This is a genomic window from Nesiotobacter zosterae, from assembly GCF_033843645.1.
Lineage (GTDB): Bacteria > Pseudomonadota > Alphaproteobacteria > Rhizobiales > Stappiaceae > Pseudovibrio > Pseudovibrio zosterae.
Genome location: NZ_JAWXVZ010000008.1, coordinates 112,487 through 227,829 on the forward strand (window position 1 = coordinate 112,487; position 115,343 = coordinate 227,829).

The window sequence follows — 115,343 nt, forward strand, 5'->3', positions numbered from 1 at the left end:
GTCTCAGCCATGATGGCCCCTCTCTTAAAATGGAAAAGGCCGCCCTGATACTGGGCGGCCTCTTTAGATCTTGCAAGTCAGCGATCAGTCCAGTCCGCCGCTGAAGTCTTCCAGCATCGCATCCGCAGTTCCTGCGGTTGATGCTGCACGGCGTGCATCCATGATCAGATCGTCGCGCAGGGTTGCAACCTTGCGGATCCGATTCATGGTTCCGCCGGTACCTGCCGGGATCAAACGACCCACGATCACGTTTTCCTTCAGACCATCCAATGGATCGATCTTGCCAGCAACTGCAGCTTCGGTCAGGACACGAGTGGTTTCCTGGAACGATGCAGCAGAGAAGAACGAACGGGTCTGCAAGGACGCCTTGGTGATACCCAGCAGAACTGGAACCGCCTTGGCAGGATCACGAGCATTGTCGATCGCCTTCTGATTTGCCTCTTCGAGATCGATGCGATCGATCTGCTCACCAGCGAAGTATTCGGTCTCACCCGGATCAGTGATCTCAACCTTCTGGAGCATCTGACGCACGATAACTTCAATGTGCTTATCGTTGATGCCCACACCCTGGAGGCGGTAAACCTCCTGGATTTCGTTGACGAGGTAAGCAGCCAGTGCCTCAACACCCTTAATGGCAAGGATGTCGTGCGGAGCTGGGTTACCGTCCAGCAGGTATTCACCCTTCTCGATGGTGTCGCCTTCCTGCAGGTGGAAGTGCTTGCCCTTCGGAATGAGGTATTCAACCGGCTCTAGGCTCTCGTCGGTCGGATCGATGATGATGCGACGCTTGTTCTTGTAGTCGCGGCCAAAGCGGATCGTACCATCGAGTTCTGCGATGATCGCGTGATCCTTCGGACGGCGAGCTTCGAACAGTTCAGCAACGCGTGGCAGACCACCGGTAATGTCCTTGGTCTTCGCGCTTTCCAGAGGAATACGCGCAAGAACGTCACCCGCATGAACGACATCGCCCGGCTGAACGGACAGGATCGCGTCAACTGACAGAAGCGAACGAGCGTCACCACCACGTGGCAACTTCATTGGCTTGCCGCTTTCGTCCTGAATGACCATTGCAGGCTTCAGATCAGAACCGCGCTGAGACGAACGCCAGTCAATGACGATACGCTTGGTGATACCAGTTGCCTCATCGGTGGTCTCCTTGACGGAAGAGCCGTCAACGAGATCTTCAAAGGCCACGCGACCGGACACCTCGGTCAGGATCGGACGGGTGTATGGATCCCACTCAGCCAGACGCTGGCCGCGCTTGATGCTATCACCTTCGTCAACGTGCAACTTGGAACCGTACATCAGACGATGTGATGCACGCTCGTTGCCGTCGCTGTCGACCACGATGATGGACATGTTACGGGCCATGACGATGTTGTTGCCATCGGAGTCACGAACCACGTTGCGGTTACGTGTCTTGATGGTACCGTCGAAGTTGGCTTCGATGAAGGAGCTGTCAACAACCTGTGCCGTACCACCAATGTGGAAGGTACGCATGGTCAGCTGAGTACCAGGCTCACCAATGGACTGTGCAGCAATAACACCAACAGCCTCACCGATGTTCACCGGCGTACCACGTGCTAGGTCACGACCATAACACGCCGCACACACACCAGTCTTGGTCTCACAGGTCAGAACAGAGCGGATCTTGATCATCTGGACCTTGGCTGCCTCAATAGCATCCACGTCCTTCTCATCGATCAGCGTGCCCTTGGAAACGATCAGCTCACCGGTTGCGTTGTTGTAGACGTCTTCAGCCGCTGTACGGCCGAGAACACGACTACCCAGTGACGCAATCACGTTACCGGCGTCAATGATCGCCTGAACAGAGATACCGCCTTCAGAACCACAGTCTTCTTCAAGAATGATGCTGTCCTGAGCAACGTCAACCAGACGACGGGTAAGGTAACCGGAGTTAGCGGTCTTAAGCGCCGTATCCGCAAGACCCTTACGAGCACCGTGCGAGGAGTTGAAGTACTCAAGAACGGACAGACCTTCCTTGAAGTTCGCGATAATCGGGTTTTCGATGATCGAGCCATCCGGCTTAGCCATCAGACCGCGCATACCGCCGAGCTGCTTCATCTGTGCTGGAGAACCACGCGCACCGGAGTGAGCCATCATGTAAACAGAGTTCATCTGCTTCTGACGACCGCTCTCTTCGTCAAACTCGACAGCCGAGATGCGCTTCATCATCTCGTCAGCGACCTTGTCGGTACACTTGGCCCAAGCATCAACAACCTTGTTGTACTTCTCACCCTGGGTGATCAGACCGTCGTTGTACTGCTGCTCATATTCCTTGACCATGGTTGTGGTTGCATCAACCAGCTGCCACTTGTTGTCAGGGATAAGCATGTCGTCCTTACCGAACGAAATACCCGCGCGGCACGCATTCTTGAAGCCGAGTTCCATGATGCGGTCACAGAAGATCACAGTCTCCTTCTGACCGGTTGCACGGTAAACCGTGTCGATCATCTTGGAGATCTCTTTCTTCGTCATCAGCTTGTTACAGACGTCGAAAGGAACTTCGTGGTGCTTAGGCAGCAGTTCCGCAATCATCATGCGACCTGGAGTGGTCTCATAGATCTTGGAGACTGGCTGACCGAACTCATCAACGGTCTTGAAGCGGCCACGGATCTTGGTGTGAACCGTGATGGCCTTGCTTTCCAACGCGTGGTGCAATTCGCCCAGGTTACCAAAAGCCATGCCCTCACCTGGCTCACCTTCTGCCATAATGGACAGATAGTAGAGACCAAGAACAATATCCTGAGACGGCACGATGATCGGACCACCGTTCGCCGGATGCAGAATGTTGTTGGTAGACATCATCAGCGTACGCGCTTCCAGCTGGGCTTCCAGCGAGAGCGGTACGTGAACAGCCATCTGGTCGCCGTCAAAGTCAGCGTTGAACGCAGAACAGACAAGCGGGTGCAGCTGAATAGCCTTACCTTCAATCAGCGTAGGCTCGAATGCCTGAATGCCGAGGCGGTGCAGCGTAGGCGCACGGTTAAGCAGAACCGGGTGCTCGCGGATAACCTCATCAAGGATATCCCAAACTTCCGGACGTTCTTTCTCAACCAGCTTCTTGGCTTGCTTGACGGTTGAAGAGAAGCCCTTGGCGTCAAGACGCGAATAGATGAACGGCTTGAACAGCTCAAGCGCCATCTTCTTCGGCAGACCACACTGGTGCAGCTTCAGCTCAGGACCCACGGTAATAACGGAACGACCGGAGTAGTCCACGCGCTTACCAAGAAGGTTCTGACGGAAGCGACCCTGCTTACCCTTCAGCATGTCGGAAAGCGACTTGAGCGGACGCTTGTTGGCACCCTGAATGACACGGCCGCGGCGGCCGTTATCGAACAGAGCATCAACAGATTCCTGCAGCATGCGCTTTTCGTTACGGATAATGATATCCGGCGCACGCAGCTCGATCAGACGCTTCAAACGGTTGTTACGGTTGATCACACGGCGATACAGATCGTTCAGATCTGAAGTCGCAAAGCGGCCACCATCCAGCGGAACCAGCGGACGAAGATCCGGTGGAATGACTGGAACAACGGTCATGATCATCCATTCAGGACGGTTACCTGACTCGATGAACGCCTCAACCACCTTCAAGCGCTTCGCCAACTTCTTAGGCTTCAGCTCTGTGGTCGCTTCAGCGATTTCCTGACGGATCTTTTCGCTTTCAGCCTGAAGGTCCATGCTCGCCATGATTTCGCGGATCGCTTCCGCGCCGATCATGGCGGTAAAGGCATCTTCACCGTACTCGTCCTGAGCCAGCACATACTCTTCTTCCGAGAGCAACTGGTGCTGCTTCAGAGGAGTAAGACCTGGTTCGAGAACAATGTAGTTTTCGAAGTACAGAACGCGCTCAAGATCCTTGAGAGTCATGTCCAGAAGAAGGCCAATGCGGGATGGCAGAGACTTCAGGAACCAGATGTGAGCGACAGGAGCTGCAAGCTCAATGTGCCCCATGCGTTCACGGCGTACGCGGGAAAGGGTGACTTCAACGCCACACTTTTCACAGATAACGCCTTTGTACTTCATGCGCTTATACTTACCGCACAAGCACTCGTAGTCCTTGATTGGACCGAAGATGCGAGCACAGAACAACCCTTCACGCTCTGGCTTGAACGTGCGGTAGTTGATCGTTTCCGGCTTCTTGATCTCACCAAATGACCAGGAAAGGATCTTTTCCGGGCTGGCAATCGAGATGCGGATATGATCGAAGTTCTGCGCGGGAGCCTGTTGATTGAACAGGTTCATGACCTCTTGCGACATCGGCTCTCTCCTAACATGCGCGGCGAGGGAGTTCGCGAACAGCGAACTCCCCAACAACCGGCATCAAGTGAATGTTCTGGGCGGGATGCGTCACTGGATGTTTATTCCGCAGCATCCGCAGCCGTTGCGTCATCGTTAACCGGATGACGCGGTTCCTTATCCTGCAACTCGACGTTAAGACCGAGTGAGCGCATTTCCTTGACGAGAACGTTGAAGCTCTCCGGGATACCGGCTTCGAACGTGTCATCACCGCGAACGATGGCTTCATAAACCTTCGTACGACCTGCCACGTCATCAGACTTGACGGTAAGCATTTCCTGAAGGGTGTATGCAGCACCGTAAGCTTCCAGTGCCCACACCTCCATCTCACCGAAGCGCTGACCACCAAACTGCGCCTTACCACCCAGCGGCTGCTGAGTAACGAGGGAGTATGGGCCAATGGAACGAGCGTGGATCTTGTCGTCAACCAGGTGGTGGAGCTTCAGCATGTAGATGTAGCCCACAGTCACCTGACGGTCGAACTGTTCACCAGTACGGCCATCGAACAGGGTTGACTGACCGGATGGCTTCACCTCGGCGATGTTGAGCATGTCAACAACGTCTGGCTCGCGTGCGCCGTCGAAGACTGGTGTCGCAATGGACACGCCCTTCTTCAGCTGCTCACCCAGCTTTGCAATACCCGCGTCATCGTATTCCTGAACCGGGTCACCCTTGAGGTTGTCGCCATAGATCTCGATGACCTTGCCGCGAAGCTGCTCAATCTCACCGGTCTTGCGGTACTGATCGTAAAGCTCGCCGATCTTCTTACCCATGCCCGCACAGGCCCAGCCAAGGTGCGTTTCCAGGATCTGACCAACGTTCATGCGCGACGGCACACCCAGCGGGTTCAGAACGATGTCAACGTGCGTTCCATCTTCGAGGAACGGCATGTCTTCGTTCGGGTTGATCTTGGAGACCACACCCTTGTTACCGTGACGGCCAGCCATCTTGTCGCCTGGCTGGATCTTGCGCTTCACAGCAACGAAGACCTTGACCATCTTCATCACGCCAGGTGGCAACTCGTCACCACGCTGCAGCTTCTCAACCTTGTCGATGAAACGCTGCTCGAGACGCTTGCGGCTTTCGTCATAAGAACCGCGAAGAGCTTCCAGCTCGCTCATGAGCTTTTCGTCTTCGACCGCAAACTGCCACCACTGTGAACGTGGGAACTCGTTGAGAACATTACCGTCGATCTCAACACCCTTGCGGAAGTTCTTCGGACCACCAACAGCCACATGACCCATGATCATCTCGGCCAGACGGCCATAGACGTTACGGTCAAGAATTGCCTGTTCGTCGTCACGGTCCTTTGCGAGGCGTTCGATTTCTTCACGCTCGATGGACATCGCGCGCTCGTCTTTTTCCACACCGTGGCGGTTAAAGACGCGAACCTCAACAACGGTACCGGACACACCTGGAGACAGGCGCAGCGAGGTATCACGAACGTCAGACGCCTTCTCACCAAAGATGGCGCGCAGAAGCTTTTCTTCCGGCGTCATTGGGCTTTCGCCCTTTGGCGTGATCTTGCCAACGAGAATGTCGCCAGGCTTAACCTCAGCACCCACGTAAACAATACCGGCTTCATCGAGGTTCTTCAGAGCCTCTTCAGAAACGTTCGGAATGTCGCGTGTGATTTCTTCAGGGCCAAGCTTGGTATCACGCGCCATCACTTCGAATTCTTCGAGGTGGATGGAGGTGAATACGTCATCGCGAACGATGCGCTCGGAAAGAAGAATGGAGTCTTCGAAGTTGTAGCCGTTCCATGGCATGAACGCCACGAGCACGTTACGACCCAGAGCCAGATCACCAAGATCAGTGGACGGACCATCAGCGATGATGTCGCCCTTCTCCACGCGGTCACCCACGTTCACCAGCGGACGCTGGTTGATACAGGTGTCCTGGTTGGAGCGCTGGAACTTCAAGAGGCGATAGATGTCAACGCCAGACTTGGACGGATCCAGATCCTCTGTCGCACGGATAACGATACGGGTCGCATCAACCTGGTCAACGACACCGCCGCGACGTGCGCCGATAGCAGCACCAGAGTCACGAGCAACAACCGGCTCCATGCCAGTGCCAACGTATGGTGCTTCAGCGCGGACCAATGGCACCGCCTGACGCATCATGTTGGAACCCATAAGTGCGCGGTTCGCGTCATCGTTTTCAAGGAACGGGATCAACGATGCAGCAACGGAAACCAGCTGCTTCGGAGACACGTCCATTAGGTCAACGCGGCTTGGCGGAACAAGAATGTTTTCACCAGCGTGACGACACTGCACCAGATCGGAAACGAACTCAAAGTCGTCATTCAACTCGGCGTTTGCCTGAGAAACGTAATACTTGCTCTCTTCCATTGCGGAGAGATAGACCACGTCACGAGACACCTTGCCGTCGACAACCTTACGGTACGGGCTTTCGATAAAGCCGTACTTGTTGACACGGGCGTAGGTCGCCAAGGAGTTGATCAGACCGATGTTCGGACCTTCAGGGGTCTCAATCGGACAGATACGGCCATAGTGCGTTGGGTGCACGTCGCGAACTTCAAAGCCTGCGCGTTCGCGGGTCAAACCACCTGGGCCGAGAGCAGAAAGACGACGCTTGTGCGTGACTTCTGACAGCGGGTTGGTCTGGTCCATGAACTGTGACAGCTGAGATGAACCAAAGAACTCGCGCACTGCGGCTGCAGCAGGCTTCGCGTTGATCAGATCCTGCGGCATCACGGTGTCGATCTCAACAGAGCTCATACGCTCCTTGATCGCACGTTCCATACGCAGAAGACCAACACGGTACTGGTTTTCCATCAGCTCACCAACGGAACGTACGCGGCGGTTACCGAGGTTATCGATATCATCGATTTCACCACGGCCATCACGCATGTCCAGAAGGGTCGCAATAACAGCGAGAATGTCTTCCTTGCGCAGCACGCGAACAGTGTCTTCACACTGAAGGTCCATGCGCATGTTCATCTTAACGCGGCCAACGGCGGACAGGTCATAACGCTCCGCATCGAAGAACAGCGAATGGAACATCGCTTCTGCAGTTTCTATGGTTGGCGGCTCACCTGGACGCATGACGCGGTAGATGTCGAACAGCGCTTCTTCGCGGTTATCATTCTTGTCAGCAGCAAGCGTGTCGCGAATGTAGGCGCCGGTGTTCACATGGTCGATATCGAGGATCGCAAGGTCATGGAACCCGCGCTCGATGAATTCAGCCAGTGTCTTTTCGTTAAGCTCGTCGCCTGCTTCACCGAAGATTTCACCGGTGCTTGGGTCGACAACATCCTCAGCGAGGAACTGAGCATAGAGATCTTCGTCAGCAATCTTCAGCGCTGAAACGCCCTGCTCTTCGAGCTGGCGAATGGTACGCGCAGTGATCTTCTTGCCTTCTTCGACAACGACTTCACCGCTGTCGGCATCAATAAGATCACGATTTGCCTTTGAACCCTTCAGACGCTCAGCATCAAATGGCGCGCGCCAAGCGTTTTCGCCAATGCGGGTGTACTCAATACGGCGATAGAAGGTATTCAGGATTTCTTCGTGGTCGAGACCAAGCGCCATCAAAAGTGACGTCACAGGGATCTTACGACGACGGTCGATACGTGCGTGGACGATGTCCTTGGCGTCGAACTCGATGTCGAGCCAGGAACCACGGTAAGGAATCACGCGCGCGGCAAACAGCAGCTTGCCGGAAGAGTGCGTCTTGCCTTTATCGTGATCGAAGAACACACCCGGAGAGCGGTGCATCTGGGAAACGATAACACGCTCGGTACCATTGATGATGAAGGTACCATTGTCTGTCATGAACGGAATATCGCCCATGTAGACATCTTGTTCCTTGATGTCCTTGACAGACTTCGCGCCAGTGTCCTCATCAACGTCGAACACGATCAAGCGCAGCGTCAGCTTGAGTGGCGCTGCGTAGGTCATGTCACGCTGGCGACACTCGTCTACGTCATATTTAGGATGCTCGAATTCGTAGGATACGAACTCAAGAAGGGAAGTGCCTGCAAAATCCGAAATCGGAAATACGGACTTGAAAACGGCCTCAAGGCCTTCTTCAACTCGGCCACCCTCTGGCTTCTCGACCTGCAGAAATTGATCATAAGATGCCTTCTGCACTTCGATAAGGTTCGGCATGGCCGCTACATCGCGAATGGACCCGAAGTACTTGCGGACCCTTTTGCGACCGTTGAACGTCTGCGTCATTGTCGCTCCTCGTATCACTCAAGGTGACGGTTCGGCGAAACTACACTCTCAATAGTCACGCGCAATTTTGCGAAACCGTCCCTTTTGGGACGTTTACCCCGGCAAGGAAACCCGCCAGGGTAAGAAGGCGGCCCCGGATTTCTCCGGGACCGTTATATGAAACCCAAGAATTACTTGAGTTCGACCTTTGCGCCAGCTTCTTCGAGCTTCTTCTTCAGCTCTTCTGCTTCGTCCTTGGAAACTGCTTCCTTAACTGGCTTAGGAGCGCCTTCTACGAGCTCCTTAGCTTCCTTAAGGCCAAGACCGGTGATCGCACGTACTTCCTTAATTACGTTGATCTTCTTCGCGCCAGCGTCTGCCAGGATCACGTCGAATTCGGTCTTTTCTTCAGCAGCTGCACCAGCATCTGCACCACCAGCAACTGCAGCAACAGCTACAGGAGCAGCAGCGGAAACGCCCCACTTTTCTTCGAGCATCTTGGACAGCTCAGCAGCTTCCATGACGGTGAGGGTGGAGAGTTCTTCAACGATCTTTTCGAGATCAGCCATTTTCTATGTACCTTACTGTTCGAACCGCTAGGGTTTTGACAAAAATTAAGTGGTTCCGCCTTACGCGGCTTCGCCCTTTTCGGCATACGCATTGAAGACGCGAGCAAGTTGCCCGGCCGGTGCGCTTGTAACCTGTGCGATGCGGGACGCTGGGGTCTGAAGCAGACCAACAAGCTTGCCACGCAGCTCGTCCAGAGACGGCATTGTAGCCAGCGCGTTCACGCCAGAAGCATCCAGGTTAGTAGAACCGAGAGCACCACCAAGGATGACGAACTTGTCGTTTGCCTTGGCGAAGTTTGCTGCGACCTTAGGAGCTGCAACTGGATCGTCAGAATAGACAATCACGGTTGGGCCCTGGAACAGGTCGGAGATGTGCTCCAGCTCAGTGCCTTGAAGGGCAAGCTTTACAAGACGGTTCTTAGCAACTCTTACAGTGCCACCTGCTTCACGTGCCTCAGCGCGCAGCTGAGTCATCTGGGAAACAGAGAGGCCTGCATAGTGCGCAACAACCGCAACGCCAGTGTTGGACAACACTTCGTTGAAGGACGTCACGAACTTTTGCTTTTCCGCTCTTTCCACTTGCCTACTCCATTTAGCGAAACCCTCAAGGGATTTCGCCGGTTAGCCTTTGCCGCTACGCGATCACATGAAGTGACCCCACAACGACGCTTAGGGTTCCTGTCCCCTCGCTCGCCGTTATGGCTGCAGCAAGGCCGTACGGTTCGAACCGGTAACCAACAAAGTGTTTGTCATCGGTCTTTCTCCATCTATGCAGGCCCGGTTGGCTTAAGTCGGCCCATAAGGACCAACACCTGCAGTCTCGGACAGGGGCGTCAAATCCCACTAAGGATTTGACTGGAACCCCTCTCTCCTTAAAGAAGAGAGGGAAACTTAGCTCGCGTTACCGTTTATTCGGTAACGGAAGCAACTTCAACCTTCAGGCCTGGACCCATTGTGGAAGACAGTGCCACGCGCTTCAGGTAAGTACCCTTTGCGCCAGTTGGCTTTGCCTTAACAACGGCATCTACCAGTGCCTTGATGTTCTCTTCCAACTTGGTAGGCTCGAAAGAAACCTTGCCAACACCAGCGTGGATGATACCAGCCTTCTCAACGCGGAACTGCACTGCACCACCCTTGGCATCGTTAACTGCCTTGGTGACGTCAGGAGTAACAGTGCCAACCTTAGGGTTTGGCATCATGCCGCGAGGACCGAGAACCTTACCCAGACGACCAACCAGTGGCATCATGTCTGGAGTAGCGATTACGGTGTCGAAGTTGATGTTGCCATCCTGAACTTCTTTAACCAGATCTTCTGCGCCAACGATGTCAGCACCAGCTGCCTTGGCTTCTTCAGCCTTGGCATCACGTGCAAACACTGCAACACGAACGGTCTTGCCGGTGCCGTGTGGCAGCACACATGCGCCGCGAACCATCTGGTCAGCGTGACGAGGATCAACACCGAGGTTGATTGCAACTTCAACACTCTCGTCGAACTTTGCAGTTGCGCGGTCCTTGACGAGGGTTACAGCTTCGCCAAGAGCATAAATCTTGTCGCGATCAAGGCCTTCACGGGCCGCTTTGGTGCGCTTACCTACTTTAGCCATTGATCTTACTCCGTAACTTCCACGCCCATGGAACGGGCAGAGCCTTCAACCATCAGCATTGCTGATTCAATGTCGTTGGCATTGAGGTCTTTCATCTTGGCTTCAGCGATCTCACGAACCTGCGCCTTGGTTACGGATGCAACTGTGCCGCGACCTGGAGTCTGGGAACCAGACTTGATGTTGGCAGCCTTCTTCAGGAAGAAGGAAACAGGTGCAGTCTTAACCTCAAAAGAGAAAGACTTATCAGAGTAGTAGGTAATTACCGTCGGGCACGGAGCACCCTTTTCAACGTCCTGCGTTTTCGCATTGAACGCCTTACAGAATTCCATGATGTTCAGGCCGCGCTGACCCAATGCTGGGCCGATTGGCGGGGACGGCGTAGCAGAGCCAGCCGGCACCTGAAGCTTTAGGTAACCTTCAATTTTCTTCGCCATAATCCTCTCCATTAAGGAATGGGTGTACTGAAGCTACAGCACACAAGAGAGCGGGCGGTCTGGTCCGAAAGCGCACCGGCGAAAGTGCGCGAAACCTGCCGCCCCTTGTCAAACGGTTAGCCGACCTTGTCGACCTGACCGTATTCGAGTTCAACCGGGGTCGCCCGGCCGAAGATGGACACTGTCACTTTCAGACGTGCCCGCTCCTCATCGACCTCTTCAACAAGGCCGGAGAAGGAAGCGAATGGACCGTCGCTGACGCGAACCTGCTCACCCACTTCAAAACTGATAGATGGCCGCGGCGCTTCCACGCCCTCCTCAACCTGGCCCTGAATACGACGAGCCTCGGATTCGGAAATCGGCATTGGCTTCTTGTCGTTCCCCAGGAACCCGGAGACCTTTGGTGTATCGTTGATGAGGTGATACGCTTCGTCGGTCATCTCCATCTTCACCAGCACATAGCCAGGGAAGAATTTGCGCTCGCTTTCAACCTTGCGACCGCGACGGACTTCTGTAACCTTCTCCGTCGGGACGAGAACCTCTTCAAACAAGTCCTCAAGCCCCTGCTGCGCGGCTTTCTCTTTGATAGCCTCAGCAACCTTCTTCTCGAAGTTGGAGTAAGCGTGAACGATATACCAGCGCTTAGCCATTTTTTAAAGTCTGCTCCCAGTGCGAACTTTAGCCAGCAAGGCCAAGCACGTAAGAAATTACAAAGCTCATCAACTGGTCAGCCGCCAAGAAAAACAGGGCCGCCAGAAACACCATGATGAACACCATGACAGTGGTAATCACGGTCTCACGGCGTGTTGGCCATGTAACCTTCGCAGTCTCAGAACGAACCTGCTGTAGAAAAGTAAAAGGATTGGTTTTTGCCATCCGGTACCGGCCCAACTCACGACAGGTGGGCGCGTGAAGTGATCCACGCGCCCCCATGATCAGAAAAAACTTCTTTAAGCCATGTAGGCTCGCTTATCAAGAGTTAAATGGCAGGGGCAGAGGGGTTCGAACCCCCGACCTACGGTTTTGGAGACCGTCGCTCTACCAACTGAGCTATACCCCTGCATCAACCCGCCTTGGCGGATAGAACTCTTGCTGGCCCGGTTAGAGGGCCGGTGTCGCCGTGATATAGGCGACACCTTTGATCAGGTCAACTGATCTTATTCGATGATTTCAGCAACGACGCCAGCACCAACGGTGCGGCCGCCTTCGCGGATAGCGAAACGCAGACCATCTTCCATTGCGATCGGAACGATCAGCTCAACAGAAACGGAAACGTTATCGCCAGGCATAACCATCTCAGTGCCTTCCGGCAGGCTAACAACACCGGTCACGTCAGTCGTACGGAAGTAGAACTGTGGACGGTAGTTAGTGAAGAATGGGGTGTGACGACCGCCTTCTTCCTTGGTCAGGATGTATGCCTCTGCCTTGAACTTCGTGTGCGGGGTTACAGAACCCGGCTTACAAAGAACCTGGCCACGCTCAACTTCTTCACGACCAACACCGCGGATCAGTGCGCCAATGTTGTCGCCAGCTTCACCCTGATCGAGCAGCTTGCGGAACATTTCAACACCGGTAACGGTGGTCTTGGCGGTGTCCTTGATGCCGACGATCTCGACTTCTTCACCAACCTTGATCACGCCGCGCTCTACACGACCGGTTACAACAGTACCGCGGCCAGAGATGGAGAACACGTCTTCGATTGGCATCAGGAACGGCTGATCGCGTGGACGGTCTGGAGTTGGGATGTACTCGTCAACTGCAGCCATCAGCTCGGTGATCTTGTCCTTGCCGATGTTGTCGTCGCGATCTTCCAGAGCTGCCAGAGCAGAACCAGCTACGATCGGAATGTCGTCGCCTGGGAATTCATAGGAGGACAGCAGTTCACGAATTTCCATCTCGACGAGCTCGAGAAGTTCTTCGTCATCTACCTGGTCAACCTTGTTCATGAAAACAACCAGAGCAGGAACGCCAACCTGACGAGCAAGCAGGATGTGTTCGCGGGTCTGTGGCATTGGGCCATCAGCTGCGTTCACAACCAGGATTGCGCCGTCCATCTGCGCTGCACCGGTGATCATGTTCTTCACGTAGTCAGCGTGACCTGGGCAGTCAACGTGAGCGTAGTGACGGTTTTCGGTCTCATACTCAACGTGTGCAGTTGAGATGGTGATGCCGCGTGCACGCTCTTCAGGTGCACCGTCGATTTCGTCGTAAGCCTTGAACTCACCGAACTGCTTGGTGATAGCAGCAGTCAGAGTGGTCTTACCGTGGTCAACGTGGCCAATTGTGCCGATGTTGACGTGCGGCTTCGTACGGTCAAACTTTTCCTTCGCCATAGGCGTAACTCTCTATCCAATCCGCAGTTCAGACTATCAAGGTCCTGAGGCACAGACTCAAACCAACGTCAAACCGCCCCAATTAAAACCTTTGAGGATCGCGCGTTCTGGCGCAGCTAAAGATTGGAGCGGGTGAAGGGAATCGAACCCTCGTCATCAGCTTGGAAGGCTGTTGCTCTACCATTGAGCTACACCCGCGAAACCAAACGGTGAATGGTGGAGGAGGTTGGATTCGAACCAACGTAGGCATAGCCAGCGGATTTACAGTCCGCCCCCTTTAGCCACTCGGGCACTCCTCCGAAACACCTCTAAGCAAAAGACAAATGAACCGCCTTCAGCTTAGCTAGCTTCGACAGACCGCTGTACGCCGCAAGCGGGTACCGCGTTCCTGTGGCGCGGTTTATGCAGTTGTAGACCCGCCGTGTCAACGGCCATCTGCAACAGATTGTGCAAAAACAACAGGAACACGAAACAAATCCTTCTCCCCTTTCCGGTCCACCGCCCGATTTATGCCCGAAACCCATTTCCGGCTCGCCAAGTTTTTCGCAGGAACCCGCGCTCTTTGGCTTTCGGCGCCCGTCGCCAAGCATTTGCCGCAAAAAGCTATCCCCATTGATCCGGCAAAGCTTTCCCATTGTCACAGGCCCTCCATCCGCCCTCTCGTGTGGATAAACAGCAGACAAGGATTCGGTTTTACTTATTGAACAGAAATGCGCAGCGCTGTATCGCTCACCTTCATGAGCCAGAACAAACGCCCCAAACAATTCAAAGATAAACCACAGGCCGGCCACCGCGGCGGCATACCGCCCTGGAAGAAGAAAGCCATGGGTGGCCGTCCCGACACGGACGACGGCCCCTTCTTCATCTACGGCCTTCACACGGTCGAAGCTGCCTTTGCCAACCCGGCCCGCAAGCGCCACAAGCTGGTCATCAGCCAGAACGCGCTACGCCGCCTTGAAGAGCGCGGTGTAAAGCCAGACGTGCCCATTGAAGTTGAAACACCCCGCGCCATCGACAAGCTCTTGCCAAAGGATGCAGTCCATCAGGGCGCTGCCCTGTTCGTTGATCCCCTGCCCCACTACGGCGCAGAGGAACTGGAACGCGGCAAGTTGGTGCTGGCCCTCGACCAGGTAACCGACCCCCATAATGTTGGCGCGATCCTTCGCTCTGCCGTTGCCTTGTCCGCCGATGCTGTCGTCACGACGCGCCGACACGCCCCAGAAGAAGGGCCCGTTCTGGCAAAAACCGCCTCAGGCGCCCTCGATATGATCCGCCATGTCCGCGTGCCGAACATGGCGCGGTTTGTCGATGAAATGCGTGAACAAGGGTACAAGGCCATCGCACTGGACAGCGAAGGCCCAGCTTCATTGGAAAATACCGAGTTCACCGAGAAGATACTCCTGGTCCTCGGCTCGGAAGGAAAAGGCGTGCGGCAGGGCGTGCGAGAAGCCTGCGACACCCTCGCCCGGCTGGATATGCCCGGCGAGATCAAGTCGCTCAACGTCTCAAATGCCGCCGTTCTGTCTCTTTATGTTGCCCGCATGAAGATGGGCCTCGGCTGAGCGCCCATCCCTACGCTTTGAAGGTTCGCGGCCTGCCAGCACCTGCTGGTGGGCCGTTTTTGATAGGCACCAAGGGCAAAATACAAATCGGGCTCGAGTGGCACCGCCGCTCAAGCCCTCCTCTTCACCAAACCGCTGCCATCAGAAGCGGTAGGTAATCCCGGCACCAACCAGCCATGGGTTCAGCTCCGCCTTGCCGGAGAGCTTGGTTCCGTCATTCATGGTGATGTCGTAGTCTGGCTCAAGAAAGAGCTTCTTTACATCCAGGTTCACACCCCAGTTGTCGTCGATCATGTAATCGAAGCCGACCTGCAATGCAGCTCCCCACGTGTTTTCAATATCAAGATCGGACATGGCGTTCTTGCCGTCCTGACTATAGAAAATCGTGTAGTTCACCCCGGCACCCACATAGGGTTTGAACTGACCGAAATTGGTGAAGTGATACTGCAGAGTGAGTGTAGGCGGCAAAAGCCATGTCTCACCTACCGTTCCCAGTGCCGAAATCGACCCTTCCCCCTTCACATCGGCCCATGTGGTACCGAGGATCAGTTCAGCTGCAATGTTATCCGTAAAGTAATAGGTGATATCCAGCTCTGGAATGACCGTGTCTGAGTAAGACAAGTCGGAACCAGCAATGCCATCCACACTGCCACTGTCCTCAGTGATGACACCAAGTGCGCGCACACGAATCTGCCAAGGGCTCTTTTGTGATGCCGCAGCAGCCATCACCGCATCTTGCTGCGGGCTCAGGTCCGCCGCCAACGCCTGCCCGGTGGTGGCAAGCATCGCCGCAGCCCCCACAAGACCCATGGTCCTCTTGAAACCCATAATCTACCTCCAGAGTTCTAGGTTTTCTTCCCACGGGCAAAACAACTATTGGTAGCATTCACTAGGTACATTGAGTTGCATCAATTTGAGATTGGAAAAACTAAAAGGCACTGAAATTGCTTTAGTTTCCCGGCAAAATAGATAATCGATCCCCCCACTCACCTGCGGATAACCAACCCGCGCACGCGCCGAACCAGCGTGACGCGCAGTCGGATTCTCTGCTTTTCATCAGGGACTTGTGGATGACAAGGCTTAGAAAAACCGCAGAAACCTGCCAACGCTTTTCCGGTGCAGGCCGCCGCTCGAGGTCCAGCTGTGAATTTCCGAAAAGAATTTTTCCAAAAGCATTTACAAACCGGCCAGAGCCCCTTAAAAGCCCTCCAGCGACGCCGGTATAGCTCAGATGGTAGAGCACCTGACTTGTAATCAGGGGGTCGCGGGTTCGATCCCTGCTGCCGGCACCACGCTTTCCCTTGTAGAGGTCAATGACTTAAAAGCCGCAACTCTGCGGCTTTTTGTGTATCCAACACCCCTCAAAAAAGCTCCAGTAAGCACGGCAAAACACGCTTAATCGGAGCAGCTGAAGCCCTCCAAGTATTGAGGGGCTTGCATGCGCACGCTTTGGAAGCTGCAAGGCAACAGAATAAACTCGGCGAGTAACCCATTCGGCTGACCACTCACGGCCTTCATTGAGCGCCCCAGCCGCTCAACCGTCCTCGGAGAAAAAGTCCTCGTCCAGCCGCTGAATCTGGATCGTCTGCCGCGTCCTTGTACCGACACAGTGCTCGATCATCAGGTCAGCAAGCCGGTTGCCATCAATAAGGATCACCCTTTGCGTCAGGTTCTCGGCGTACTCAACCGCCCCTTTGGAAAAGCTTGAGGTTGTCACGAAGACGCCCTTTGTCGCTCCCAGCCCCACCAGCGAGCCCACAAAGCCTTGTATCTCGGGACGGCCAATGGTGTTGCCCTCAGCATACCGCTTGGCCTGAACATAGATCCTGTCCAGGCCAAGCCTGTCCTCGTTGTTCACCCCATCAACGCCGCCATCGCCAGACCGTCCAAGCTGCTCGGCTGCGTTGTTGTGCGAGCCGCCATAGCCCATAGCCATCAGCAAATCGACAATCAGCTTCTCGAAGAAGGCCGGTGAATTGTGCCGAATGCGATCCAGAAGATCGGCCCTGCGATGTTTCCAAAACCTGACCTCCTGCCGGCAAAATCCCTCAGGGCCTGGCTTATTCTCATCAAAGTCAAAGCCGACTTCCATTTCGCTGTTGGTCAATGCAGCATCTCCATAAGGAAATCGCGATCGGGAAACTCGATGGCTTCAATGCTACAGCTATCCAAGGGGTTCTTGGCATTCCAGATGAGGCTCAGGAAGGGTGTTGCCATTACATTGCGGTAGCCGTTGAATAGTGCCTCACATTCATCGGCAACAGCTACTGGATCGCGGACACTCATACGAGTTGCCAGCCCACTCAGCAGGGAAAATCCGGATAGATGGGCGTCATTCTGGTCTTCTTGAGCTTGGAATATCCGTCGCAGATAATGCAACATTGCCAGTTCAGGATGGATTTGAAAAACTGCCTTGAGGCATTCTCCAGTGTGGTACTCTGCAAAGCCCTCATTCAGTACCGGTGAGTGAATCCAAGCCAAGGCGCCCTCTGCGCTATGCTGCATCGCGGGTGCGTTTACCAGATGATATAAGTGGTGCGTGGCTTCGTGGCAGAGAATTTCCGCAATTGCGAGAAGCGGAATACCAGCGTCCAGCGTTATGGCGTGTTCTTTCCGAAAAAAGGGCAAGTCGGGAAGCATGTTCCACGAAACCAATCGGCAAGCTGGGTCTTGGTGGTTTCCAAGAACGCAATCCACGGTGCACTCCAAGTCTTGCAAAACCGAAACATCAGGCCTTTGCAGCTCGGGGTTGGTGCCCTGCAGCGTTTGAAAAAGGCCCTGCCCCCAGTCGAACCAGGAGGGTTCATAAAAAGCGTCGGGAAAGCCCAGAGGGCGCTGTGTAATGGCAACGTCGCTGAAAGGCTCTAGGGTACGCCAATATTGAGCAATGAGACTGCTTAGGCTTAGTCCTTCATGCCAGGGTCGGTCGAAGAGGAACTTTGCCAGCCTGAGGTGCTTGTCCTTGAATGTTTCTACTCGGTTTTTAAGTCTTTGGTGGAGCTGAGGATCGCTGGAGGCCAGTGCCTCATCTATTTCTGCCCCCCCCTGATACAAGGCGTAAGCCAGTGTACCGGCGCGATCGGGCGCCGCGGTAAAACCGCTTTCCCGCTCAATTGCGGCAAAGCTTGGCAGAAAGCCTGAACATATTGCTTCAAACTCCGCCTTGAGGGGGGCGGAGAGGTCTTTGCAAATCTTCTCCAGAAACACGCCCGTCAGATCTTCCATGGCCTGTGGAGGGGCAAGGGAAAGTTGACGCAGTGCTGCATAGCCCCTGCTCTCTTGGTGCGACACGTTGATTCCGAGGTCACGAAGTGCTGTCGGCAGCTCAAGAGACAGATAGTGGTCTCGATCATGGCGCGCCTCATACATGTTCGCTTCTGAAAGCGGCTTGAGAGCCCTTTCCGCAATAATGAATGGTTTCACGCCAATTCGAGAGGATGTCGCCGGGCTGCTTTTCAGGATTGGGTTCGTGATCCCTATGGTCATGGTGAACCTCGCGCGACTTGAGGCAGGAATGGCAGATCGGGTCAAGCGTCGAGAGGATCTGCCATCCTTGTGTTTTTCTGAAGGAGCCCCTTACTTCGGGAGCGCCCGTTCAAGTAGCCATGGCCGCTCATTCGGCCTTTGCCGCTAGAGCTGTTTTCCGTGGCAATAGCTGCCTTTCGGCGCGCAGTCCTGCGCAACTTGGCAGTTGACCGCGCACAGATGCCTCCGGTGGCAATATCTGACCGTGCACATATCAATCTTGCTCTTGCAGCGGTCCGCACCACAGCTGGCTTGTGGAGCGCAGTTACCTCTAATGGTTTCGCCGGGATCCACTTCCGGATCTCTGACCCAGATGAAGTCATTCAGGCCTGCGTCGCGAAGCTTTTCATCGATTTCGTTCTCGAATGAATCGAGAAAATCACTGAGTTCCTTGGAGAGTTTTGCGTCTGTCATGTCCCGTCTCCTTTGCTTGCCCTGCACCTCACACGGAGGCACCTCCTTCGCTTTGGAGTCTGTGCCGGAGATCGCTGACATATTTCAACTTTACGATTTCCTCCAGATTCCAGCGAAACTCTGTACACTTATGGCTTGCGTCGCCTTGGGCTATCTCCTCATAAGAACAGCCAGCGATGCACAGGGGCAGATAGGGGCAAGCCCGACATTCTTCGCTTTCAAAGCGATCAAATGCCTCCCATTGTGCAAGTTGAGGGCGATACGTTTCCCCCTGCTCACTGAGCTGCCCGACACAAGCATCTCGTTCGCCCACATCGTTCCAGCATTTGTACAGGTATCCATCAGGGTCGATCACAAATGCATTTGAGCAAATGGCCCCGCACCCGTTCCCAAGTCTGGGAAAGGTTTCAATATCCTGCCCCCTAGTCAGCGCCTCCATGCCTCTTTGCACTTCGTATTCTGCAAACTCGCGGCGCGTATAACAGTTCTCGGCATAAGCTCGAGACGCGTCAGTGACGGCGTCAACCTTTCCTGGATACACGTAGACTTTGTCTGACAAGCCATCGGCGGCCACCATGTCGCGGATGATATCGAGATCCTCAGGGTTGGTCTTGTCGATGTTGACCCGCAGGCTGATGCGCTCGAAGTGTCGACTGGCGGTCTTCAGGTTTTCATAGATGCGATCAAACGTCCCTCGGCCATTCTTCAGTTTGCGGCGCTTGTTGTGAGAAGGGGCGGCCCCATCAAGTGTAATCTGAACAAAAGATACGCCTGTGTTGCTGAGTGTGCGTGCAAGTTCCTCCTCCAGCAAATATCCATTGGTAATCATGGAACTGCCGAAATTCACGTTGGCTTCCTTGCAGGCTTCAAAGAAGTAGCGTTGCAGGTCCAAAACGCGGTCTTTCACCAAAAGTGGTTCGCCGCCGTACCAGGACACGGAAAAATCACTCAGATAGCGAAGTTGTTTACTTACAAAAGCTTTGATGCGCTCCGTCACTTCCGCGTTCATGTGTCGAGACTTATGATCCTGATAGCAATAGGGGCAACGGAAGTTGCAGGCCAAGGTAGGTGCGATGGTGAGCGCAAGCCTGGCACTCCCAAAACGGGCGTTCTGGTCCATGGCCTTCAACAGTCGCCGTTCATCGAGGCTGGCATCAACAACAAAACCACCGGATTTAAGTGCTTGCACAAGATCTGCGGGCAGCCTTTTGGTGAGGGCTTCTGCCGTAATTGGCGAAGCGTCTAGAGCGTTGTCCAGCTGCGATGCGAGCTTTTTTGAGATGCGGAGGACAGCATTTGTTCTGGAATTGTAAAGCAAACACGCGCCAGACACTTCTCCAAGACCAAATCTAAAGTTGTAGATAGATGATTGCAGATCAGGAACAGGTGGCGCGTTTTTGTCTTGATGAATCTGAAGTTTGGACTTCGTCAACATGAGGAACCTCCCGATCGATAAGAACCGGATTCGCATTCCCCTAGGATAGATCATCGAAGATAATTATTATTGACATGCATCAATTTGAAAGACGCAACTATTTCATCGAAAATTGTTTGTAAATATGCTTGTTTTATATTTTTTAAATAGTGTTTTAGATCGATTTATATTTTGAAAAAATCTGGAATAACCACAGACGGAAACCTGCCGAGCACTTTTCTTACGCTGTTGAGCATCCTAGTTTCTGTTGACAAAGTAGGTTCCCAAATCCGTTGAGCTGTGTTCAGGACTTATACATTTGGAGGCAGGCACATCATACAACATGCGCCCCCTCAAGAAAGCGCCCGGCCGTAACGGGGCGAACGCTGCGTCGGCTGGAGTGTGCTATTGCTCTTTCCAGCGACTTTTCAGTCACTCTCAGGCCGGTTTGCCTTGCGCAGCCTTTGCGTTTACTTCGCAAGGCACTGCCAAAGGATACGAGGCAGCAAAATCAGGTTCGATGGCCTGTTATGGAGCGCAGCTTTGAAACTGCGATCCACTATTAGGGATTTGCCTGGACCGATGCCTATTCTACGGTCGCCAATACTCTTATATACTTGCCGTTACAGCTGAGCGTTCTTGCACGGGCAGCATCCAACCTTCTTTAATCTGCACAAACACCTCGTCGCCTGGGCTTACGGGGACTTCTGCAGGACAGGTCGCCAACAGATTGCACGGCTCACCATCACAGAGCTCGACCGAAACCAAGGTATTTGGGCCAGTATACCGGGCCGATACAACCCGCGCCTTTATCGATGATCCGGTCTCTTCGGCAATCAGGCAGTTCTCCGGCCTCAGGCAGACCTCAGCAGGACCGGAGGCAGAACCTTGCGGTGCATGAACAGTGAAATTTCCGCCCCCGAAGGCGACCTGGGCGGTCCCTGTGCCAGCTTCCAAGCAAACCACCGGCAAGACGGAGCCGCGACCGATGAACCGAGCAACATCAACGTCAAGCGGCCTGTTGTAGAGATATCGCGGTGTGTCAATTTGCCGAAGATCCCCGTCCATCATCACGGCGACCCTGTCTGCCAGAGCCAGCGCCTCCGACTGATCGTGGGTTACGAAGATCATTGTAGCGCCAGTCTCCCGATGAATTCTGCGGAACTCGTCCTGCATGGTTTCGCGAAGATTGGCATCAAGGTTGGCAAGCGGCTCATCAAGCAGAATAACCGAATTGCGGGCCGCCAGGGTCCGCGCCAAGGCAACCCGCTGGCGCTGACCACCCGAAAGCTCCGCAGGCTGACGCTGCGTGTAGTCCTGCAAGCCAACGGACTCCAGTGCCTGATCGACACGTTTTCGTTTCTCCGCGGCGGGGACACGGTCCACGTCGAGTGCAAATGCGACATTGTCCCAGACCGACATATGTGGCCACAACGCATAGGATTGAAACACCATACCCAGCCCACGGCGCTCGGTTGGCACATGGGTCCGTGCGGTAGAAACCGCTGCCCCGTTCAGGTGAATTTCACCGCCGTCGAGCCCCTCAAATCCAGCAATCAGCCGGAGCAATGTGGACTTGCCGCAACCTGATGGGCCAAGCAGGGCCACAAACTCTCCGGGCTCCACGTGCATGGACACATTGTTCAAAACGAGCTTTTCACCGAAGGATTTGCGAACATTGGAAATTTTCAGGCCTGCCATGGCAGAACTCCTTTGGGTAGCCAGCGCGCGATCGCAGTCGCAAGTGCGGCGGCAGCGAATGTTACGGCAACGGCCAAGACTGATGCGGCGGCGGCGCCTGTCGCGTTGCCCTCATCATACAGGTTGAACACAAGCACCCCGACGGTCTCATTTCCGCGGCTCCACAACAGGGCTGAGACGGTCAGTTCGTTATAGGCAGACAACACAACAAGGAGCACCCCGGCACCGGCGGCAGGTGCAACCGAAGGCAGAAGAATGCGCCGCATGCGCAACACAGGTCCCGCGCCAGCGATGCGCGCAGCCTCGTCCAATGCAGGATCCATGGCTTCGAACGCCGCCGTGACAGGACGAAGGCTCAGCGCCAGAAAGCGCGCAAGATAGGCAAGAAGGATCAGCCAACCAGTCCCGTAGAGACCAATGCCCAGCACGGGGATGGGCCGCAGAAACGCCAGAATGAAGGCAATCGAGATCACAACACCCGGCAGCGCATATGGCAAGTCGGCGCACCGATTGAGCACCCGGGCCAGCCGGTTGCGGCGGTTGAGCATCATCCAAGCCAACGGAACAGCGATCAACATGCTCAGGACCGCGGATGCTGCAGAAAGCCATGCCGAATTGACAAAGGCGCGCCGGGCCGTTGAATTTGACAGCACATCTGCGTAATGCGAAATCGTCATTGTCTCCGAGGTCAAAGGCAGACCAAGGGCCTTTACAACGGATGTACCCACCAGTGCAAACACAGGCAGCACAGATGCAGGGATCAAAAGAAGCAGCACACTGACCGTAAGCGCAATCCTTGTCCGCTGCGACACCTTGAACTGCACCGGCATGCCCTGTCCGGACAAAACGACCCGCGCGCGTGCCTGTGCAAAGCCCTGAGCGGTAAGAGCAATCACCGCAATCAAGGCCAGCAAGAGGGACAACACGGCCACCTCACCAAGGACAGAAGGGCCGAACCCGGACAGCCGTTGATAGATCAGAGCCGTCAGCATCGTGTACCGCCCCGGTATGCCCAGCAAAGCAGGAATGCCGAAATTCCCCACCGCCGCAGCAAAGGCCAAGGCCCCGCCTGCGAGAAAACTCGGCCGCAGCAGAGGGAACACAATCCGCCAAAGGGAGCGCATACTCCCAGCGCCCGCAAGGTTGCCAGCTTCCAGAAGATCGTTGGGTATCGACCGAAGCCCCGCGCGTACGGCCAAGAAAACGATCGGCATGTGCTCAATACCCATGAGCAGTATAATGCCTTCCCGCGAATAAAGCGGGTTGCGTGTGCCCGGCTCAGGCGCAAGGCCAATCGCTCCAAGAATAACGGAGGACGGACCGGTCAGCTCGAGCCACGCGAGGGCGGCAATCTGGGCCGGAACAAGCATGGGGACCAGCACCAGGAACGTCAAAAAAGCGCGCCCAACGGGCCGCGCTGCGCCAAGCACAAGCGCCAGATATCCTCCAAGAACGAGCGAAACCGCAGTGGCTCCCAGGCTCGCTTCGACCGTTCGATAGGCGGCCAGACGGGTACTTGGCGCAGCCATTACTTCCGCAACAGTCGGCAGCTCGGTTGTACCGATTTCGGCAAACAGGAGTAACAACGGTACTACGCACAGGCCCACAACATAGAGGGAGAGGCCTGCCAGTAAAACCTTACTGGCCATTGCGCCGTTGGTGAGCGCGCGTGGAACGCGCGCCCATTGTGTGTTGCTGGACTGCACCACGGTTATCCCCCGAACAATTCGGCAAAGGTGCGTTTCAGATCATCTGTGGACTGCATCAGCTCAGAGGCGTCAAGCGGCATGATTTTCAAAGACGCAGGGTCTGGGTATCCTTCAGGAGCAGAAATGCCCGCACGGATCGGGAAGTAGTTCTGTGTTACGGCGTGTTCTGATGCCTGCTGGCTGAGCTGGAAATCGACAAAGGCTTTGGCCGCATCGACATTCTTCGCAGAGGCAAGGATGGCAACAGGCTGATTGATCACGCTCACGCCTTCCTCAGGGAAGACGAAATCCACTGGCGAACCCTTCAACTTCTGACCAAAAGCCATGTAGTCGATGATGATACCGTAGGCTTTTTCACCTCGGCTGACCGCATCGCGAACGGAGCCGTTCCCCTTGCCTGCGATTGCGCCGTTCGCTGCCAGCGCTTCGTAGTAGTCCCAGCCCATACCCTGTTGCTGTGTAACCGTTCCCACATGCGCCAAGGCCGCGCCGGAATAAAGTGGAGATGGCATGATGACCTGGTTCTCGGCCGCTGGCGCCAGAAGGTCTTGCCAGGACGTCGGCTTGGGAACATCCATCCGCGTGTTGTAGATAATTCCAGTTGTAATCATCTTGGTCCCGAACCAGTACCCTTCCGGATCATACTGGCCGGCAGGCAGGGCAGAAACATCCGCTTCAGGATAGGGCTGCAACACGTCCTGCGCTTTGAGCTGCTCCATCGCCACACTATCAGCGATCAACAGAACGTCGGGCTGCGGGTTGCCGCCAGCAATTTCCGCCTGAAGCTTGTTCAGAACCTCTGTGGTGCCAGAGCGATACACGTCGACCGAGATGTCCGGGTGTTGTTCGTTGAACAGTTCCAGAACGGATTCCATCTGCGCAGTAGGCTGCGAGGTATAGAGCACGAGATCTGCCGCCTCGGCGGTGGTGGCGCTGGCGACAACAAGCGCCGCCGCACAGGTCTTGCTAAACAACTTCTGAATCATAGGAGTATCTCCTTGGAGTGGACTCACCCGGCAGCCGGGCGCCTCCTCATATGTCAGAGCTGCTGCCCTCTTGCAACATGTGTTGCAAATAATTCATAAACCCGCAACACCTGTTGCAAGAACTGAGCAAAGCTGATATCAGGCCCACATGAGCATTATTCGAACCCTTACGCCGACCTCCGGCAGTCTCACCGCCACAGAGCAGAAAATTGTGGCAGCAGTTGAAGCTGAGCCAATGAAGGCCGCCATGCTGTCAGTGGCCGCCTTGGCAAAGGAGGTTGGCGTGCATCGTTCCAGCCTTGTGAGATTGGCCCACAAACTGGGATTTGACGGATACCCCGAACTCCGCGCCCAAATTCACTCGGAGGTCTTTCGGGCAAATGAACCAGAAGAGCGCCTGCGCGAACGTCTTGGCAACTTGCCAGTCGGGCAAGTGCTATCGGACTTGGTGAAGCGCGAAACCAATGCCCTTGCTGAACTGCAAACAATGATCAGCGAAGCGGATCTTGAAGCGGCAGCACAGATACTCAACGGAGCTCAAAGAACCCTCGCCTGCGGTGAAGGGAGCAGCGGGTTTCTCGCAGATGTACTGACCGACCGGCTGGGGCGCGTGGGTATGGTTGCAGAAAGCATCCCGCTCAATCCACGAGAAATTGCCAAGCATCTTGCGAGTGCAAACAGCGGGGACGCCTTTGTCGCTGTGGCCGTCACACGAATGCCAGAGGTCTTGGTGCGTGCCATGGCCGTCGCCCGCAACGCTGGCTTCCAGGTGCTGCTGATCACGGACACCAGCGTTCCTTTTGATGAAACCATACCCAACGTTACGCTGACAGTTCCGCGCAGCGCGGCCATTGAGGCACAGACGCTGGTTGTGCCCACCGCGCTGATATCAGCGCTGGTCCTTGCGGCAACCAAGTCTCTCGGAAACGAGGCTCTGGAAGCCGTAAAGCGCTATGGCGAACTGCGCCACTTGATCAAAGGGTCCTGAAGAATGCATGTCGTGCACTCCCTCAGCTCTGGCTTTGGGTACAAGGAGGCAGCCGCCTTCGTGATCGAACACCAAGGCAGGCGCGTGTTGCTTGATTGCGGACGCACGCGCACCTCGCAACCTGATCTCGCGGCGATCGGAAACGTTGATGCGATTTTGATATCGCATCAGCATGGCGATCATGTAGGCGCACTCTCCATGAAGTCCGCACTGGGAGATCCTGATGTCTACGCAACCCGGTTTGTGGCCTCAACACTTGGCATAAAGGCCATGGACCTTCCACTGGCGGGAGAGATCAGCGTTGGTGGTTTGCACATCCAGACCGGCGCCAATGGCCATGCCCCCGGCGGGGTGTGGATTCACCTTTCAGCGGGCGAAGAAAGCCTGCTTTATTGCGGCGACATCCTGCCTGATAGCGAGGTTTTCCGCTACCAGCAGCCACCAGTGGCCAAGTCCGTCATATTGGATGCGTCTTATGGACTGGAAGCGAGGCCGCAGAACGCCCGGCGCGCTGTGATTAACGACCTAAGACACCAAACGGCCCCGGTCTTGCTTCCCGCACCAGCACAAGGGCGAAGCGTTGAAATCGCATTGGCGCTGCATCAAGCGGGCATGCGCGCCACCCTTTGCCCCAAAACGCGGGAGGCCTTCCACCACATGCTGTCGGACCGGCAAGTCCTCTGGCCCGAAGCCTACAGCCGCCTCGAAGCCCTGCTGGAGCAAGACAGTCAAGACGCCTCGATACACCTGTTGGACGACGCCATGCTCACAGGCTCCGACGCGCAGACCCTCGCGCTCAAGACACTCGAAGAAAACGGCACCGTCTTTTTTACAGGGCATCTTTCAGAGGGAAGCTTTGCCCATGGCCTGCTGCGGTCTGGGCGCGGGAGGCGTTCTGTCTGGCCCGTCCATCCCTCCATTTCACAAACCAAAAGCCTGCTCAAAGAGACGCAAGCCGAGCACTGTTTGCCCGCCTTTTGCGATAAGGACACGGCAACGCTGTTGCAGGGTGAACTGCTTTCCATTCTGGCCCAAAGTTGAAACCAAAAATGACAAGAAATATTCCCACCCAACTATTCTTCCTGCGGCACGGAGAAACCGATTGGAATGCCCTCGGTTTAACCATGGGGCAAGCAAATGTCGCGCTGAACCGGACGGGCAAACAACAAGCATTTGCGGTCCGGGAACAAATCGAACGCTACAATGTCACGTCAGTCTGGCGCAGCCCGCTCAAGCGCTGCCAGCAGACGATGCAGCTGGCCGTCCCTGGCCTTTCCCGCCTCCCTGTATCTGTACTGCCGGGCTTGGCGGAGCGCAACTGGGGGGTCTATCAGGGCAAAAGCGCTGTGCTCAGACCGAGCTTTTACGACAGCCCGCCCTCAGCAGAACCTTTTGACGCCTTTGTGGAGCGCGTTCGCGCCTCCATTTCGCTGATTGGCGACACCGACAGGCCTCTGGTGGTCTCACACTCCGGCGTTTTCCGCGCTCTCTGCCAAATTTATGGATTGGAAACGCAAAAAGAGTCTGTGCCAAACGCATTGCCGCTGCAAATAGAACCGGGCCAGTTCCAAATGTGCGCCTGATATCGCGCACACCATGCAGGGGCTGCTGTAGGCGCAAACAGCATGGCCCCTCCCTCTTCATCGCTTCAGCCGTTGACGTGAAACAAAGCTCTTTCCTGTGAGCCCGGAGCTGCGGACAGGGCAACGTCAAAAGTGTTTCCCTTTGCTGCAGTGCGCCTGCGCTCGTGAGGCTTGCTCAGAATGACCACAGTCTTGTGGGTTGCACTCATCACGAGGTGCAAATACGCAAAACAGGACGTATCGGTTTCACGCGAGAACTCACATCAACCAGTCAAGAGCAACGGCAGAAAAGGCCCCGATAAAAGGCAAGACCAATTGCACCCACCATCGATTTGATTTGCGCCGATCAGCCGCTTTTTCATGCATCTGAATTGCGATGTCCACTAGCACAGAGAGTTCACTAGATGACAGCGGGCGTCTAGATATTTGGCTTTTTTCACTACTTGAGAGGGCATCGAATGCATCTCTTTCAATTTCCCGCGCCATTTTTGGGTCAAAACGCTTGGGAAACTGGCGCCGCCAAACTAGTGAAACGACTTCCGCTCCTTCAATGTCAGTTGAAAAGCGGAAAAATTCAGGATGCTGTTTCAGTACATCGCGCCAATAGTCGCTTTGGGATGGATCGCCACATACCCTGTCTGCGAGCTTCGAAAGTTTAAGTTTGTAGTAGCGATAAGTAGATAGCGCTGTTAGCGCAGCGATTACATCGGACAAACGTCCGTCTTCTAGATAGGGGCTAGATACCTTCGGCCAAAACCTAGCACTTTCAGAAAACGTTTGTTCCCGCCGCTTTAGACTACGAGTGTTGTTTACAGAGGTCTCTACTCCAGAGATGGAGTCTACACGTGTGTTGAAATTGCTTTCCAATTATCTCTCGCTCCAACCTTCGAGCCGTCTCGCAACGCAAATCAAAAGCTCTTAAACAGCAAGCCACAATTGCAAACGGAACAGTTTCAAGATGAATTACTTCCTCAAACCACAACTCGGTTCCAGCTCGAAACTCAAAAGGCTATGAAGCTCGAATGCGGCTGGAACGGCTAAGTACAAGATAAAATTGCCGATATCAATAAATACAATCGAAAGCTCTACGTTCACCGAGCTATCGTCAGATGCCAAAAAAGAGACACAACAACTGATTGCATCTAAAGTACAAACAAGCTGATTGGCTAAGATCGTGTTGAGGAGAAACAGGTTTACCTAGCTGACCCAACTACCCACTGTCAGCACCCCGCTTCCTGTAGAGAAATTTTCCACTTCAGAGTACGTCATCAAACCCGTTTTTGACCTCCCCAGCCCGCCAAGTGCGAACACGAAAAAGGCCCGGTGCGATGGAACGAACCGGGCCTTTGGTCTTTGCAGCAATCAGGCTTTAGCGGCCAAGCGCCTCGCGGAAGATGCGGGTAGACTTCACCAGATCATCCGTCAGTCCATAAAGGCCGCCGCCAATGAGATACATGACCTCATTGCCATAGGTGGCCTGCATGTCTTCCACCCGCTCCAGCGTCATGCCCCCACCCGGCGTTGGGAACACGGTCTTCAGGTGGCCCCACGCGCTCAAGCACCCATCCACGATGGAAAGACACTCCTGCTTGGAAAAGCCAAATCGCCCGCCGTAGTTTGGGTAGACGGAGGAATCTGCCCCGCACAGGCGGGCGATCTGACCAAACAGCACCCGGTGGCTGAACCCTGACGCTTGGGAGGTGACATTGCCGCCCAGCAGAGAGGGGTGCGCAATGATGGGCAGCGCGATGCTGTCATCATCGGCAATGGTGCGCATGGCATCAAACCCAGTAAGCCCCGGACACAGCAATAGCGCCCCTGCCCCGGCCTGCTTGGCAAACTTTGCCCGCTGCATCACGGCAGTAAAGTCACCGGAAACATTGGGCGCGTAAACGGTTTTGCCGCCCGTCTCCGCATTGGCCTTGTTGACGGCAGCAACGCACGCTTCCACCCGCTCTTCAAACGGCGCCCACACCTGGTTGGCAAGACCGTGGTCATCCTTGATCACGTCCACACCGCCCAGAGCGAACTTGTAGGCCAGCTCTGCAAGGCCCTTGGCATCCGTGCCCATGGGCTTCAGCGCGGTCTGGATCAGCGGCTTTTCGGGCACGCCCACCAGCTCCCGCAGGCCAGCAACGCCAAACCGTGGCCCCTTGAACTGCGCCATTATGGCCTCTGGCAACTCAAAGGAGGCCAGACGAATGCCGCTCTGGATGGAAGAGTTGCCGAAGATCACGTTCAAAAGCTGGGTCAGCTCGCCGCCCGCAGCATCCGGGTGATAGGAGATTTTCACCTCCCAAACGTCCCCGCCCAAAGCCTCGGTGGAAAGGATCTGTCCCACCACTTCGTCGGCAACAAAGCCCGGCGTTGCAAGGTTTGCGGGCAGCTCGATGGTCTGCTCAAGGGCGATGCCAAGCGCGCGCTTGGCAATCTCGTCCGCCTGTGCTGTCACGTGGTAGGTAACAACAAAACGATCCATGTCAGAGCGCCTCCGCCTTTGCTGCCGAATGCACGTCATCAATCCGCGCCTCAGCCAGATCGTCGGCCGTGATGCCGGTCTTCTGCCCGCTCAAGGTTTCAACCGCCGCCACCAGCGCCTTGGCATCAAGACCATACTTTTCCATCAGGTACCCCTTGGAGGCCCCATGGGCAAAGGTGTCTTTCAGGCCCAGACGGATCAGCTTCTTGCCAACGCCCTCTTCCGCCATGATCTCGGAAACAATGCTGCCAAGGCCGCCGACGATGCTGTGGTTTTCAAGGGTAATCACCCCGCCATCCACTTCGCTCATGTGCTCCAGCAGCGCTTCCTTGTTGAACGGCTTCAAGGTGCTTGCATGCAGATGGCGAATGCCAACGCCTTTTTCCTTGAGCACAGCGGTCGCGCGCAGGGCTTCCTCGGTGCAGATGCCGGAGGTCACAACGAGCAGGTCCTTGCCTTCAGAAAGGCAGCGCAGCTTGTTGAACTCAAACGGGGTTGAGAACAGGCGCGGCACCTGCCCACGCAACACGCGCACATAAACCGGGCCGTCCACCGCATCGGCCACCGGCAGCACGGTTTCCACTTCCGTGGCATCACCGGTTTCCAGAATGGTCATGTTGGGGATCGCCCGCAGGATCGCCACATCTTCAATCGCCTGGTGGGTAATGCCCCCCGGCGTGGTGATGCCCGGCAGGAAGCCCATCAACCGCACCTTGCGGTTGGAATAGGCAACCGAGTTGATCAGCTGGTCCAGCGGCCGGCGATACAGGAACACGGCGAACGTGTGCAGGAATGGCCGGTAACCTTCCATGGCAAGGCCGCCCGCAAAGGACAGCATGTTCTGCTCGGCCATGCCGCAGGAAACGAACTGATCCGGGTATTGGTCGCGGAACTTGTCCACTTCGCACGAGCTGGTCAGGTCAGCAGAAAGGCACAGCACTTCAGGGCGCTGGCTGGCAAAGTCGATAAAGGACTTCACATAGGGCTTGATTGCAATTTCCATCTCTATCGGTCCCTATTCGATCTCGGCAACATTGACGCCAAGCTGCTCGGCAATGGCATCGCGGAGCTCGATCTTTTCGTCCTCGGAGGTAAAGCGCACGTAGTGGAGCCGCGGGAACCGCTTTTGCAGGTAGTCCATCCCCTCGTAAGGAGAGGTCTTGGCAATCACAACCACCGGGCCGTCTTCGCTGCGCCGGTTCATGGCTTCACGCAGAGCCTCATGGTCGTGCCCGTCCACCATCACGGCATCCGCGCCAAACGCCTTCAGCTTGGCCACAAGATCACCGATCTCGGTTACAGCGCTCATGGCACCGTCACACTGCTGGGCGTTGAAGTCCACCACACAGGTCACATTGTTGATCTTGTGGTGCGCCATGTTGGCAAAGCATTCCCAGGTCTGGCCTTCTTCAAACTCGCCATCAGACATGTAGACGAACACCCGGCCCTCATCGCCGCGGCGCTTGCGGGCAAACGCAATGCCGGATGCCATGGACAGGCCCTGAGCGAGCGAGCCGTTGGTCACTTCCATCCCCGGAGAGTGCTCAGCGCCGATCATCTCAACAGAGGAGCCATCCTTGTTGAACATCTTCAGCCCTTCAGGTGCCATCCGGCCCACTTCAATGAGCGCGGCGTAAAACACCAGCGCGTAATGCGCCGGGCTGATGATGAAGCGGTCATAGTGCGGTGCAAATTCCCCGTGATACCCCGCCCCGGTAAAGGAGTTCGGGTTGTCTGGAGAAGGCACACCGCCAAACGGGGCGGGAATGGCCGGAGCAATGCTCGGGCCAAGGTTCAAAACGTCTTCGTAAAGCACAGCCAAAGTGTCAGCTGCCGAACACGCCTGCGAAAGATAGCCGCCGTTGTTCCGGATCGTGTGTTCAAACACACGCCGCCTTATTCCGAGTGCAACGACTTCGGATTCCTGGTTTTTCATCGTTTCGTTCCTAGTGTTTAGCCAGCGGCGACCGTGTCTTTTTCCTGAAACAGCGCCTTCAGCCCTTCAGGAGAAGCTTCACACACGCCGCGCTCGGTAATCAGTCCGGTCACATACTCCGCAGGCGTCACGTCAAAAGCGTAGTTGCCGCAAGTTGTTCCCTTAGGCGCCGTGTCCACCCATGTGCGGGTCCCATCTGGCCCAATGCCATAAACGTGGGACTGTTCCGTGCCATCGCGCTGCTCGATGGGGATTTCCTTCACCCCATCCCAAACCGTCCAGTCGATGGTTGGCGATGGCAGCGCCACATAGAACGGAACGCCGTTCGCCTTGGCAGCCAACGCCTTCAGGTAGGTGCCGATCTTGTTGCACACATCGCCGCGCGCCGTGGTGCGGTCCGTGCCCACAATGCAAAGGTCCACTTCGCCGTGCTGCATCAAGTGCCCACCGGCATTATCCGCAATCAATGTGTGCGACACGCCGTGGCTGCCCAGCTCAAACGAGGTCAGGCCGCCCTGGTTACGCGGGCGGGTCTCGTCCACCCACACATGCACCTTGATGCCTTCATCATGGGCCTTGTAGATCGGAGAGAGCGCCGTGCCCCAGTCAACAGTCGCCAACCAGCCCGCATTACAGTGGGTCAGGATGTTGATCGTCTCACCCGGCTTCTTCTTCGCTGCAATTTCGCGAATGATCTTCAACCCGTTTTCGCCGATCTGGTTGTTGATCTGGACGTCTTCATCAGCAATTTCGCCAGCAAGGGCATAGGCCGCAGTCAACCGTTCAGCCGGGTTCACTTCCTTCAAGGCCGGGCAAATGCGATCCAGCGCCCACTTCAGGTTGATTGCCGTCGGACGGGTAACGATCAGCTCGTCATAGGCAGCCTGCAGGTTTTCATCGCTGGTGTCCTTCTTCATGGCCAGCGCCACGCCGTAGGCAGCCACCGCACCAATCAGCGGCGCACCGCGCACCCACATGTCACGGATCGAGGTTGCTGCATCCGTCACCGTGTGCAGGTCAATGATTTCCAGCTCGAATGGAAGCTTGGTCTGATCCAGGATTTGAACCGTGCGCCCATCTTCTGCAACCCAGACCGAGCGGTAGTGTTTATCGCCAATTTTCATCTCGTTTCTCCCTCAGCACTGCTTTGCGTAGGCATTAACATCTGCAAATCCTGAGAAACTCTCAGGAGCAACCATAAGCTGGCGCGCCAGTTTCAGCGCCCGCGTTTCAAGTGAAGCGCGCAGGTCAGCGTCTTCAATCTCCTTGAAGTCGGCAACCCCGGCGAAACCAATGATGCGGCGGTGCATTTCCAGACCCGCATTCACCAGCGTATCGATAAAGAGCGTACGGAAAAAGTCATCCTGCGCCGCTTTCAGGAATGCATCTCCATTGATGCCATCCTGATAGATGCTGCGCGGGTAAGCTTCACCCTTCTGCTTGTTGGTCCACAGCGTGCGGAACGTTTGCTCAAACACGCCCCAAGTCTCGACAATCTGCTCAAGCAACCAGCTTTGGTAGTCTTCCACCTCGCCAGCACTGGCGCGGTGGCCCGGCTGCGCATAAAAGGCAAAGAACAGGTTGCCAATGTAGTTGCCAATATCAAAGGCCATTGGACCGTAGAAACCGAACTCAGGGTCAATGACCTTGGTCTCGTCTTCCGTCACCATGATGGAGCCGGAATGCAGGTCACCATGAAGCAGCGCTTGCGCCTCACTCATGAACTTGAGCTTGTACTTCATGGCCACCTGAATGACCTCTTGATCAGACCAAAGGGCCTTGATCGCATCATCCAGCTGAGGACTTGTCCAGTTGTTGCGTGGTGCATCAAAGAACGGCTCGGTAAAGATCAGATCTTCTGTAATCCGGCAAAGGTCGGTGTTCACGCAAAAGCGCTGCACGAGCTCTTTCTTCTGCGCCGATTCAAGGCCCAGATCAGAGGTGTGAAACAGCGTCTGAGCCAGGAACTCACCGATATGCTTGGCGAGTTTCGGGAACTTCTTGCCAGCGATCAGTTCCTTGCGCAGGATCACGTGCGGCGTGATGTATTCCATGGCGAACAGCGCCATCTGTTCATCATAGAAGTACGCCTCTGGCACCGTGTCGCCCGCATAGCGGCGCTCCTCAACGAGGCCATTGAACTCAAAAAACGCGCGGGTCAGCGGCAGTGGCCAGCTTTCGCCAGCGGCGCGCACATATGGCACAGCCTGCTTGACCACGATTGTTTTCATGGAACCGGACACGATGAAAACCAGATTGAGGTTGCCATCGCCAACTTCCTTCACCTCCCAGGTTTCTGGCGCCCCGCCCAAATTGAGGGCCGGCGGCAACTTGGAAATCAGATAATGCGGAAGGGTCTCAACAGTTTGGATCTTGTAGCCTAGTGGCGCTTCAACGCTCATTTTGCACCTATGTCTAGCAGTCGCGTGATCGGTAGGAGGTGGAGGCAGAAACCGCCTCCACCCGTGCGCAGCATCGCCTGCGTCCTATGGGAGCGGCATCCAATCGGGTGTCAGCGTATCGGACGTGGAGAAGCTGGCGACTTTGGCGACCAGATCATTCATGTTTTTGATGTCCAGCGCGTTCAGCATTTCCTGAGTGATCAGGACAGGTGGCACGGTCACCTGGCTGCCCGGGTTTTCACCGTTCATCAGGTACGCCAGCGCGCGAACGCTCACTTGCCCCATGATGGCTGGGTTGGTCGCAGTGGTTGCAACCCACGCACTGCCCGGCTCACGCATGGCCTGAATGTCCGAGTTGGAAATGTCAGCAGAATAGATCTTCACGCTGCTGGAAAGACCCGCTTCATCCACGGCAATCTTGATGCCCTTGGCAAACTCATCATACGGCGAAAATGCAACCGTGATGTCTGGGTTCGCGCGGAAAACAGCAGCGGCCTGGTCGGCAATCTGGTTCGGGATCGGGTTGTTCAGGGTGCCAAAACGCGCCACCTCTTCAATGCCTGGGAACTTTTCCTTCAGCTCGGTGAACACCTCATCACGGCGATCAAGTGGCGGAATGCCCGGCACGTAGACGTAGGCTGCCTTCCAGGCGTTGCCGTTGTCTTTGATGGCCTGCTCCAGGGACATGCGCGCGATCAGGTGATCGTCCTGATTGATCTGAGGAATTTCTGGGTTGTCCGCATTCACATCGAACGCCACCACCTTGATGCCGTTCTGAACGGCCATATCCGCCAGATCCTTCAAGGAGTCGGTAAACCCATGCTGGAGGATGATGCCGTCATACCCCTTCATGATGGCCTGTTCCAGCTGGCTGCGCTGAATGGCGGCATCCTGACGGGCATCATAAACATCCAGCTCAAGACCAAGGGCTTCGGCCTGCGCCCGAACACCTGACAGATAAAGCTCCGGGAAATCACCCTGCGACAGGTAACGAACATGCGCAATCTTCATGCCCTTACCTTCAAATGGGGACTTCACTTCCTCTGCTTGTGCTCCCGTCGTTGCCATCAAAGCGATGGAGGCAACTGCAAGGCCAAGTTTTTTTAATGTAGATTTCATCATTATTTCTCCCAGTTATGACGAAATTACCCGCGCTTTTTGGAAAGGCCGAAGGTGAACATCAGGGCAGCAACAAGCACCAGACCCTTGATGAAATCCTGCGTGTAGTAAGGCGTGTTCATCATGGTCAGACCGTTCAGAAGAACACCGACCAGAAGCGCACCGATGGCAGAACCTTGCGCATTGGGGCGTGCGGCCCCGAGAACTGCAAAGCCAATAAGCGCTGCAGCAACACCATCCATCAGCAGTGAGTTGCCAGAACTCACGTCGCCGCGACCAATGCGAGCCGCAAGCAGAATGCCGCCGATGGAAGCGTAGACACCAGACATGACATAGGCCACGTACCGGTAGAATTTGACCCGAGCCCCTGCCAGATGCGCGGCGCGCTCGTTGGAACCGATGGCGTACATGACGCGGCCATGGCGGGTGCGCTCGAGGAACAGATAGGTAATGACCGCCAGCACCAGCATGATCACAACAGGCACCGGAATAATGTCAAACAGGCGAGCGCGGCCAAGGAACAGGAATGCTTCCGTAAACTTGCCCGGTGCGGTTTCCCCGCCCGAAAGGCTCATGCCGGCTGCAATGGAACGGCCCTGCGTTGGAATGAGCTGCAAGCCAAGCAGAAGGAACATCATGCCCAGCGTTGCCAGGAGATCCGGAACGCGCATTTGCACCGTCATGAAGCCGTTCACGAGCCCCACAAGCACGCCCACACCCAGCGCGGTGAGAATGGCCGCCGTGGTGCCCCCATCAAAGACGATCATCACATAGGACGCCATCATCATGGAAAAGGCCGCTGTGGAGCCAATGGAAAGGTCAAACCCGTTTACCGCCAGCGTCGCAGTCACCCCAAGAGCCAAAATGGCCACGATCGACACGGACTGCAAAATGATGAACACGTTGATCAAGCTCAGGAACGCTGGCTGAGCGATCGAGAAGAACACAATCATCGTCGCCAAAAGGACGAGGAGGCCATACTTGATGGCGTGATCCCGAAAGTTAGTCATCTGATCCTCCCGATCAGGCGTGAATGTCAGTTTCTTGAGTTTTTGAAGAGCTGAGCGCAGCAAAGTCCGCATCTGGTGCCGCTGCGATCTGCTTGATCAAGGTGGGCATATCGATCTGGTCGATACGGTGATCGCCAACCAGATTGTTGTGGTTGAAAACGATGATCCGGTCAGCGATTTCAAGTGCTTCCTCAACGTCTGTACAAACCGCGATGGTCACCCGGTCCTTGGCGGTTTCGCGCAGCAACTTCCCGATCTGTCGACGCGAGGAAATGTCTACGCCCTGGAATGGCTCATTGAGCAGCAACACCCGGCACTCCTCGAGCATCCACCGGGCCACCATGACCTTCTGCTGGTTGCCACCGGATAGCGTCGACATCTCTGCGGTGGGGTCGGTGTATTTGACCTTGGTCAGGTCAATCACCTCTTTCACCCGCGCCTTCTCCCGATCCCGGTTGATGAAACTCAGCCAGGAGAAGCTCTTGAGAAAAGGCAGGCTTGTGTTGTTCTCAATCGAGAAGTCCGGAATGATGGCGTTATTGCCGCGATCTTCCTGAACCATGTAAACGCCGTCCTTGATGGCTTGATTGGGGGACGTTGCCCGCCACTCAGCACCATCGAGCATCACCGTTCCGCTGGCGAACTCGTGCATCCCAAACAGGCTTTCAACCACGCTGGCACAACCGGAAGACAAAAGACCGGTCAGCGCCACGATCTGACCCGTCTTTAGGTCGAGATCAAACGGCTTGGACCCTTCAGCCAGCTGCACCTGACGGAACACAACACGCGAGGCCTCCCCGCTTTGGTAGTCGTGCATGACTTCACCAACGGCGTGCCCCAGCATGGAGTGAACCGCGCCATCGAAATCCAGAGGCTTCTCGAACACCCCCACAATGCGACCTTCTCTCAACGCAGCAATGCGGTCGGCCAAACGGCGAATGTCCGACATTCTGTGTGAGATGTAGATGATCGCCACGCCTTGATCGCGCATTTGCTCCACCGCATCAAACAGGCGCAGAGCTTCTCGTTCGGAAAGACTGGAGGTTGGCTCATCCAGAATGAGCAGCCGCGGCTTGACACTCAGCGCGCGGGCAATGGCCACGAGCTGCTTGTCCGCTTGGCTCAGCTCCGCAACCTTGGTGTCCAGCGGCAGATCAAGACCAATTGTCTTGGCCACTTCCGCAGCGCGTTCATGGAGCTTTCCCTTGTTCACGAAGGCCGGGAACCGACCATCGCAAAGCTGATCAAGAATAAGGTTTTCGGCAATCGTAAGATCCTGAACAACACCGTCATTGATGATCTGGTGAACGGTTACGATGCCGCTTTCTCGTGCTTGCTGTGGTGTGTCGATGATGCTGGTCTGGCCATTGACGCTGATGGCACCCCCATCGGCCTGGTAAACACCTGAAAGGATTTTAACCAGCGTCGACTTGCCTGCACCATTGGCCCCCATGAGAGCGAGAACCTCGCCACCACTCACGGTCAGACTGATGTCATGCAGCACGGTGTTGGTACCAAAGCTCTTCTTGATACCGGAGATTTCTATGCTGTCGGATTGTATCCCCATCGCTTCCTCCCAAAAGCAGCAGAGACAAGTTACATATGTTCTCTTTATGTGACAAGTGTAAAAAATATCTCAGAATGATGAGGGGAAATACATAACAACGCACCACATGCGCCACTCAGCCTGACGCGTAATATCCGCGCCAAAAACAAAAAGGGCAGGTTTCCCCGCCCTTTAGCCGTCATATGAGTTTCAACTAATCAAACAGCGTTCTATCTGCCATCCAGCTCGTAGATCGGCGTCACACCAAGATGCTTTCCAAGGGAAACGATCTGGGCATCACTGATTCCCGGCAGGTCCCTTCCGGCCATCTTGCCCTGACAGTAGATCATTGCGGCCTTTTCGGCGGTCTCGATCAGGCCGAACGCATCATCCAGTGAATCACCGGCTGCCAGAACCCCATGAAAAGCCCAGAGGATCAAGCGGTGCGTCTTGGCCAACTCTCCTGAGGCCTCACCAATGGCGAGAGAGCCCGGCAACATCCAGGGCACAACACCAACGCCGTCAGGAAAGAACATCAGGCTTTCAGAGCACATGCGCCACAGCGTTTTTGTAAACGCCTCACTGGACTGATCATGAAGATGGCTCATCAACAGCAGCCAGTCCGCATGGGTGTGAACGATCACCGATTGCCCCTTGTCCTGACGCTCTGCATGCACCAGAAGGTGGGTGATCATTTCGCTTGAAGGTCGCCCCCCGCCAGCGTAGCCAGCGATCGGTGTAAACTGGGAACCGTCTTCACTGAAGCGCACAAGCCCAAGATCTTGCTCAGGATTTTCTTTCACATGCCGCATGAACGCGCCGCTGGCGGTCATCAGCATGTGCTGCCCGGCAAGAGCAGGCACCGGCTTTGGCAGATCATACCACTGGGTAGACGCCATCTCGGCAACACCCCATTCGGCCATCTGCTGCGGGTTCAAGCGGACACTTATGTTGCCCGCATTGCGCTCGCCCCACCCTTTGTCCCAAAGCGCATAGGCAAGCACCTTCAGTTCCTTCACCAGGTCAGACTGCAGCCAGGCATCATGACTAACCATCGAACACCACTCCCTTCTGCAGGATCAGGCAGCCATAAGGGCGCAGATCCGTGGTCGCAACAATAAGACTTGTTTTTTCTGCTAGGTCGTAAAAGGCGAACCGATCGATCGCTTCCCACTTGTGGCCCTTCTCCTCACTGGCATCCAACACCTTGAGGAAATCCTGCGCCGCTTCAGGCAGCTCCGCATCGTCGGCTTGCGCCATCAGCTTGATGGGGCAATCATCGAACCCGTCGACAGGAAACAGCGTGAGGATGGCCGCCAGAACATCACTGGCCGTCGTGCCCGGCATAGTGATCAGATGGCCGTTAGCCCGTGATGCAGCTGCAAAATTTGCATCAACAATCGCCAGCGTATCGCCATGCCCCATGGACGCCAGAGCATATAGCAGATCAGCAGACAGCAGCGGATCTATCGATTTTAACATGAGCCCACCTTTTACATTTGTCATTACTAAATACCATTTGTAATATGTCTCTGGCAAGTCTCCCGTTTCCTCGGAATGATTGGGAGTAGCAATTAACGCGAAACTTATGGTAAGGGCGGCAACTTGATCGATTGGGCTACGAGGCAGCGGGCGTGACCAGAAAAGAAAAAAGCAGTGCGATTTGGTTCAACAAGGACCCCATCTTGCATTCAGCATGGCTCTACTATCAGGAGGGCCTGAACCAGACCGATATCGCAGAGGTTCTGGGCGTTTCCCGCGCCAGCGTCGTCAAGTACCTGCAGCAAGCCCGCGAACTTGGGTACGTTCAGATCACACTGGATCAGGACCGCTATACTCAGGCGACCATCTCATCAAAGCTCAAGACCAAGTTCGGTCTGGATAATGTACTGGTCGCCCCGGCAGGTGACGGCCAAACCCATGTTCGCATCCGGCTTGCCCGTGCAGGCGCCATGTATCTCAGCCATGTTACGAAGGATAACGACACCATTGGAATCGCCTGGGGCCGCACCATTCACGAGCTGAGTCAGGCCATGCCCCGCAAGCCGCTAAAGAATGTCAGCGTGCTGCAAATGATCGGCTCCATGTATGCCCAATACAGTTTTGCCGCCGACGAGGGCTCCTCACTTATCGCCAACAGGTTTGAGGGCACCGGCATGAACCTCAATGTCCCGGCGATCGTCTCCAGCGCCCGCCTCGCCACGGAACTTCAGGCCGAGCCCATCGTGCGCTCTCATTTTGCCGTTCTGGAACGGTGCAGCCGCGCAGTCTTTGTGGTTGGCCACTGCTCACCCAATAATTCGGCGGTACGGGCCGGCATCATCTCGGAACAGGATATGGAGACCTACAAGCAGCTGGGCGCAACCGCTGTCATCTGCGGACGGTTTCTGGATGCACAGGGACAACCGGTTATCACAGAACTGGACCAGCGGATCCTTGGCATCAACCTCGCTCAGCTCCGACAAATTCCAAGCCGCATCATGATCGGCGGGGGCCCGAAGAACCATCAAGCGGTCCTTGCAGGCCTGCGCGGTGGCTATGTGACGGATTTGATCACAGACCATGAAACCGCAGACTTCCTGCTTGAGAACGGCTAGGGCGCAGCTCCCAGCACCCTAGGCACATTCAAAGCAGCATTCCATCCGCCTCAGGCACGCAGGTGCCCGAGGAAATCCGCCATGCTGGCCTCCAGATCCCGAGCATACTCAGAAAGCTGATTGGCCGATTCCAGCACGTTTCCAGCTGTCGTGCCGGTCTCACCTGCTGCTGCGCTCACACTGGTGATCCCAGAGGAAACCCGTGAAGTGCCCTCCGCCGCCAGCGATATGCTCTCGGAAATGACAGAGGTTGCCGCGCCCTGCTGCTCAACCGCGCCTGAGATCGCCGCCGATATGGCGTCCATCTCGGAAATCGTCGTGGAGATCTCCTCCATGCTTTCGCGAGAATGGCGCGTTGCCTCTTGGATCTCCGCAATCTGAGAGCTGATTTGAACCGTCGCGTTCGCTGTCTGCTCGGCAAGCGACTTGACCTCATGGGCCACAACGGAAAAGCCTTTACCCGCCTCCCCGGCCCGCGCGGCTTCAATGGTCGCGTTCAGCGCCAGCAAATGGGTCTGAGATGAGATTTTATTGATCAGCTCAATGATGTTGCCAATCTCATCCGCCGCCACCGTCAACGCACCAACCCGTGCAATGGCCTTCTCCGAGGCTGTCACCGCCTGATCCGCGGTCGTTGCCGCACGGTTGACCTGCTGCGCGATCTCGGCAATCGCCTGCGCCAACTCACCCGTGGAATGGCTAACACTCTCCACGTTCACGCTCGTGGAACCAGCTGCCTCCTCCACAGTGCTACTGATTTCAGCCGTTTCGCTGGCAGCCTTCTGCAAGGTGTCAGAGGTCGCCTTCAACCCACCGGCAGCAGCGCTCAAGGAGCCCGCAACGGTGCCAACACTCTCTTCAAAGCGAGAGGCAATGCCTTCAATGAAATTCTGCCGGTCCCGTGTCTTGGCGTCCTCATAGACCTCCAGCGCGATATCCATATCAAGGAACGTGACCTTGATCACCGCCTGCTGCAACCGACGCAAGAAACTGCCAGACCGAGCGGCAAGCACGCCGCCGCGAATCTCAGCTTCCAGTTCAGAGCAGATCGCCCCGGACAGATAATTGTAAGCGCCAATGTAATAGCGGGGCGACATGCCCAGCTTATTGTGGGCCTCGCCAATTCGCCTCACGGACGCAACATAGTCGTCCGTCAACTTGGCCTTTGCCAGAAACGACCAGTGCTCCGCCTGTTTGGACTTGGCATGGTCGATATGCGCCTTCGATTTGAAAAATTGTGCGGTCTCAGGAAAATTTTGCACATGCGCATAGAAAAGATCAAGAACCTTCGGCAAAACCTTCCGGATATACGGTTCCCCTTCAGCTAACGTCTTTAGATCATCCTCTGTGATCCGGTGAAACTTAAGTCGTTTTGAAATTTCGGCCTGCATAGATCGCCCAATCATCTATTTTCAAATGCACCACCCTCATGCACTTCATGCTTCCGAACACTATTCCGACATATCCTTCAAGTTGTAATATTACGCATTTTAAGTGTTCTAAGCTCTTACCCCACAGCTCCCTAGGGGTTATCACTGAGAAATTATTTACTGTTACATTTCAATGACAGTAAAACGCCTGTACCCCGCGACGTTTTATCCCTTGATGTGTATCAATGCCAACGCCTGCTCTTCCCCTCACCTTAAATCTGGGAACAATCAAGCTTGGCTTCTGCTGTTACGGATGGGCAGTTTCGTGCATGAGCAGGCGCTGATACGCACCTGAGGGGACAATTCATGAAATTGACCGGCATGACCGACATCGCCACCCGCATCATGGCAGTAGTGGTTTCAAACCCCGACCATCACTGGACCATAGAGAGATTCTCGCAGGTCTGTAGCTCGCCAAAACCGCAGATTACAAAAACCGTGCAGGCGCTCTCCGCCCATGGCTTCATCAAGTCCCGGCGAGGCCGTATCGGTGGCTTTCATCTTGCCTGCGATCCTGCCATCGTCACGCTTGGCGAGCTTATTCGTGCTGTCGAGCCCAACTTCGCTTTGACAGACTGCATGGGCTGCTCTGACAAAGCTACCTGCCCCTTTCTGCCAGTTTGCCGGGTTCGGTCGGCCCTTGCCTATGCGCTCAAGGCCTTCATGCGCGAACTGGACAGCGTAACCTTGAATGATGTGGCAAGCGACCGCGAAGCCTACGCGCCAATGTTGGCAGGCGGACCGCTGGCTCTCAGCGCCTAGCAAGCACCGCAGCTCTGCCACCAAACACAAAAAGCCCCCGCAGATCGCCGGACCTGCGGGGGCTTTTTCATTTCACGGCTGCGCCGATTGTTAGCCTATGAAGCCAATAACCATGACCCAGACAATAGCGATTGGCGCCACGATGCGAACAATCCACTTCCAGATCTGCAGATAGGAAAATGGCAGTTCGCCCTGATTTTCCAGTTCACGAGACACCTTGCCATACGCAAACCAACCCGCACAGATTGCCGTCAGAATGCCACCGATTGGCAGGAAGAACTTGTCAACCAGGAACGACAGGAAGTCAAAGAACGGCATGCCAAAGAACAGAATGTCGCCCCACACGCCCAGAGAAAGGGAACATGGAATGCCGATGGCAAAGATGACAAGGCCAACCACGGTGGAAGCTGCCTTGCGGCCCATGCCAAAGCTCTCAGAGAAGTACGCAACCGGAATTGCCAGAAGAGAGATTGAAGAGGTCAACGCCGCAATCAGCAGCATGGCAAAGAACACGGCCTGAAACAGCAATCCAAATGGCATTTCGCCAAAGATCGCAGGCAAGGTGATGAAGGTCAGGCCGGGCCCCGCACCTGGATCCATGCCGAAGGCAAACACTGCTGGCAACACCAGAAGACCTGCAAGGAAGGCCACCATAAAGTCCAGAGAAACAACCCAAACAGACGAGCTGCGGATGTTTGTCTCAGGAGACAAGTAGGAGCCATAGGTGATCATGGCACCCATGCCCAATGAAAGAGAGAAGAAAGCCTGACCGAGCGCGGCTTGGATCATGTCCATGCTAATCTGCGAGAAATCAGGCTTCAGGAAGAAAATGATACCTTCCATGCCGCCCGGCAGCGTCACACTGCGGATCACAAGAATAATCAGCAAGATGAACAAGAGCGGCATCAAGGCCTTTACGGACTTCTCAATGCCTGATGTGACGCCCAAAAGCACGATCACAACGGTCATCACCATGAAGATGCCGTGATAAACAAGTGGCTCAACAACAGAACCCACCAGCGCCTCGAACTGGCCACCAAGGATTGCTGCGGAACCACTGCTGATTTCGCCAGTGAACGTCTTTACAAGATAGGCGATGGTCCAGCCACCAACCACAGAATAGAACGAGAGAATAGCAAAGGCTGTGATCACACCGAGCAGACCAACCGGCATCCAGCTCCGTCCTGCCACGACGCGGAAAGCACCGACAGGGTTCAGCTTGGCAGCGCGGCCAATGGCGATTTCCGCCATCATAACGCTCACACCAATGGTCACCATGATCAGAAGGTAGGCGAACAGGAAGGCACCACCACCCTCATTGCCAGCCAGATATGGGAACTTCCAGATGTTCCCGAGCCCAACCGCAGAGCCAGCCGCGGCCATAATGAAGCCGAAACGACTTCCCCATTGCTCTCGTTGCATTGTTATTTTTAAACCACCCTATGTAGATTTTTTGTTTCGCCTCAATTCAGGTGAATAAAACTATCTTTCACCCACCACGGCGAGGCCTTTATTTCCGCGTGCGCCCACATACGCGTGTTGCCTACATCAACGACGTGACCGCTATTGTTGAGCGGACAGATTGTCGCAGTTAAAAGAGCGTAATTCAAAACGCAATCCTTTTTCTGATCACGTTTTCAAGCGCTCTAAACTAGGAGAGAGGATGTGCCGCCAACGAGCCATAATTGAGCACAATTTTGGCTGCAAATTGCATATCGAGACAACAATGTGCCTCAAACTATTTCATTTGCAACATTATATCGAAAAGCCACCCCAAATTTATAATTTGTGGGAAACTGGGGACACTTTCTCGAAATACGACTCATCAAGCCCGTTTTACTTGGCACACTCCCCCATCTGACGCAGGGATCATTTCCAATTTCGCGCAATTTAATGCTGCCATAGATAGAAAAAGCGCCCCATGCACAAGGCATGGAGCGCTCAAACGCTATAAGTATCTCTACCTAAATCAGGCCAAATTTGTCATGGTCGCTACAATCCAGAGGATCGCAATCGGGGCCACAATCCGGCAGATCCACTTCCACACGGGCAGCAGAGCAAACGGAAGCGCGCCATCGTTGGTCACCTCACGCCCGATCTTGCCATAGCCTATCCAGCCAGCAACCAGACAGGAACCGATGCCGCCCAGAGGCAGTGCGTAGGTATCTGTGAGGTATGACAACAGCTCAAAGAAATTCATGCCAAAGAACTGCACATCACCCCAAACACCCATCGCAAGAGAGGATGGAACGCCCAGCGCAAATGTCACCACACTCACCAGAATGGTCGCCGCGGAACGGGACATGCCCTTTTCATCGCACAGCCACGCAACAGGGATGTTGAGCAGAGAGATCGACGAGGTCACCGCTGCAATCGTCAGCATGATGAAGAACAGCGCCTGGAACAAAGCCCCGGCTGGCATGCTCTCAAAAATCGCAGGCAGCGTGATGAAGGTGAGGCCCGGCCCAGCGCCCGGATCCATGCCAAACGAAAACACCGCTGGCATGATCATCAGGCCCGCCAGCACCGCCACAACGGTGTCCAGTGACAGAATCCAGCCTGCAGAGGTGCGGATGTTGGAATCCTTGGCCACATAGGAACCGTAGGTGATCAACGCACCCATGCCGAGAGAGAGCGAGAAGAACGCCTGTCCCAATGCGGCAGAAATCATGTTGCTGTTCACTTTGGAAAAGTCAGGCTCCAGCAGGAACTTCACACCGGCCATGGCGTTTGGCAGCGTCAGCGAGCGGACAACCAGAACCAAAAGCAGCACGAACAGCAGTGGCATCAGGATCTTGGAGGCCTTTTCAATACCATCCGTCACGCCCTTGAGCACGATCACCATGCTCAACCCCATGAACAGAGCATGGTAGATGATCGGTTCAACAGGCGAGGACACCAGCTGATTGAACTGGTCCTCATGACCAACACCGGAGCCGCCCCCAAACATCAGGGCAAAGCTCTTCACGATGTAGGCGATGGTCCAGCCACCAACAACCGAATAGAAAGACAGGATGAGGAAGGGCGTCAGGATTGCCAGAATTCCAAAAATCACCCAGGGCCCGCCGCCAGTCTTCTTGAAAGCCCCGATTGGGTCCAACTGAGCGTAACGGCCTATGGCGATTTCAGCGATCATGGCAGAAAGGCCAATGGTAGCAACCATTGCAAGATAAATGATCAGGAAGGCGCCCCCTCCCTCTGATCCAGCAAGGTATGGAAACTTCCAGATGTTTCCCAGTCCCACGGCAGATCCTGCTGCCGCCATGATGAAGCCAAACCGACTTCCCCAATGCTCTCGTTGCATCTTATTTTACCGTTTATACGAGCCCAAATTGGACGTCGGAGGTTGTTGCAATAAAACTGCGCAAAGCTACGACACTTGGCAATCTCTGCCTAAAAAGGCACCACACGACGAAATGAATCCGAAGGCTTATAGCGTCTTTGAGGCCTAAAAGAAAATGCACGGACCCAGCACTTTCCAAAAGAGTCCCCTTAGATAAACTCAACTTTATACGCAAAATACCGCATGAAACGATGAAAAAGCACCCTGCACAAAAGAAATGGGCCCCGAACGGGGGCCCAACTCATGTTAATCCTGAGGAATTGTCAGGGCTCAGTCAGCAAGCAATGCCTGCTTGGCAGCTTCGTATTCCTCGCGCAGCTGCGCAACGTAGTCGCCTGTAGACTGAATGCTCTTCACGCCGCCAACACCTTGGCCCGCGCCCCAGATTTCCTTCCACGCCTTTGCCGAGACGCCTTCCTTTTTGGAGGCGGCAGCAAAGTTCATCTGTTCTGGCGATCCGTGCTCCAGCGCATCCGGGTCCATGCCGGCCGCGCGAATGGACGGCTTGAGATAGTTCCCCGGAATGCCGGTGAAGTAGCTGGAATACACAATATCGTCGGAAGAAGACTCCACGATCATGTGCTTGTAGCCATCAACCGCATTGGCTTCCTTGGTGGCAATGAAGGCAGAGCCCATATACGCCAGGTCAGCCCCCATGGCCTTGGCCGCCAAAATGCCCTTGCCCGTGCTGATGGAACCGGAAAGCAGCAGAGGGCCGTCAAACCACTCGCGAATTTCCTGAATGAGCGCAAATGGCGAAACGCTGCCAGCGTGGCCACCAGCGCCTGCCGCCACAGCGATCAGGCCATCTGCCCCTTTGGAAATGGCTTTCTTGGCAAAACCATTGTGAATGACATCGTGCAGCACAATGCCGCCATAGCTGTGTACCGCTTCGATCACATCTTCACGTGCCCCAAGAGAGGTAATAACGATGGGCACCTTGTACTTCACGCAGACCTCAAGATCATGCTCCAGACGGTCATTGGACCGGTGGACGATCTGGTTCACCGCAAAAGGAGCCGAAGGCGCATCCGGGTTCGCTTCATCGTATGCAGCCAGTTCCTCCGTGATCCGCTTCAGCCATTCTTCCAGCGCCTCTTTCGGGCGTGCATTGAGCGCCGGAAAAGAGCCCACAATGCCGGCCTTGCACTGAGCAATAACGAGGTCAGGATTGGAAACGATAAACATGGGTGCTGCAACCAGCGGCAGGCGCAAACGGTCTTTCAAAATACTTGGCAATGCCATGGGAAATCCTCTCTTAACTGTCTAGATCACGCAGCCACTGGGCAATGGCCTGTCCGATCTGCGGACCGGAGTCCTCTTGAATGAAATGAATGCCCGGCACAGTAACTTCGTGCTGGTTGATCCAGCTTCGGCAAAAATCTCTGAGCTTCCCGATCATGATGGCGCCCGGCTCGGCGTTGACGAACAGCTTGGGCACCTCGTTGTCCGCCATCCAGTTGCATACCGCCGTCAAGCGCTCATGCACGTCCGCCGGTTCTCCCGCCACAGGGATCTCCCGCGGCCACGTCAAGGTGGGCCACCGGTCTTCGCGCTCCTTGAACGGGCGGCGGTACTCCTCCATCTCCTGATCACTCAGCGTGCGGATGATGGAGCCCGGCAACACCCGCTCGATGAAGAGGTTCTTGTCCAGAACCATCCCTTCACCCGCCTCCGACCGGAATCCCTGAAACACCGGCGTTGCGTCCTTGTTCCACTCCTCCCAGCTGGCCACCGGCCGGGCGAACCCTTCCATATAGGCAATGGCTTCCACGCGCTCCGGGTTGCGATGGGCCCAGTCGAAGCCCAGCGCGGTGCCCCAGTCATGCGCCACCAGCACCACCTTCTCCTGTGTGCCGATTACCGCGTCGATAAAGCCATCCAGATACGTGGCATGCACATGAAAGCGATAGGTCTCCGGCCCCGGGTTTGGCAGCTTGGCGCTGTCGCCCATGCCGATCAGATCCGGCGCGATGCAGCGGCCGCGCCCTTGCAATTGCGGCATCACAGAGCGCCACAGGTACGATGAAGTAGGATTGCCATGCAAAAACAGGATGGGCCGTCCTTCCCCCCGTTCCACATAGCTCATCCGTTCGCCAAGCACTTCTACATGGCGTTTCTGGTCTTGCCAGCTTGTCATTCTGGTTCCTCCTCCCCGGCGCTGCCGGGTCATTCAGGCGGGTGTCGCGCCCTCCTCCGTTACGAGCGGCCTGAGCGCCGCCCGCATCTTCTCCGAGAGCGGCACCGGCCTGCGGGTCATGCGGTCTACATACACATGCGTGAATGTCCCCTGCGCGCAGGCCCCCTCTTGGCCCTCAATGAAAATCGCGATTTCATATTCAACGCTGCTGCGCCCGATCTTCAGCACGCGCAGCCCTGCTGCCGCTTTTTGCGGAAAAGAAAGCGGCGCGAAATACGAACACGAGGAATGAACCACCAGCCCAACCGTTTCCCCTTTTTCAAGGTCCAGCAGCCCCTTGTCGATCAGGTAGCCGTTCACGCAACTGTCGAAATAAGCGTAGTAGACGACGTTGTTCACGTGTCCGTAGACATCGTTGTCCATCCAACGTGTCTGCACATCATGAAAGCTCAGAAAGCCGGACCGGGTATGCGGCTGGGGCCGGGTCATAGCGCCTCCCTGTAGATGGAAAGCGCATCGTCATAGGAGACGCGGCGCGGGTTGTTCACCAAAAGCCGGGTCTGGTCCATGGCGGCTTTCGCCAGCTTGGGCAGGTCGTTGGCTTCAATGCCCACCTGGCTCAGGTGATCCGGAATACCCAGCTCAAAACAAAGGTTCTCAAGGGCGCGGATGAAGCCCGCCGCCTTTTCATCCACACTACCGGAGATGTTCGGCAGAATGACTTCCGCCAACTCCGCATAATGATGCTTGGCCTCAGGCAGGTTGAACCGCAGCACGTGCGGCAGGATCAGCGCATTGGAGAGCCCATGCGGCACATGGAACTGCCCGCCAATGGGATAGGCGAGCGCATGCACAGCCGCCACCGGGCTGTTGGCAAACGCCTGGCCCGCCATCATCGCGCCCAGCAACATGCCAGAGCGGGCCGGAATGTCACCGCCATCCATGTATGCAGCACGGATATGCGTCCAAAGCTGGCGCAGCGCTTCACGCGCCAACGCATCGGAAATCGGGTTCTTCTGATGCAAGGACGTGTAGGCCTCTATGGCATGTACCATGGCATCGATACCCGTAGCCGCGGTCACTTCCGCAGGCAATTTGGTCGTCAGCTCCGGGTCCAGCACCGCCACATCCGCATAGAGCTGCGGCGACACAATGCCCATCTTGCTGTGGTCCTCGCGGGTCAAAATGGCAATCGGCGTCACTTCAGACCCCGTTCCCGCCGTGGTCGGCACCTGAATGAGTTGCAGGCGCTTTCCCTCCACCTTGCCAATGCCATAAAGCGCATGAAGCGGCTGCAAGCTGCAGCACAACACCGCCACCATCTTGGCCGTATCCATGGAACTGCCACCGCCGAGCCCAACAATGCAGTCCGCATCATTGGCTTTGGCAAAGCTGGCAGCTTCCAGCACGATCTGCTCAGAAGGGTCAGGCTCAACACCGTCAAAGACAATAGGATTGAAGCCACCTTTGGTCAGCGCACTCACGACGGACTTCACAAGGCCGGTCTCTACCACCCCCGCATCAGTGATGATTGCCACGCGCTTGCAGCTGAACCGTGTCTTGATCAGCTCGGACAAGCGACCAGCCGCACCATTTTCATTCACGATGAGCGGAACCGTTTCGAATTGAAATCCCATGAGACCCTCCTGTGCTCTAGGCCTACTTGGCTCAAGTCGCCTTGCGGCGTCGCACGCGGTTCAGCGCATCCGCAAAGACCGCCCCCACGCCGGGTCCCGGACGCGCCTCAACATCGCGCGCTGTCAAAACCTTGTAGTCCTGGGACAGAACCTGCACCTCTCGCACAGGCTTGCCCGTTTCGCGTTCGATCAGGTCCAACCGCAGTCCTGTTGGCTTGCCTTCCCAACGCTCTCCCCACTGGTTTAGCGCAATCAAAACGGGATAAAAATCCATACCCTTGTCGGTCAGGAGATACACGGAAGAGCGGGCGTCCTCTCGGTCCTTTTCCTTTCGAATGATGTCGGCCTCCACCAGCCGGTGCAGCCGATCCGTCAACACGCTGGTGGAAATGCCAAGGTTACCCTGAAAGTCGTCAAAGCGCTTCAGTCCTTGGAAAAGTGCTCGTAAAATCAATAGGGTCCAGGCATCGCCAATCAGCTCAATCGCCTGAGCAATTGCGCAGTCCATACCTGCAAAGCTGGTGCGTGTGCCTGCCATGTCGGCCCCTCATTTCACTTCGTTAAGCGAAGTAAAATCCAATCCAGAGCCACCCGCAACCTCTACCTTTGGTGCAACAATTGCTTTGACGCCTTAATTTCTCAGCGCCAACTTGAGCGTCAAGCCTGAGCGAGACCTTCCCTTTTCGTCACCCGATCGGAGGATCAAGCGCCTCAACATCTGGCTCGCGCCACAAACCAAACTGCAACACCAGCGCAATGATGAAGCTGAGCACGCCAACAAAGAACACGCTTTTCACATCAAGCGCCATCAAGAACCCGCCACCAAGTGAAATGATCCCAGCACCAAGCGTGAACAGCGCCATTGTCACCCCCATGACCCAGCCCTGCTCATCATCGCGCGCGCTGGCAGAAAACAGCGACAGCATGATTGGGTAGGCCAACCCAAAGGCAGCAACCACAGGAACGAGCAGTATGTAGGACAGCAGCGGCAAGCTGTTGGCAGCATAGGCCAACACGAACACCGCCATGATGCCGGTACACACCTTCACGATGGCAAGGCGCTGGTAAAATTGTGTCATGGTCCGCACCAAAACTATGCTGGAAAATGCCATGACCAGACCAAAGACCACCAGCGTCAGGCTGGTCTGCTGGGTCGAGAACCCAAACCGTTCCACCTGAAAGTTGTTCAGGTAAATGTAAAAGGCGTTGAGGCCCATCTCCACGAAGAAGAACACCAGACAAAGCTTGACGATGGTAGGACGCCCGCGCACCCGCCACAGAACGAGAAACACCTCGCTCGGGCCAAAGTCAATCTTCTTTCGGCGTTTGTTGGTTTCTTCAAAACCCTGATAAATCAGGAAAATATTAATCAGCACAAGGACAATGGCCGCCATGAACGGCAGCTGCAAGGAGGCATAAGACCCCAACAGCCGACTGTCACTCAACCCGCCCGCCAGAAGCGGCCCCACCACCAGACCAAGTGCCACGAACGCGGTGATCAAACCGAGATTGAGGCTCTTTTCCTGCGGGCTGCGGCTCTGATCGATCAGGGAGGCTTGCGCGATGGGCTGATTGCCCGCCGTAAAGCCAGCAACCGCCCGCCCAACGATCAACAGGATGAGGCTGTTCAGATAAATTGCCAGCACCGTCAACACATAGCCGACCAGCGCACCGGTTAGACAAATGAGGATCCCGTTCTTCCGCCCGATGTAGTCTGACAGCTTGGAAATGTAGGCAGCACCAAAGAACCAGAAGAGATAAAACACACCCAGAACCACACCAAAAGTGGCCTCGCGGCCCAGCAGATCATTCCCCTCCATAAGGAAAGCGGAGTCCTCGCGTAAAAGCAAAGTCGTCAGAATGGGGAAAATCAGCCCCTGCCCCATCACATCAATGAAAACAACCATGAGCAAGGCAAGGCGAGCGATACTGAACACGAATGGTCTCCTCCAGATGCGAAGGCTGGTGCAGCCCGACCCAATCGGACCAAAGGTGACCTTAACGGAGCCCCGCCTCTCAAATCAATCCATTGCACGCGACAGAATTAACTCTTGCATTTTTCCAGAAAGCTTGGGGTTTCTCCTTGCTAGAAGTCGCCATTCACACTTATTAGACTAATTGAGAACTGCAGAGATGAAATCAGGGGCGAAGCTGCATTCATGAATCCCGTTTGGGCTATTGGACTGATGACCGGCACTGTGCTGGACGGCAACATTGACATTGCCATGATTGAGAGTGACGGCACCGCCGTTACCCAGTTTGGTGCATATACGCTCTCCCCGTACCCTGACGGACTGCTTGAACTGCTCACCGACGCCATGGAGGCAGCACGAACCTGGCAGTTTAACGGTCCAGAACCCGCCATCTTTGCCAAAGCGGAACGGGAGCTGACCCGCGCCCAGTCTGTTGCGGTCGCCAATTTTCTTCACGACCACAAAATACCCCGAGGCCAGATCGGCGTGATCGGCTTCCACGGGCAAACCGTGCTGCATCGACCAGCCGCACAAGGCATGGCTGGTGCCACTCGTCAACTTGGCGACGGCCCATTGATGGCAAACCTGCTCGGCATCCCGGTAGTTTATGATCTGCGCAGTGCAGATGTTGCAGCTGGAGGCCAGGGTGCCCCGCTTGCACCGGTCTACCACAAGGCGCTCATCGGCCAGCTTGCCGGACGTTATGATCCCAAGGATGTTGTTCTCCTCAATCTCGGCGGCGTTGGCAACCTCACTTGGTGGGATGGGTCAGACACCCTCATGGCGTTTGACACAGGCCCTGCCAACGCTCCCATTAATGACTGGGTAAAGCAGCACGGGAATAACTTTTTTGACAAGGACGGCCAGCTCGCCGCCAAGGGGACGGTTGATGAGGCCCGCCTTGCAGCAGCACTCGCCAATCCTTGGTTCGATCAGAAGCCACCCAAGTCACTGGATCGTTTCAGCTTCACGAAAGATCTTGCCAGTGGCCTCTCCCTGGAAGATGGCGCAGCGCTTCTGACAGCGTTTTCAGCATCGGCAGTTGCCAAAGCCGTCGCTCACCTGCCTCACCGCCCCAAAGTACTTGCTGTTTGCGGCGGCGGACGCAAAAACCCGACGTTTATGCGCGAATTATTCAAACGAACGCAAATCGACGCAAAGCCAGTCGAAGCCTTTGGCTGGCGCGGCGATGCCATAGAAGCGGAGTGCTTTGCGTTTCTCGCCATTCGCTCCGCGCTGGGTCTTCCCCTCTCCTTCTCCCAGACAACGGGCGTCTCCCGCCCCTGCACGGGCGGAGAACTCTACGTTCCCACAATACTTTAAGCGGAAGTTCGGCACACTCGCACCCCAAGGTGACGCACAGCCGGAACCGAGTTATGCCCGTTCGCGTCAAGGCTCAAGTACCGGCTTGACGCCGGCATGAAGGGAAATCCTTCGTGTGAGCCTGAACTGTTCACGCTGGGTGCACGCAGTGTTTACCGGAAGGCCCAAGCCTCAACATCCGCGATTTATCCCCCTCAGCCAGAGCATCAAACAATGATTGAATTAGCTTTACAATGCTGAAGCCTCATCATGCGTAATACCGGCACTTCTGCGATCTTTAAACGGAATTCAAACAAGTATTCCCGAAAGCGGGATCCATACCCTTAAGTCTTAACAAACCAGTTTCCCGATCAATCCCACCAACACCAAGCAATCAACACACACCTACCTAACAAGCAAAAAAGGGTGACCTGCCGCCGCACAGATCACCCCATATACAGCCTGCCCCCAAGCTGCAATAAAACAGTATAATAAAATGAATTAGGAAGAAATATATAGAATATATTTCCTGCCGTCCTAGCGAATACTATTCGCCTTTTGCAGTGTTAATCATAATCGATTTGACGAACGTGAAAAGCCCCCCAAAGCAAAAAGCGGGCCCGTGTTGCCTTTGCGTCACTAGAGAGTTTTTCACCATAGGTGTTCATGAACGGAACGAGACAAGCAAATGCCAAGGCTTGGCCTCAAATACGCCAGTTTAGACAAGTTACAGTTCTGTGTCGCTTGTCACAGACCCATTTCTTCAAAACGGCATACTCAACTCACGAAACATTGGAAGGAGGCAGTCATGGCCTACAGCAGCAAAGCACAAAAGCAGTCTTTAGCACCTTACTTCACTGGCTTGGCCATGAGCGGCGCTCTTTGGACCACGTTGATCTTGATGGTCTTTGCGAGCCAGTAAGTCGTGACGAGATTTCACGCAAGGCAACCACATAGAAAATAACACCCTTCGCCGGATTTTAATTTTACTTCCATCATGCTAGGCAATTCCGGCGGAGGTACGGGACATTGAATCAAACACCCATTCAGCGACTGCATTTTGTCTCAAGCGGCACGCCGGAAGCAGACGCTTCAAAGGCTGAGCTGGAGGCTATGTATGGCGCTGTACCAGCTGACCAAGCCGATGTGATCGTTGCGCTGGGCGGCGACGGCATGATGCTTCAATGCCTGCATCAGTACATGAACACCGGCATCCCCCTTTACGGCATGAACTGCGGTTCGGTCGGCTTCCTGATGAACGACTACCGCCCTCACGGTCTGCTGGAACGCCTGAACACGGCCCAGGACACGCGCATACATCCTTTGATCGTTGAAGCTACCGACAAGAACGGCGAGTTCTTCAAGGCGCACGCCCTGAATGAGGCTTCATTTCTGCGTCAGCGCCATCAAGCTGCCAAGCTGCGCATCACCATTGACGGCAAAGTGCGCATGGATGAGCTGATTTGTGATGGCATCATGGTGGCAACCCCTGCAGGCAGCACGGCCTACAACCTGTCGGCACACGGCCCGATCCTGCCCATAGGCTCCTCTCTGCTGGCCCTTACGCCCATCAGCCCTTTCCGCCCTCGCAGGTGGCGCGGCGCTCTTCTGCCCAACCACGCCAGGGTGGAGATTGAGGTGCTGGAGGCCGACAAGCGCCCGGTAAGCACCTCGGCTGACCATCTCGAATTCCGTAATGTCATCAAGGTACTGGTCTACGAAGACACCAGCTCTCAATGTGTCATCATGTTTGATCATGACCACGGCTGGGACGAGCGTATTCTGGCCGAAATGTTCAAATACTGACCTCTCAGGTTACAGCGCAACACGCTGCGCAACTGTTGCGCATTCTGCACATATTTAACGGCTGGAGGCATTGCCTGCATGGAATCGGCACTCCATAATGCAGGCGGCTTGATCTTCTGGATCAAAACACAGGGTGGCGCGCAATGATTGACAAGAATTCACCGGCCGAAAAGGACGCGGAAGTGTTTCGCGCACCTTTGGATTTGTCAAAAAAGGTGCGCAAGCTCACAGCTGCTGAAGCAGCCCAGTTCGATCCCGTGAAGGCCGCAGAAGACGCGGTTGCCGAACTCTCCGAAGAATTCTCCAGCTGGATGGACAACGAGGCCAGAGATCTGCGGTCGGCGTGGGCAACAGTCACGAATGGCAACCGCTCCAAGGAAGCCTATGAGGAACTGTTTCGCACAGCGCACGACATCAAGGGACAGGCCGAGACATTGGGCTTTCCGCTGGTCGGAGAAGTAGCAGGATCGCTGACTGAGCTGATCTCAGCAATGCAGAGCGGTGAAATCCAGGTTCCAGAAGAACTTATCACACAGCACATTGCCGCCATTGCAGCCATGCTGCGCGAAGACGCAAGAGACGCTTCCAACATCACCGCACGCATTTTGGTTGAGAGTTTGGCACAGGCCACCGCCAAAATCCTGGGCCGCGATCACAACGCAGACACCCCAGACGACTTCAACACCTGACCCCGTAATGCAAACGGCGCCACCTGTGTGACGCCGCCAACCTATTGAATTTATGAGTTCTTTAAGCCGCTGAAAGCATGGAAGAGACCCGCTCACGCGCACTCTCACGCGACGCCTCATAACTCAAGCGGACCAAAAGATCCTGCAGATCTCCCAGCTCTTCAAGTTCCAATGAATCCTGCTCATCTAAAAGCTCGGTAACGACCAGACGCGCCTTGCCCCAACGGTCCATGTTGAGCGTATCCGCCAAGGCCCAAGCCTCCAACGCTGCGACAAAAACCGGATGGGTACGCTTCGGTAAACCACACTTTGCGAGAAGCGCAGAAACTGTTGAACTCTTGGGAGACTTCAGGACACTGCTGACGTGGCGCTCGTTGACACCGGACAAGCGCACAACTGCCCGCTCGAAGAACACCAGCGCGCCTGTGCATACCGCACGCAACAGCAACAGGCTCGTCATTTGGTGACTGGAAATAAGATGCTCGATCAGAGCTGACTGCTCTTCCTGCGCCGCATCGTAGGCAAGCGCAACGGTTGCACGGTCCTGCGCATCCGCCACAAGCCGTTGAGGAGACTGGGAATGAACACCATTGCTCACCAACGGATGATCGCGAAGCTCTTCTGTATAGCGGCGGATCAGCATGTGCCGAAGTGGCAAAGACAGATCTTCTCGCGCCAACAATGCATCCTGAATGCTTCGCTCGCCGCCAAACCGATCGATGATCCGTTGGAACATGCGGTCACGCAACACAGCGCGCTTGTTGCTCAGAAGCTCCAAGATGGCCTCAAGCGGCGCAACCTCGCAGATGGCAGCAGCAAGACCGATGGAAACAGGTTGCCGACGTGCTATAGCGCAGACACGTGCCGCGCTGGAGGTCGCGACCAGGTCGACCAGCTCGCCCTCAGAGATTGATGAAGAGGCTTCAAGAACAGGCAAGGCAACCGTTTCTTCATCGCACAACAGTGTTGAAATGATATGCGGCGGCGCCCCTTCCGCAGGCCCAAGAACCTCAGCCAAAGCCACCCTCACACTCACGTCAGGATCATCCAGCATGAAGGTCAACGCCGCCTCGGCAGCGTCCCTCTCCTCAGCGTCCATCTCAGAAAACAGATAGGCCTTTGCCAAGGCGGACACTGCTTGCGCCCTACTCCCAGCTGGAGCCGTTTGAACCCAGGTAAGAAAACTCGATACAATCATGGAACGCCAGACCACTAACACTAATACTCAATGACATAGCATTAAGCATATTTATTAATGTTTGGTTCACCATAAACATATTGTGGTTCAGGGACATAGGCGCACATTGCTTAGGCCTTGTTTGGCTTGATGGCCCCATAGTTCAGGAAGCCAGTAAGATCCAAGGGCGTCCCCGCAGGTCGAGGACGCGGCACGCCCGCCGCGCCCAGGTCCGCCGCATTATCTTCTTGGGCTGCAAAAGCTGATGAGATGCTTGCCGACACCGCCTCAGCCTGCTTGGTTTCATCTGTAGCTCTAAAGAGCGCTTCGAAAGGCGCCCCAGGATGACGGCCGCTTGTTGCCCAAGCGGTCAGAATTCTGCTTTGAATGACATCAGGCTCTGCCTGCTGGTCAGCCTTTTCCTTTGGCACCGGAGGCAGACCTCCGACCGCAGTCTCATCGACCTGCATTACCTGCTTGGCTGCTATCGTCATTTCCGTCTGCGCAAACTGGTTGACCAAACGGTCATAGACTTGGGCGACGCTGCGCGCCTCACCATTGCGCTCATAGAAAATCGCCTTGTTCGCCCGCGCTTGCTGCGGGAACAACGCCGAAGCGTCAACTTCCGGGGTTTGTTCGGCAGCCGAAATCAGTCTCGCCCCGCCGCTGGCACCTAAAAAGTGTGCCACATACAACTCACCAGTTGACGGCGTTCGGTTGAGTTTGGAGGTCAACACCTCACGGTTTGCTTGAGTAAAGGCACCGGCAACCAATGCGGAGACCTCGGGATCCTTGCGAAGATCAAGGAGCTGCTCACGCAAATGGGGATTCTCGACAACGTAGTCGCCATCGGAGGTGACCTCGATGTGGCGCGCGTAGTCCTCCAGACCCAGCTCATCACCGCTCTTTTTCAGCGTTTCAAGCCAAGTACTTTCAATGAATTGGAAAAGCCCCGTAGCTGAAGACGTTTGCGCCTTGGCCTGCGGGTCCATGGATGACTCTTTGGCAGCAGCTTGAACCAGGTAGCCAAATGGCGTACCAGTTGCATGCGACGCGCTTTCGAAGGCGCGCTCTATCCGTGCTGATATGGAGGCATCCCCAGCGACCTTCATGGCCAAACCCCTTCTTAAACGTTAGTAAGAAATGCTTAATAATGGTTAATAAATAGTTAATTTTTAATTTTCCTAGCGTATTCATCCCCGAGTACTTTAGGATGTGGTCGTATACGTCATGTAACTCAAAGCCGAACCATGCCTCTTTTGCTAGTCTCAGAACTTTCGGAGTTAAGTAGCCTTGAAGTATCCAAGGCAAACATCCCAACATCCGTAATCCTTAAGGCTCAGACTGCAACACCCATCATACCAAAAGAGGCACCAAAAGTCGGGCTCGACTACTTCCTCAAGCTGGAAACGATAACCGAAGAACTCGTTCACAGCACACTGCAAGCGCACAAAGACCTTGAACTCTCTGGGGTTTGCATTCCACTCACCCATGCTCTTGAAGAACTAACGGCACTGGATGCACTCCTGTCCGTTCATGAGGCGGACCACTCTCTTCCAGAGGGATCGCTGAAAATTTTTATTGAAATCGGCGATGTACCCATGGCTGCATACAGTCTTTGCAACGCTGGGCTCTTTACCTCCCGCCTCGCAGGCGTTCTTTGGGACGCGGCCAAAGCAGCATCTGCTCTGGGCGCAACCAGCCGCCACGCCGATGCAGGCACCTACAGTCTCGCCCTTGTCGCTACTCAGACAATGACGCTGATGGGCGGAAAGGCACTTGGTGTCCGTTGCTATGACACACTAGAACGAGACGCAACGGCAGACGCCCTCCAGTTGCATGCACAAGCGGCAAAGGAAATGGGTTTCGACGGCAAAGCCGCCGCCTGCTACGCTCAGCTGGAAACCATAGCAACGGTTTTCGCCTAACAAAACTCAGCCAGACAGCTCAGATCCGACATCACTGCACTTCGTGCCGGAAGCCAAACGCGAGGTTTTTCCTTAGCCCGGCATTTCGACACTGTTTCGCTTTGAAACAACAGGACAACGACCTTGCGGACATGAGGCAGCTAAGGGTGACCAACCGATTCGGCACCAGTGCGCCTTATTCACAGCTGAGGCTATCTACAAAATTGTCGCGACCAAAAGCTAGTGTTGCAGAATTACCATCCAAAATGTGATCCACAACACACAAAAACCCTAGCATTTGCCTTATTTGAAACAAGATTGACCGTCGCTGCATAAGGGCCTGAGAGACCGGTGTGTCACATTGGACACATGCCGGCATGCCGTTGTGCCTGTCCAAAACCGTTTAACGGAGCTCGGAAAAGTGCTAAATCCTAAAACCATGAGCAACGTAGTCTACGGCTCAAAAATTCCCGACATTCCCCAGCGATGGGTAACCATTGCTGTCGGGCTAATACGGCGGAGATGAACCTTCCATCTCCGCCGCTTTCATATCCAGTGACTGACCATCAGCGCGGACGCTCAATCTGGAACACTTCGTTGATGACAGCGTAGTCCATGTAGCCCAAGCGCGCCAACGGACGAAGACGCGCCATATCAACCAGACCATCTACCAGAGCGTCATCGGAAATATGCACCCCAACAACCTGCCCAAGGATCAACCAGGAGTTGGTTTCTTTGCCTTCAAGGTCCACGAGTCTTTGAACTGACAGCCGTTTGCACTCAAGCGACGCTTTCGCCTCTCCCAAACGCGGTGCAGAGACGATATTGCTCGCCACCTCAGAAAGCCCTGAGAGCTCAAACTCATTCACCTCCGCCTCAACCATCTTGGAAGATGTGTTCATCTGCTCCGCCAGATCCATGGTCGCCAAATTGCAGACAAACTCGCCCGTCTCCTCCACGTTCCGGACGGTGTCCTTGTAGCCGGAGGACGAAATCATCACCATCGGCGGCGTATCCCCAATGGCATTGAAAAAACTGTAGGGTGCCAGATTGGATACACCGGAGGCGGAACGGGTGGAAACCCAACCAATCGGGCGCGGTGCGACCAGTGCCTTGAACGGATTGTGCGGCAGGCCATGGTGAGCATCAGTTTTGTAGAACATGGAAGATCCTAGCCATTCCAATGGGTGGTAAGAGACGCCACATCCGGGCGATCACGCTCCTTGGGCGCGACACTGGATGTACCGATATGAATGAAGCCTGCAAATTGTTCGCCCTCATTCGCTCCCAGCATCGCAGCAGCTTCCGGATCAAAGGCGTACCACTCAGTAATCCACTGAGCCGCAAAACCCATGCTATTTGCGGCGATCACCAGATTCATGCAGGATGCACCGACTGACAAAGTCTGCTCCAGCTTGGGCACTTTACTCTCAGGCTTGAAAGAAGCGATGACGCCTACCACGAGAGGCGCACGGGTGAATCGCTCCAGCTCCATCTTTTTGTGATTAGGCCCAAGCGGGCCCTCTTTCTCCTCCGCAATTGCGGCAAGCCGCTCTCCAACAACACGACGTGCTTCCCCCTGATAAACAACAAATCGCCAAGGGCATTGCTTGCGATGATCAGGTACACGTGCCGCAATCTGAAGAATTACATCAAGATCTTCGGGAGAAGGACCGGGCTCAACAAGTGTTGCAGCAAGCTGGGAACGTCGTGTCAGCATGAATTGCGTGACAGCAGAGTATTGATCGTATGACCGTGTCATGATTCTCGCTTTTGCAGAACAAATCTATAATTTGACAAAACTCATAGTCTGGAAACATGTACCCATCAATCCCAAGGGCAACGGGCATAGATTGGGCACAATTTTGCCGTATTTGAGCATTTCTGTAAAAACTTCAAGTAAACCTTTACAAATCGCTTTCAAATCTAAATGTGACAGGCTAGTTTCGAGTTCACCCTCGCGGCATGTTTTTTGTCGGGTGTCGCGTTGAGGTAACACTCAAAATAACGTGTATCAGAGAGCGCAAAACGTGGTGCTTAGAACAAAAACATCTGCTTGCAGAACCCTTTCGCGCATCACAGTGGCTTGTGTCACTGCTGCGTTTCTTCAAGCGGGCGTTTCTTCAGCGACACAGGCGCAGCCGGTCGTTCCGACCGCCAAGCCGGATCTGCCGTTCGCGCCAGAAGTTCTCGACATGAACCCACGCGGCGGTGCGGCAGGACCAACGGGCGCACCTCCCATCAGCTATGATCCCCTAAGCGGCTATCAGGGCCAGTCTCTTGCACCAACGCTCGGAGCAGGAAACCTCACATATGCCCCGAGCTTTGCATTTGAAGTGCAGAGCAGCGCTGAGGTCGATCAAGCAACCCTTTATCTCGTTGCAAAACTGACGGAAGACACCCCCAACCTGACCAAGGGTCTGGTTTGGCGTATCTTTAATGCCAATCCCCGTGAAGATGGCACCTACGAGCAAGCAGCCGTGATCAAGGATAGCGACGCAGAGGTTCGCTTGGACCCAGGTGTCTATCTGGTGCACACAAGCTTTGGCAAGGTGACAGCCACGACCCGGCATGAGCTGACGAATGGCGTTACAACCGGCACAATCGTTTTGAACGCAGGCGGTATCCGTCTGGATGCGGCGCTGTCGGGCGACCAGCCACTGAACGATGAAACCGTGCGCTTCGACATCTACGACATGACCTACGATGCCTTGGGCAACCGCAACCTGATCGCTGGCGATGTGAAGCCGGGAGAGCTGGTGGCCATCGGCGCAGGCACCTACCACGTGGTCAGTCGCTATGGAGACTTGAACGCCGTCGTACGCGCTGATTTGCACGTGCAGGCAGGGAAGCTGACCGAAGCCACACTGCACCACCGCGCAGGAGAAGTGACGCTCAAGCTTGTCAGCGGGAAGAACAAGATCTCTCTGGCAAACACCGCTTGGACCGTTCTAACCCCAGGCGGTGACACCGTAGCCTCAGGAAACGGCGCCTTTCTCGACCTCACCCTCGCCGAAGGCACCTATGAAGTGCTTGCCCGAAATGGTGCGGTGACCTACCGCGACACCTTTGAAGTCAAGAGTGGCTTCAGGGACGTGGAAATCGAGATTGATACAGAAAAAGCTCAGCGCTAGGCTGAGCTTTTTGCTTTTAAGATCCGAGATCAGACCAAACTCTGCCTAAGCAGAGCGGCGCAGCTCTGGCGGCGCAAGCGCATGAACACGCTCATGCAGATGGTCGATCACTTCCTTCTGATTGCCAAACGTACTCAGCTCTTCAAAGGGAATTGCCTCCCCAACTCGAACGGAAATACGTGAGCCCACAATCCGGCGAAACTCGCGGATGAGCAAAGAAAGGCGCAGCGTCAGAGACAGGCGGCTTGCCATATGGAACAGCGGAGAGTTTTGCCCCTCAAAGAAGACCGGCAGAACCGTTGCTTTCGCAGAGCGGATAAGCTTTGCGGTAAAGGTCTTCCAAGGCAGCTCTTCGGCCCGTCCAAATGGCTTCTTGGCTGTCGCAACCCCGCCACCGGGGAACACGATGATTGTGACGCCCTCTTTCAGCAGACGTAGCGCCTCCTGACGGGTGCGCATGTTATTGCGCAGCGCTTCGGCAGTTTCCTCAAAATCAACAGGGAGCGAGTAAGGGCGGATCTCCGGAACCTTCAAGAGCTCGTTGTTGATGAGAATGCGGTAAGGGCGATCAAGCTGCTCGCAAAGCGCAAGCATAGCCAAGCCGTCACCAATGCCAAACGGATGGTTGGCAATAACGACCAACGGACCATCAGGCATTTGCTTCGGAGGCCACGTAGAGCCGCTTACCGAAAGAGACACATTTATCAGATTAAGCAGCCCGCCCCATTGATAAGGCGTACTACCAACAATCTGTTCCCTCCAAATTTCATAGAGACGCAGAAGCTTCTTCCGTCCAGATAGCCCCTCAACACCTCGAATGATCCAGCGCTTCAGCCTTGGATGGTCGGCGTTAGCGTAGCTGAATTCTGCGTATTCCAAATGTGACCTCCCCAGTACACGGGCATAGCCTAGGTAACGAACAATAAATAGGTCGCCACCTAAGCAAACAATCGTGAAACTCTGGCGACAGCAAGCGAAAAGAACAGGGTTGGCAACATTTTTTATCACCAACCCTGAGTGTCATCGGCGAAAAGTTTAGGCGTCTGCCTTCAGATCCGGCGCAATCGCCTCATCCTTCAGGCTTTCGATCGCCTCTTCCAGTCCCATCATTTTTTGGTCGCGGGAGCCAAGACGACGGATGCTCACCGTCTTCTCTTCTGCCTCACGCTTCCCAACAGCAATGATCACTGGAACTTTCGCCAAAGAGTGTTCACGCACCTTGTAGTTAATCTTCTCGTTGCGAAGATCAAGCTCACCGCGAAGGCCAGCCGCTTTCATGGCTGCATGAACTTCTGCAGCATACTCATCCGCATCAGAGGTGATGGCAGCCACTACAAACTGCTGCGGCGCGAGCCAAAGCGGGAAGTGACCTGCATAGTTCTCGATCAAGATGCCAAGGAAACGCTCCAAAGAACCACAGACAGCGCGGTGCACCATCACGGGCTGCTTCTTTTCGCCATCCTTGTCCACGTAGAACGCGCCAAAGCGCTCTGGCAAGTTGAAGTCCACCTGAGTGGTACCACACTGCCATTCACGGCCAATGGCATCTCTCAAGGTGTACTCGAACTTAGGGCCATAAAACGCGCCCTCGCCTTCCAGAATGCCGGTCTTGATGCGGCCACCTGAGTTTGCCTCAATCTCTTTGAGCACTTCACTCATGACCGCTTCAGCGTGATCCCAGACCTCGTCACTACCAACACGCTTTTCAGGACGTGTTGAAAGCTTCACCACAATCTCTTCAAAGCCAAAGTCTTTGTAAACAGACAGGATCAAGTCGTTGATCTTGTGGCATTCCGCGGCAAGCTGGTCTTCCGTGCAGAATACGTGCGCATCATCCTGGGTGAATGCGCGAACACGCATCAAACCGTGCAGCGCGCCGGATGGTTCATAGCGCGAAACAGCGCCGAATTCTGCCATACGCAAAGGAAGATCGCGGTAGGACTTAAGGCCATGCTTGAAGATCTGCACGTGGCCCGGGCAGTTCATTGGCTTGATGGCAAAGACGCGATTGTCTTCGGTCTCGGTGGAGAACATGTTCTCCCGGTACCATTCCCAGTGCCCAGAGGTTTCCCAAAGACCCTTGTCCAGAATCTGCGGAGCGTTCACCTCTTGATAGTCATCTTCAAGACGTCGGCGCATGTAATCGGTCAGACTACGGAAAAGCTGCCAGCCCTTGTGGTGCCAGAATACAACGCCCGGCCCCTCTTCCTGAAAGTGGAACAGGTCCATCTCGCGGCCGAGCTTGCGGTGATCGCGCTTTTCCGCTTCCTCAAGCATGTGAAGGTAAGCCTTGAGGTCCTTCTCGTTGGACCAGGCAGTACCGTAGATGCGGGTAAGCATCTCGTTGTTGGAATCACCACGCCAATAAGCGCCAGCGACCTTCATGAGCTTGAAGGCAGACCCAACTTGATTGGTGCTTACAAGGTGCGGGCCGCGGCAAAGGTCAAGCCATTCGCCCTGCTTGTAGATCTTGACGGTTTCACCTTCAGGAATCGCATCAACGAGCTCGACCTTGTAGGCCTCACCCTGCTCAGCAAAATACTCTTTCGCCTCTTCACGGCTCCAGATTTCCTTGGTGAACTTTGCGTTGCGCTCAATGATCTGACGCATCTTTTTTTCGATGACCGGCAGATCTTCCGGCGTAAACGGCGTGTCGCGCTTGAAATCGTAGTAAAAGCCGTTCTCGATCACCGGACCAATAGTCACCTGAGTGCCTGGCCACAGCTCCTGTACCGCTTCAGCCATAACGTGAGCACAGTCGTGCCGGATCAGCTCAAGCGCACGCGGGTCATCACGGGTGATGATCTCGATTTGGGCATTATCATCAATAGGATCGGAAAGGTCGCGCAGGTTGCCGTCAATCGCCATTGCCATGGCTTTCTTCTGCAACGACTTTGAAATGCTTCCAGCAACTTCCAGGCCGGTTGTACCAGCTTCATACGCGCGCACCGAGTTGTCAGGGAAGGTCAGCTCAATCATATCGTCTCTCCAGCTCACTCCTGCAGACAAGGCAGGTAAGCGGTTTGGGGGTTACTTTGCCCGGGTTCCTTACAGAATTTTTGGGAGCTGGTCCAGTAATCATGGGTCAAGCTCAACAAATTCAGGAGATTGTCGAAGCAAAAAAACACCACCACACTGACCTTAGCGTAAGGGGTAGGTTCAAAGGGGTGTTTGTATGCCACAGGGAAGCGGAGAACTGCTGTTCGACCTGACAGAACTAAAGGGCACTCGAAAATCAACACCTCAACCAACTGGCATTCAACGCACCGTCCTCGAAGTGGCACAAGCTCTGTTCCAAGGCCACACCCCAGTTGATTTCATCTGCTTCCACGAAGCAACGCAGACCTACCATTATGTGGACCCTCTCAAGTTCTTCGACCATCAAGAGCCCTTTCCTTATTGGACAAGCGATTGCCTGGGACTTTCATTGCCAGAACCATGGCTGGAAAAGTACCAGTCTCGCCCTTTTCGCCGCGCGTTTCACAGCACTAAGCATGCAACTCAGCTGCTTATCGCCCGCGCGACAGGAAAACTGAACGGTGAGGCCCTTTTGGAACCTGTTACCGGCACCATGGCACCCATACTGAACATGGGCGGGATTGACAGCCAGCTTCGGCTTTGCCGTTTTGCCGAGGCGCACGACCTTCTGGACCTAACCTATTGCTACATCCATGATCTCATCCCGGTTCGGGTCCAAATGGGGCACGTCACAGCTGGATCAGGCAAATGGCAGCAAGACCTGACCCAAGTCCTTCTCCGAAAGCCTCACATTCTCACCAACTCAGAGTTCACCCGAGATGACATCACACAGTTCCTGATCGAGCAAGGACTGCCGTTTCCACGATTGCTGCAAACAGTAGCCCTCGCCCACGAGCTGCGCTTTCCTCAACTGGAGACCCCGCGCCTCAGAGAGCTGCCGAACCACTACTTCCTGCTCGTTGGCGATATCAAACACCGCAAGAATGCCCTCACCGTTTTCAAGGCCTACGAGACCTTGGCACGAAGAGGTATGCCGATTGAGTTGCCTATGTTGGTTTTGGCAGGAAACATTGATCCGAAAGAACTGGAGCGCATGATCGACGACCACGAGCTGGAGACCATGGCGCGCTACATCTTTGTGGTACCAAGCCCGGATCAGCAAACACTGGCAGAGCTCTATCGCAAAGCAGAGGCGCTGATCTACCCCAGCCTGTTTGAAGGATTTGGCATGCCAGTTGGAGAAGCTCTTTGGATGGGCACCCCAGTGCTCGCCTCTAACACCACTTCGATTCCCGAAGTTGGCGGCAAGTTCGTTACCTACTTCGACCCTTACAGAACGGAGTCCTTGGTAACCTGCCTCAAGAAATTCATAGAAGCGCCAAGCAGCTTCCGGAAGAAAGTCCCGAAAAGAGAGGCATTGCGTAACTGGCACATGGTGGCTGAGGATCTCTGCCAGACCCTAACACGAACATGGCCCGGTCGGCCAAAGAAAGCAGCGAGTGCCGCCCATCGAACCAGCAACGCTGCAGGCTGAACAACCAATCTAACTTAGTTGACGGTATCCTGGCCGGATTTCTTGAAGATTTTCACGAGCCGGAAGTACTCACAGACCAACTTCATGTCCGGAGCGTAGACACCAAGACGCTCGAAATAGCGCTTGTGCCCCACTTGCCAATGCTCAAGGCTCAAGTCGCCTTCGCCCTCAAGCACGGCCCAGACCTCATCGATCTCATCAAAACGGCGGATGGACACGTCGATCAGCTCGATCACGCAGCCCGGTTGCCCTGCACCATCTAGCACCAGATACTGCTCTCCAGCTTTTGGAATAGGCAGACCTTCGCTCTCGTAATACTGCAAGTCACCACAGGTCGCCGTTTTCTGACCAATGAGAACAAGCTTCAGAAGTTCATCAGCAAGCTCTGGTGTATCGCCAAAAGAAAAGCTTGGAAGATCGGAGGGAACTGATGCCATCGTGTCCACCTTTCTAGCTACTCTCAATTTTGAGGGAAGGTGGTGGAGGAGGTTGGATTCGAACCAACGTAGGCATAGCCAGCGGATTTACAGTCCGCCCCCTTTAGCCACTCGGGCACTCCTCCGTCGCGTTGTCGGTGTCGACCGCGTCGTGTGGGTGGCCTTATGCGAATTCGTGCGCTGATTGTCAACGCCACTTTTGAAAACTGTCCACTAATTAGCCGTCATAGCCTTGGAAAACTCGGCTCATACCGTTTTTATGCCTAGCAAACAGCAGGTTATTCACATGCGATCCGGCTAAACCCTGACCTGCAGACCATGACCATAAGTAGCTTCTGGTTAACTGAAGCACATCAAACAACCACTGATTGCTAGACCTACAGCCCCCCGATAAATGAAATAGGCAAGCTTCCGCAAGGTGAGCGCCAAACCCATCCGACACGGCCAAACAAGAGATAAAAATGACAGCCACGTCGTATTTCGTTCTTAGCCTCTCCGCACTGCTCGCGTTTACCGCCGCATCACAGGCTCAAGACCTCCTCGGAAAGACGCTGACCCATGCCTGGCAGGAAGCCAAGGCTGATGGCGAGGCAATAGAAAAACGTTTTGAAACGTTCTTTTGCGAAACAGACAAACTGGTCTGGAACGACGTCACAGAGATTTCTGCCCCGAAGCACGGGGTAGCCAGCTACACAATGACGCAGATTTCACCCGATATCGCCCAGTTAACCTGGAGGGGATCACCTGAGAGCCAACAGCTTGGCTATGTCTGGACGCTCGATTTCAGTCAGGGAAAGGTCTATGGCGTGATCATCAACGCCGATGCGGACCGAAACGTGACAGTTGAGGGAACCTTCGAGGTGCTCAGTGGGGTGACGCCCACCGAAGGACGTCAAGGGTGCCAGTAAGGAACCGTTACCCGTCCAGACGCGTTGCAGGGTCGATATGATCGCTGGTCCAAAGACCATAGCGCCAAGGTGCATACCAACGCCCGGCAGAAGGCAGCAAATCTGGCACGGGGTCATAGCCGCTACCACCGAGTGGGTTGCAACGGGTGATCCGAGACAGCCCCATCCACCCCCCGGCCCAAAAACCGAAACGGCGGATGGCAGTCTCAGTGTAGCTGGAACAGGAAGGGGCATATCGGCAGCCACGGCCCAAGATCATGGAGAACGTGTACTGATAGAAGCGGATCAAGCCGATGGCGACAAAGACGCCCGGCCCTTTTCTCTCTGTCACTTCAGCGTGATCTTTCTGGTCTTCCTGTGTTTTCGGAGATTGAGGACCGCAAGACATGCACATGGCTCAATCGTCCACGCCCGCATCGGCTTCGGCGTTTTCGATCGCCTCGACAACAGCATTGAAGGCAAGCATCGTGGAGGCATGACGGGCCTTGTAGTCCTTCACCGGCGACAGAAACTCCAGTTCCGAGAACCGGTTGGTTGGCGGCGGACCATTTTCTTTCAACATGGCTCTCAACTGATCGCGAGCCTGAACCAACTCACCTTTGGAGGCTCCGATGACATGACGACCCAATATTGAGGCAGAGGCCTGCCCAAGAGCGCAAGCCTTGACGTCCTGCGCAAAGGCGACAACCCGATCCTTTTCCATACGAACATCTACTGATACAGTCGACCCACATAGTCGCGAGTGCGCCTTCGCACATCCCTGAGGGTGCTCAAGGCGACCGAGATGGGGCACATTGCCGGCGAACTCAAGGATTTTCTGATTGTATATGTCGTTAAGCATCTGGGCCTCTTGCTGGCACTGCGTCTTTCATCTATCAGATATCTAACCTATATAGGCCCCTGTGCCGAGTAGTTTTAGAGCCCTGACCATAGCCGCTTTTCTTAGGCGGATGAGTGAATTGGCAAATACAAAACACGTGGCACTAATCCTAGCAGCAACGTGGGACGTAAGAATTGAGGGTTGCACGAATACGTGGTGTGGCCTGATGATTTGAGTAACAGGGACCTTCCGGACAATAAACGTTCGCCGGGTAAAGTTGGAGAACACATATGGATGCTGTGCTGAGAACGGTTGAGAGCGAAGACCAAGAGCAGCTAAACAAAAAGCGCCGCCCAACCCGCGAAGAAGCTGAAAAAGCAGCACGCGTACTATTGGAATGGGCAGGTGACGATCCGGATCGCGAAGGCCTGATCGAAACTCCCAAGCGCATGGTCAAAGCGTTTGATGACCTTTTCGCAGGCTATCGCGAAGATCCAAAGGAGCACCTTGAGCGCACCTTTGAAGAGGTTGGCGGCTACAACGACATCGTATTGCTCCGCGACATCGACTTCTACTCTTTCTGCGAGCATCACGTCCTGCCCTTTAAGGGCAAGGCGCACATTGCCTATTACCCTTCCGACCGTGTGATCGGCCTGTCAAAGCTGGCGCGCGTCGTGGAGATCTACGCCCGCCGCCTGCAGACGCAGGAGAACCTCACCGCTGAAATTATCGGCGCCATTGAGCAGCATCTTGCACCACGCGGTATCGCCGTCATGCTTGAAGCTGAACATCAGTGCATGGCCATGCGCGGCATCCAGAAATCTGGCGTGAGCACAATCACGAACCAGTTCACAGGCATCTTCAAGGAAGACCCAGCTGAGCAGGTACGATTTATGACTCTGCTGCGCGCGGGCTCTTAACTCCGACGGAAAATCACCAATCCCCGAAAGTCCCAATCAAATGTCTGAGACCAAAGACATGAGCGGTTTTGTGCCCTCCAGCGACCTCTCGAAAGAAGCCATGGAACATGGGCACATTCTTGCGCCCAAGTTCGATAAGGATGGTTTGATCCCGGCAGCTGTAACCCATTTCGACACGGGCGAGCTGCTGATGGTCGGCTATATGAATGCCGGAGCGCTGGAGCGCACAATCGAAACCGGGCATGCCTGGTACTGGAGCAGATCTCGCCAGGAATATTGGAAAAAGGGGGGAACTTCCGGGCAAGTGCAGGAAGTGGTCGAAATCCGTACTGATTGCGATCAAGATGCTATCTGGCTTCGGGTTCGAGTCGCCGGGAACGGCGCAACCTGCCACGTCGGCTATCGTTCTTGCTTCTATCGCACCATCAAGACAGACGAAGATGGCAATCCACGTCTGTTTTTTGCTGAAGCGGACCGTGTTTATGACCCTGATGAGGTCTACGGTAAGAAATAGTCGACGAAAGTTGAGTTCACTCAAGTGTATCTATGCCCTGGCCTTGTGATGCAAACGCCAGCTAGCAAGAACGGAGAGATTGAGTGTTAGCAAACTTTCCCCGCTGGCCTTCCAAGAAGGACGGCCCTGAAGAACGTACAGAAGGCCTGCTCGAAGGCGACATCGAGTTGCAAGACAAGCAGGAAAGCAGTTCGCCGCAAGCCAAGCCAGAGCGACCAAAACTCGGCTTTGCTCTTGGCGGCGGTGCAGCTCGCGGCTGGTCCCATATTGGCGTGATCCGCGCCTTTGTTGAGAATGGCATTTCACCAGACCTCATATGCGGCACGTCCATCGGCGCGGTTGTCGGCGGCTGTTATCTCGCGGGCAAGCTGGATGAACTGGAAGAATTCGCTCGTTCATTGAGCCGTCGGCGGGTCTTCGGACTCATGGACCTGTCAATTGGCGGGTCGGGGCTCATAGGCGGTCAGCGCTTGCGTGCTCGGCTTGAATCCCATGTTGGTGACATGCTTGTCGAGGACCTGAGCCGCCCGTTTGCGGCCGTTGCGACAGAGCTTGGAACAGGGCATGAAATCTGGATCAAGTCAGGCTCCCTCGCCCACGCCCTTCGCTGTTCATATGCGCTCCCCGGCGTCTTCGAACCTGTGACACTGGGCGGGCGCTGGTTGGTGGACGGAGCCTTGGTAAACCCGATTCCCGTCTCTGTCTGCCGGGCACTTGGTGCACGGGTCGTTGTGGCTGTAAACCTGAACTCAGACACTTTTGGCCGCGGCTCAACTGTGATCCATGACCTGCCCCCAGCCCCTCCTGACGCGCTGCCCGAGGTTGAGCAGCAGATGAAGGACGCCATGGGCAAGACCATGGGCAAAACGGCCAGCCGTATTTTGCGCCGCCACTTCTTGAATGGCAGATCAAATGGACTCCCTGGTATTTCCGGGGTGATGATGGACAGCTACAACATCATTCAGGATCGCATCGGTCGCTCCCGATTGGCAGGCGACCCGCCAGATGTTGTCATGAGCCTTCGACTGGGCCATTTGGGATTGTTTGACTTTCACCGTGCTGATGAAGCCATAAAGGTGGGCTATGAAGCTGGACTGAAAGCGCTGGATGAAACCCAGTCCTGCCTGGACCATATTCCAAGAACGCACGTCTAGCGCCCAGCACCAGTGGCGCGGCGCCTCAAGTGATGAAGCGGCGCGCCAAGGTCATCTCAAGCTGTATGGATGTAGCTTCGAAGCTCTTCTGCCTCGCGCTCGATCTCGGCGATCCGGTATTTGACCACATCGCCAATTGAGATCAGGCCGCAAAGCTTCCCGTTCTCGACAACAGGAACGTGACGGAACCGGCCTGCGGTCATCTTGCCCATCACGGAGTTGATGGTGTCTTTCTCCGAACACGTGATAACGGTCTCGGTCATGTACTCTGTCACCGGGCGTTCCAACGCCTCGGAACCATGAAGGGCAATGGCCGACACGATATCACGCTCGGAAAGAATGCCAGCGATTACACCGGGCTCTCTGCAAATGACAACCGCACCGATACGGCGACCGCCCAAACTTGCAGCGATTTCCGCAAGCGTCTTGTCTGCGCTTTCCGTGAAAACCTCGCGCCCCTTGCTATTGAGTATAGCAGCAACTGTCATGGCATTCCTCCTCTTGCCCCTTCATCGCGCTGTGCTCACTGCCTAAAATGGCACTGTGATAACGCAAGGGTATCTTAGGCAAAAAGAGTTCCTCTTGCATAGCCCCTACAACGTCAAGGAGCCATGACCATCAAGTGCTTGGGGTGAAGTGCCGAGGGACGGGATCAAACACAGGAAACAGCAACAAACCCGCCACAAAACCACCGACATGGGCCTCCCAAGCAATAGAAGAGCCCTCACCCGCCAATGGGGTAGACCACAGGCCGAAAAGCAGATTGATGCCGAACCAAGCAATGGTGAACCCCAGAACCTGCGGGTTTCGCAGAGCTTCCGCAAGAGGCCGTGCAGGCAACCTATAGGCGATGCTGTCTGGCGCACGAACCACCCCAAGCGGGCCACCGAAATCAAACACAAAACGGATCGCCCCTGCCATATAGGCTGAAATCGCTGCTGAAGCGCCAATCACGGGAACCTGGTCGCCCCAGTGGGTGATCAGGTGCGCACCAGCCCCGGCAATGGCGGTGAGAACCGAGAACAGCAGAAAACGGCCTGTACCAAACCGTCTGGCGAGAGCCGTGCCGAATATCGCCATCCAAAGCACATTGAAAATGACATGGGTCCAACTGCCATGCAGGAACGCATAGGTCACAAAGCTATAGATACCGCTGAAAAAGCCACCAGGCCACTGCGCTGACGATGCAACCTCGGGCAGATAGCGCACCGGCCAGAAAGCAAACATGAAAAGGCCGAGAAGATCAGTCTGCGGGTCTAGCACCCAAATGCGCAGGGCGTGAATGCCGATCAGCAGCGCCGCCAGTCCAACAATCAAACCGGGTAGATTGAAAACAGGCTCGGAGGGAGCCGCGGTTTCATTTTGGGACACATCAGGATCTTCCATGGGGCCTCTCAGTCATGTCGTGCCATTCGAGGTATGGTAGTGCGCTTTGCAGCGCAAGTTTATTTTCCGTAATGCAGCTGGCAACTAATGGAGAAAACTCATCCCCACCGTCAGCTCGGCACAATCTCGTCATGGCTGTATTCGCGCGGACGACTTCAACCTTACAGCGGAAACGCACTGTAAGAAATCACAGGAACACAGGTAAATTCCGCAAGCGTCAGGCCAGTTTTAGCCTGTATTTGTTAACCACCAAATACTAACCAGTTGACATAAAACCAAAGCGGAACGCGGCAAAAAGACTTAGAAATTTTGTCCTTCAGGATGAAAATACCCCGGAAAATCATCAGGTTGGCACGCCCCCTGCTTAGTAAGTGGCGAAGTCCGACGGATAGTTAATTTTGTCTATAAACAGGACACTATCCGGCGATTGCTTAATTCGGTAGTTAAAATGCCATTTGAGGGGACGCAGACAAATGAAACATGGCGCGACACGGACGCTCTATCAATACTGGGACGGGATCCGCGACAATCGCCCAGCACCAGAGCGCGGCGACATCCACCCTGCTGCAATAAAATCTGTTCTTGGTGACACCTTCATTTTGGAAGTTAAATCACCCCTTTCCTACAAGTTTCGCCTTGCCGGAACTCGCCTGTGCTCAGCATTCTGCAAGGAACTCAAGGGCCGAGATTTTCTCAATGGCTGGTCGAACAAGGACCGCGAAGCAATTGCTGCCGTCCTGTCCACCATCATCAAGGATCGTGCAGCCGCAGTGATCGGCATTCAGTGTGAAGCCGCTAAAGGCTACAAGCTGGATATGGAAATGCTTCTGCTTCCAGTGCATGTGCGCGGTGAAGGGTGTACCCGTGTTCTGGGCTGTGCAGTCCCCATGCAACGCCCGATCTGGCTCGGCTCCACGCCCATCACAAATCAGAGTGTCACATCGCTCCGCCTGATCTGGCCGGACGATGATCTGGATCTTCGGGACGTGCCAGTTGAAGTGCATCATTTCAAATCCTTCAGCCGCAATCGCTCACGGCCTGGTGTTACCATGGACACAACGCCTCAAGTTGAGCGCCCTGCTGCCGATGCTGCTTACGCGGGCACCTTTGGCCACGCACGACGCGTAAAACACCTGCGTGTTATCGATGGCGGGAAGCATGCCCTATAAAATTGGTGGGAAATTATATTCTGTTAACCGTGTGGTCCTAGGTTTCCATTAAGTTTAATTTGCTTAACCATAAATCGGAATGCAGAGGCTCTGATGGGGTCAGATAGATCGGCATCTAAAATCTTGAGCAAAATCGCCGCGAAAAACCCAGATCGTCGGCGTTTTGCTCGTGTTAATGTCGACATTCTCGGGCGCTTCATGCTTGAAGATCGCCGCGAATACCCGTGCCAGGTAGAGAACATGTCTCCAGGTGGTGCTGCAATTATCGCTCCTGTATCCGGAACGCTAGGTGAGCGGGTCGTCGCTTACCTTGACCATATCGGCCGGGTTGAAGGCAAGATCAGCCGCCACATTGATGGCGGTTTTGCCATTGAGTTCAACGCCACCCCGCGCAAACGCGACAAGTTGGCGAACGTCCTCACCTGGCTCGCCAACCGTGATGCTCTCAACCTGCCGGAAGACCGTCGTCACGAGCGCTTCATTCCCAAGAACAAGCTTACCAAAATCGTTTTGGCGGATGAACGGACATATGAGTGCCGGATTATCGACGTCTCCCTTTCAGGCGCCGCTTTGAAAACTGACGTCCGCCCTGCTATCGGCTTGGAGATTGCTCTAGGGAAAATGAGAGCCCGTGTAGTACGACATCTGGAAGATGGTATTGCAGTGGAATTCGCGTCGATCCAGAATCAGAAACTTCTGGAGCACCACATCGCACCAGATTGAGTCAGTTTGGGCCAAAGACAGGCCGGAATCGCACCCTATCCTAGGTTAGGGCCAACTGACCCAACACAATCCAGACTTTAAGACATTCACGGGTGAGCGTTAAACCAATTTCTTTGATTTGGTAAAGTCACCAGCAAGGTTAACCAGTCAACAATGGCAGCTTAGCCTTATATTAAGCTTGATTTGGCGTTTACCATAAACTCCGAAATAATTATATCAATTAAATCAGATAGTTATTTTAATAGCAATTTTATTTATTTTTGAATTAAATTTGAGCCTGATTTAAATATAAATTACCTCGATATTTATTCTGATTTGAGTCAATCTCGACGAGAGCGTTTTAAAGGCTATAAAAGCTCCTCGACCAGTGTGTTCCGTGAAAAAAGCGGAGCACATATCAATGGCTTTCCATAAGAAAATAAAATCCGTTTGCGGTGCAGGCCTGTTGGTTATCGCGATGGGCGGAGCAAGTGCTGAAGCTGCGCCTGCGCTCGGCCGGTTCATGCCTATCCTGGGTGAAACCAATGCCCCTTCCGGACACATGGAATTTTGCGACATGCGCCCCGGTGAATGCTCCGGCCCTGACGGCATGCCCGTCGTTGTCAAACTCGACGGTGAACGCTGGGAAGAGCTTGTCCAGATAAACATGAAGGTGAACAAAGCCGTACGCCCCACAACAGACCAAGCTCAGTTTGGTGTCTCCGAGTTCTGGACCTATCCGACCGATGGCGCGGGCGACTGCGAAGAGTATGTGCTGGAAAAGCGCCGCATCTTGATGGAAAACGGTTGGCCAAAGAGCGCTCTGCTAATCACCGTTGTGAAAGACACCAAGAATGAAGGCCACGCAGTGCTCAGCGTCCGCACGGATCAAGGCGACCTCATTCTGGATAACCAGATGCAGGCGATCCTGCCTTGGTACTCAACGCCTTATCGTTTTGTGAAACGCCAGTCGAGCCGTCACCCGGCTAAATGGGCCGCAATTTCTGACCGCCGCGTCTCTACTGTGGCAAGTATTTCCGAATAAGTCCCCAACCTCTATAAGAACAGCAAAGGACCCCGCTTGGGGCCCTTTGTTTTTTTACGCAGGTCGTCCTAAAAGGCTACTGACCGGCCAACTCCAACCCGTTCCGGAACCGGCGCCAGTTTTGAACGTAGACGTCGGCAGAGCGTTGCAAACCCGCCACCTGCTCCTCGCTCAAGACTTTGATCACCTTTCCAGGCATACCCACGACAAGAGATCTGTCAGGAATGACCTTACCTTCTGGCACCAACGCGTTGGCACCGATGATGCAATTCTCGCCGATTTGCGCCCCATTCAGCACAGTAGCGCCCATTCCCACCAGCGAACGGTCGCCGATGGCACACCCATGCAAAATAGCCTTATGGCCGATCGTGCAGTTCTCACCTATTGTCAAAGGGTATCCCGGATCCGTGTGAAGTACGGCGCCATCCTGAACATTTGAACGCTGCCCAACGCGGATCAGCTCATTGTCGCCGCGCAGCACCGCCCCGAACCAGACGCTTGCCTCATGGTCCAACTGGACGTTCCCAATGACCGCAGCATCTGGTGCAACCCAATACTCGCCAGAACTTGGCAACACCGGTTGTTTTCCATCAAGTCCGTAAAGTGGCATGCCCCCTCCTCCCGTAAATCTTTGTGTATCTTCAACGGGGAATGGGATGCAGTCAAATCGCAAAGGCAATGGTCAGCACGAACAATCCCGACAGGACACTCCACATGAAAGAGAGCACAGCAGAAGCCATAAGCCACCCGACTGGGCGCCGCTCTATCCAGTAGAGCCGCAGGCCATTGCGCATGAGGATAAAGGGGCCAGCCATCAAGATGAGAAGGACCGAACCCACTGCTTTCACCGCGTTGTCCATGGTCATCATGAACTTCGGCGCTTCGCCACTAACGAGCTGATAGAAACTTCCAACGATACCGGCCGTTACAAAACCTGAAAGAGCAATAACAACGGCAACAAACAAATTATCAAACACTGACTTCCCTCCAAAGCTTAACAAGAAGTAAAGCAAGGGATGTGCCAGCATAGCAGCTACAATCTTGACGCTATATCATTGAAATATATGGGCTTGCCCGCAATCCCATTTTGATACGGCAGAAGTTCACCAGCGCTTTCATCCCACTTCGGGACAGTGGGAACAGGCAACAAAAAAGGGGCCATAAGGCCCCCTAATCGTCGCATAATCAGCGAGAAGATCACATGTCTTCGACGTCGATCTCCAAGATCGCCATCTGGAAGTTCCAGCTCAGCTCGCCATCTTCCTCATCACGGAAAATGATGCCGAGGAACTCGTCTTCCATATAGACCTCAGCAGAGTCGTCCTTACGCGGGCGCGCCTTGACGGCAAGACTTGGCGATTTGAAAGCCTTGCGCAGATAAGCTTCCACTTTGCGGATTTCATCGGGCTTCAAGGGCCTACTCCTGTAGATTTCTTATTGGTGTCTCGTGGTGAACCTATACAAATCCGCGCTGGTGCCAACCCCCGAAACAGCGATTATCCTTGTTTGTTTTTCGAAGGTTTTTCTTGACCTTCGCCAAGCATTTGATCCATCAGCCGGCTTGGCTGCGAGCATCCAGCCTCGCCCACAACTTTTGCCGGAACGCCAGCAACAGTCGTACCCGGTTCGACTTGTTTCAGCACCACGGAGCCGGAGGCAACCCGCGAGCAATGGCCGATCTCGATGTTGCCGAGGACCTTCGCCCCTGCTCCAAGAAGAACTCCCTGACGGATCTTCGGATGCCGGTCACCCTTCTCTTTTCCTGTTCCGCCGAGTGTAACACCTTGCAGGATGGAAACATCATCATCCACCACAGCGGTGCCGCCGATCACAATCCCGGTGCCATGATCAAGGAAGATACCGCGCCCCATCGGCACAGCCGGGTGAATGTCCACCTGAAACACTTCCGAGCAGCGGCTTTGAAGATAGAACGCAAAATCACGCCGCCCCTTTTGCCACAACCAGTGAGCCAGACGATGGGTCTGCAGCGCGTGAAAGCCTTTAAAGTACAACAGCGGCTCAAGGTATCGACAGCAGGCTGGATCACGATCGAACACCGCCGATATATCGACCCTGAAGATCTCTGCGAGAACGGGCTCGTCCTCAAGCGCCTCCAGATAGGTCTGTCGAATTAGGGAGGATGAAACCACAACATGGCCCAGACGGTCCGCAAGACGATGAACAATTGCGTCTTCAAGGGTGCTGTGATGCAAAATGGTTTCGTAAACGAAGGAGGCCAGTGCAGGCTCCGACGCCGCCATTTCCTCCGCTTCCTTGCGAACAGCTGCCCAAACCGGATCATGGATGGCCAGCGATTGCTCAGGATTTTTGGATGTCTGCGACATCAATCGGTCCTTTCACGCCACATACACGGCGAAAGTTTTAGCATGAAAACAAAAGCTGCCAAACCAACGCCACTCAATAGGGATGTGCTGAAACAACCTCTATTTCAAGTCCCGATAAATTTCCAGAGAGCCGGCTCAATTTGCAGTTAAGTATCCAACTCCATGCGAACGCTGGACAAAAATGGCATGATCGAGGCGGTAAAAATGTCGTTCTTGTCACCCGCGACCATGTGCCCCGCCGCCTTGACCTCAGTAAATTGTGCGTGAGGCACCATTTCGATGAACTCGTCGACGTGGTCCTGATTGACCAGCTCGGAGGTTGAGCCGCGGACAAGAAGCACTGGCAGCTGAAGCTGCTTTGCAGCATCAATCAAGGCCTTCTGCGTGGCTTCTGCATGGCGGGCATCCCGGTTGCTCTGTTCGATGAAACGCGGGTCCCAATGCCAATAAAACCGACCGTCAGATTTGAGACGCAGATTCTTCGCAAGTCCATTCAAGGATTTGGGCTTGGGTCGGTGAGGCAGATACTCTGCGATCACGGCCGCCGCCTCCTCCACGCTGGCAAAACCGTCACTGGCGTTCTTCGCCATGAACGAAACGATCTTATCCACCCCGCCCTTATCTAGGCGCGGTGTCACATCTACAAGGATCAAGCCTGACAGGGAGCCCGGCGCATGAGCCCCCTCCGCGATGATAGAGGCCAACCCACCAAGAGAAGCCCCAATGGCAATTGGGGAAATGCCCGTTTCCTTTTTGATTTGCTCGGCAACACTGACAACATCACGGCCAAAGTCTTGAAAGCTGTACTTGTCCTCAACCCATTCGCTGTCGCTGTGCCCACGCATGTCAAGACAATAGGCGCGCATGCCGGCTTCGACGATTTTCTCAGCTGTTCCACCCCAAGAGTGCCGGGTTTGCCCGCCCCCATGAAGCAGCAGGACCGGGGTCCCCTCGGAACCATAGGCATCCGCCGTCAGCTTGTTTTCGTCCGCACCGATAAACACGCGCACCTGCTTGATCATAAAAATTGCTCCAAAAATTCAAGGACACCCTGCTTGAAAACCTTGTCGCCCACTGCAACCATGTGATCCCTGTTCGGAATGTCGAGCACAGAGGCCTTAGGCATCAATGCTGCCAAGGCATGGGGGTCTCCTGCAACTTCGTCTTTAGTGCCAACTGCAATCAGGGTCGGAGCTGTGATGGTCGCGATTTCTTCCGCCAAGATCGGTTTGCGGGTCGATTTCATGCAGGCAGCAAGAGCGACACGATCCGACCCGGTTTGCTCGGCAAAGGCGCGGAAAGCCCGCCCTGTGCGGTCGCTTACGTCCGAAATCCTGTCTGCAAGGAGCGCTTCGACGATGGGCGCAGGGTTCCCCACGCCAGTGATGACACCATACCCCATCCCCCCAAAGACGAGCGAGCGGATACGCTCGGGCTGTTTAAGCGCACAAAAGGCAGAGATGCGTGTTCCCATGGAGTAACCCATGAAATCTACCTTCTCAATTTTCAGGTGATCGAGCAGAGCAAGGGCATCATCTGCCATGATTGGCGCGCCGTAATCCTCCGGCGCATGGTACTTGTGGCTTTCACCGTGCCCTCGATTATCGATGGCAATAACGCGGCGACCATCCTTGACCAGCAAATCAACCCAGCCGGGATAAACCCAGTTCACGTTCTTGTTTGAGGCGAATCCATGGATGAGAAGGATGGGATCTCCTTCGCCCTCATCCAGATAGGCGAAGTTTGCACCATTTCTTGAAAACTGCGGCATTTTATCTCGACGTATACATTAGTGAGCTCTAATCTGACGGCAAGATATAGGGACTACTTCATAAAGAAAAGCGCTGAGATTGTCGGCATTTGACCAATTCACCAAGAGTGCACCCGCCAGCGCTTGGCAAGCAAGGTCGCTGGCCACTTACACCCACCTCAAAGGCTCACACATAAAAACACTTAGGGATAAGCTTAGTGGGCCTGTTCTTTTTGATTTTACGCGACTATTCTCGCGCCAACCTGAGAAATTACGGGAGTCTTTCCAGCGATGGCCGATAAATTTGTTCCCCACTTCCAGAACACAGAAGGGCACGATTCAATCGAAATCGGAGCGCGCGAGTTCATGTGCATCGGGGCCAAGCCTCCTTTCGACCACCCACACGTTTTTCTGGATATGGGCAGCGACAATGAGATTGTCTGCCCTTATTGCTCAACGCTCTATAAGCACAATCCAGAACTTGACACAGATGGTGCAAAGCCTGCCGATTGTATGTGGACACCGGATGCCGCCTGAGCGGTGATCTCAGAGATACGACAATCGGGACGATAGCATATGAGTACCATGCCCATCGCAATAAGCGGTGCTGGCGTTGCAGGAATGAGTACAGCCCTGCATCTGGCAAAAAAGGGACATGAAGTCCATCTGTTCGAGGCCGCTGCAGAACTTTCTGAGGTGGGCGCAGGCCTCCAGCTTTCCGCAAATGCATTGCGCTGCCTTGAGCCCCTGGGCTTGCTCCCAGCATTGAAGGCTGTTGCCACCGCACCCCTCAGCATCGAGATGGCGAATGGGCGCGCTGGCAGCAAGCTGACAAGCATTCCTCTGGGCACGCATGCTGAGGAAAAGTACGGCCTGCCTTATCTGGTAATTCATCGGGCTGATCTTCAAAATGTTCTCAAAGAGGCCATTTGGGCAGAACCGAACATAACTCTGCATTTGGGATGTCGCATCCAGAATGCCGTTCAACACGAAGACGGCGTTTCCCTGGAAGGTGGCCTTTGCGGAAGGCAGCTTGAGACAAGATATGCCTGTTTGATCGCAGCTGACGGCGTGTGGTCGAAGATCCGCAAAAACGCCCTGAACCTGCCACCCGCAGAGTTCAGTGGTCGCGTAGCATACCGAACCACTGTGCCGATCGAAGGCGTTCCGGAGCATATGCGCAACACGACGGGCCTCTGGATGGGTAACAAGAGCCATCTGGTGCACTACCCTGTCCACAATGGCAGTATGCTCAACATCGTTGCCATCCGCCGTGAGGACTGGCACGAGGAGCACTGGGCTTACACGGCCTCCACGCTTGAGCTTCGCAAGGCCTTTGAAGACTGGCAAGACGAGCCGCGGCAAATCCTTGAGCTCAGCGAAAACTGGACACGTTGGGCATTGTGCGGCCTGCGCCCTGACGGCCCCTGGCACAAAGGCCAAATCGCTCTGATCGGCGATGCAGCCCACGCCATGCTGCCTTTCATGGCTCAGGGGGCAGCAATGGGCATTGAGGATGCCTACATACTCTCGTCGGCTATCGAAAAGCTTGGAACGACCTCCGAAGCATTTGCAGCCTATGAGAAAGCGCGCAAACCGCGAGTCGCGCGCGTTGTTCGACAAGCAATAAACAACGAACGCATCTACCACTTGCCTATGCCGGGTTATTTTGCACGCGACATGGTACTGAAAACCAGCTCTCCTGAAAGCTTGCTGGCAAAGTTTGACTGGATATACGGCTGGAAGCCGGAAGATGATGCGCTAAACTAACTAGGGAATCTCGGGCCACCAGCCCAAACCTTCATTAGGCGGATCATATGAGCGAACAAGAAAAGAAGCCGGTCACTGCCGGCTTTGTCGTTGTGGGGGATGAAATCCTTTCGGGGCGAACCAAGGACAAGAACATTGGCTACCTGGCTGATTTTCTGACAGAGATCGGCATTGACTTGTCCGAAGTGCGCATCGTTCCAGACAAGCAGGAAATGATCGTTGAAGCGGTGAACACCCTTCGAGCCAGATACACCTATGTGTTCACTTCAGGCGGCATTGGACCAACCCACGACGACATCACGGCCGATGCGATCGCAGCTGCCTTTGGGGTGCCTATTGATAAGGATCCGCGGGCGATGGCGATCCTAGAAGCCCACTACCCTCCCGGTGAGTTCACGCCAGCTCGACAGCGCATGGCACGCATTCCAGAAGGGGCCGATCTGATTGAAAACAGCGCCTCAGCCGCTCCCGGCTTCCGTTTGGGCAATGTTCACGTTATGGCAGGCGTACCTTACATCATGCAAACCATGCTTGACTCCATCGCACCGACTCTCGAAGGCGGGGATAAGATGCACTCGCAATCAATTGATGTGCCTTTGCCCGAGAGCAGAATTGCGGAAAAGCTCGCCATTGTTCAGGAAAACCACCCGAAATCCTCAATTGGGTCCTATCCGAAGGCAAAAGATGGCGTTTTCACCACACAAATTGTTGTCAGGTCCCGCAGTCTTGATGTACTTCGTGATGCCACATCAGCTGTCGAGGCTCTGGTCGCGGCAGCATTAGGCAAGTCGATCTGAGAGATAAGAAATGGACAGCACTCAACCTAAGGCCTTCCCTGTATCGTGGGACCAGTTTCACCGCGATTGTCGTGCTCTGGCGTGGCGCCTGGCTGACAAAGGCGATTTCAAAGCAATCGTCTGCATCACCCGTGGCGGCCTTGTACCAGCAGGTATCATCGCGCGCGAACTGGGGGTCCGGACCATCGAGACCGTTTGCATCGCCTCCTACCACGATTACGACGATCAGGGCGATCTGAAGGTAATCAAGGCAATCGATCCAAAGGTCATCGGCAACGATGGCGAAGGCGTGCTGATCATTGACGATCTAGTTGACACCGGCAAAACCGCACGGGTTGTCCGCGAGATGCTGCCAAAGGCCCACCTCGCTACCGTTTACGCCAAGCCTGAGGGCCGCAAGATGGCAGATACCATCGTGACAGAGCTCTCACAGGACACTTGGGTTTATTTCCCATGGGATATGGGTTGGCAGTTCCAGCCGCCAATCTCAAAAGACACCGCAGGCTAACAACCTGCGACAAGGGTCTTCAAAAAGGCGTCCGTAGCGGCGCCTTTTTTCTTTTGCAATGAACCCGGGCTGGAAACGTCACGGCCTCATGCCACCCGCCTCGATGACGTGCCAGCGTGACAAGGATGTATCCGCAACATCGCAATACTCCATGTAAAGGCTGCGCCACTTGTGGTCAGGCGAAAATGTGGTGTGGGAGTCATCGCCTGCGACCATGCACAGGTTGGTATTCTTGAGCTGCACTTGCTGCTGGTCGTTGAACTCGAAATGCTGAAACGGCTTGGCAATCAGAAAAGGTTCGCGTGCGTCGCACACCTTGAGCATCAAGGCATTGCCGGAAAGCGCCGTGCCATTGTTGCCCATCACCGTGACGCAACCACCATAGGTCGGAAAGTAAAGCGTCCCATCCTCCCGAAACTCAATAACCTCATCGTGATAGACCTGAGGCCCTTTGCAGTTGTGAGCTGTCAACGGCATGTCGAAGCGAACGTGCTCCCCACTGCCAACCACATCAATGCAGTAGCCATCGTTTGGCCGATCAAGCTTGTCAATCAGCTGGAGATACTGGGGTGTTTCGGCGAAGCTCTGTGTGCTCGCAAACAATAGGCAAAAGCTCAAAATCTTCTTCATGGGGCGTCTTCCCTAGCGATTGACGGGGTAGCGCCTTTTGCTGTTCTTGAAACAAAAGGCCGACCACAACATGCCCGTCAATTAGCTGCGCCCCGTCAAAAGACAAGTGACTTGAAAGCAGACGGTGTGTTCACACGACTTCAGCAAGACCGGTGACCTTGATCTCGTCCTCAGACAGAGCACAGGTCAGCGCATAGAGTTCTACGCCTGCCGCCCGCGCACGCTCGAAAGCTTCGGCGTACTTTGGGTCTATGTCGGAGGCAATAGAGACCCGGCGACAATCATCGCGCTGAATGAGGAAGACCATGGCTGAGCGATGGCCTTCAGCCACCATTTCACAAAGTTCATCGAGGTGTTTTGCGCCACGTGCGGTAACTGCGTCTGGAAACTCAGCAAGTCCCTTTTCCCGAGAAAGGGTCACGTTCTTTACCTCAACGTACGTCTTCTTGCCCCCCTCACCTTCGAGCAGAATATCGATCCGCGAGTTCTTGCCGTATTTCACTTCCCGGCGCAGGGTGTCAAAGCCGGAAAGCGCTGGGATGATGCCCGCTTTGATTGCTTCTTCAACCAGCCCATTGGGCCGGGAAGTATTGATACCAACCATGGCGCCATCGATTTCCAGAAGCTCCCAAGAGAATTTCAGCTTTCGCTTCGGGTTGTCCGAAGGTGTCAGCCATACCCGAATGCCTTCTCTGGTCAAACCCATCATGGAGCCCGAGTTAGCGCAATGGGCCGTCACGACCTCACCAGTGCCATCCAACTGGATGTCTGAGAGAAAACGCTTGTAGCGCTTGATCAGGCGCCCGGTTACGAGCGGAACCTCGAACTTCATGGAAAAGCTCCAAATCGATTGATTGTTACTTGGACCAGAAATCCGGGTCCAGAAGGATCAGAACTGTAAACAGCTCAAGGCGCCCCAGCAGCATGGCTGCGCTCAGAATCCACTTCACAGCGTCAGGAAGTGGGCCAAACGTCCCAGAAGGGCCAATGACCGGACCAAGCCCTGGCCCAACGTTACCCACGCTCGTTGCCGCAGCAGAAACGGCAGTCACAAGATCCAGATGGAACGTGGAGAGGATCAAGGTCAGCAATCCGACTGTCCCAAGATACACGACAAGGAAAGCCAAAACCGAGAAGGTGAGCTCCGGTGTCAGGCGGGTGTTGCCATAGCTTTCGGAAATGACCCGGTTTGGGCGCACCATGCGGCGCATATGTGCCTTCACGGTGCCAAAAAAGACCAAGAAGCGAAACACCTTGATGCCGCCGGTAGTAGACCCCGTACAACCGCCAACGAACTTCAGCAACAACGCAAGGCCTATGACTGGCGCACCCCAAGCGGTGTAATCACCCATGGCATAACCCGTCCCCGTGACAACGGAAACCACATTGAAGGTTGCCTGAAGAAGCGCATCGCTGAAGGCAACTGTCCCGCTCACCCCCAGATAAATGGTAAGCGCCAGCGCGATGAAAAGAAGAAAATATAGGAAGGCCCGCACCTGAGGATCGCGCCACAACAGCATCGGTTTGCCGCGAAACGCCTGAATCACCAATACGAACGGAAGCGAGCCCACAATCATGAAGAACACTGCGATCCATCCGGTCATTGGGTTCTCAAAATAACCGAATGAGGCGTCATGGGTCGAAAAGCCGCCAGTGGAGACCGTGGTCAGCGAATGGTTGAACGCATCAAACATGGTCATACCGGAAGCCCAGTAAAGAATGATGCACAAGCAGGTAAGGAACAGATAGGTCAAGCCGATATAGCGGATCAACTCCACCGAACGGCCAACGATCTTCTCGCTTTGGTCAGAGCTCTCGGTCTGGAACAGTTGCATACCACCAATGCGCAGGAACGGCAGAAGCACGATTGCCATAACGACGATACCAACGCCGCCCATCCACTGCATCAAGGACCGCCAGACCAAAAGGCCGGGAGGCAAGCCATCCAGCCCCGACAACACCGTAGAACCGGTAGTGGTGAAGCCTGAAACCGCCTCGAAAGCTGCATCCACATAGGCAATGCCAAGCCAGAGAAACGGGATCGCGCCGAATGCCGGAATGGTAACCCAAGCCAAGGTCGTGAGGATGAAAGTCTGCCGCGTGTCGAGCCCTTCCTCCAACGCATTGCCCATGGCCACGACGAGCAGCAAGCCGACCAAGCCAACAATAAGCGCGGACATGACAAAGGCTTGCCAGTCAGCGTTACGCGCAGCAACATCAACGATCGCTGGGATCAGCATGGCGGACGCGAGGCCTACATAAAGATGGCCCAGAACGCTTAAGACAGGTCGAATTGAAATCACGGCCTAAACTCTGATCAGCGACCGGCGCTGTTTCTATGGAATTCCCCTAGGACTTGGCAAAATAGGCTGACTAACGGCTAAGCTGCAAGCCTTTACGGTCTTCGTGCTTAAGGAAGCTTCTGATCTCCACAGGAACCGGTGCCCCAAAAACAGAACGCCGAGGCCACTGATCGAAGAGCCTTACCGCCAGAACTCGGGATCAAAAAGGACGAGAACCGTAAACAGTTCGAGGCGCCCCAGCAGCATCGCAACGGAGAGCACGATCTTTGCGTTGTCCGGTAATGATGCAAAATTGCCAACAGGACCAACAACTTCGCCAAGTCCAGGACCAACATTGCTAACCGCCGTTGCCGCGGAGCTGAAGGAAGTCACCAAGTCCAGCCCCATTGCTGTAAGGATCACGGTGATCACCCCAACCGTAGCCATATAGACCACGAGGAACGCCAGAACCGAGAACGACAGATCAGGCGTGATCTTGGTATCGCCATAGCGCACCACGACAACTCGGTCCGGCCGAATTAGCTTTTTCATGTAAGCGCGAACGGTGCCGAAGAAGACGATGAACCGCAGCATTTTGATACCGCCGGAGGTGGACCCTGTACACGCGCCAAAAAAGGTGAAGGTCAGGATCAGGCCCACCATCGGAGGCCCCCACGCAATATAGTCCCCCAAGCCAAAGCCTGTTGTTGTGATGATGGAAGTCACGACAAACAGCGAGCTGATAAACGCCTCTGTGAACGCAACATGCTTGTCGATACCAAGATAAAGGCAGATACCGGCGCTGGATAGAAAGACTGTTCCAAGGAAAACGCGCACCTGCGGGTCTTCGAACAGCGCCCACGATCCCTGCCGCAAACTCTTGATCATCATTACAAATGGCAGGCCGGATGCCAGCATGAAAATGATGCAGACCAGAAGGGTGGAGTTATTGTCAAAATAGGCGAAGGATTCATCGTGGGTGGAAAAGCCGCCAGAAGACAGGGTCGACATGGCGTGGTTGATCGCATCAAAGGCCGACATCCCAGAGATACGATAAAGCACCGCGCATAGCAGCGTAAGCGCTACATACACACCGCCGATCCAACGCACCAAATCGCTGGCCCGACTGACTACTTTTTCACTTCTGTCAGAGCTTTCAGCACGAAAAAGCTGCATCCCTCCAATCCGCAGAAGCGGCATCAACACGATGGCCATGACAATAATGCCAACGCCGCCAAACCAATGAGACAATGAGCGCCACAGCAGCAGTCCAGGCGGAAGCGTATCAAGTCCAGTAAGAACCGTAGAGCCTGTCGTGGTGAAACCGGAAATGGTCTCAAACGCAGCATCAACGTAGCCAATTCCGAGGCCAAGAAACGGCAAAGCGCCAAATGCAGGAATGGTGACCCAGGCTAGTGTCGTCAGCAAAAACACCTGCCGCACATCAAGCCGGTCATTCAATGACCCGCCTAGCGCTGCAACGAGCAAAACACCAATCATGCCGACGATCAGGCTCGACATGACGAAGGCCTGCCAATCAGGGTTTCGCGCGGCCACGTCTACTATGGCCGGCACCAGCATGACCAATGCCAAACCAACATAGAGATAGCCGAGTATGTTCAAAACCGGACGAAGTGGGATCACGGTAACACTCAAACACTAAGCGGCGCGGCAAAAAGCAGCGCGCATTACACTGTTGGAATTAGAAGCGCTCAGCGATCGTCGGGATACGAATGCCCCACCCCGCTCCAATCGAAGAGCATTTTCTCGTGACCAATGCCAGATACTCCCCCTCAAAACCAGATCTTTTATTGAGCATGGGCCATGCATGGGACGCGGACCCGCGAAAGCACGTGCCGCGAGCAAGCCTGCCTTACTCGCAACGTAATTGCGCATACGTTGAAAGTTCCGGCTTATGGAACGCACGCTGATCGCCTTGAGTCACCTACGTCACCTAACCGACTCGTGCGCTGCACCACCCTGTTGATGAGATAACCACAGCTATCCAAGACAGCTTCCCCGCACAAATATTAGACAAATGACTTACGGCATGGTGTCACACCGGGTTTATACGCATATGCGCCCTAATGAGTATTCCTAGGTTATTTTTATACTTAAAACAGTTCAAAAATACGATGTATCTGCGACCATTAAGCCACCTTAAAAACACTGGATTCTTGATTACCGATTATTGCAGCCGCAGAAACAGGCCACTTACCCTGTCTAGGATTTAGGTCAAAAGTCGAATGCCCTTTGGTCGCTCAAGGCCAACGCTAGGTGATCTGATATTCCTCACAGCAAGTTATACGTTTAAATACGTGCGGTTTTGTAAATTTAATACTTATTGCTCGAAGTCCCAGCACTAGCTAAAAAAGCGGCGAAATTTAATAGTCTGAGCGGAGTACCTTCCATTACTTCCAGCTCTCCTCAGATTGACTTTCAGGTCACGCACATGCGCCCTGAAACATTTCGGCTACAATGGAGACTGTGCTGATATGCTTCAGCAGACAAAAGAAGACCAAGAAAAGTCTTATGGTGAGCTACATCGCCCTTCCAGCGAGTTTGCCACCCGGACTGAATATTTGGATCATGAACTGCAGATTATGAAGCCCCGTCGCTGGGCTTTGAACCTGCCATACCGCGACTTCCGCTTTGAGCTGGAAGACTTTGTACCAGCAATCGCAGGCACCATTGGCATCTCCGTGATGTACTCGGCTGTGATGACTGCCTGGGCAACGGGCCTCACCGAGAGGTGGGATCACGTGAACCTTGGTGCCGAGTGGATCATTGAAGTGGTCCGCATCGAAATGCTGATCCCTGCTCTGCTGTTTTGTATCATTGGTTCAGGTTTTCTGAACCCACGGGCAAACCTTGCGGGCAACCACGGCCCAATGATCCCGCTCATCGGCGTGATCGCGCTTGCAGGTGCTCACCCACTGGCGTTGGCCATTTTGCTCTGTGCGTTCGGTGTGCTGCTGAGTTACTTCAAGGGCGGTTCTCGCCTTGTGAACCTGACAAGTCAGGGTGTCGCGGGCGGTTTGCTTGTTTACTTGGGCTTCATGGGCGCCAAGGGACAGATCACATCGCTGTTCACCTGGGCAAGCGGCCTTCAGGCTGCACATGGCCTTGACTACAGCCTGGGCTATGTTGCTCTGGCCATTCTTGCGCTGAACATCATCCTTTATGCGTTCCTCGCCAAGATTGGTAAGCGTTGGCTGGCCATTCCTGCGTGTTCAATCGCCGCTGTTGCTGTGGCGCTGGCACTGGGTGCAGGTGTTGACCTTCAGTTCACCACGGCTCCGGGCCTGCCAAACATGAACCCTTGGTACTGGTGGGGCTCTACGGAGACCGGCTGGCAGCTTGGTCTTCCAAACCTCAGCCACTTCATTGCATCTCTTCCATTTGCAATCCTGGCTGTTGCCATGTGGTCACCTGACTTCCTTGGTCACCGCATCTTCCAGGAGCTGAACTATCCAAAGAACACCGACCGCGTCCTGATGGATGTGGACGACACCATGACTTGCTGCTCCTTGCGCCAGTTCACAGGTACGTTCTTCGGCGGTGGTAACATCACTTCTTCCTGGGGCACCTACATGATCCCGGCCGCAATTGCGAAGCGTCCAATCCCTGCAGGCGCAATCCTGCTCGGCGCGCTCTGCATCATCGTGGCAACCCTGGGCTACCCAATGGATGTTGCTGTATGGCAGCCTGTGATGTCTTGTGCTCTGCTGGTTGGCGTGTTCCTGCCACTTCTTGAAGCTGGCCTTCAGATGGTTCGCGACAACAACGACACCAACGCAGCGGGTATTTGTATCTTCGCAGCATTTGTGACCAACCCAGTGCTTGCTTGGGCGCTGACCATGTTGCTCGACAACAATGGCCTGATTGGTGACAAGGATCGTGCAGCGCGCTTGACCGTTGCTGACCGCATCATCATTCCAGGTGCAGCTGTAATCATCTGTACTCTGGCAATGGCTGCTGTCGGCATGCTGCCAGGCATTCCTGCACTGCTCTGAGGTCACTTACAGAACGATCGAAAAGCCCCGCCAAATGGTGGGGCTTTTTTTTGGAGCAAAAACGCTGCTTTTTGCCCTCTTGCCACCTCTCTACTGCGGCGTATTCTGAACGCGAGTTGTAGCCATTCAGGCCCACAAGGAAAAGCGGTGGTTTTTTGACATGACCGAAGCACCTCGCTGGCACGCCCTATCGATTAGTGACACTCTTCTGGCTCTGAGTGCGACTGAAAAAGGCCTCACCCAACTGCAGGTGGAAAAGCGCCTGCAAGAACATGGGCCGAACAAGCTGCCGGAGAACGCTGGCCCCAGCGCACTGAAACGATTCCTCGGTCAATTTCACAATGTTCTCATTTACGTCCTGCTTGGCTCTGCTTGCATAACGGCGCTGTTGGGACACGTCATCGATACCAGCGTGATCCTCGCCGTTGTGATCATCAATGCGATCATTGGCTTCATTCAGGAAGGCAATGCAGAACGGGCCATGGATGCGATCCGCCAGATGCTGGCTCCAAGCGCAAATGTGATCCGGGATGAACAACGAAAGAGCATTCCCGCCGACCGATTGGTGCCCGGCGACATTGTTTTGCTAGAGGCGGGCGACCGTGTTCCCGCTGACCTTCGCTTGACCTCCGCCACACGCTTGCAGGTGCAGGAAGCCATTTTGACCGGAGAGTCATTGCCAACGGAGAAAAGCACAGCCCCAGCGGGCGCGGAAACCTCACTGGGTGACCGCTCATCCCTCGTTTTTTCTGGCACCCTCATCACAAAGGGGCAAGCCACCGGCGTCGTGGTTGCCACCGGCGCAGCTACAGAAATTGGCCGCATCAGCGGGTTGCTCTCCAATGTAGAACAGCTGACGACGCCCCTGCTCCAGCATATGGCCGCTTTCGCAAAGTGGCTCACGTTCCTGATCTTGCTTATAGCCCTTCTGCTTCTGGGCTATGGCGCGCTTTTCACCTCACTTGGCTTCAAAGAGGTGTTTATGGCGGTGGTAGGGTTGTCCGTTGCCGCAATACCTGAGGGACTGCCAGCCGTTCTCACAATTACTCTGGCCGTTGGCGTGAAAGCCATGGCAGAGAAAAACGCGATTGTCCGCCGCTTACCTGCCATTGAGACACTTGGTTCTGTCTCAGTCATCTGCACCGACAAGACCGGAACCCTGACACGCAACGAGATGATGGTGGCAAGCGCCGTAACAAGTCACCAAGCGTACATGGTCGAAGGTGATGGCTATACCCCTGTTGGGGCCGTCCTCAAGGAAGATGGAATGGCTGTGCCTGCGCCGTCCCTGTGTCTTCAGGCGCTAGCAAGAACCGCGGCTCTTTGCAACGACGCCTCCCTACATCGCGATGGAGCTGGCTGGGCTGTGGTTGGCGACCCCATGGAAGGAGCTCTGCTCACTTTTGCAGAAAAACTGGAAATAAGGCCATCACATGAGCAGCACGAATGGCCTCGTACCGGCGTAATACCCTTCGATGCGGAACATCGATACATGGCTTCTCTCAATCGGTCCATGGCCGAAGGCCTGCGGATTTTTGTGAAGGGCGCTCCCGAAAAGCTGCTCGCTCTCTCTTTTGCTCAGCTTTCAGAGGCGGGGCATGAGGAGCCGCTCAATACCGCTTACTGGCTCAATGAGGTAGAGCGGATCGCAGCCAGAGGGCAGCGCGTCCTCGCTTTTGCGATCAGGGAGGAACACAAGGAAGGCGAGCCTCTCGACGAGAATGAACTCAACGGAACACTTACGTTTGTTGGCCTTGTCGGATTGATAGACCCGCCGCGTCCTGAAGCCCTCCAAGCCATCTCCGAGTGTCACTCAGCCGGCATTCGCCTGAAGATGATCACCGGCGACCACGCCAAGACAGCCGTAGCCATTGGCAGGCAAATAGGTTTGACCAGCAGTGACTTGGTGCTGACCGGCGCTGACCTCGACAAGATCAACGATGCCGATCTGAAAGCACGCGTGCAGGACTGCGATGTCTTTGCGCGCACAAGCCCAGAGCATAAACTCCGCTTGGTCATGGCTCTGCAATCCCTTGGCATGACGGTGGCCATGACTGGTGATGGCGTCAATGATGCCCCAGCCTTGAAGCGGGCCGATGCCGGTGTGGCCATGGGCCAAAAGGGCAGTGAAGCGGCCAAAGAGGCGGCCGAAATCGTTCTTGCAGATGATAACTTCGCGACCATCGTTGCCGCAGTCCGCCAGGGCCGAACGGTATACGACAACATCAAGAAAGTCATAAGCTGGACCCTGCCAACCAACGCGGGGGAAGCCATGACCATCATCGTGGCCCTTCTCTTGGGGCTAGCACTTCCTGTAACACCGGTTCAAATCCTTTGGATCAACATGATCACAGCGGCCACCTTAGGGCTGGCCCTGGCGTTTGAGCCCACAGAGACGCACACGATGAAACGGCCACCGCGCCCGCGCAGTGAGCCCCTTCTGACCTCTGGGCTTATCTGGCACATTGTTTTCGTCGCCATGCTGTTCATTGCCGGCGTCTTCGGCATCTATGCCTATGCCATTTCAAGCGGCTATCCGGTTGAACTTGCCCGCACCCTCTCAATGAACACGCTTGTGATCATGGAGATATTCCATCTGTTTTTTATCAGGCGGTTTTACAGTGTTTCACTTGATCTGAGCGCCCTCGTTGCCACGCCGATCGTGTGGATCACCGTGACCATAACCGTCTCCGCTCAGATCGCCATTACCTATCTTCCCGCTCTGCAGGGCATTTTTGACACCCGTGCCATGTCACTTGGTGACTGCCTGCTGGTCCTTAGCATTGGCATTGCGCTGTTTGTCTTGGTTGAAACGGAAAAGCACCTGCGGCGGCGTTTGTTCAAGGCTGATCAGATGTAAACAGCAGGTGTGGTCACGTTGGACAGACCACCCCGGCGCAACTGGCTGGCGATTTCTTCAACGCGGTCTTTTTCTGCGGCGGGCCAGTCCTGCGCTTCACCTCGCACCCCATGATGCTGAAAGGCATTGAGGCGCAGGTTCAGGCCTGGAGACAAGTCCAAGACAAAGTCCAGCAAACGATCAATCTCAGCAGGCACGTCTGTAATTCCGGGAATGAGCAGATAGCGCAGTTCGTGCAGTTTGCCTTCCGCATGTAAGAAGCGGGCCGAGGCCAGGACACGTTCGTTGGTGCGTCCGGTCAGTTTACAGTGCAGGTCACAATCAAAGCTTTTGATATCCAACATGACCCCGTCTGTGTATGGCAACACCGACCGCCACGCGAACTCCGGCAAATATCCGTTACTATCAATGAAGCAGGTCAGATCGCGAAGGCTGACGCTTTGCTTCATCACCCCAAACAGCGCAGTGATGAACTTCAGCTGTGTGGTTGCCTCCCCCCCTGAAACCGTGATGCCATTCAAGAATGGTTTGTTCCGTTGGACCAGCTCCAAAACCTCACCAATGGTTACATGAAAGACCTTGGGATTTGAGTTGATTGGGCAGACCTCCAAACACTGATCACACTCATCACATCGGGTCGGATCATGAACAACCCTGCCCCCAATCATGCTGAGGGCGCCGGTTGGACAGGCAGGAACACAGTCACCACAATGGTTGCACAGGGCCATGGTGTGGGGGTTGTGACAATTCAGGCAGGCGAAGTTGCAGCCCTGCAGGAACAGGACAAGCCGGTTCCCCGGCCCGTCCACGCAGGAGAACTTCAGGATCTTGCTGACCTTAGCCTCTGGTAAATTCATGGGCGATCACCCTTGGGGCTCGGTCCAGAATGGCACCGGTAATAGAGGCCTCTGCGCCAAGAACCGTGGTGTTGATGCGAGAGCCGCCGCTTTCCTTGAACTTCTGGATGTCTGACAAACGCACCATGTAGCCTGTCACCCGCACCAGATCATTGCTGGAGATGTTGGCAGAGAACTCGCGGAACCCCAGCGAGAATGCGCCTATCACCAACTGGCTCAGAGCCTCCCGATTGTTGCGAATGGTCTCATCCAACGTCAGAATTTCGCTGACACCAGAGGTATAGTAGCCATGGTGGCCCGCTAGCGCCTGAATGTGAGTGACAGGGTCCGGCTCGGAACCATAAGGAATGCGTACACCCGGTGTACATCCACCATCATCACTCAGGCCTGCTTGGGAGTGCAGCATCGCACGGCCGCGCCAAACATTTTCCATCTCCCGGCTTTCGACAGCTTCCGCCAATACAGCCGAAATGCGATGCCCGAGGGAGTTTGCAGCATCATCATGGCCATATTGCCCGGCAAGGCCTGCCTTTTCCTGAAGCTCGTTGACCGCTTCTGCCATGGCAAAGATACCAAACATGGCAGTAAACCGGTCTTTGGCTATCCAGCCTTCCTTGACCAAGAAACTTTCAAAGAAGCCGGATTTTTCAAAGAGATGGTTGACGCGGACCTGAGTGAGGCGGAAGTTCAGATCCACATAACGCGGCAAGACGTTTTGGAAAAAATCTTCAACACTGACAGAGCGCTTGGCTACTTCATAAAGGTTGATGCGCGTCAGCGTGGACGCACCGCCGCACAAGGGCAGCGCGTTGTAGCAACTGGCAATGCCATAGCCTGCGGAATCAAAGATCGGCTGGTGCACCGGATGGTTGGCAATGTGCGGCTTCGAGCACTCAATAATGCTGTCGCAAGCCATCTGGAAGATCTCGTCACTGCTGACTTCAGGATCCCAAATGAAAGTCAGGTTCGGCGCAACTTGCTTGAGTTCTGAATCCACCCTCAAAATGGCACGCGCCACCCGGTTGTCAGAAGGCCCAATGTTGGCGTGCATGAAGGCATCTGGCAGCACACGGTCCAGATAGCGCCAGAAAAGTTTGATCTTGCTGTAAAGCGCCTCTTCGCTCACACCGTCGCAATAAGGCAGCAACAAGTCATCCAAATGCCCCAAGAACACCGGCATGTTGGTAACCGACGGCACGTGGTGATAGGCAATCATCAAGGAGTTGATGGCCTCGTCAAGCGTTTGCGCGGGCTCAAGTTCAAGAAACTCACTGCCCTTCTTGAGGACCACTGAATAGTCCGGCATCACGTAGCGCGGCTTGAACGGCGCATGCCCCTCGTACATGTCGCAGATCACGCGTTCCTCCAACGCGCGGGCTGTCTCCTCATCCAGCTCGGGATAGGCCAACGAGTTTTCCGCCTCCAGCGAAAGGGCTCGGGCTTTTTGAGAGAATGACAGGGATGGGTCTTCAGTGATTGTCTTGAAGCGCGCTTGCAGCTCTTGCATGTGGCAGTTCCTCAATGGTCTTTGCCAGCAACTTACCCGAGGAACGGCAGGTAAAAATTGAACTGGCGCAAAAGATCACTTCACGCACAGGAAAAATATCACATTTCAAGGAAGGATTTGGTGCGGACGGCGGGACTCGAACCCGCAAGCCTAACGGCGGCAGATTTTAAGTCTGCTGTGTATACCAATTCCACCACGACCGCTTGTTATCCTCTGGATAGCTGTGCGGCATTGGAAGTGCAAGAGGCGCTATGCTTTTTCCAATGCGCAAGCTCAACAAAGGCCGCGCACGCACACGCAAGGCGCCAAGAGCCTCAAGGGAACCTGATCTTCACAGACGCGCGCGGGCATGCTATCCCCACATCCAATCATTCCTCCACAAAAGCACAGGTTCCCCTCATTTTTCGCAGAAAACTGAAGCAAGCCGCGCTATATAGAATGGGAAAGATAAGCCGCATCGCCGAGTACCCATCAGTTGTCGGGGAGCTCTTCTACGGAGAACCGGGGCTTGTATCGCGTTGTCGCCGCTGACTACAGTGATGCATCGAAGTCTCCGCTCAAGCTTCAAGATCTGGTGGCGCGGCCCGACAAAGGAAATTGGAATACATGGTCTCTTATATTGATGCCGCCACCGCGCCCTTGAAGAACACGGGTCAGATCCGCCTCTATGGCCCCGACGACTTTGAAGGCATGCGCCGCGCGTCTCAAGTCACAGCTGCGTGCCTTGATGGTGTGACTGATTTGGTAAAGCCGGGCGTCACCACTCAGGAAATTGATGATTACGTCTATGAGTTTGGCAAGAAGCATGGCGCAGTTCCTGCGACGCTTCACTACCGCGGCTTCATGAAGTCTTGCTGCACATCCATCAATCATGTGGTGTGTCATGGCATTCCGGGCCCAAAGCCACTGAAAGAAGGCGACATCGTCAACATCGACGTCACCTTCGTACTGGATGGCTGGCACGGGGACTCCTCTCGAATGTATGGTGTTGGCAAGCTGAAACGGGCCTCTGAGCGCCTTATTGAAGTGACGCACGAGTCACTCATGCGCGGCATAGAGGCAGCCAAGCCGGGCAACACGACCGGTGACATTGGTTATGCCATTCAGTCCTACGTCGAAGCAGAGCGCTGCTCTGTGGTCCGGGACTTCTGCGGCCATGGCGTCGGCAAGCTATTCCACGACATGCCGAACATTTTGCACTACGGCCAACCGGGCGAAGGCATTGAGCTTAAGCCGGGCATGATCTTCACCATCGAACCAATGGTGAATCTGGGCAAGCCGCACGTGAAGGTGCTGAAAGACGGTTGGACCGCCGTAACCCGTGACAAATCCCTGACGGCTCAGTTCGAGCACTCCATCGGGATTACACCCGATGGCTGCGATATTTTCACCACATCGCCAAAGGGGCTGTTCAACCCGCTGCACCCGGAGACCCAATAAGGCTCGGGCAAACCATGAGAAGGAGAGTGAGTTGTCGGAAGACCTCTTTGGCCTGTCGGAAAGCCCACTCTCCCTGCGTGACCGCGGCTCCAAGGCAGGTAAGACCGCCAAGAGCAAAGAACCGAAGCATTATCACGGGCACCGCGATCGCCTGCGCCAACGCTTTGATGAGGCAGGCGCGGAGGCGCTCCAATCCTATGAGCTTCTTGAAATGCTTTTGTTTTCCTGCATCAAGCAGGGCGACACCAAACCGCTCGCCAAAGCGCTGATCGAACGGTTTGGCTCCTTTGCGAAAGTTCTGGCCGCACCACGCGAACGATTGATGGAAGTCCAGGGTTGCGGCGAGAAAACCGCGCGGTTCATCAAGGAGCTGCAAGCCGCCGCCGTGCTGTTCGCAAAAGATCAGGTGGACCCGCAAACACCCTTGTCATCTTGGTCGGCAGTCATGAACTACATTCATGCCGCGATGGCGCATAGCCAGACCGAGGAGTTCCGTATCCTGTTTCTTGACAAGAAGAACCAGCTGATCGCCGATGAAATCCAGCAACGCGGCACCGTTGACCATGCCCCGGTTTATCCTCGTGAGGTGATCAAACGAGCACTGGAGCATGGGGCCAGCGCTTTGATATTGGTACACAATCACCCCTCCGGCGACCCGACCCCTTCCCGCGCTGACATTGAAATGACCGCACGCATCAATGACGCGCTCAAACCACTCAATATTGTGCTGCATGATCACATCATCATCGCTCAACACGGACATGCAAGTTTTCGTGGGCTGAACCTGCTCTAAGCCGCAAAACAAACGCGTCAAAAACGGGCAGCACTACAGGCTCGCTCAAGACTTCTCGTGAATAATCCAAGCCAAAATATCCTAAAAATCCCTGCATATGTCACGCAAGGAGTGTGTTGAGCATGTCCGAAGTCTCTGACAAGCCAAAGAATTGGGGCAATGGGGCCGAGTTGGTGCATCTTCCCGAGTCCAAATTTCCCAAGCGCAACAAACTGGCGCGATTGATTGCCTTCGGCTTGCTTCTGGTAATCTGTGCCGCTCTTATTTCAGGCTACACAGCTTTCCAATACACCACGGAAAAAGCGATCATCTATGAATCTGAAAAAGAACAGCGACTGATCTCCAGTAACCTTCAGGTATACCGCGACAGCCTTGCTTACGAGGTGGAACGCATCGCTCTTTCGGAAAAGGCTTACAACACGGTGAAGTCGGGTGAGCGCAACCTGTTTCTGGATCAGGACCTCACGCCCACCAAAAACAACCGCGGCGACAGGGATGTATTTCTCATTCTGGATGCAGAGAAACAGCCTGCATATGCCTACCGTCAGGACCTTCCGTGGCATAACCGAATTTATGATGGCGCGCTGAAAGAACAAATTGCGCCGACCATCGACATGCTGGAGCGCAACCTCAGAACACACGTGGATCAGAGCAGCCTGCCAGCCCCTCTGCGCAGCGCAATGCCTATTGATCTGAGCATGCGCGACATCATTCGTTTTGATGGCGGCATTGGCCTTGCCACAGTTGCGGCGATTGCTCACCCGGGCAGCGAGGGGCAGCAAGCCCTGCGCCATGCCGGCTACCTTATCTGGATCCGCCAGCTCGACGCCGACCTCATGGACAATTTCGAATCCATCACCGGCATGCGGGACATCTACCTCACGTCCTCCCCGAACGATGCAGACCCAGACAGCGTTTCCGTGCCGCTGGAAAACGTGCGCGGAGATGTGGTGGCCTACCTGAGCTGGACCACTTCAGCAGCATCGAAAGCTCTCTACGACGAGTTGATGCCGTACATGTTGGCCGTCACCCTCGTCATTTTGGTTGTCGCGCTGGGTCTGTTGTATTCATCCGTGCGCTTGGCCGATCGTCTCGTTCAAAACGAGGGCCGCGCCCGCTTTGCATCCCTCCATGACGCCCTCACCGGTCTGCCAAACCGCACCTACTTCAGCGAAGCGCTCACCCCGATGCTGCGCAAGACCCGCATGAACAACAAGGTCGCTGGTGTGGTCTACATGGACCTTGACCACTTCAAGCAGATCAACGACAGCCTTGGCCACTTGGTCGGTGATGAGGTGATCTGTCAGGTGGCAGAACGTCTTCAAGAAGTCCTTCGACCCAATGATTTGCTTGCACGGATCAGCGGGGATGAGTTCCTCATCCTGCTGCCAAACCGCGCAGACTTAACGGAAATCGAAGAGGCTTGTTTTGAAATCGAGCAAGCGGTCACCAAGCCCTACATGGTTGAGAAAAACCGCATTCTCACCACTGCAAGCCTGGGTGTGGTCGTGAGCCCCGAGTACGGCCATGAGATGAACGAGCTGCTGCGCCGTGCCGATATCGCCCTCTATCAGGCCAAGGAAATGGGCCGTGCCCGTCACGTCGTCTTCCAACAGCACATGGAAGAGCGGATCCAGATGCGCCGCACCATTGAGGAAGAGATTGAACGCGCGCTGAAACGCAATGAGTTCGAAAACTTCTACCAGCCGATCATGGATGCAAAGGGTGAGCGCGCAGTAGCCGCAGAGGCCCTCATCCGCTGGAACCATCCAACCCGCGGACAGATCGCGCCCGGAACATTCCTGCATGTGGCGGAAGAATCTCAGCTCATCAACAAAATCGGTGAGTGGGTTCTGGAAACAGCCATGAAGGATGCCACTCACATGCCGGGCATTCAGATGTGCGTCAATGTTTCTCCAAACCAGCTACGCCACCCAGACTTCCCACCGCTTGTGGAACGCCTGCTGCAAAAATACGAGTTGGAGCCAGGCCGCATTGAACTTGAGGTAACAGAAGAAGTGCTAATGAGCGAAGCCGAAAACGTCGGCGAGACGCTGAAGCAGCTTCACAACATTGGTGTCAAAGTCGCTTTGGATGACTTCGGCACCGGGTACTCAAGCCTCAGCTATTTGCGCCTTTACAACTTCGACAAGATCAAGATCGACCGCTCGTTCGTTGAGGACCTTGATCATGATGTGGACGCGCAGGAGATCATGCGCTCGCTCATCCACCTTTCGGAAGCCATCAAGATGGACATCTGCGTTGAAGGCATCGAGCGCAAGTCTCAGTTCCAGTTCCTTTCAGAGATCGGAAATCCGGTCCTGCAAGGTTTCTACTTCGCCCGTCCAATGCCCCTGACAAAATTCCGCCTCTGGCGTGAAGGGGAAGCGGAAAACGCTCTTGATGACATCGAGTTGGTTGAGGAGACCACCTGAGCAAACTCACTAAGTCCAAAAGCAAAGGGCGGGTGTCGAACCCGCCCTTTTTCGTTTCTACGCAGAACAGTAGGGATCGGTTAGCCCTTGGCCTTCAACGCGGCTTGCGCTGCGGCAAGGCGTGCAACCGGCACGCGGAACGGCGAACAGCTGACGTAGTTCAAGCCAATTGTTTCGCAGAAAGCGATGGAAGCCGGATCGCCCCCATGCTCACCACAAATGCCAAGCTTGATATCTCCGCGCTGCTTGCGGCCACGTTCCGCCGCAATCTCAATCAGTTCCCCCACACCGTTGGTATCAAGGGAGACGAACGGATCCTTCTCCAGGATCTTGCGCTCCTGGTAGGTCCCCAAAAATGATGCAGCATCATCTCGGGATATGCCGAAGGTGGTTTGCGTGAGATCGTTGGTCCCGAAAGAGAAGAACTCGGCCGAACCGGCAATCTCTTCCGCCCGCAGCGCAGCACGCGGCAGTTCGATCATGGTGCCAATGGTGTAGTCCAGTTTAACGGACTGCTCTGTCTCGATTTCCTTTGCGACCGCTTCAATGCGATCACGCACGAAATCAAGTTCAGAGCGAAGGCCGACCAGTGGAACCATAACCTCCGGCTTCACGGAGACGCCGCGACGTCGAGAAACTTCGGCAGCAGCTTCAAAGATAGCCCGAGCTTGCATCTCGGCAATTTCAGGGAACGAGATCAAAAGGCGGCACCCACGGTTGCCGAGCATCGGGTTGAACTCTTCAAGTTCAAGCGCCCGCTCCTTGAGATCTTCCGCATCCACATTCATCTGCCGCGCCACTTCACCGATTTCATCCTCGGTCTTTGGCAGGAACTCATGAAGGGGTGGATCCAGCAAGCGAATGGTGACCGGCCGGTCTTCCATCAGCTCAAAAATCTGAGTGAAGTCATCCCGCTGCATAGGCAAAAGCTTGCCCAGTGCCTCACGGCGCTCTTCCTCGGTGTCAGACAGGATCATCTCACGAACGGCGAGGATCCGATCTCCATCGAAGAACATATGCTCGGTTCGGCACAGACCAATCCCTTCGGCACCAAAAGACAATGCCGTTTTTACATCCGTTGGTGTCTCAGCATTGGCGCGCACGCGCATGCGACGCAGACCATCGGCCCACTCCATGAGCTTCTGGAAGTCGCCAGAAAGCTCTGGCTGAAGCATCTTTGCACGACCTGCAAGGACCTGACCGGAACTGCCATCAATGGTAATGATGTCGCCCTTCTTGAAGGTTCTGCCATCTACCAGCATGACCTGCCGCTGCATGTCCACACGAATGCCGCCAGCACCAGACACACAAGGCTTGCCCATGCCGCGCGCCACTACAGCCGCGTGACTGGTCATGCCGCCGCGAGAGGTCAGAATACCCTCTGAGGCATGCATACCGTGAATGTCTTCCGGACTGGTTTCTGTGCGAACCAGAATGACAGCCTTGCCATCCGCCTTTTCAGCTTCCGCCTCGTCCGGATTGAACACAATAGCGCCGCTGGCCGCACCCGGAGAGGCGGGCAGACCTGTGGTCAGCTCATCCCGTTCCGCAGCGGGGTCAATCGTTGGGTGAAGAAGCTGATCAAGTGAGCCCGGATCAATCCGAAGCACTGCCTCTTCCTTGCTGATCAGGCCTTCATCCGCCATTTCAACGGCGATTTTGAGCGCTGCCTTGAGCGTCCGTTTACCTGTGCGGGTTTGCAGCATCCAGAGCTTGCCGCGCTCTACAGTAAACTCAAGGTCCTGCATTTCACGGTAGTGTACTTCCAGCTTGTTGCAAGTATCCTGAAACTGCCGGAACACCTCAGGCATGATCGCTTCGAGGGAAGGCTTTTCAGAACCAGATGCAATACGCGCAGCTTCCGAAATGTCCTGCGGCGTCCGGATACCAGCCACAACGTCTTCGCCCTGCGCATTCACGAGGAATTCGCCATAAAGCGCGTTTTCACCAGTGGCCGGGTTGCGGGTAAACGCCACACCTGTCGCGGAGCCCTCTCCCATGTTGCCGTAGACCATGGCCTGCACGTTGACCGCAGTCCCCCACTCCTCAGGGATGCTGTGGATCTTGCGGTAAGTTTGCGCACGCGGGATCATCCATGATTGGAAGACGGCGCTGACAGCACCCCACAGCTGCTCTTGCGGGTCATCCGGGAAATCGCGACCCAGCTCTTCCTTCACCCTGGCCTTGAACGCGTCAACACAAACCTTCCAGTCTTCTGCGGCCAGGTCCGTATCGAGCGTATAATCTTTTTCATCTTTGATATCTTCGATGATCTCTTCGAAGTAATCATTATCAACGCCGAGCACGACGTCCGAGTACATCTGGATGAATCGGCGGTAGCTGTCATAAGCGAACCGCTCGTCGCCAGACTGTTCGGCCAGCGCACGTACGGTAACGTCATTCAATCCGAGATTCAAAACTGTGTCCATCATGCCCGGCATGGAGACCCGCGCACCAGAGCGAACGGACAACAACAACGGGTTGCTCGTATCGCCGAACGTCTTGCCTGTCAGCTCTCCCACAGCTTTCAGCGCCTGAGCGATCTGCTCTTTTAGCTCTTCAGGATACGTGCGCTCGTTCTGGTAGTAATGCGTGCAGACTTCTGTGGTTACGGTAAACCCTGGAGGCACAGGAAGCCCCAGTCGGCACATTTCAGCAAGGTTGGCACCCTTCCCACCGAGAAGATTGCGCATTTCAGCGGCGCCCTCGGTCCTGCCTTCACCAAAAACATAGACCCACTTGGTCATAGCACCCCCCTTTATCTGCAGTGAAATATCTTAATGCAAAGAGTAGCTGAGTATAGCAAGATGCATTTGGTGCGACCTTAGGGGTAATGCTTATCTCACTTGAAAAAAACTATAAGATACAGGAGGCAAGAAAATCGGAGGATGGCTGCTTCACGGTATATTTAGCTTTTTTCGACCACTCAATAGGTTAGAGTATGTGGCAAGCTCCTCTGACTCATCATGGTGGCCCTGAAACCGCCATGCTTCTTGGTCAGACCATGCGATAGAGGATTGAGTCGACTGCGGCTCTCAACGAGAGAATTCAATGGACCATTCAAGACTTTGCGTCAACGACCGCCCTTCCCGCTTCATTCGGGTAAGCAGGAAAGCAGCTCTTCTCGCAGCGACGGTCGCTGTATCAACCTTGACGTGGGCCCACGCGGCCAATTTGAGCCCTGCGCAGATTACAACGCCATCTGCACAAAACTTCTCACTGGCTGGCAGCTACCTGTCAGGCCGCAGCGCCTTGCAGGCGCAAGATCTTGAGAGTGCCGCCCGCTATTTCGAGCAGGCTTTGCATCTGGATCCCGACAACTATTACCTGCAAGACCGCACCTTTGTGATGGCGCTGGCAGATGGCGACTTCGAAAGAGCCGCCCCGCTCATCGAACGCTTGCTTGAGAACGACGAGGATCACTTCCTTGCGCACTTCTACAAGTCCGCCAAGGCCATTGCTGAGGACGACTTTGATGCGGCGATTGAGGCCTTGAACGGAGGCGATATCAATCCACTCTCTCGGCTTACTTTTGCAATCATGTCCGCATGGTCGGAGGCTGGCCGCGGGGCTCCTGAAAAAGGCATCGAGTTTCTTACAACCGTTGAAGGACCAAACTGGTTCGAGCTTTTCACCAGCTTCAATGCCGGCCTCATCATGGAATCCGCCGGAAACGGAGCGGAAGCACTGAAGTTTTACGAGGAGGCCTATGGGGCCGACCCTGGGGCTCTGCGCATCTCCAACGCCTATGCCCGCGCTCTGGCGGCCAATGGACGCCAAAAAGATGCGCTTGAGGTGCTCGACGCCTACGACCAGTTGGTGCCAAACCACCCGCTTCTTGTCGACACGCGCAAGGCAATCACCGATGGCGACATGCTGGAGCCGCTGGCTACCACTCCCGCGCAAGGTGTTGCGGAGGCTCTTTATGGCCTGGGCTCTGCCATCAGCCGCGATGGGGAAGAGCTTTCCGCCGTCTATCTTCAGACCTCACGCCTTTTGAACCCAGATCTGGATGCAGCCTCCATTGCACTTGGCACCCTGTTCGAACAGTTGGGAAACAACCACCGAGCCATCGAGTATCTTGGTGAAGTGGACAGCGCGTCTCCCATGAAGCGCGAGGCAGAAATCCAGATTGGACTTCACTACAACGCGCTTGAAAACCTTGAAGAAGCCCGCGAGCACCTGCAGGCACTGGTTGAGGAAGACCCAACCGACCTTGAGGCCGTGACTGCGCTTGGCAATGTCTTGCGGTCTCATTCTCTGTTTGAAGAGGCTGAAGTGGCCTACTCCGCAGGCATCAGCACACTTGAGACCGTAGAGCGCCAGAACTGGCCGCTGCTCTACTTCCGCGGCATTACCCGCGAACGCCAAAACAAGTGGGAAGAAGCTGAAGCAGACTTTCGTGAGGTGCTGGAGCTTTATCCGGATCAACCGATGGTGCTGAACTATCTCGGTTACTCTCTCGTGGACCGGGGCTTGAAGCTCGACGAAGCCCTTGAGATGATCAAGACGGCAGTACGCCTGCGCCCGACTGATGGCTACATTGTCGATAGTCTGGGCTGGGTCTACTATCGGCTTGGCCGCTACGAGGAAGCTGTCTCTCAGCTTGAACGTGCGGTATCTCTTCGACCGCAAGACCCAATCATCAACGACCACCTGGGGGATGCCTACTGGAAGGTCGGCCGTAAGCTGGAGGCCCGGTTCAAATGGAACCACGCCCGAGACTTGGAGCCAGAACCCGATCACCTCAGCGAGATCCTGAACAAGATCAAGCACGGCATGCCTTTGGAAGAAACAACCAATATTGGACAAAACGCCAATGACGGCAGATAGACTTGCTGCAAGCGAGTTAGTAGCACCTTTAGAAACCACTGAGGTGGTGGAAACCGCACGGGCCAAGGTCAATCTGGCTCTTCATGTCACAGGCCAGCGTGAGGATGGCTACCACACGCTAGATAGCCTTGTGGTATTTCCCGCGTATGGTGATGAGATAACACTGCGCCCCGCCGATGACATGACCCTGAGCATCTCGGGGCCCTACGCCGAGCCTCTGAACACAGACAGGTCCACAAACCTTGTTATGAAGGCTGCGTGGCTGATGTCAGAAAGTGTACCGGGCGCCCGTTCAGCACACATCCAACTGACAAAGCGCTTGCCTGTTGCCGCTGGCATTGGTGGCGGTTCGGCAGATGCAGCAGCTACCTTACGCGCCTTGGGCCGTCTTTGGGACGTTCATCCATCAAGCCACAATCTTGAGAAGCTTGCCTTGCGTCTTGGTGCGGATGTACCGATGTGCTTTGGTGAAAATCCAAGCCGGGTTCGCGGCATTGGCGAGCAGATCGAAAAGCTCTCCGCCGTTCCCAAAGGCGCACTGGTGCTCGTCAATCCAGGTATCGAGCTGTCAACACCCTCCGTTTTCCAAGCCTTGGAGAACAAGCAAAACAGCCCATTGCCAACCTTGCCGGATAAATGGTCTGGCCCGCAGGAATTTGCCAGCTGGCTGCGTGCCTGCCGAAATGACCTTCAAGCACCGGCAACGTCCTTGGTGCCACAAATCGGCGATGTGCTGTCGCTCCTGGACGCACAGACTGAAACGCTTCTCTCACGCATGTCAGGCTCCGGCCCAACCTGCTTTGCGCTCTGCGCAACACTTGGCGAAGCACAGGCCGTGGCTAAGCGCATCAAGGAAAACCGCCCCGATTGGTGGGTTCAATCCGCAGCGTACTAACAAAAAACGGGGCCGTTGGCCCCATTTTTAAATCAAACCTTTTTTGCGTTTAACTGACGCGCTGGATGCAAAACTTAACGCTTTCAACTAGCGCATCCTTTGCAGCTCCATCAGGCAAGGTTGCCAAGGCTTGAATGGCAGAAGCGCCAAACTCCCGCGCTCGCTTGATGGTATCCTCCAAAGCCCCGGTGGTGCGGAGCAGCTGGATTGCATGCTCGAGGTCGCCATCTTCAATATTGCCGTCTTCGAGTGTCCGCTTCCAGAAGGCGCGATCCTCATCAGAGCCGCGTTGAACCGCATAAATGATTGGCAGGGTGATTTTGCCTTCGTGGAAGTCATCACCTACGTCTTTTCCAAGGTCCTTGGCAGACCCACCATAATCAAGGGCATCATCCACCAACTGGAAAGCAAGGCCAAGGTCCATACCGAACTTACGCGCAGCCGCGCGAATCTCGGCACCCTTGTCGGCAATTTCCGGGCTCACCTCCGAGGCAGCAGCAAACAGTGCGGCTGTCTTTGCTTCCACCACCTGCATGTACATCGGTTCATCTGTGTTCAGGTCCTGCGCCGCGCCCAGCTGCAGCACCTCACCTTCCGCAATAATTGCAGAAGCTTCCGACAGAATGCGTAGTGCTTCCAGAGAACCCACGTCCACCATCATCTTGAAAGCCTGGCCAAGAAGATAGTCGCCCACCAGAACGCTTGCCTGATTCCCCCAGAGCTTGCGAGCTGCGAGCTTGCCACGGCGCATGTCGCTCTCATCCACCACATCGTCATGAAGCAGTGTGGCTGTGTGCATGAACTCGACGGCGGCAGCTAGAATGACATGACCGTCGCCTTCGTAGCCAAACATCTTCGCGAACGCGAGCGTCAGCATCGGGCGCAGACGCTTGCCACCGGAATCGATCAAGTGTCTTGAGATCTCCGGAATAAGTTCCACATTAGAGCCGGCTTTAGAAAGGATCAGCTCGTTAACGCGCCCCATGTCATCCGAGACGAGATCAACCAGACTCTGAATACTGGCTGGTTGTTTAAGGTCTTTTTGCAACTGAACGACGCCCACGTGTTGCCCTCTCCATTGACTTTTCCGGGACAATAGGTCCCGAAAGCCACTAGGGCAAGATCGGAACGCAAATTGATCGCAGATGTTCCTTGGCTAAAACGCATTTTCAGGTCGATCTGAACACAATAACGTGCCTAATGATCAGATCAGGGAGGGAATTGATGGAAGAACTGCTGCGCACGAACAACGCCGTGACGATTTCTTTTGTCGAAGCACTGCTCGGCGAAGCAGGCATAATCTTCTTCGTCGCAGACACCAACATGAGCATTTTGGATGGCTCTCTGGGTTTTCTCCCACGCCGAATTCTGGTACATGCCGACGAGATTGACCGCGCCAGACAGCTTCTCGTGGAGGCCGGCCTCGAATATGAGCTGAAGCGCTGACACAAAGAAAATGGCAGAAACGCCCGACACACTCCCAATAGACACCAACTTGGTTGAGCTGCCAAAGACAACACTCGACAAGTTCCTTGATGGCCGCGTCATGATTGAGCAACCCGCCAAGGGGCGCCATCGCGCCGGGCTGGATGCAGTCTATCTGGCTGCCAGTCTGCCTGACGCTACCACGGGGCATGTGATGGATCTGGGAACAGGTGTCGGCTCTGCCGCCTTTTGTGCCGCATGGCGCCTGCCAAAGATCACAGTCACTGGTGTTGAAGTAGATGCGGTGGCGGCAAGCCTTGCCCGCCGCGGTCTGGCGCTTTCCGAGAACCAAGGCTTCGCCGAACGCGTTACAATCGTGGAAGCAGACCTCACCGCCAAGGGAAGCATCCGCCATGCAACCGGTCTGCATCCATCGCAAGCCGATCATGTCATCATGAATCCGCCCTACTATGACAGCACCCGTTTTCGCGTAACCCCTCAGAAGGAACGGGCCGCCGCACATGCACTGGATGAGCGTGGTGTTGAACCTTGGCTGCGCACCGCGAGCGATTTGCTGAAAAAAGGCGGGACACTCTCCGTTATCTTTCGGGCAGATGGCCTGCAAGAACTCCTGGACGCGATGCAAGGCCGGTTTGGCGCGGTAGATATCGTCCCCATACGCCCCACCGCAACCTCTGCGGCAACCCGCGTCATTGTCAGAGCCGTCAGCCAAAGCAAAGCGCCGCTTCAACTGCTTCCGGGCTTCACCCTGCATGACGAAACAGGGGACGCGTTTACCGAACAGGCCCAAAAGATCCTGCGCCACGGAAACGGCCTTGATCTTGTGTTCCGGCGCTAATCACAGATCGTACGAAGCGCTCCCCACTGAGCCCGCGAAATCAACCGTCGGTTGCTCTTGGTGCCAATAATTCCTTGGTCTTGCAAAAGGGCCAATCGCTCCTGCGTTACTGGATGCGAGGAGAGCAACTCAAATTCGGCATCCTCCTCCATGGAACTTAGAAACGCCAATAATCCATCAGCAGGAATTTTCTTCCTGTTCAAGAGGTTGATGGCGTACTGATCGGCCTCACGCTCAATATCACGAGAGTACTTCTGGTTCAGCAAGTTCTGACTCACAACAGCCGCCAGGCTCCCTCCTGTGAGGTCTCCGAGGAAAACGGAGACAACAATACCAACGCCAGCTGCATTCACGATGGACTTCATGGAATCGCGGTTTTTGATGTGCCCCATTTCATGGGCAAGGACACCAGCAAGGGCCTCTGGATTTTTCACCTCTTCGAAGATCCCGGAGAGAATGAAAATGCGTCCTCCGGGAAGCGCATAGGCATTGGCAATCGGGCTTTTCAGCACCTGCACTTTCAGAGGAAAAGGCAGGTCCTCGTCATGTGACAAACGCGCCACCAATCGGTTCAAGCCAGCATCTCCAAGCGGAGACGTGCAGTGAACGCTCGTGCCTTTGAAGGTTTCCTCAACGTGTTGAGCCACCTCCTCTTCCACCCACAACGGCAGCATTCCCACAAGTTTTCCTGCCAGCAGCGGCAGCACGAAAATGAGGACAGCGGCAATAAATGCGACTGCACCAAAGCCCAATCCCACATAGCGCCAGTTTGTATTCCCCTCCAACGACTGGACTTGCTTGCCAAACCCCCTCTCCAAGCTCTGGCGGGTACTTTCTGCAACAACTGAGATCTCGCCCCTTTTCAGGTGCTCTGAAAAAGAAACATGAACACCACCATGACCATCATTTTTCAGCTGAAAACAATCTGAGGCGGCGCGAAACAGTTCGGAGTGTGTTGTGCGATCCGTGACCAGAAGCAGTTGACCAAGCTGATAAAGCAGTACATCCCGCCGCACCGGGCTCTCGCCGTCATAGTAAAAGGCTTCACCTATGAAATGGCCACTCATATCGCATCAAACCCACTATCAAGCGCATCTGCAAGACCAACCCCAGCGACCCCCTCTTGTCTCTGGACCGAGCGCACATTGACCAGAAAATCAACGTCGCTCACATGAATGCTGTTGAACCTTTTGCCCAGCAAGTAGACCTGCATGAAGTACATGTTCGCAAACATACCCAACGCGTAGAAAACAACAACAATGGGCAGAACGTTCTGCAGGCTCAGCATAAATAGGGAAAGAAGACCGCCTGTCTCCTCGACCTGCTCAGGAGATGGCATTGGCGTTCCATAGGTATTCACGATTGCCATGACACACCCCATACCAACCGCAACCGTCAATAGCGCGCCGAAGGTCGCCGCATATTGGTGCCGCGTTGAGAAGTCAGATTTGAGTTTGATGGCACCGAAGTACATGGAGCTCATCCGCAAGCGAAACAACAAGGCCTGCACCCACGGGTAAAACAGAAAGAAACAACCGAACAAAACGGCCATCAAGGCGAGCGGAACCAGAGTCACACCGACCATCGCAACCGAGAGGAATACGGCAAGAACAACCAATCCTCCGGTAACGAGCAGTGGAAGACGCAAAGCAGACCAATAGTCCGTTGCCCGCGCAACGTAGATGCATCTAACATCGCCAAATGCGCATGCCTCGTATCGATACCGGTCCAGCGCTGCCAGCCGCCATGGGGTCAATATCCCCAAGGTGACGATCGATCCTAATGACCACAGTAGCCAGCGCCAGACATACCCCCGCGCTTTGCTCTCCATCCCAAACCGCAGACCTCGCCAGCTTGTTCTGGTGAGTAGGTAGCGTTGTCGCCTGAAACTCACATAAGGCATCAAGATCAGGATCACTGAGAAAAAGCCGAAGCTGCCAATAGACCCAACGAACTGCCCAAAGAGGGGCAAAAAAGTAGCGGCCAGATAGGCTGGCAGCAAGATGGCAAGGGCGAGAAGAAAGCCAATGAACAGCTCCTTGACTGTCCCATGATACCTGAACCGATCACCTAAAAATTGAGTGTTCGACCACAAGAAACGACGTAGCTTTGTTATTGCCCAAAACCGGTAGATACCAAGCGTCAAGAGCGTAAGACCCGTCCACTTCAGCAACGAAGGAACGACCGGATGGTCTTCATCAAACTCAACCTTGAACGTTTGGTTTGCGCCATTTGGTTGAGTTGGCGGGCAAAATTCATTCATAAAAAGCAACTCATTTTGAAATCAATACTGTTCATTGTTACAGGATCTATCAGCGTCCTTGAATTGGGAAAAGAGAGGGGCGCACCTACTCCTTTGTATCACCGCCGTTTGGCAGGGGTCACAGCGCGTACCTGCTAGAAAAATACGCAGATCCCCCTATGATACTTAAAAACAAGCGGTTGAATCACCGCGCATATGGGGGGACGAACTCATGGGGAAGAGCCAACTACCCAACTCAATTGAGGAGACCGAGCGCCTGCTGCTGCGCGGCGGATATGTGTCGGATCGAGCGCTGGCAACAGTGCTGCATCTGTCTTTGCGTATGGGTCGCCCCTTGTTTCTAGAAGGCGAAGCAGGCGTCGGAAAGACAGAGATTGCCAAGGTGCTTTCTGCAGCTTTGAACCGCCCCCTCATTCGGCTGCAATGCTATGAGGGCCTGGACGTCTCCACTGCTGTTTACGAATGGAACTATGCAGCTCAAATGGTTGAGATCCGCCTTGCGGAAGCCGAAGGCAACGTTTCCCGCGCGGCTCTGTCGCAAAGTGTCTTCTCCCCGCGCTTCCTGATCAAACGGCCGGTTTTGCAGGCTCTCGAACAGACGCCGGAAGGCGCACCGATTTTCCTCATCGACGAGTTGGACCGCTCTGATGAAGCATTTGAAGCCTTTCTGCTTGAAGTGCTGGCAGACAATCAGGTCACGATCCCAGAACTTGGAACCATCAAGGCAGATGAACCACCGATCACGATCATTACAACCAACCGAACCCGCGAGATTCACGACGCCCTGAAGCGGCGCTGTCTCTACCATTGGCTTGACTATCCAGATGGGGAACGGGAGCTTGAAATTGTAAACCGGAAGGTGCCCGGCGCCTCCGAGCGCCTCGCCAGAGAGGTGGTTGCTTTCGTGCAGCGCCTGCGTGCCAAGGAAGATCTTTTCAAGCAGCCCGGAGTTGCTGAAACACTGGACTGGGCCACTGCATTGACGGAACTCAATGAGGTCGCACTAGATCCAGAAATGGTAACAGACACCCTCGGTACACTGCTCAAGTATCAGGAGGACATTGACCGCATAAAGGGCTCAAAAGCCCATGAAATTGTCGAGGAGCTGCGAAGAGACCTTTATGGCCAGCCGGGCCTGAAAAGTGAGCCATGACAGAACACGAAGCAGCCTCCCCCTCAGACAAGCGCGGCAAGATCACCGAGAACCTCGTGCATTTTGCGCGAACCCTGCGCAAGGCTGGGCTGCCCATCGGCCCGGCAAGCGTGGTCGATGCCGTGGAAGCCGTTGAAATATCGGGCCTGAGCAGCCGAGATGATCTCTACTGGACCCTCCATGCCGTCTTCGTGCGCAAGCGTGAACACAAGCCCCTTTTTGATGAGGCGTTTCGCATCTACTGGAAGACCCACGGATTGGTCGAAAAGATCTTGGCGATCCTCTCGCCCGTTGCCCCAAGCGGGCCCCGCGAACCCGAGCCTCCAAAGGCGGGGCAAACTCGCCTGTCACAGGCCTTTGAAGCCAACAAACAGCGCACAGCAACACGAGCCGCTCCCCAACTTGAGGTGGACGCCCGCTTCACTGTCTCAGAGCGCGAGGTCTTGCAGAAGAAAGACTTTGCGCAGATGACTGCAGAAGAGATTGCCAAGGCCAGACATGCGCTGCGCATGATGACGCTGCCTTTGGACAAGGTGCCAACAAGGCGGCTGGTTGCAGCAAGTCGAGGGCACGTTGATCCGCGACGGTCCCTGCGGGCTTCCCTCCGCTCAGGAGGCGACATCATCGAGCTAAGGCACCGCCGCAGGGCGCAAGTTCATCCACCAATCGTTGCGCTCTGCGACATCTCCGGGTCCATGAGCCAATACACGCGCCTTCTGCTCCACTTTCTGCACGCACTGACTGAAAAGAGACGAGTGCATACCTTCTTGTTTGGTACAAGGCTGACCAACATCACCCGGGCACTTGAAATGAAGGATCCAGATGAAGCCTTGATGGCCTGCACCTCTGGCGTTGAGGACTGGTCCGGCGGCACCCGCATTGCCCAGTCGCTCCATGAGTTCAATCGCAAATGGTCCAGACGTGTCCTTTCCGGCGGCCCGATTGTCCTGTTCATTTCTGACGGTTTGGAGCGGCAGGAGGACGGCCAACTTTCAACGGAAATGGATCGGCTGCAGCGTTCATGCCGTCGTCTTGTCTGGCTTAATCCGTTGCTTCGCTTTGAGGGATTTGAAGCCAAAGCGCGCGGCATAAGAGCTTTGCTGCCGCACGTGGATGACTTCAGGGCGGTTCATTCGCTGGACGCTGTGTCCGATCTTTGCAAAGCACTTGATGGTTCAACCGGGTTTGCCAAGCGCTCTGATCCGCGCCTTTGGCTTGAGCGCTCGGCCTAACCCTCCTGCACCATTTTGCAAAAGCGACCGCTATCCAAAATGGTCCAGTCCGGCTGCCGGTGTAACGAAACACGGTAGATGGAGGATCCGTCTTCCTCAGGCTCGGAAATCTCGCCAAAGGCATAAAGCCCATCCCAAATGCATCCACGGGCATCAAAAACCGGGTCTTCAGATACCGTGATCACAAGCTCCTCGCCTTGAGGGTCCTCCTTTGCATAGTCGAACACGAAGTGCTTGGCACCAGTCAGCTTTTCACAGGCGGCCTCATCCTGTTCCCTCATGGAAAGCAACAGGTGGATAATCAGCCCTTCCTGGAGGGGCGGCACCTTGGAAAGCAAAAACTGTGTGTCAGCATCAACCTCCCAGCGTGGTATGGGTACCAAGTCATCGTCAGGGGAACAAAACGGCAGCTCCAGCGCCTTGGAGGGGGCAGCAGAAAGCAGCAGCAGCAACGCCGCGCCAATGGGTTTGATCACGGAAACCTCGCATAGTCTTCCATTTGCAGCGCACGCAGCGCTGTGGCTTGCAGTCCGCATTGTACTGCCACGACCGGCCCCAATGAACCACCCTCATAAATCTTCATGGGCACTTCGCAGTCTGCGTCACGAAATTTGATCCATAGGCGTTGGGCGGCACGCAGTTGCTCTTGCACGGGTTCGGGTTTGGACTCCATCACCCGTTGATAGGCTGCATTGAGTTTTTCATCCCAAAGCTCTGTTTCGCGCGACGCGCAAACACGCATGCCAAGGGACGTTTGCAGTTCTGGGCTTTCCTGACAGACGGTGAACACTCGGCCGATACAGCCGACGGACGCCGCAAAGGAAGTTCCTGCTTCAGCAAGGCACGCCTGCATGATGTTTCTGTCTTCCGGGGTGGGAGTGTTCAAATTGCTGCTGGCCACAGCGGCACCGGCAAAAATGCATCCGATCATTGAAATCGCTAGGAATTGGCGCAAGGTCGTCCTCCAATTTTCCCAGTAACTTATCGGAAAAATCGTAAACACCAAAATGACACGCCCTTGCTCCCATCCAGAAAATCGCGCTTAGCCTTTATGAACTCTCAAAGCCAAACGAAAAGGCCCCGCAGTTTCCCGCAGGGCCTCTACCTGAACCAATCGGCACGAATGCCGAGTTCTAACGATTAGCGATAGTCGTAGTTACCGTCTTTCCACTCGTACCATACGTAACCTGGCAGTGTTACATCACCCTTTTCGTCAAAGGAGAGGTTGCCAAGCACTGTTTCGAACTCACCGGAATCCAGTGCTTCTACAACAGCGTCATAGTCGGTGGAACCTGCAGCTTCTACAGCATCAGCCCACGCTTGAATTGCTGCGTAGGTATAAAGCGCATAGCCTTCTGCAGTCTTGCCAGCAGCTTCGAGCGCCTCAACGACAGGTGCAGCTTCTGGGTTCTTGCGTGGGTCTGGAGAGAAGGTCATCAGCGTACCTTCACCTGCAGGACCTGTGATGGACCAGTATTCGTCGGTCACCAGTGCGTCACCGGAGATCAAGATGGTGTTCATGCCCTGATCAGCCATCTGACGCTTCATGAGACCAGCTTCAGTGTGGTAACCACCAACGTAAAGCACGTCGATGTTTTCCGATTTAAGCTTGGAAACCAGCGCGGTGTAGTCCTTTTCACCGGCGGTATAAGCTTCGTAGACAGCTTCATCTTTGCCAGCGGCGTTCATCACAGCCTTGGTCGCATCAGCAAGACCCTTACCATATGCAGTCTTGTCATGAATGATGGCAATGTTCTTGTCGCCAAACTCGGTCGCAAGTGTGTTACCGGCAACCTGACCCTGTTGGTCATCACGGCCACATACGCGATAGACACCTGGACCTGGACGTTCATCCGTGAACTTGGGGTTCGTGGAAGCTGGTGTAATCTGGATGATGCCCTCTTCAGCATATACTTGAGAGGCCGGGATAGAAGAACCGGAGCAGAAGTGACCAGCCATGAACACGGCACCTTTACCAACCATCTGGTTGGCAACGGCAACGGCCTGCTTCGGGTCACAGGCATCATCGCCCACTTCCAGAACCAGCATTTCGCCGTTCACACCGCCAGCAGCGTTGATGTCGGCTACAGCCTGTTCAGCGCCTGCCTTCATCTGCGCGCCAAAGGAGGCGTACTGACCAGTCATTGGGCCTGCGGTACCGATGACGATATCAGCCATAGCTGTGCTGGATAGGGCAATTGCCGTAATACCTGCAACACTCGCCAAAATAGAGTTTTTCATTGTTACTCCCCTGATCTTAAGGTGATTTAAATCTCACTTTGTCAGCCCCTAAAGGCATGTGAAGAAGTGAATGTTTCCATCTTCTTCAAATCTTTGAATAAGCAGCGTCTCTCCACACCGCAGAATCCGAAGATCTTTCTAGGGGTAGTTGAACAACCCCCAGAAACTTTTGCAACCCAAAACTATGAGTTAATACTAATTTCAGTAGGCATCGTCTTTGCCCTCTTTCAGCGTCCAGCTGAAAGGGCTCGTCCGAGTATAAAGCCAACGATACTGTGTCACCATTTGCGTGGTTCGCGTCTTGCGCCACCCGAGCAGCGCAATACCTGTCAGCACCAGATAATCAACGATGAGATACTGCAGTGACAGCAGCGCCTCTTCAAACAGTGCGAAAGACAGGAACCTAACCGCAAGGGTCAACAAGAACAGGAACCAGAACAGCAGCCACAAAGGCCGCCATGTCACGGCAATTGCTCGGCCAGTCGCATATGCTGCGAGGCCCCCAATGCCGCAAACGAAGATGATAAAGACAGGCAAGGAACTGCCGTAGAGAATACCCATGATCTGCTCCTCGCTCAGTGCCTGCCGCCTTCGAGATAGGCCGCCTTGACCTCCTCTCGAGACAGGAGTTCCTTACCCGTGCCGGTCATGGTGATGACACCGTTCACCATGACGTAACCGCGGTGCGCAAGCTTCAATGCGTGATACGCATTCTGCTCCACCAAAAACACGGTAAGACCGTCATTCTTGTTCAGCTCGTTGATGGCCTCGAAAATCTGCTTCACGATAATAGGTGCAAGCCCAAGAGACGGTTCATCAAGAAGCAAGAGCCGCGGACGGCTCATCAGCGCCCGAGCAATTGCCAGCATCTGCTGCTCCCCGCCCGACAGTGTGCCGCCGCGCTGATTTTTACGCTCACGCAGGCGCGGAAACAGATCGAACGCCTTCTTCAAATCGTCCTCGAAGTGATCGTTCCCGGCAACCATGCCGCCCATCATCAGGTTCTCAAGAACCGACATGCGCGGGAATATGCGACGCCCTTCAGGCGATTGCGCAATTCCGGTTCGCATGATCTCATAGGTTGGCTTCAGGGTGATATCCTCGCCCGCATAAACGATGGAGCCGTTGCGCGCCTGAGGCGTGCCACAGACGGTCATCATCAACGT

General features: G+C 54.9%; 105 protein-coding genes and 6 tRNA genes (2 of these 111 running past the window's edge). 36 read left to right on the forward strand and 75 right to left on the reverse strand.

Going from position 1 to position 115,343, the window contains the following annotated elements:
- The 13 genes from Q3Y58_RS13305 to Q3Y58_RS13365 all read right to left on the reverse strand — a co-directional run.
- Positions 1-11: the 5' end (the start) of a regulator gene (locus Q3Y58_RS13305; protein WP_274218768.1), read on the reverse strand. The gene continues 304 nt to the left of window position 1, outside the view; only the first 11 of its 315 coding nucleotides appear in the window; it begins with the start codon at positions 9-11; its stop codon lies off the left edge, out of view.
- Positions 12-84: 73 nt separating this feature from the next.
- Positions 85-4,284, reverse strand: a complete 4,200-nt coding sequence (gene rpoC, locus Q3Y58_RS13310) for a DNA-directed RNA polymerase subunit beta' (protein ID WP_274218767.1) — start codon at positions 4,282-4,284, stop codon at positions 85-87.
- 101 nt (positions 4,285-4,385) lie between these two features.
- Positions 4,386-8,528 (reverse strand): DNA-directed RNA polymerase subunit beta, encoded by a 4,143-nt coding sequence (rpoB, locus tag Q3Y58_RS13315; protein WP_319622575.1) that lies wholly within the window; start codon positions 8,526-8,528, stop codon positions 4,386-4,388.
- A 170-nt stretch (positions 8,529-8,698) separates the two neighbouring features.
- Positions 8,699-9,076 (reverse strand): 50S ribosomal protein L7/L12, encoded by a 378-nt coding sequence (gene rplL, locus Q3Y58_RS13320; protein ID WP_274218765.1) that lies wholly within the window; start codon positions 9,074-9,076, stop codon positions 8,699-8,701.
- Positions 9,077-9,136: 60 nt separating this feature from the next.
- A complete protein-coding gene (gene rplJ, locus Q3Y58_RS13325; RefSeq protein WP_274218764.1) occupies positions 9,137-9,655 on the reverse strand; it encodes a 50S ribosomal protein L10 in 519 nt (172 codons plus the stop codon).
- A gap of 329 nt (positions 9,656-9,984) precedes the next feature.
- Complete coding sequence (gene rplA, locus Q3Y58_RS13330; protein WP_274218763.1) at positions 9,985-10,680, reverse strand: 50S ribosomal protein L1; 696 nt, start codon at positions 10,678-10,680, stop codon at positions 9,985-9,987.
- 5 nt (positions 10,681-10,685) lie between these two features.
- A complete protein-coding gene (gene rplK, locus Q3Y58_RS13335; protein WP_274218762.1) occupies positions 10,686-11,114 on the reverse strand; it encodes a 50S ribosomal protein L11 in 429 nt (142 codons plus the stop codon).
- Positions 11,115-11,230: 116 nt separating this feature from the next.
- Positions 11,231-11,764: a transcription termination/antitermination protein NusG gene (gene nusG, locus Q3Y58_RS13340; RefSeq protein ID WP_319622576.1), complete on the reverse strand. Its 534-nt coding sequence runs from the start codon at positions 11,762-11,764 to the stop codon at positions 11,231-11,233.
- Between the two features lie 28 nt (positions 11,765-11,792).
- Positions 11,793-11,990 (reverse strand): preprotein translocase subunit SecE, encoded by a 198-nt coding sequence (secE, locus tag Q3Y58_RS13345; RefSeq protein WP_274218760.1) that lies wholly within the window; start codon positions 11,988-11,990, stop codon positions 11,793-11,795.
- A gap of 108 nt (positions 11,991-12,098) precedes the next feature.
- Positions 12,099-12,174, reverse strand: a tRNA-Trp gene (locus Q3Y58_RS13350).
- 97 nt (positions 12,175-12,271) lie between these two features.
- Positions 12,272-13,447 carry an elongation factor Tu gene (gene tuf / locus Q3Y58_RS13355; RefSeq protein ID WP_274218759.1) on the reverse strand — a complete coding sequence of 392 codons (1,176 nt, stop codon included), beginning with the start codon at positions 13,445-13,447 and terminating at the stop codon, positions 12,272-12,274.
- 124 nt (positions 13,448-13,571) lie between these two features.
- Positions 13,572-13,645: transfer RNA gene (locus Q3Y58_RS13360), tRNA-Gly, on the reverse strand.
- Between the two features lie 16 nt (positions 13,646-13,661).
- A tRNA-Tyr gene (locus Q3Y58_RS13365) sits at positions 13,662-13,746 on the reverse strand.
- A 411-nt stretch (positions 13,747-14,157) separates the two neighbouring features.
- On the opposite strand from Q3Y58_RS13365, the gene Q3Y58_RS13370 reads away from it, so the two are divergent.
- Positions 14,158-15,009 carry a TrmH family RNA methyltransferase gene (locus Q3Y58_RS13370; RefSeq protein WP_319622577.1) on the forward strand — a complete coding sequence of 284 codons (852 nt, stop codon included), beginning with the start codon at positions 14,158-14,160 and terminating at the stop codon, positions 15,007-15,009.
- Between the two features lie 141 nt (positions 15,010-15,150).
- Here the strand turns inward: Q3Y58_RS13370 and Q3Y58_RS13375 are convergent, their stop codons facing one another.
- On the reverse strand, positions 15,151-15,837 hold the full coding sequence (locus Q3Y58_RS13375) for an OmpW/AlkL family protein (protein WP_319622578.1): 687 nt from the start codon (positions 15,835-15,837) through the stop codon (positions 15,151-15,153).
- Positions 15,838-16,225: 388 nt separating this feature from the next.
- On the opposite strand from Q3Y58_RS13375, the gene Q3Y58_RS13380 reads away from it, so the two are divergent.
- A tRNA-Thr gene (locus Q3Y58_RS13380) sits at positions 16,226-16,301 on the forward strand.
- Positions 16,302-16,543: 242 nt separating this feature from the next.
- On the opposite strand, the gene Q3Y58_RS13385 is transcribed toward Q3Y58_RS13380, so the two are convergent.
- Positions 16,544-17,116: a restriction endonuclease gene (locus Q3Y58_RS13385; protein ID WP_319622579.1), complete on the reverse strand. Its 573-nt coding sequence runs from the start codon at positions 17,114-17,116 to the stop codon at positions 16,544-16,546.
- Positions 17,113-18,378: a hypothetical protein gene (locus Q3Y58_RS13390; protein WP_319622580.1), complete on the reverse strand. Its 1,266-nt coding sequence runs from the start codon at positions 18,376-18,378 to the stop codon at positions 17,113-17,115. Before Q3Y58_RS13390 ends, Q3Y58_RS13385 begins: the two co-directional genes overlap by 4 nt.
- Between Q3Y58_RS13390 and Q3Y58_RS13395 the strand changes: the two genes are divergently transcribed.
- On the forward strand, positions 18,377-18,643 hold the full coding sequence (locus tag Q3Y58_RS13395; RefSeq protein WP_319622581.1) for a hypothetical protein: 267 nt from the start codon (positions 18,377-18,379) through the stop codon (positions 18,641-18,643). The two genes, Q3Y58_RS13390 and Q3Y58_RS13395, sit on opposite strands and share 2 nt — an antisense overlap.
- On the opposite strand, the gene Q3Y58_RS13400 is transcribed toward Q3Y58_RS13395, so the two are convergent.
- From Q3Y58_RS13400 to Q3Y58_RS13420, 5 genes are all read right to left on the reverse strand, one after another.
- Positions 18,640-18,948 (reverse strand): hypothetical protein, encoded by a 309-nt coding sequence (locus Q3Y58_RS13400; protein ID WP_319622582.1) that lies wholly within the window; start codon positions 18,946-18,948, stop codon positions 18,640-18,642. The genes Q3Y58_RS13395 and Q3Y58_RS13400 overlap by 4 nt on opposite strands.
- A 28-nt stretch (positions 18,949-18,976) precedes the next feature.
- Positions 18,977-20,383, reverse strand: a complete 1,407-nt coding sequence (locus Q3Y58_RS13405) for a radical SAM/SPASM domain-containing protein (protein ID WP_319622583.1) — start codon at positions 20,381-20,383, stop codon at positions 18,977-18,979.
- A 588-nt stretch (positions 20,384-20,971) separates the two neighbouring features.
- Positions 20,972-22,063 (reverse strand): ABC transporter ATP-binding protein, encoded by a 1,092-nt coding sequence (locus Q3Y58_RS13410; RefSeq protein ID WP_319622584.1) that lies wholly within the window; start codon positions 22,061-22,063, stop codon positions 20,972-20,974.
- Positions 22,051-23,772 (reverse strand): ABC transporter permease, encoded by a 1,722-nt coding sequence (locus Q3Y58_RS13415; protein WP_319622585.1) that lies wholly within the window; start codon positions 23,770-23,772, stop codon positions 22,051-22,053. The genes Q3Y58_RS13410 and Q3Y58_RS13415 overlap by 13 nt, the downstream gene beginning before the upstream one ends.
- Positions 23,773-23,774: 2 nt before the next feature.
- Entirely contained in the window at positions 23,775-24,758 is a 984-nt protein-coding gene (locus Q3Y58_RS13420) for an ABC transporter substrate-binding protein (RefSeq protein WP_319622586.1), read from the reverse strand.
- A 148-nt stretch (positions 24,759-24,906) separates the two neighbouring features.
- On the opposite strand from Q3Y58_RS13420, the gene Q3Y58_RS13425 reads away from it, so the two are divergent.
- The 3 genes from Q3Y58_RS13425 to Q3Y58_RS13435 are packed head-to-tail and all read left to right on the forward strand — an operon-like array spanning position 24,907 to position 27,329.
- Positions 24,907-25,746, forward strand: coding sequence for a MurR/RpiR family transcriptional regulator (locus Q3Y58_RS13425; RefSeq protein ID WP_319622587.1), 840 nt, complete (start codon positions 24,907-24,909; stop codon positions 25,744-25,746).
- A 3-nt stretch (positions 25,747-25,749) separates the two neighbouring features.
- Positions 25,750-26,787, forward strand: a complete 1,038-nt coding sequence (locus Q3Y58_RS13430; protein ID WP_319622588.1) for an MBL fold metallo-hydrolase — start codon at positions 25,750-25,752, stop codon at positions 26,785-26,787.
- Entirely contained in the window at positions 26,784-27,329 is a 546-nt protein-coding gene (locus Q3Y58_RS13435; RefSeq protein ID WP_274218740.1) for a histidine phosphatase family protein, read from the forward strand. Before Q3Y58_RS13430 ends, Q3Y58_RS13435 begins: the two co-directional genes overlap by 4 nt.
- 258 nt (positions 27,330-27,587) lie before the next feature.
- Here the strand turns inward: Q3Y58_RS13435 and Q3Y58_RS13440 are convergent, their stop codons facing one another.
- The 11 genes from Q3Y58_RS13440 to Q3Y58_RS13490 all read right to left on the reverse strand — a co-directional run bounded on the left by Q3Y58_RS13440 (position 27,588) and on the right by Q3Y58_RS13490 (position 39,303).
- Positions 27,588-28,043 (reverse strand): hypothetical protein, encoded by a 456-nt coding sequence (locus tag Q3Y58_RS13440; protein WP_319622589.1) that lies wholly within the window; start codon positions 28,041-28,043, stop codon positions 27,588-27,590.
- Between the two features lie 655 nt (positions 28,044-28,698).
- Complete coding sequence (locus Q3Y58_RS13445; RefSeq protein ID WP_319622590.1) at positions 28,699-29,808, reverse strand: RuBisCO large subunit C-terminal-like domain-containing protein; 1,110 nt, start codon at positions 29,806-29,808, stop codon at positions 28,699-28,701.
- A 1-nt stretch (position 29,809) separates the two neighbouring features.
- Positions 29,810-30,811 carry a transketolase family protein gene (locus Q3Y58_RS13450; RefSeq protein ID WP_319622591.1) on the reverse strand — a complete coding sequence of 334 codons (1,002 nt, stop codon included), beginning with the start codon at positions 30,809-30,811 and terminating at the stop codon, positions 29,810-29,812.
- A gap of 12 nt (positions 30,812-30,823) precedes the next feature.
- Positions 30,824-31,744 carry a transketolase gene (locus Q3Y58_RS13455; protein WP_274218734.1) on the reverse strand — a complete coding sequence of 307 codons (921 nt, stop codon included), beginning with the start codon at positions 31,742-31,744 and terminating at the stop codon, positions 30,824-30,826.
- A gap of 17 nt (positions 31,745-31,761) precedes the next feature.
- Positions 31,762-32,868 (reverse strand): S-methyl-5-thioribose-1-phosphate isomerase, encoded by a 1,107-nt coding sequence (gene mtnA, locus Q3Y58_RS13460; protein ID WP_319622592.1) that lies wholly within the window; start codon positions 32,866-32,868, stop codon positions 31,762-31,764.
- A gap of 12 nt (positions 32,869-32,880) precedes the next feature.
- A complete protein-coding gene (gene mtnK, locus Q3Y58_RS13465; protein ID WP_319622593.1) occupies positions 32,881-34,146 on the reverse strand; it encodes an S-methyl-5-thioribose kinase in 1,266 nt (421 codons plus the stop codon).
- A gap of 84 nt (positions 34,147-34,230) precedes the next feature.
- Entirely contained in the window at positions 34,231-35,265 is a 1,035-nt protein-coding gene (locus Q3Y58_RS13470; protein WP_413697821.1) for a substrate-binding domain-containing protein, read from the reverse strand.
- A 26-nt stretch (positions 35,266-35,291) separates the two neighbouring features.
- Entirely contained in the window at positions 35,292-36,275 is a 984-nt protein-coding gene (locus Q3Y58_RS13475) for an ABC transporter permease (protein WP_319622594.1), read from the reverse strand.
- A 13-nt stretch (positions 36,276-36,288) separates the two neighbouring features.
- A complete protein-coding gene (locus Q3Y58_RS13480) occupies positions 36,289-37,842 on the reverse strand; it encodes a sugar ABC transporter ATP-binding protein (RefSeq protein WP_319622595.1) in 1,554 nt (517 codons plus the stop codon).
- Between the two features lie 209 nt (positions 37,843-38,051).
- Positions 38,052-38,876 carry a rhamnulose-1-phosphate aldolase gene (rhaD, locus tag Q3Y58_RS13485; protein WP_319622596.1) on the reverse strand — a complete coding sequence of 275 codons (825 nt, stop codon included), beginning with the start codon at positions 38,874-38,876 and terminating at the stop codon, positions 38,052-38,054.
- Complete coding sequence (locus Q3Y58_RS13490) at positions 38,869-39,303, reverse strand: RbsD/FucU family protein (protein ID WP_274218728.1); 435 nt, start codon at positions 39,301-39,303, stop codon at positions 38,869-38,871. The genes rhaD and Q3Y58_RS13490 overlap by 8 nt, the downstream gene beginning before the upstream one ends.
- A gap of 152 nt (positions 39,304-39,455) precedes the next feature.
- On the opposite strand from Q3Y58_RS13490, the gene Q3Y58_RS13495 reads away from it, so the two are divergent.
- On the forward strand, positions 39,456-40,418 hold the full coding sequence (locus tag Q3Y58_RS13495) for a sugar-binding transcriptional regulator (RefSeq protein WP_274218727.1): 963 nt from the start codon (positions 39,456-39,458) through the stop codon (positions 40,416-40,418).
- A gap of 50 nt (positions 40,419-40,468) precedes the next feature.
- On the opposite strand, the gene Q3Y58_RS13500 is transcribed toward Q3Y58_RS13495, so the two are convergent.
- Positions 40,469-41,824 (reverse strand): globin-coupled sensor protein, encoded by a 1,356-nt coding sequence (locus tag Q3Y58_RS13500; RefSeq protein ID WP_274218726.1) that lies wholly within the window; start codon positions 41,822-41,824, stop codon positions 40,469-40,471.
- Between the two features lie 330 nt (positions 41,825-42,154).
- Here Q3Y58_RS13500 and Q3Y58_RS13505 point away from each other — a divergent pair, with 330 nt between their 5' ends.
- Positions 42,155-42,610: an RrF2 family transcriptional regulator gene (locus Q3Y58_RS13505; protein ID WP_274218725.1), complete on the forward strand. Its 456-nt coding sequence runs from the start codon at positions 42,155-42,157 to the stop codon at positions 42,608-42,610.
- Positions 42,611-42,700: 90 nt separating this feature from the next.
- Here Q3Y58_RS13505 and Q3Y58_RS13510 read toward each other — a convergent pair whose 3' ends face one another.
- From Q3Y58_RS13510 to Q3Y58_RS13545, 8 genes are all read right to left on the reverse strand, one after another.
- Positions 42,701-44,032 (reverse strand): sodium-dependent transporter, encoded by a 1,332-nt coding sequence (locus Q3Y58_RS13510; RefSeq protein ID WP_319622597.1) that lies wholly within the window; start codon positions 44,030-44,032, stop codon positions 42,701-42,703.
- 547 nt (positions 44,033-44,579) lie between these two features.
- Positions 44,580-45,914 carry a sodium-dependent transporter gene (locus Q3Y58_RS13515; RefSeq protein WP_319622598.1) on the reverse strand — a complete coding sequence of 445 codons (1,335 nt, stop codon included), beginning with the start codon at positions 45,912-45,914 and terminating at the stop codon, positions 44,580-44,582.
- 309 nt (positions 45,915-46,223) lie between these two features.
- On the reverse strand, positions 46,224-47,198 hold the full coding sequence (locus tag Q3Y58_RS13520) for an NAD(P)H-dependent flavin oxidoreductase (protein WP_319622599.1): 975 nt from the start codon (positions 47,196-47,198) through the stop codon (positions 46,224-46,226).
- 13 nt (positions 47,199-47,211) lie between these two features.
- On the reverse strand, positions 47,212-48,093 hold the full coding sequence (locus Q3Y58_RS13525) for a haloalkane dehalogenase (protein WP_319622600.1): 882 nt from the start codon (positions 48,091-48,093) through the stop codon (positions 47,212-47,214).
- 33 nt (positions 48,094-48,126) lie between these two features.
- Entirely contained in the window at positions 48,127-48,582 is a 456-nt protein-coding gene (locus tag Q3Y58_RS13530) for an acyl-CoA thioesterase (RefSeq protein ID WP_319622601.1), read from the reverse strand.
- A complete protein-coding gene (locus Q3Y58_RS13535) occupies positions 48,579-49,730 on the reverse strand; it encodes an iron-containing alcohol dehydrogenase (protein WP_319622602.1) in 1,152 nt (383 codons plus the stop codon). The genes Q3Y58_RS13530 and Q3Y58_RS13535 overlap by 4 nt, the downstream gene beginning before the upstream one ends.
- A gap of 31 nt (positions 49,731-49,761) precedes the next feature.
- Entirely contained in the window at positions 49,762-50,268 is a 507-nt protein-coding gene (locus Q3Y58_RS13540; protein WP_274218718.1) for a winged helix-turn-helix transcriptional regulator, read from the reverse strand.
- Positions 50,269-50,416: 148 nt separating this feature from the next.
- Entirely contained in the window at positions 50,417-51,667 is a 1,251-nt protein-coding gene (locus Q3Y58_RS13545; RefSeq protein ID WP_319622603.1) for an MFS transporter, read from the reverse strand.
- 222 nt (positions 51,668-51,889) lie between these two features.
- On the opposite strand from Q3Y58_RS13545, the gene Q3Y58_RS13550 reads away from it, so the two are divergent.
- From Q3Y58_RS13550 to Q3Y58_RS13560, 3 genes are all read left to right on the forward strand, one after another.
- Positions 51,890-53,026: an anhydro-N-acetylmuramic acid kinase gene (locus Q3Y58_RS13550; RefSeq protein WP_319622604.1), complete on the forward strand. Its 1,137-nt coding sequence runs from the start codon at positions 51,890-51,892 to the stop codon at positions 53,024-53,026.
- Between the two features lie 1,008 nt (positions 53,027-54,034).
- Positions 54,035-54,811 carry an NAD kinase gene (locus Q3Y58_RS13555; RefSeq protein ID WP_319622605.1) on the forward strand — a complete coding sequence of 259 codons (777 nt, stop codon included), beginning with the start codon at positions 54,035-54,037 and terminating at the stop codon, positions 54,809-54,811.
- A 143-nt stretch (positions 54,812-54,954) separates the two neighbouring features.
- Entirely contained in the window at positions 54,955-55,500 is a 546-nt protein-coding gene (locus Q3Y58_RS13560; protein ID WP_274218714.1) for an Hpt domain-containing protein, read from the forward strand.
- 61 nt (positions 55,501-55,561) lie between these two features.
- Here the strand turns inward: Q3Y58_RS13560 and Q3Y58_RS13565 are convergent, their stop codons facing one another.
- Together Q3Y58_RS13565 and Q3Y58_RS13570 are read right to left on the reverse strand one after the other, a co-directional pair.
- Positions 55,562-56,635 (reverse strand): DUF2336 domain-containing protein, encoded by a 1,074-nt coding sequence (locus Q3Y58_RS13565; protein ID WP_319622606.1) that lies wholly within the window; start codon positions 56,633-56,635, stop codon positions 55,562-55,564.
- Between the two features lie 173 nt (positions 56,636-56,808).
- Positions 56,809-57,789 (reverse strand): lytic transglycosylase domain-containing protein, encoded by a 981-nt coding sequence (locus tag Q3Y58_RS13570; RefSeq protein WP_274218712.1) that lies wholly within the window; start codon positions 57,787-57,789, stop codon positions 56,809-56,811.
- Between the two features lie 138 nt (positions 57,790-57,927).
- On the opposite strand from Q3Y58_RS13570, the gene Q3Y58_RS13575 reads away from it, so the two are divergent.
- Positions 57,928-58,605, forward strand: a complete 678-nt coding sequence (locus Q3Y58_RS13575; RefSeq protein WP_319622607.1) for a hypothetical protein — start codon at positions 57,928-57,930, stop codon at positions 58,603-58,605.
- 545 nt (positions 58,606-59,150) lie between these two features.
- On the opposite strand, the gene Q3Y58_RS13580 is transcribed toward Q3Y58_RS13575, so the two are convergent.
- On the reverse strand, positions 59,151-59,747 hold the full coding sequence (locus Q3Y58_RS13580; protein ID WP_319622608.1) for a flavin reductase family protein: 597 nt from the start codon (positions 59,745-59,747) through the stop codon (positions 59,151-59,153).
- Between the two features lie 8 nt (positions 59,748-59,755).
- On the reverse strand, positions 59,756-60,346 hold the full coding sequence (locus tag Q3Y58_RS13585) for a nitroreductase family protein (protein WP_274218709.1): 591 nt from the start codon (positions 60,344-60,346) through the stop codon (positions 59,756-59,758).
- A gap of 271 nt (positions 60,347-60,617) precedes the next feature.
- Between Q3Y58_RS13585 and Q3Y58_RS13590 the strand changes: the two genes are divergently transcribed.
- Positions 60,618-61,718, forward strand: coding sequence for a hypothetical protein (locus Q3Y58_RS13590; protein WP_319622609.1), 1,101 nt, complete (start codon positions 60,618-60,620; stop codon positions 61,716-61,718).
- 45 nt (positions 61,719-61,763) lie between these two features.
- Here Q3Y58_RS13590 and Q3Y58_RS13595 read toward each other — a convergent pair whose 3' ends face one another.
- Entirely contained in the window at positions 61,764-62,597 is an 834-nt protein-coding gene (locus Q3Y58_RS13595) for a lysophospholipid acyltransferase family protein (RefSeq protein ID WP_319622610.1), read from the reverse strand.
- A gap of 156 nt (positions 62,598-62,753) precedes the next feature.
- A complete protein-coding gene (gene thrS, locus Q3Y58_RS13600; protein ID WP_319622611.1) occupies positions 62,754-64,697 on the reverse strand; it encodes a threonine--tRNA ligase in 1,944 nt (647 codons plus the stop codon).
- A 196-nt stretch (positions 64,698-64,893) separates the two neighbouring features.
- Here thrS and Q3Y58_RS13605 point away from each other — a divergent pair, with 196 nt between their 5' ends.
- Positions 64,894-66,231, forward strand: a complete 1,338-nt coding sequence (locus tag Q3Y58_RS13605; RefSeq protein ID WP_319622612.1) for a glycosyltransferase family 4 protein — start codon at positions 64,894-64,896, stop codon at positions 66,229-66,231.
- Positions 66,232-66,245: 14 nt separating this feature from the next.
- On the opposite strand, the gene Q3Y58_RS13610 is transcribed toward Q3Y58_RS13605, so the two are convergent.
- Positions 66,246-66,668, reverse strand: a complete 423-nt coding sequence (locus Q3Y58_RS13610) for an ASCH domain-containing protein (RefSeq protein WP_319622613.1) — start codon at positions 66,666-66,668, stop codon at positions 66,246-66,248.
- A gap of 40 nt (positions 66,669-66,708) precedes the next feature.
- Positions 66,709-66,793 (reverse strand) — tRNA-Tyr (locus Q3Y58_RS13615).
- Between the two features lie 336 nt (positions 66,794-67,129).
- On the opposite strand from Q3Y58_RS13615, the gene Q3Y58_RS13620 reads away from it, so the two are divergent.
- Entirely contained in the window at positions 67,130-67,576 is a 447-nt protein-coding gene (locus Q3Y58_RS13620; RefSeq protein WP_319622614.1) for a hypothetical protein, read from the forward strand.
- Between the two features lie 7 nt (positions 67,577-67,583).
- On the opposite strand, the gene yidD is transcribed toward Q3Y58_RS13620, so the two are convergent.
- Together yidD and Q3Y58_RS13630 are read right to left on the reverse strand one after the other, a co-directional pair.
- A complete protein-coding gene (gene yidD, locus Q3Y58_RS13625) occupies positions 67,584-67,907 on the reverse strand; it encodes a membrane protein insertion efficiency factor YidD (protein WP_319622615.1) in 324 nt (107 codons plus the stop codon).
- 66 nt (positions 67,908-67,973) lie between these two features.
- Positions 67,974-68,417: an iron-sulfur cluster assembly scaffold protein gene (locus Q3Y58_RS13630; protein WP_319622616.1), complete on the reverse strand. Its 444-nt coding sequence runs from the start codon at positions 68,415-68,417 to the stop codon at positions 67,974-67,976.
- 269 nt (positions 68,418-68,686) lie between these two features.
- Here Q3Y58_RS13630 and folE point away from each other — a divergent pair, with 269 nt between their 5' ends.
- The 3 genes from folE to Q3Y58_RS13645 all read left to right on the forward strand — a co-directional run bounded on the left by folE (position 68,687) and on the right by Q3Y58_RS13645 (position 70,984).
- On the forward strand, positions 68,687-69,316 hold the full coding sequence (folE, locus tag Q3Y58_RS13635) for a GTP cyclohydrolase I FolE (protein WP_319622617.1): 630 nt from the start codon (positions 68,687-68,689) through the stop codon (positions 69,314-69,316).
- A gap of 40 nt (positions 69,317-69,356) precedes the next feature.
- Complete coding sequence (gene hisI, locus Q3Y58_RS13640) at positions 69,357-69,830, forward strand: phosphoribosyl-AMP cyclohydrolase (RefSeq protein WP_413697822.1); 474 nt, start codon at positions 69,357-69,359, stop codon at positions 69,828-69,830.
- 83 nt (positions 69,831-69,913) lie between these two features.
- Positions 69,914-70,984, forward strand: coding sequence for a patatin-like phospholipase family protein (locus Q3Y58_RS13645; protein WP_319622618.1), 1,071 nt, complete (start codon positions 69,914-69,916; stop codon positions 70,982-70,984).
- Between the two features lie 56 nt (positions 70,985-71,040).
- On the opposite strand, the gene Q3Y58_RS13650 is transcribed toward Q3Y58_RS13645, so the two are convergent.
- Entirely contained in the window at positions 71,041-71,472 is a 432-nt protein-coding gene (locus Q3Y58_RS13650; RefSeq protein ID WP_274218698.1) for a CBS domain-containing protein, read from the reverse strand.
- Positions 71,473-71,602: 130 nt separating this feature from the next.
- The gene (locus Q3Y58_RS13655; RefSeq protein ID WP_274218697.1) at positions 71,603-72,370 is read right to left on the reverse strand and encodes a rhomboid family intramembrane serine protease; all 768 of its coding nucleotides are present in this window, start codon (positions 72,368-72,370) and stop codon (positions 71,603-71,605) included.
- Positions 72,371-72,843: 473 nt separating this feature from the next.
- Between Q3Y58_RS13655 and Q3Y58_RS13660 the strand changes: the two genes are divergently transcribed.
- The 3 genes from Q3Y58_RS13660 (at position 72,844) to Q3Y58_RS13670 (ending at position 75,286) form a co-directional block, all read left to right on the forward strand.
- Entirely contained in the window at positions 72,844-73,539 is a 696-nt protein-coding gene (locus tag Q3Y58_RS13660; RefSeq protein ID WP_274218696.1) for a PAS domain-containing protein, read from the forward strand.
- Positions 73,540-73,632: 93 nt separating this feature from the next.
- Positions 73,633-74,262: a PilZ domain-containing protein gene (locus Q3Y58_RS13665; RefSeq protein ID WP_319622619.1), complete on the forward strand. Its 630-nt coding sequence runs from the start codon at positions 73,633-73,635 to the stop codon at positions 74,260-74,262.
- Positions 74,263-74,662: 400 nt separating this feature from the next.
- On the forward strand, positions 74,663-75,286 hold the full coding sequence (locus tag Q3Y58_RS13670) for a transglutaminase-like cysteine peptidase (RefSeq protein ID WP_319622620.1): 624 nt from the start codon (positions 74,663-74,665) through the stop codon (positions 75,284-75,286).
- A 76-nt stretch (positions 75,287-75,362) separates the two neighbouring features.
- On the opposite strand, the gene Q3Y58_RS13675 is transcribed toward Q3Y58_RS13670, so the two are convergent.
- From Q3Y58_RS13675 to Q3Y58_RS13700, 6 genes are all read right to left on the reverse strand, one after another.
- Complete coding sequence (locus Q3Y58_RS13675) at positions 75,363-75,896, reverse strand: gamma carbonic anhydrase family protein (protein ID WP_319622621.1); 534 nt, start codon at positions 75,894-75,896, stop codon at positions 75,363-75,365.
- 52 nt (positions 75,897-75,948) lie between these two features.
- On the reverse strand, positions 75,949-76,263 hold the full coding sequence (locus Q3Y58_RS13680; RefSeq protein ID WP_274218692.1) for a DUF6949 family protein: 315 nt from the start codon (positions 76,261-76,263) through the stop codon (positions 75,949-75,951).
- A 220-nt stretch (positions 76,264-76,483) separates the two neighbouring features.
- Positions 76,484-76,699: a DUF3126 family protein gene (locus Q3Y58_RS13685; protein WP_274218691.1), complete on the reverse strand. Its 216-nt coding sequence runs from the start codon at positions 76,697-76,699 to the stop codon at positions 76,484-76,486.
- 83 nt (positions 76,700-76,782) lie between these two features.
- A complete protein-coding gene (cysE, locus tag Q3Y58_RS13690; RefSeq protein ID WP_319622622.1) occupies positions 76,783-77,631 on the reverse strand; it encodes a serine O-acetyltransferase in 849 nt (282 codons plus the stop codon).
- Between the two features lie 146 nt (positions 77,632-77,777).
- Entirely contained in the window at positions 77,778-78,653 is an 876-nt protein-coding gene (locus Q3Y58_RS13695) for an alpha/beta fold hydrolase (protein ID WP_319622623.1), read from the reverse strand.
- Complete coding sequence (locus Q3Y58_RS13700) at positions 78,650-79,402, reverse strand: alpha/beta fold hydrolase (protein ID WP_319622624.1); 753 nt, start codon at positions 79,400-79,402, stop codon at positions 78,650-78,652. Before Q3Y58_RS13700 ends, Q3Y58_RS13695 begins: the two co-directional genes overlap by 4 nt.
- A 270-nt stretch (positions 79,403-79,672) precedes the next feature.
- On the opposite strand from Q3Y58_RS13700, the gene Q3Y58_RS13705 reads away from it, so the two are divergent.
- Genes Q3Y58_RS13705 through gpt form a run of 4 tightly spaced genes read left to right on the forward strand, consistent with a single transcriptional unit; the run spans position 79,673 to position 82,456 of the window.
- Positions 79,673-79,918 carry a zinc-finger domain-containing protein gene (locus Q3Y58_RS13705; RefSeq protein ID WP_274218687.1) on the forward strand — a complete coding sequence of 82 codons (246 nt, stop codon included), beginning with the start codon at positions 79,673-79,675 and terminating at the stop codon, positions 79,916-79,918.
- A gap of 39 nt (positions 79,919-79,957) precedes the next feature.
- Entirely contained in the window at positions 79,958-81,151 is a 1,194-nt protein-coding gene (locus Q3Y58_RS13710) for an FAD-dependent oxidoreductase (protein ID WP_319622625.1), read from the forward strand.
- Between the two features lie 47 nt (positions 81,152-81,198).
- Positions 81,199-81,948, forward strand: a complete 750-nt coding sequence (locus tag Q3Y58_RS13715) for a competence/damage-inducible protein A (protein WP_319622626.1) — start codon at positions 81,199-81,201, stop codon at positions 81,946-81,948.
- A 10-nt stretch (positions 81,949-81,958) separates the two neighbouring features.
- Positions 81,959-82,456: a xanthine phosphoribosyltransferase gene (gene gpt / locus Q3Y58_RS13720; RefSeq protein ID WP_274218684.1), complete on the forward strand. Its 498-nt coding sequence runs from the start codon at positions 81,959-81,961 to the stop codon at positions 82,454-82,456.
- Positions 82,457-82,534: 78 nt separating this feature from the next.
- Here the strand turns inward: gpt and Q3Y58_RS13725 are convergent, their stop codons facing one another.
- The 4 genes from Q3Y58_RS13725 to Q3Y58_RS13740 all read right to left on the reverse strand — a co-directional run bounded on the left by Q3Y58_RS13725 (position 82,535) and on the right by Q3Y58_RS13740 (position 87,012).
- Positions 82,535-83,086 (reverse strand): RICIN domain-containing protein, encoded by a 552-nt coding sequence (locus tag Q3Y58_RS13725; protein WP_319622627.1) that lies wholly within the window; start codon positions 83,084-83,086, stop codon positions 82,535-82,537.
- A 130-nt stretch (positions 83,087-83,216) separates the two neighbouring features.
- Positions 83,217-83,918 carry a DNA/RNA nuclease SfsA gene (gene sfsA / locus Q3Y58_RS13730; protein ID WP_319622628.1) on the reverse strand — a complete coding sequence of 234 codons (702 nt, stop codon included), beginning with the start codon at positions 83,916-83,918 and terminating at the stop codon, positions 83,217-83,219.
- A 25-nt stretch (positions 83,919-83,943) separates the two neighbouring features.
- The gene (locus Q3Y58_RS13735) at positions 83,944-85,389 is read right to left on the reverse strand and encodes a TrkH family potassium uptake protein (protein WP_274218681.1); all 1,446 of its coding nucleotides are present in this window, start codon (positions 85,387-85,389) and stop codon (positions 83,944-83,946) included.
- Positions 85,390-85,569: 180 nt separating this feature from the next.
- Positions 85,570-87,012, reverse strand: a complete 1,443-nt coding sequence (locus Q3Y58_RS13740; RefSeq protein WP_319622629.1) for a TrkH family potassium uptake protein — start codon at positions 87,010-87,012, stop codon at positions 85,570-85,572.
- Positions 87,013-87,863: 851 nt separating this feature from the next.
- Between Q3Y58_RS13740 and Q3Y58_RS13745 the strand changes: the two genes are divergently transcribed.
- Both Q3Y58_RS13745 and Q3Y58_RS13750 read left to right on the forward strand, forming a co-directional pair.
- Positions 87,864-89,384: a DUF3360 family protein gene (locus Q3Y58_RS13745; protein ID WP_274218680.1), complete on the forward strand. Its 1,521-nt coding sequence runs from the start codon at positions 87,864-87,866 to the stop codon at positions 89,382-89,384.
- A 160-nt stretch (positions 89,385-89,544) separates the two neighbouring features.
- Positions 89,545-92,244, forward strand: a complete 2,700-nt coding sequence (locus Q3Y58_RS13750) for a cation-transporting P-type ATPase (protein ID WP_319622630.1) — start codon at positions 89,545-89,547, stop codon at positions 92,242-92,244.
- Here the strand turns inward: Q3Y58_RS13750 and Q3Y58_RS13755 are convergent.
- The 3 genes from Q3Y58_RS13755 to Q3Y58_RS13765 form a co-directional block, all read right to left on the reverse strand.
- Positions 92,235-93,101: a YjjW family glycine radical enzyme activase gene (locus Q3Y58_RS13755; RefSeq protein ID WP_319622631.1), complete on the reverse strand. Its 867-nt coding sequence runs from the start codon at positions 93,099-93,101 to the stop codon at positions 92,235-92,237. The two genes, Q3Y58_RS13750 and Q3Y58_RS13755, sit on opposite strands and share 10 nt — an antisense overlap.
- Positions 93,082-94,608: a YjjI family glycine radical enzyme gene (locus tag Q3Y58_RS13760; RefSeq protein ID WP_319622632.1), complete on the reverse strand. Its 1,527-nt coding sequence runs from the start codon at positions 94,606-94,608 to the stop codon at positions 93,082-93,084. The genes Q3Y58_RS13755 and Q3Y58_RS13760 overlap by 20 nt, the downstream gene beginning before the upstream one ends.
- 118 nt (positions 94,609-94,726) lie before the next feature.
- Positions 94,727-94,811: transfer RNA gene (locus Q3Y58_RS13765), tRNA-Leu, on the reverse strand.
- Between the two features lie 403 nt (positions 94,812-95,214).
- Between Q3Y58_RS13765 and map the strand changes: the two genes are divergently transcribed.
- The 3 genes from map to Q3Y58_RS13780 all read left to right on the forward strand — a co-directional run bounded on the left by map (position 95,215) and on the right by Q3Y58_RS13780 (position 99,276).
- Complete coding sequence (gene map, locus Q3Y58_RS13770; protein ID WP_274218676.1) at positions 95,215-96,048, forward strand: type I methionyl aminopeptidase; 834 nt, start codon at positions 95,215-95,217, stop codon at positions 96,046-96,048.
- 31 nt (positions 96,049-96,079) lie between these two features.
- Positions 96,080-96,841, forward strand: coding sequence for a RadC family protein (radC, locus tag Q3Y58_RS13775; protein ID WP_413697823.1), 762 nt, complete (start codon positions 96,080-96,082; stop codon positions 96,839-96,841).
- 122 nt (positions 96,842-96,963) lie between these two features.
- Positions 96,964-99,276, forward strand: a complete 2,313-nt coding sequence (locus tag Q3Y58_RS13780) for a putative bifunctional diguanylate cyclase/phosphodiesterase (protein ID WP_319622633.1) — start codon at positions 96,964-96,966, stop codon at positions 99,274-99,276.
- 80 nt (positions 99,277-99,356) lie between these two features.
- Here the strand turns inward: Q3Y58_RS13780 and ppdK are convergent, their stop codons facing one another.
- Positions 99,357-102,023, reverse strand: a complete 2,667-nt coding sequence (gene ppdK, locus Q3Y58_RS13785) for a pyruvate, phosphate dikinase (protein WP_319622634.1) — start codon at positions 102,021-102,023, stop codon at positions 99,357-99,359.
- Positions 102,024-102,327: 304 nt separating this feature from the next.
- On the opposite strand from ppdK, the gene Q3Y58_RS13790 reads away from it, so the two are divergent.
- The gene (locus Q3Y58_RS13790; protein WP_319622635.1) at positions 102,328-104,109 is read left to right on the forward strand and encodes a tetratricopeptide repeat protein; all 1,782 of its coding nucleotides are present in this window, start codon (positions 102,328-102,330) and stop codon (positions 104,107-104,109) included.
- Positions 104,096-105,004, forward strand: coding sequence for a 4-(cytidine 5'-diphospho)-2-C-methyl-D-erythritol kinase (locus tag Q3Y58_RS13795; protein WP_319622636.1), 909 nt, complete (start codon positions 104,096-104,098; stop codon positions 105,002-105,004). The genes Q3Y58_RS13790 and Q3Y58_RS13795 overlap by 14 nt, the downstream gene beginning before the upstream one ends.
- 49 nt (positions 105,005-105,053) lie before the next feature.
- Here Q3Y58_RS13795 and Q3Y58_RS13800 read toward each other — a convergent pair whose 3' ends face one another.
- Positions 105,054-106,067, reverse strand: coding sequence for a polyprenyl synthetase family protein (locus Q3Y58_RS13800; protein WP_413697824.1), 1,014 nt, complete (start codon positions 106,065-106,067; stop codon positions 105,054-105,056).
- 161 nt (positions 106,068-106,228) lie between these two features.
- On the opposite strand from Q3Y58_RS13800, the gene Q3Y58_RS13805 reads away from it, so the two are divergent.
- Both Q3Y58_RS13805 and Q3Y58_RS13810 read left to right on the forward strand, forming a co-directional pair.
- A complete protein-coding gene (locus Q3Y58_RS13805; protein WP_274218670.1) occupies positions 106,229-106,450 on the forward strand; it encodes a putative signal transducing protein in 222 nt (73 codons plus the stop codon).
- Between the two features lie 10 nt (positions 106,451-106,460).
- A complete protein-coding gene (locus Q3Y58_RS13810) occupies positions 106,461-107,288 on the forward strand; it encodes a tRNA1(Val) (adenine(37)-N6)-methyltransferase (protein ID WP_319622637.1) in 828 nt (275 codons plus the stop codon).
- Here Q3Y58_RS13810 and Q3Y58_RS13815 read toward each other — a convergent pair.
- Both Q3Y58_RS13815 and Q3Y58_RS13820 read right to left on the reverse strand, forming a co-directional pair.
- Positions 107,285-108,355 carry a M48 family metallopeptidase gene (locus Q3Y58_RS13815; RefSeq protein WP_319622638.1) on the reverse strand — a complete coding sequence of 357 codons (1,071 nt, stop codon included), beginning with the start codon at positions 108,353-108,355 and terminating at the stop codon, positions 107,285-107,287. The two genes, Q3Y58_RS13810 and Q3Y58_RS13815, sit on opposite strands and share 4 nt — an antisense overlap.
- Entirely contained in the window at positions 108,352-109,551 is a 1,200-nt protein-coding gene (locus Q3Y58_RS13820) for a DUF898 family protein (protein WP_319622639.1), read from the reverse strand. The genes Q3Y58_RS13815 and Q3Y58_RS13820 overlap by 4 nt, the downstream gene beginning before the upstream one ends.
- A gap of 211 nt (positions 109,552-109,762) precedes the next feature.
- On the opposite strand from Q3Y58_RS13820, the gene Q3Y58_RS13825 reads away from it, so the two are divergent.
- Both Q3Y58_RS13825 and Q3Y58_RS13830 read left to right on the forward strand, forming a co-directional pair.
- The gene (locus tag Q3Y58_RS13825) at positions 109,763-110,704 is read left to right on the forward strand and encodes an AAA family ATPase (protein ID WP_319622640.1); all 942 of its coding nucleotides are present in this window, start codon (positions 109,763-109,765) and stop codon (positions 110,702-110,704) included.
- Positions 110,701-111,936 (forward strand): vWA domain-containing protein, encoded by a 1,236-nt coding sequence (locus Q3Y58_RS13830; protein ID WP_319622641.1) that lies wholly within the window; start codon positions 110,701-110,703, stop codon positions 111,934-111,936. The genes Q3Y58_RS13825 and Q3Y58_RS13830 overlap by 4 nt, the downstream gene beginning before the upstream one ends.
- Here the strand turns inward: Q3Y58_RS13830 and Q3Y58_RS13835 are convergent.
- The 5 genes from Q3Y58_RS13835 to Q3Y58_RS13855 form a co-directional block, all read right to left on the reverse strand.
- Positions 111,933-112,412, reverse strand: a complete 480-nt coding sequence (locus Q3Y58_RS13835) for a hypothetical protein (RefSeq protein ID WP_319622642.1) — start codon at positions 112,410-112,412, stop codon at positions 111,933-111,935. The genes Q3Y58_RS13830 and Q3Y58_RS13835 overlap by 4 nt on opposite strands.
- Entirely contained in the window at positions 112,409-112,867 is a 459-nt protein-coding gene (locus Q3Y58_RS13840; protein ID WP_319622643.1) for a lysozyme inhibitor LprI family protein, read from the reverse strand. Before Q3Y58_RS13840 ends, Q3Y58_RS13835 begins: the two co-directional genes overlap by 4 nt.
- A 209-nt stretch (positions 112,868-113,076) precedes the next feature.
- The gene (locus Q3Y58_RS13845; RefSeq protein WP_319622644.1) at positions 113,077-114,177 is read right to left on the reverse strand and encodes a branched-chain amino acid ABC transporter substrate-binding protein; all 1,101 of its coding nucleotides are present in this window, start codon (positions 114,175-114,177) and stop codon (positions 113,077-113,079) included.
- Between the two features lie 201 nt (positions 114,178-114,378).
- Entirely contained in the window at positions 114,379-114,738 is a 360-nt protein-coding gene (locus Q3Y58_RS13850) for a DUF6867 family protein (protein WP_319622645.1), read from the reverse strand.
- Positions 114,739-114,752: 14 nt separating this feature from the next.
- A protein-coding gene (locus Q3Y58_RS13855) for an ABC transporter ATP-binding protein (protein WP_274218660.1) crosses the window boundary here: on the reverse strand, positions 114,753-115,343 show its 3' portion. It continues 141 nt past the right edge of the window; the window shows 591 of its 732 coding nt (coding positions 142-732); the start codon falls outside the window, past its right edge; the stop codon is at positions 114,753-114,755.

Bases quoted from the DNA above. Each gene is read 5' to 3' on its own strand.
- Q3Y58_RS13580 (WP_319622608.1), bottom strand. From the start codon at position 59,747: ATGTTCTACAAAACTGATGCTCACCATGGCCTGCCGCACAATCCGTTC.
- Q3Y58_RS13530 (WP_319622601.1), bottom strand. From the start codon at position 48,582: ATGACCCGGCCCCAGCCGCATACCCGGTCCGGCTTTCTGAGCTTTCAT.
- Q3Y58_RS13700 (WP_319622624.1), bottom strand. From the start codon at position 79,402: ATGCCGCAGTTTTCAAGAAATGGTGCAAACTTCGCCTATCTGGATGAG.
- Q3Y58_RS13455 (WP_274218734.1), bottom strand. From the start codon at position 31,744: ATGAAAAACCAGGAATCCGAAGTCGTTGCACTCGGAATAAGGCGGCGT.
- Q3Y58_RS13425 (WP_319622587.1), top strand. From the start codon at position 24,907: ATGAGCATTATTCGAACCCTTACGCCGACCTCCGGCAGTCTCACCGCC.
- Q3Y58_RS13805 (WP_274218670.1), top strand. From the start codon at position 106,229: ATGGAAGAACTGCTGCGCACGAACAACGCCGTGACGATTTCTTTTGTC.
- folE (WP_319622617.1), top strand. From the start codon at position 68,687: ATGGATGCTGTGCTGAGAACGGTTGAGAGCGAAGACCAAGAGCAGCTA.
- Q3Y58_RS13780 (WP_319622633.1), top strand. From the start codon at position 96,964: ATGTCCGAAGTCTCTGACAAGCCAAAGAATTGGGGCAATGGGGCCGAG.
- Q3Y58_RS13850 (WP_319622645.1), bottom strand. From the start codon at position 114,738: ATGGGTATTCTCTACGGCAGTTCCTTGCCTGTCTTTATCATCTTCGTT.
- Q3Y58_RS13585 (WP_274218709.1), bottom strand. From the start codon at position 60,346: ATGACACGGTCATACGATCAATACTCTGCTGTCACGCAATTCATGCTG.
- Q3Y58_RS13480 (WP_319622595.1), bottom strand. From the start codon at position 37,842: ATGGGGATACAATCCGACAGCATAGAAATCTCCGGTATCAAGAAGAGC.
- Q3Y58_RS13830 (WP_319622641.1), top strand. From the start codon at position 110,701: ATGACAGAACACGAAGCAGCCTCCCCCTCAGACAAGCGCGGCAAGATC.
- Q3Y58_RS13450 (WP_319622591.1), bottom strand. From the start codon at position 30,811: ATGGAAATTGCAATCAAGCCCTATGTGAAGTCCTTTATCGACTTTGCC.
- Q3Y58_RS13370 (WP_319622577.1), top strand. From the start codon at position 14,158: ATGCGCAGCGCTGTATCGCTCACCTTCATGAGCCAGAACAAACGCCCC.
- Q3Y58_RS13630 (WP_319622616.1), bottom strand. From the start codon at position 68,417: ATGCTTAACGACATATACAATCAGAAAATCCTTGAGTTCGCCGGCAAT.
- Q3Y58_RS13605 (WP_319622612.1), top strand. From the start codon at position 64,894: ATGCCACAGGGAAGCGGAGAACTGCTGTTCGACCTGACAGAACTAAAG.
- map (WP_274218676.1), top strand. From the start codon at position 95,215: ATGGTCTCTTATATTGATGCCGCCACCGCGCCCTTGAAGAACACGGGT.
- Q3Y58_RS13725 (WP_319622627.1), bottom strand. From the start codon at position 83,086: ATGAAGAAGATTTTGAGCTTTTGCCTATTGTTTGCGAGCACACAGAGC.
- nusG (WP_319622576.1), bottom strand. From the start codon at position 11,764: ATGGCTAAGCGCTGGTATATCGTTCACGCTTACTCCAACTTCGAGAAG.
- rplK (WP_274218762.1), bottom strand. From the start codon at position 11,114: ATGGCGAAGAAAATTGAAGGTTACCTAAAGCTTCAGGTGCCGGCTGGC.
- Q3Y58_RS13500 (WP_274218726.1), bottom strand. From the start codon at position 41,824: ATGATTGGGCGATCTATGCAGGCCGAAATTTCAAAACGACTTAAGTTT.
- rpoC (WP_274218767.1), bottom strand. From the start codon at position 4,284: ATGTCGCAAGAGGTCATGAACCTGTTCAATCAACAGGCTCCCGCGCAG.
- Q3Y58_RS13570 (WP_274218712.1), bottom strand. From the start codon at position 57,789: ATGAAGGTCGCTGGGGATGCCTCCATATCAGCACGGATAGAGCGCGCC.
- Q3Y58_RS13710 (WP_319622625.1), top strand. From the start codon at position 79,958: ATGAGTACCATGCCCATCGCAATAAGCGGTGCTGGCGTTGCAGGAATG.
- gpt (WP_274218684.1), top strand. From the start codon at position 81,959: ATGGACAGCACTCAACCTAAGGCCTTCCCTGTATCGTGGGACCAGTTT.
- Q3Y58_RS13670 (WP_319622620.1), top strand. From the start codon at position 74,663: ATGGCTTTCCATAAGAAAATAAAATCCGTTTGCGGTGCAGGCCTGTTG.
- mtnA (WP_319622592.1), bottom strand. From the start codon at position 32,868: ATGAAAATTGGCGATAAACACTACCGCTCGGTCTGGGTTGCAGAAGAT.
- rpoB (WP_319622575.1), bottom strand. From the start codon at position 8,528: ATGACGCAGACGTTCAACGGTCGCAAAAGGGTCCGCAAGTACTTCGGG.
- thrS (WP_319622611.1), bottom strand. From the start codon at position 64,697: ATGATTGAGCTGACCTTCCCTGACAACTCGGTGCGCGCGTATGAAGCT.
- Q3Y58_RS13375 (WP_319622578.1), bottom strand. From the start codon at position 15,837: ATGGGTTTCAAGAGGACCATGGGTCTTGTGGGGGCTGCGGCGATGCTT.
- Q3Y58_RS13650 (WP_274218698.1), bottom strand. From the start codon at position 71,472: ATGACAGTTGCTGCTATACTCAATAGCAAGGGGCGCGAGGTTTTCACG.
- Q3Y58_RS13525 (WP_319622600.1), bottom strand. From the start codon at position 48,093: ATGACAAGCTGGCAAGACCAGAAACGCCATGTAGAAGTGCTTGGCGAA.
- Q3Y58_RS13430 (WP_319622588.1), top strand. From the start codon at position 25,750: ATGCATGTCGTGCACTCCCTCAGCTCTGGCTTTGGGTACAAGGAGGCA.
- Q3Y58_RS13760 (WP_319622632.1), bottom strand. From the start codon at position 94,608: ATGCAAGAGCTGCAAGCGCGCTTCAAGACAATCACTGAAGACCCATCC.
- hisI (WP_413697822.1), top strand. From the start codon at position 69,357: ATGTCTGAGACCAAAGACATGAGCGGTTTTGTGCCCTCCAGCGACCTC.
- mtnK (WP_319622593.1), bottom strand. From the start codon at position 34,146: ATGAGCGTTGAAGCGCCACTAGGCTACAAGATCCAAACTGTTGAGACC.
- Q3Y58_RS13820 (WP_319622639.1), bottom strand. From the start codon at position 109,551: ATGAATGAATTTTGCCCGCCAACTCAACCAAATGGCGCAAACCAAACG.
- Q3Y58_RS13510 (WP_319622597.1), bottom strand. From the start codon at position 44,032: ATGCAACGAGAGCAATGGGGAAGTCGTTTCGGCTTCATTATGGCCGCG.
- sfsA (WP_319622628.1), bottom strand. From the start codon at position 83,918: ATGAAGTTCGAGGTTCCGCTCGTAACCGGGCGCCTGATCAAGCGCTAC.
- Q3Y58_RS13660 (WP_274218696.1), top strand. From the start codon at position 72,844: ATGAAACATGGCGCGACACGGACGCTCTATCAATACTGGGACGGGATC.
- Q3Y58_RS13845 (WP_319622644.1), bottom strand. From the start codon at position 114,177: ATGAAAAACTCTATTTTGGCGAGTGTTGCAGGTATTACGGCAATTGCC.
- Q3Y58_RS13825 (WP_319622640.1), top strand. From the start codon at position 109,763: ATGGGGAAGAGCCAACTACCCAACTCAATTGAGGAGACCGAGCGCCTG.
- Q3Y58_RS13695 (WP_319622623.1), bottom strand. From the start codon at position 78,653: ATGATCAAGCAGGTGCGCGTGTTTATCGGTGCGGACGAAAACAAGCTG.
- Q3Y58_RS13550 (WP_319622604.1), top strand. From the start codon at position 51,890: ATGAATCCCGTTTGGGCTATTGGACTGATGACCGGCACTGTGCTGGAC.
- Q3Y58_RS13665 (WP_319622619.1), top strand. From the start codon at position 73,633: ATGGGGTCAGATAGATCGGCATCTAAAATCTTGAGCAAAATCGCCGCG.
- Q3Y58_RS13755 (WP_319622631.1), bottom strand. From the start codon at position 93,101: ATGAATTTACCAGAGGCTAAGGTCAGCAAGATCCTGAAGTTCTCCTGC.
- Q3Y58_RS13795 (WP_319622636.1), top strand. From the start codon at position 104,096: ATGACGGCAGATAGACTTGCTGCAAGCGAGTTAGTAGCACCTTTAGAA.
- Q3Y58_RS13405 (WP_319622583.1), bottom strand. From the start codon at position 20,383: ATGTTGACGAAGTCCAAACTTCAGATTCATCAAGACAAAAACGCGCCA.
- Q3Y58_RS13445 (WP_319622590.1), bottom strand. From the start codon at position 29,808: ATGGATCGTTTTGTTGTTACCTACCACGTGACAGCACAGGCGGACGAG.
- Q3Y58_RS13400 (WP_319622582.1), bottom strand. From the start codon at position 18,948: ATGACAGACGCAAAACTCTCCAAGGAACTCAGTGATTTTCTCGATTCA.
- Q3Y58_RS13390 (WP_319622580.1), bottom strand. From the start codon at position 18,378: ATGTATGAGGCGCGCCATGATCGAGACCACTATCTGTCTCTTGAGCTG.
- Q3Y58_RS13675 (WP_319622621.1), bottom strand. From the start codon at position 75,896: ATGCCACTTTACGGACTTGATGGAAAACAACCGGTGTTGCCAAGTTCT.
- Q3Y58_RS13815 (WP_319622638.1), bottom strand. From the start codon at position 108,355: ATGAGTGGCCATTTCATAGGTGAAGCCTTTTACTATGACGGCGAGAGC.
- Q3Y58_RS13620 (WP_319622614.1), top strand. From the start codon at position 67,130: ATGACAGCCACGTCGTATTTCGTTCTTAGCCTCTCCGCACTGCTCGCG.
- ppdK (WP_319622634.1), bottom strand. From the start codon at position 102,023: ATGACCAAGTGGGTCTATGTTTTTGGTGAAGGCAGGACCGAGGGCGCC.
- Q3Y58_RS13750 (WP_319622630.1), top strand. From the start codon at position 89,545: ATGACCGAAGCACCTCGCTGGCACGCCCTATCGATTAGTGACACTCTT.
- Q3Y58_RS13505 (WP_274218725.1), top strand. From the start codon at position 42,155: ATGAAATTGACCGGCATGACCGACATCGCCACCCGCATCATGGCAGTA.
- Q3Y58_RS13475 (WP_319622594.1), bottom strand. From the start codon at position 36,275: ATGACTAACTTTCGGGATCACGCCATCAAGTATGGCCTCCTCGTCCTT.
- rhaD (WP_319622596.1), bottom strand. From the start codon at position 38,876: ATGGTTAGTCATGATGCCTGGCTGCAGTCTGACCTGGTGAAGGAACTG.
- Q3Y58_RS13715 (WP_319622626.1), top strand. From the start codon at position 81,199: ATGAGCGAACAAGAAAAGAAGCCGGTCACTGCCGGCTTTGTCGTTGTG.
- Q3Y58_RS13395 (WP_319622581.1), top strand. From the start codon at position 18,377: ATGTTCGCTTCTGAAAGCGGCTTGAGAGCCCTTTCCGCAATAATGAAT.
- Q3Y58_RS13610 (WP_319622613.1), bottom strand. From the start codon at position 66,668: ATGGCATCAGTTCCCTCCGATCTTCCAAGCTTTTCTTTTGGCGATACA.
- Q3Y58_RS13560 (WP_274218714.1), top strand. From the start codon at position 54,955: ATGATTGACAAGAATTCACCGGCCGAAAAGGACGCGGAAGTGTTTCGC.
- Q3Y58_RS13490 (WP_274218728.1), bottom strand. From the start codon at position 39,303: ATGTTAAAATCGATAGATCCGCTGCTGTCTGCTGATCTGCTATATGCT.
- rplL (WP_274218765.1), bottom strand. From the start codon at position 9,076: ATGGCTGATCTCGAAAAGATCGTTGAAGAACTCTCCACCCTCACCGTC.
- Q3Y58_RS13810 (WP_319622637.1), top strand. From the start codon at position 106,461: ATGGCAGAAACGCCCGACACACTCCCAATAGACACCAACTTGGTTGAG.
- Q3Y58_RS13520 (WP_319622599.1), bottom strand. From the start codon at position 47,198: ATGGCATTGCCAAGTATTTTGAAAGACCGTTTGCGCCTGCCGCTGGTT.
- Q3Y58_RS13790 (WP_319622635.1), top strand. From the start codon at position 102,328: ATGGACCATTCAAGACTTTGCGTCAACGACCGCCCTTCCCGCTTCATT.
- Q3Y58_RS13410 (WP_319622584.1), bottom strand. From the start codon at position 22,063: ATGGCAGGCCTGAAAATTTCCAATGTTCGCAAATCCTTCGGTGAAAAG.
- Q3Y58_RS13535 (WP_319622602.1), bottom strand. From the start codon at position 49,730: ATGGGATTTCAATTCGAAACGGTTCCGCTCATCGTGAATGAAAATGGT.
- cysE (WP_319622622.1), bottom strand. From the start codon at position 77,631: ATGTCGCAGACATCCAAAAATCCTGAGCAATCGCTGGCCATCCATGAT.
- Q3Y58_RS13575 (WP_319622607.1), top strand. From the start codon at position 57,928: ATGCCTCTTTTGCTAGTCTCAGAACTTTCGGAGTTAAGTAGCCTTGAA.
- Q3Y58_RS13705 (WP_274218687.1), top strand. From the start codon at position 79,673: ATGGCCGATAAATTTGTTCCCCACTTCCAGAACACAGAAGGGCACGAT.
- rplA (WP_274218763.1), bottom strand. From the start codon at position 10,680: ATGGCTAAAGTAGGTAAGCGCACCAAAGCGGCCCGTGAAGGCCTTGAT.
- Q3Y58_RS13840 (WP_319622643.1), bottom strand. From the start codon at position 112,867: ATGATCGGATGCATTTTTGCCGGTGCCGCTGTGGCCAGCAGCAATTTG.
- secE (WP_274218760.1), bottom strand. From the start codon at position 11,990: ATGGCAAAAACCAATCCTTTTACTTTTCTACAGCAGGTTCGTTCTGAG.
- Q3Y58_RS13655 (WP_274218697.1), bottom strand. From the start codon at position 72,370: ATGGAAGATCCTGATGTGTCCCAAAATGAAACCGCGGCTCCCTCCGAG.
- Q3Y58_RS13515 (WP_319622598.1), bottom strand. From the start codon at position 45,914: ATGCAACGAGAGCATTGGGGAAGTCGGTTTGGCTTCATCATGGCGGCA.
- Q3Y58_RS13420 (WP_319622586.1), bottom strand. From the start codon at position 24,758: ATGATTCAGAAGTTGTTTAGCAAGACCTGTGCGGCGGCGCTTGTTGTC.
- Q3Y58_RS13540 (WP_274218718.1), bottom strand. From the start codon at position 50,268: ATGGCAGGCACACGCACCAGCTTTGCAGGTATGGACTGCGCAATTGCT.
- tuf (WP_274218759.1), bottom strand. From the start codon at position 13,447: ATGGCGAAGGAAAAGTTTGACCGTACGAAGCCGCACGTCAACATCGGC.
- Q3Y58_RS13745 (WP_274218680.1), top strand. From the start codon at position 87,864: ATGCTTCAGCAGACAAAAGAAGACCAAGAAAAGTCTTATGGTGAGCTA.
- Q3Y58_RS13470 (WP_413697821.1), bottom strand. From the start codon at position 35,265: ATGAAATCTACATTAAAAAAACTTGGCCTTGCAGTTGCCTCCATCGCT.